The organism is Neglectibacter sp. X4 (assembly GCF_009917365.1).
GTDB lineage: Bacteria > Bacillota > Clostridia > Oscillospirales > Acutalibacteraceae > Acutalibacter.
This window is the reverse complement of the sequence record NZ_QWLE01000002.1, coordinates 57,672-171,917: the sequence shown is the minus strand read 5'-3', so window position 1 is coordinate 171,917 and position 114,246 is coordinate 57,672. Positions and strand designations below refer to the sequence as shown.

Annotated in this window: 101 protein-coding genes, 2 tRNA genes and 1 riboswitch (2 of these 104 running past the window's edge); of the genes, 63 read left to right on the top strand and 40 right to left on the bottom strand. The window is 58.0% G+C overall.

All coding sequences use genetic code 11. The features are described from left to right. A protein-coding gene (locus tag D1841_RS02835; RefSeq protein WP_160641888.1) for a QueT transporter family protein crosses the window boundary here: on the top strand, positions 1 to 49 show its 3' end. 488 nt of this gene lie to the left of the window's left edge; only the last 49 of its 537 coding nucleotides appear in the window; its start codon lies beyond the left edge, outside the window; it ends in the stop codon at positions 47 to 49. Between the two features lie 39 nt (positions 50 to 88). Next, positions 89 to 1,468: a TrkH family potassium uptake protein gene (locus D1841_RS02830; protein ID WP_160641887.1), complete on the top strand. Its 1,380-nt coding sequence runs from the start codon at positions 89 to 91 to the stop codon at positions 1,466 to 1,468. 87 nt (positions 1,469 to 1,555) lie between these two features. Here D1841_RS02830 and D1841_RS02825 read toward each other — a convergent pair whose 3' ends face one another. From D1841_RS02825 to D1841_RS02815, 3 genes are read right to left on the bottom strand one after another with little or no spacing between them, the layout of a single operon-like run. Further along, positions 1,556 to 2,227: an ABC transporter ATP-binding protein gene (locus D1841_RS02825; protein WP_160641886.1), complete on the bottom strand. Its 672-nt coding sequence runs from the start codon at positions 2,225 to 2,227 to the stop codon at positions 1,556 to 1,558. 19 nt (positions 2,228 to 2,246) lie between these two features. Beyond that, positions 2,247 to 3,461, bottom strand: a complete 1,215-nt coding sequence (locus D1841_RS02820; RefSeq protein ID WP_160641885.1) for an ABC transporter permease — start codon at positions 3,459 to 3,461, stop codon at positions 2,247 to 2,249. Positions 3,462 to 3,474: 13 nt separating this feature from the next. Further along, positions 3,475 to 5,310, bottom strand: coding sequence for an FtsX-like permease family protein (locus D1841_RS02815; RefSeq protein WP_160641884.1), 1,836 nt, complete (start codon positions 5,308 to 5,310; stop codon positions 3,475 to 3,477). Positions 5,311 to 5,621: 311 nt separating this feature from the next. Here D1841_RS02815 and D1841_RS02810 point away from each other — a divergent pair, with 311 nt between their 5' ends. From D1841_RS02810 to D1841_RS02760, 11 genes are all read left to right on the top strand, one after another. After that, positions 5,622 to 6,185, top strand: a complete 564-nt coding sequence (locus D1841_RS02810) for a GNAT family N-acetyltransferase (RefSeq protein ID WP_160641883.1) — start codon at positions 5,622 to 5,624, stop codon at positions 6,183 to 6,185. A 40-nt stretch (positions 6,186 to 6,225) separates the two neighbouring features. After that, positions 6,226 to 6,399 carry a hypothetical protein gene (locus D1841_RS02805; protein ID WP_166554221.1) on the top strand — a complete coding sequence of 58 codons (174 nt, stop codon included), beginning with the start codon at positions 6,226 to 6,228 and terminating at the stop codon, positions 6,397 to 6,399. Between the two features lie 294 nt (positions 6,400 to 6,693). Continuing rightward, the gene (locus D1841_RS18655; RefSeq protein ID WP_237076170.1) at positions 6,694 to 6,987 is read left to right on the top strand and encodes an OadG family transporter subunit; all 294 of its coding nucleotides are present in this window, start codon (positions 6,694 to 6,696) and stop codon (positions 6,985 to 6,987) included. Positions 6,988 to 7,043: 56 nt separating this feature from the next. Then, a complete protein-coding gene (locus tag D1841_RS02795; protein WP_160641882.1) occupies positions 7,044 to 7,403 on the top strand; it encodes a biotin/lipoyl-containing protein in 360 nt (119 codons plus the stop codon). 39 nt (positions 7,404 to 7,442) lie between these two features. Continuing rightward, the gene (locus D1841_RS02790) at positions 7,443 to 8,609 is read left to right on the top strand and encodes a sodium ion-translocating decarboxylase subunit beta (RefSeq protein ID WP_160641881.1); all 1,167 of its coding nucleotides are present in this window, start codon (positions 7,443 to 7,445) and stop codon (positions 8,607 to 8,609) included. Between the two features lie 208 nt (positions 8,610 to 8,817). Next, complete coding sequence (locus D1841_RS02785; protein WP_160641880.1) at positions 8,818 to 10,275, top strand: pyruvate carboxylase subunit B; 1,458 nt, start codon at positions 8,818 to 8,820, stop codon at positions 10,273 to 10,275. Between the two features lie 168 nt (positions 10,276 to 10,443). Further along, a complete protein-coding gene (locus D1841_RS02780; protein WP_160641879.1) occupies positions 10,444 to 10,971 on the top strand; it encodes an RNA polymerase sigma factor in 528 nt (175 codons plus the stop codon). Continuing rightward, entirely contained in the window at positions 10,968 to 12,842 is a 1,875-nt protein-coding gene (locus D1841_RS02775) for a DUF4179 domain-containing protein (protein WP_160641878.1), read from the top strand. The genes D1841_RS02780 and D1841_RS02775 overlap by 4 nt, the downstream gene beginning before the upstream one ends. A 122-nt stretch (positions 12,843 to 12,964) precedes the next feature. Continuing rightward, entirely contained in the window at positions 12,965 to 13,741 is a 777-nt protein-coding gene (locus D1841_RS02770) for a DeoR/GlpR family DNA-binding transcription regulator (RefSeq protein WP_201751197.1), read from the top strand. Further along, positions 13,738 to 14,415 (top strand): DNA/RNA nuclease SfsA, encoded by a 678-nt coding sequence (sfsA, locus tag D1841_RS02765; protein ID WP_160641877.1) that lies wholly within the window; start codon positions 13,738 to 13,740, stop codon positions 14,413 to 14,415. The genes D1841_RS02770 and sfsA overlap by 4 nt, the downstream gene beginning before the upstream one ends. A gap of 436 nt (positions 14,416 to 14,851) precedes the next feature. After that, positions 14,852 to 15,370 (top strand): CarD family transcriptional regulator, encoded by a 519-nt coding sequence (locus D1841_RS02760; RefSeq protein ID WP_160641876.1) that lies wholly within the window; start codon positions 14,852 to 14,854, stop codon positions 15,368 to 15,370. Positions 15,371 to 15,444: 74 nt separating this feature from the next. Here D1841_RS02760 and D1841_RS02755 read toward each other — a convergent pair whose 3' ends face one another. From D1841_RS02755 to alaS, 5 genes are all read right to left on the bottom strand, one after another. After that, complete coding sequence (locus tag D1841_RS02755; RefSeq protein WP_160641875.1) at positions 15,445 to 15,906, bottom strand: methylated-DNA--[protein]-cysteine S-methyltransferase; 462 nt, start codon at positions 15,904 to 15,906, stop codon at positions 15,445 to 15,447. Further along, positions 15,903 to 16,169, bottom strand: coding sequence for a GNAT family N-acetyltransferase (locus D1841_RS02750; protein WP_160641874.1), 267 nt, complete (start codon positions 16,167 to 16,169; stop codon positions 15,903 to 15,905). Before D1841_RS02750 ends, D1841_RS02755 begins: the two co-directional genes overlap by 4 nt. 182 nt (positions 16,170 to 16,351) lie before the next feature. Beyond that, the gene (gene mtaB / locus D1841_RS02745) at positions 16,352 to 17,656 is read right to left on the bottom strand and encodes a tRNA (N(6)-L-threonylcarbamoyladenosine(37)-C(2))-methylthiotransferase MtaB (RefSeq protein WP_160641873.1); all 1,305 of its coding nucleotides are present in this window, start codon (positions 17,654 to 17,656) and stop codon (positions 16,352 to 16,354) included. Between the two features lie 3 nt (positions 17,657 to 17,659). Further along, positions 17,660 to 18,013, bottom strand: coding sequence for a histidine triad nucleotide-binding protein (locus D1841_RS02740; RefSeq protein ID WP_160641872.1), 354 nt, complete (start codon positions 18,011 to 18,013; stop codon positions 17,660 to 17,662). A gap of 121 nt (positions 18,014 to 18,134) precedes the next feature. Then, positions 18,135 to 20,765 carry an alanine--tRNA ligase gene (gene alaS, locus D1841_RS02735; RefSeq protein ID WP_160641871.1) on the bottom strand — a complete coding sequence of 877 codons (2,631 nt, stop codon included), beginning with the start codon at positions 20,763 to 20,765 and terminating at the stop codon, positions 18,135 to 18,137. 93 nt (positions 20,766 to 20,858) lie between these two features. Between alaS and D1841_RS02730 the strand changes: the two genes are divergently transcribed. After that, on the top strand, positions 20,859 to 21,008 hold the full coding sequence (locus D1841_RS02730; protein ID WP_160641870.1) for a hypothetical protein: 150 nt from the start codon (positions 20,859 to 20,861) through the stop codon (positions 21,006 to 21,008). 27 nt (positions 21,009 to 21,035) lie between these two features. Here the strand turns inward: D1841_RS02730 and D1841_RS02725 are convergent, their stop codons facing one another. Beyond that, positions 21,036 to 21,272, bottom strand: coding sequence for a hypothetical protein (locus D1841_RS02725; protein ID WP_160641869.1), 237 nt, complete (start codon positions 21,270 to 21,272; stop codon positions 21,036 to 21,038). Positions 21,273 to 21,852: 580 nt separating this feature from the next. Between D1841_RS02725 and D1841_RS02720 the strand changes: the two genes are divergently transcribed. After that, complete coding sequence (locus D1841_RS02720; protein WP_160641868.1) at positions 21,853 to 22,728, top strand: polysaccharide deacetylase family protein; 876 nt, start codon at positions 21,853 to 21,855, stop codon at positions 22,726 to 22,728. A gap of 153 nt (positions 22,729 to 22,881) precedes the next feature. Next, positions 22,882 to 24,168 carry a sodium:alanine symporter family protein gene (locus D1841_RS02715; RefSeq protein WP_160641867.1) on the top strand — a complete coding sequence of 429 codons (1,287 nt, stop codon included), beginning with the start codon at positions 22,882 to 22,884 and terminating at the stop codon, positions 24,166 to 24,168. 81 nt (positions 24,169 to 24,249) lie between these two features. Here D1841_RS02715 and D1841_RS02710 read toward each other — a convergent pair whose 3' ends face one another. Further along, entirely contained in the window at positions 24,250 to 25,866 is a 1,617-nt protein-coding gene (locus tag D1841_RS02710; RefSeq protein WP_160641866.1) for a Na+/H+ antiporter NhaC family protein, read from the bottom strand. A 65-nt stretch (positions 25,867 to 25,931) separates the two neighbouring features. Then, positions 25,932 to 26,109, bottom strand: a riboswitch (Lysine riboswitch). 168 nt (positions 26,110 to 26,277) lie between these two features. Next, positions 26,278 to 27,081 (bottom strand): ThuA domain-containing protein, encoded by an 804-nt coding sequence (locus D1841_RS02705; RefSeq protein WP_201751196.1) that lies wholly within the window; start codon positions 27,079 to 27,081, stop codon positions 26,278 to 26,280. Between the two features lie 283 nt (positions 27,082 to 27,364). Here D1841_RS02705 and D1841_RS02700 point away from each other — a divergent pair, with 283 nt between their 5' ends. From D1841_RS02700 to D1841_RS02690, 3 genes are all read left to right on the top strand, one after another. Beyond that, the gene (locus D1841_RS02700) at positions 27,365 to 27,973 is read left to right on the top strand and encodes a helix-turn-helix domain-containing protein (protein ID WP_160641865.1); all 609 of its coding nucleotides are present in this window, start codon (positions 27,365 to 27,367) and stop codon (positions 27,971 to 27,973) included. A 412-nt stretch (positions 27,974 to 28,385) separates the two neighbouring features. Further along, positions 28,386 to 28,461, top strand: a tRNA-Thr gene (locus tag D1841_RS02695). A gap of 62 nt (positions 28,462 to 28,523) precedes the next feature. Continuing rightward, positions 28,524 to 28,608: transfer RNA gene (locus D1841_RS02690), tRNA-Tyr, on the top strand. Positions 28,609 to 28,945: 337 nt separating this feature from the next. Here D1841_RS02690 and D1841_RS02685 read toward each other — a convergent pair. After that, complete coding sequence (locus tag D1841_RS02685) at positions 28,946 to 29,425, bottom strand: hypothetical protein (protein ID WP_160641864.1); 480 nt, start codon at positions 29,423 to 29,425, stop codon at positions 28,946 to 28,948. 11 nt (positions 29,426 to 29,436) lie between these two features. Beyond that, positions 29,437 to 29,628: a hypothetical protein gene (locus D1841_RS02680; protein WP_160641863.1), complete on the bottom strand. Its 192-nt coding sequence runs from the start codon at positions 29,626 to 29,628 to the stop codon at positions 29,437 to 29,439. A gap of 83 nt (positions 29,629 to 29,711) precedes the next feature. Between D1841_RS02680 and D1841_RS02675 the strand changes: the two genes are divergently transcribed. Together D1841_RS02675 and D1841_RS02670 are read left to right on the top strand one after the other, a co-directional pair. After that, the gene (locus tag D1841_RS02675) at positions 29,712 to 30,098 is read left to right on the top strand and encodes a DUF4368 domain-containing protein (protein ID WP_160641862.1); all 387 of its coding nucleotides are present in this window, start codon (positions 29,712 to 29,714) and stop codon (positions 30,096 to 30,098) included. Then, positions 30,095 to 30,823: a recombinase family protein gene (locus D1841_RS02670; RefSeq protein ID WP_166554220.1), complete on the top strand. Its 729-nt coding sequence runs from the start codon at positions 30,095 to 30,097 to the stop codon at positions 30,821 to 30,823. Before D1841_RS02675 ends, D1841_RS02670 begins: the two co-directional genes overlap by 4 nt. Positions 30,824 to 31,163: 340 nt before the next feature. Here the strand turns inward: D1841_RS02670 and spoVAC are convergent, their stop codons facing one another. From spoVAC to D1841_RS02640, 6 genes are all read right to left on the bottom strand, one after another. Further along, positions 31,164 to 31,613 carry a stage V sporulation protein AC gene (gene spoVAC / locus D1841_RS02665; RefSeq protein WP_160641860.1) on the bottom strand — a complete coding sequence of 150 codons (450 nt, stop codon included), beginning with the start codon at positions 31,611 to 31,613 and terminating at the stop codon, positions 31,164 to 31,166. A 417-nt stretch (positions 31,614 to 32,030) separates the two neighbouring features. Further along, on the bottom strand, positions 32,031 to 32,693 hold the full coding sequence (locus D1841_RS02660) for a CatB-related O-acetyltransferase (protein ID WP_160641859.1): 663 nt from the start codon (positions 32,691 to 32,693) through the stop codon (positions 32,031 to 32,033). Between the two features lie 182 nt (positions 32,694 to 32,875). Next, a complete protein-coding gene (locus D1841_RS02655; protein WP_160641858.1) occupies positions 32,876 to 33,268 on the bottom strand; it encodes a VOC family protein in 393 nt (130 codons plus the stop codon). 82 nt (positions 33,269 to 33,350) lie between these two features. Further along, complete coding sequence (murF, locus tag D1841_RS02650) at positions 33,351 to 34,718, bottom strand: UDP-N-acetylmuramoyl-tripeptide--D-alanyl-D-alanine ligase (protein WP_160641857.1); 1,368 nt, start codon at positions 34,716 to 34,718, stop codon at positions 33,351 to 33,353. 73 nt (positions 34,719 to 34,791) lie between these two features. Then, on the bottom strand, positions 34,792 to 36,594 hold the full coding sequence (lepA, locus tag D1841_RS02645; protein WP_160641856.1) for a translation elongation factor 4: 1,803 nt from the start codon (positions 36,592 to 36,594) through the stop codon (positions 34,792 to 34,794). A 238-nt stretch (positions 36,595 to 36,832) separates the two neighbouring features. Continuing rightward, entirely contained in the window at positions 36,833 to 38,497 is a 1,665-nt protein-coding gene (locus D1841_RS02640; protein WP_160641855.1) for a D-alanyl-D-alanine carboxypeptidase family protein, read from the bottom strand. A gap of 249 nt (positions 38,498 to 38,746) precedes the next feature. Between D1841_RS02640 and D1841_RS02635 the strand changes: the two genes are divergently transcribed. From D1841_RS02635 to D1841_RS02625, 3 genes are all read left to right on the top strand, one after another. Then, on the top strand, positions 38,747 to 39,868 hold the full coding sequence (locus tag D1841_RS02635; RefSeq protein ID WP_160641854.1) for an exonuclease SbcCD subunit D: 1,122 nt from the start codon (positions 38,747 to 38,749) through the stop codon (positions 39,866 to 39,868). Further along, a complete protein-coding gene (locus D1841_RS02630) occupies positions 39,865 to 42,585 on the top strand; it encodes an AAA family ATPase (protein ID WP_160641853.1) in 2,721 nt (906 codons plus the stop codon). The genes D1841_RS02635 and D1841_RS02630 overlap by 4 nt, the downstream gene beginning before the upstream one ends. A 222-nt stretch (positions 42,586 to 42,807) precedes the next feature. Beyond that, entirely contained in the window at positions 42,808 to 43,437 is a 630-nt protein-coding gene (locus D1841_RS02625) for a rhomboid family intramembrane serine protease (RefSeq protein WP_160641852.1), read from the top strand. Between the two features lie 152 nt (positions 43,438 to 43,589). Here D1841_RS02625 and D1841_RS02620 read toward each other — a convergent pair whose 3' ends face one another. The 7 genes from D1841_RS02620 to spoIIP all read right to left on the bottom strand — a co-directional run bounded on the left by D1841_RS02620 (position 43,590) and on the right by spoIIP (position 49,552). Continuing rightward, positions 43,590 to 44,456: a C39 family peptidase gene (locus tag D1841_RS02620; protein WP_166554219.1), complete on the bottom strand. Its 867-nt coding sequence runs from the start codon at positions 44,454 to 44,456 to the stop codon at positions 43,590 to 43,592. A 249-nt stretch (positions 44,457 to 44,705) separates the two neighbouring features. Next, positions 44,706 to 45,437 carry a hypothetical protein gene (locus tag D1841_RS02615; protein ID WP_160641850.1) on the bottom strand — a complete coding sequence of 244 codons (732 nt, stop codon included), beginning with the start codon at positions 45,435 to 45,437 and terminating at the stop codon, positions 44,706 to 44,708. Between the two features lie 125 nt (positions 45,438 to 45,562). Continuing rightward, on the bottom strand, positions 45,563 to 46,150 hold the full coding sequence (locus D1841_RS02610) for a histidine phosphatase family protein (RefSeq protein ID WP_160641849.1): 588 nt from the start codon (positions 46,148 to 46,150) through the stop codon (positions 45,563 to 45,565). A gap of 81 nt (positions 46,151 to 46,231) precedes the next feature. Further along, positions 46,232 to 47,470: a murein hydrolase activator EnvC gene (locus tag D1841_RS02605; RefSeq protein ID WP_160641848.1), complete on the bottom strand. Its 1,239-nt coding sequence runs from the start codon at positions 47,468 to 47,470 to the stop codon at positions 46,232 to 46,234. A gap of 289 nt (positions 47,471 to 47,759) precedes the next feature. Next, complete coding sequence (locus tag D1841_RS02600) at positions 47,760 to 48,074, bottom strand: hypothetical protein (RefSeq protein ID WP_160641847.1); 315 nt, start codon at positions 48,072 to 48,074, stop codon at positions 47,760 to 47,762. Between the two features lie 34 nt (positions 48,075 to 48,108). Then, the gene (locus tag D1841_RS02595) at positions 48,109 to 48,399 is read right to left on the bottom strand and encodes a hypothetical protein (RefSeq protein WP_160641846.1); all 291 of its coding nucleotides are present in this window, start codon (positions 48,397 to 48,399) and stop codon (positions 48,109 to 48,111) included. Positions 48,400 to 48,475: 76 nt separating this feature from the next. After that, positions 48,476 to 49,552 (bottom strand): stage II sporulation protein P, encoded by a 1,077-nt coding sequence (gene spoIIP, locus D1841_RS02590; protein WP_160641845.1) that lies wholly within the window; start codon positions 49,550 to 49,552, stop codon positions 48,476 to 48,478. Positions 49,553 to 50,091: 539 nt separating this feature from the next. On the opposite strand from spoIIP, the gene D1841_RS02585 reads away from it, so the two are divergent. Next, on the top strand, positions 50,092 to 51,435 hold the full coding sequence (locus D1841_RS02585; protein ID WP_160641844.1) for a citrate/2-methylcitrate synthase: 1,344 nt from the start codon (positions 50,092 to 50,094) through the stop codon (positions 51,433 to 51,435). Between the two features lie 131 nt (positions 51,436 to 51,566). Here D1841_RS02585 and D1841_RS02580 read toward each other — a convergent pair whose 3' ends face one another. From D1841_RS02580 to D1841_RS02565, 4 genes are all read right to left on the bottom strand, one after another. Beyond that, positions 51,567 to 52,613 (bottom strand): hypothetical protein, encoded by a 1,047-nt coding sequence (locus tag D1841_RS02580; RefSeq protein ID WP_160641843.1) that lies wholly within the window; start codon positions 52,611 to 52,613, stop codon positions 51,567 to 51,569. A 137-nt stretch (positions 52,614 to 52,750) separates the two neighbouring features. Beyond that, a complete protein-coding gene (locus D1841_RS02575) occupies positions 52,751 to 53,278 on the bottom strand; it encodes an LURP-one-related family protein (RefSeq protein WP_160641842.1) in 528 nt (175 codons plus the stop codon). Between the two features lie 37 nt (positions 53,279 to 53,315). Continuing rightward, the gene (locus D1841_RS02570; RefSeq protein WP_160641841.1) at positions 53,316 to 53,726 is read right to left on the bottom strand and encodes a hypothetical protein; all 411 of its coding nucleotides are present in this window, start codon (positions 53,724 to 53,726) and stop codon (positions 53,316 to 53,318) included. A 258-nt stretch (positions 53,727 to 53,984) separates the two neighbouring features. Further along, the gene (locus D1841_RS02565) at positions 53,985 to 54,602 is read right to left on the bottom strand and encodes a TetR/AcrR family transcriptional regulator (protein WP_160641840.1); all 618 of its coding nucleotides are present in this window, start codon (positions 54,600 to 54,602) and stop codon (positions 53,985 to 53,987) included. A 245-nt stretch (positions 54,603 to 54,847) separates the two neighbouring features. Between D1841_RS02565 and D1841_RS02560 the strand changes: the two genes are divergently transcribed. From D1841_RS02560 to D1841_RS02540, 5 genes are all read left to right on the top strand, one after another. Then, positions 54,848 to 56,578 (top strand): ABC transporter ATP-binding protein, encoded by a 1,731-nt coding sequence (locus tag D1841_RS02560; RefSeq protein ID WP_160641922.1) that lies wholly within the window; start codon positions 54,848 to 54,850, stop codon positions 56,576 to 56,578. Between the two features lie 16 nt (positions 56,579 to 56,594). Beyond that, positions 56,595 to 57,980, top strand: coding sequence for a UDP-N-acetylmuramoyl-L-alanine--D-glutamate ligase (gene murD / locus D1841_RS02555; protein ID WP_160641839.1), 1,386 nt, complete (start codon positions 56,595 to 56,597; stop codon positions 57,978 to 57,980). Between the two features lie 294 nt (positions 57,981 to 58,274). Then, on the top strand, positions 58,275 to 60,479 hold the full coding sequence (rnr, locus tag D1841_RS02550; protein ID WP_160641838.1) for a ribonuclease R: 2,205 nt from the start codon (positions 58,275 to 58,277) through the stop codon (positions 60,477 to 60,479). A 76-nt stretch (positions 60,480 to 60,555) separates the two neighbouring features. Beyond that, a complete protein-coding gene (locus tag D1841_RS02545) occupies positions 60,556 to 60,732 on the top strand; it encodes a pro-sigmaK processing inhibitor BofA family protein (RefSeq protein WP_160641837.1) in 177 nt (58 codons plus the stop codon). A 549-nt stretch (positions 60,733 to 61,281) separates the two neighbouring features. Next, positions 61,282 to 63,051, top strand: a complete 1,770-nt coding sequence (locus D1841_RS02540; protein WP_160641921.1) for an ABC transporter substrate-binding protein — start codon at positions 61,282 to 61,284, stop codon at positions 63,049 to 63,051. A gap of 243 nt (positions 63,052 to 63,294) precedes the next feature. Here D1841_RS02540 and D1841_RS02535 read toward each other — a convergent pair whose 3' ends face one another. Next, complete coding sequence (locus D1841_RS02535) at positions 63,295 to 64,641, bottom strand: PepSY1/2 domain-containing protein (RefSeq protein WP_161879870.1); 1,347 nt, start codon at positions 64,639 to 64,641, stop codon at positions 63,295 to 63,297. Between the two features lie 241 nt (positions 64,642 to 64,882). On the opposite strand from D1841_RS02535, the gene ruvC reads away from it, so the two are divergent. The 21 genes from ruvC (at position 64,883) to D1841_RS02430 (ending at position 89,054) form a co-directional block, all read left to right on the top strand. Then, the gene (gene ruvC / locus D1841_RS02530; RefSeq protein ID WP_160641835.1) at positions 64,883 to 65,380 is read left to right on the top strand and encodes a crossover junction endodeoxyribonuclease RuvC; all 498 of its coding nucleotides are present in this window, start codon (positions 64,883 to 64,885) and stop codon (positions 65,378 to 65,380) included. 96 nt (positions 65,381 to 65,476) lie between these two features. Next, the gene (gene ruvA / locus D1841_RS02525; RefSeq protein WP_160641834.1) at positions 65,477 to 66,076 is read left to right on the top strand and encodes a Holliday junction branch migration protein RuvA; all 600 of its coding nucleotides are present in this window, start codon (positions 65,477 to 65,479) and stop codon (positions 66,074 to 66,076) included. A gap of 143 nt (positions 66,077 to 66,219) precedes the next feature. After that, entirely contained in the window at positions 66,220 to 66,486 is a 267-nt protein-coding gene (locus D1841_RS02520) for a hypothetical protein (protein WP_160641833.1), read from the top strand. Further along, positions 66,483 to 67,592 (top strand): Holliday junction branch migration DNA helicase RuvB, encoded by a 1,110-nt coding sequence (ruvB, locus tag D1841_RS02515; RefSeq protein WP_371721317.1) that lies wholly within the window; start codon positions 66,483 to 66,485, stop codon positions 67,590 to 67,592. The genes D1841_RS02520 and ruvB overlap by 4 nt, the downstream gene beginning before the upstream one ends. A 154-nt stretch (positions 67,593 to 67,746) precedes the next feature. Further along, complete coding sequence (gene glmM, locus D1841_RS02510; RefSeq protein ID WP_160641832.1) at positions 67,747 to 69,099, top strand: phosphoglucosamine mutase; 1,353 nt, start codon at positions 67,747 to 67,749, stop codon at positions 69,097 to 69,099. Further along, positions 69,099 to 69,959 (top strand): class I SAM-dependent methyltransferase, encoded by an 861-nt coding sequence (locus D1841_RS02505; protein ID WP_160641831.1) that lies wholly within the window; start codon positions 69,099 to 69,101, stop codon positions 69,957 to 69,959. The genes glmM and D1841_RS02505 overlap by 1 nt, the downstream gene beginning before the upstream one ends. A gap of 416 nt (positions 69,960 to 70,375) precedes the next feature. Then, complete coding sequence (locus D1841_RS02500) at positions 70,376 to 70,729, top strand: hypothetical protein (protein WP_160641830.1); 354 nt, start codon at positions 70,376 to 70,378, stop codon at positions 70,727 to 70,729. A 58-nt stretch (positions 70,730 to 70,787) separates the two neighbouring features. Continuing rightward, positions 70,788 to 71,627, top strand: a complete 840-nt coding sequence (locus D1841_RS02495; protein WP_160641829.1) for an energy-coupling factor transporter ATPase — start codon at positions 70,788 to 70,790, stop codon at positions 71,625 to 71,627. A gap of 25 nt (positions 71,628 to 71,652) precedes the next feature. Next, positions 71,653 to 72,102, top strand: coding sequence for a GNAT family N-acetyltransferase (locus tag D1841_RS02490; RefSeq protein WP_160641828.1), 450 nt, complete (start codon positions 71,653 to 71,655; stop codon positions 72,100 to 72,102). A gap of 25 nt (positions 72,103 to 72,127) precedes the next feature. Then, a complete protein-coding gene (locus D1841_RS02485) occupies positions 72,128 to 73,000 on the top strand; it encodes an energy-coupling factor transporter ATPase (protein ID WP_160641827.1) in 873 nt (290 codons plus the stop codon). A 3-nt stretch (positions 73,001 to 73,003) separates the two neighbouring features. Further along, a complete protein-coding gene (locus D1841_RS02480) occupies positions 73,004 to 73,822 on the top strand; it encodes an energy-coupling factor transporter transmembrane protein EcfT (protein WP_160641826.1) in 819 nt (272 codons plus the stop codon). Positions 73,823 to 73,963: 141 nt separating this feature from the next. Further along, positions 73,964 to 74,473 carry a helix-turn-helix domain-containing protein gene (locus D1841_RS02475; RefSeq protein ID WP_160641825.1) on the top strand — a complete coding sequence of 170 codons (510 nt, stop codon included), beginning with the start codon at positions 73,964 to 73,966 and terminating at the stop codon, positions 74,471 to 74,473. Between the two features lie 62 nt (positions 74,474 to 74,535). Beyond that, on the top strand, positions 74,536 to 74,682 hold the full coding sequence (locus D1841_RS02470; RefSeq protein ID WP_160641824.1) for a hypothetical protein: 147 nt from the start codon (positions 74,536 to 74,538) through the stop codon (positions 74,680 to 74,682). A 9-nt stretch (positions 74,683 to 74,691) separates the two neighbouring features. After that, positions 74,692 to 75,471 carry a tRNA pseudouridine(38-40) synthase TruA gene (gene truA, locus D1841_RS02465; protein WP_160641823.1) on the top strand — a complete coding sequence of 260 codons (780 nt, stop codon included), beginning with the start codon at positions 74,692 to 74,694 and terminating at the stop codon, positions 75,469 to 75,471. A gap of 99 nt (positions 75,472 to 75,570) precedes the next feature. After that, positions 75,571 to 76,845, top strand: a complete 1,275-nt coding sequence (locus tag D1841_RS02460; RefSeq protein WP_160641822.1) for a DUF5711 family protein — start codon at positions 75,571 to 75,573, stop codon at positions 76,843 to 76,845. Positions 76,846 to 77,018: 173 nt separating this feature from the next. After that, positions 77,019 to 77,720 carry a CvpA family protein gene (locus tag D1841_RS02455; protein WP_160641821.1) on the top strand — a complete coding sequence of 234 codons (702 nt, stop codon included), beginning with the start codon at positions 77,019 to 77,021 and terminating at the stop codon, positions 77,718 to 77,720. Positions 77,721 to 77,793: 73 nt separating this feature from the next. Continuing rightward, the gene (locus tag D1841_RS02450) at positions 77,794 to 78,441 is read left to right on the top strand and encodes a CDP-alcohol phosphatidyltransferase family protein (protein ID WP_160641820.1); all 648 of its coding nucleotides are present in this window, start codon (positions 77,794 to 77,796) and stop codon (positions 78,439 to 78,441) included. A gap of 317 nt (positions 78,442 to 78,758) precedes the next feature. After that, a complete protein-coding gene (locus D1841_RS02445; protein WP_161879871.1) occupies positions 78,759 to 82,091 on the top strand; it encodes a PD-(D/E)XK nuclease family protein in 3,333 nt (1,110 codons plus the stop codon). Beyond that, positions 82,084 to 85,599, top strand: a complete 3,516-nt coding sequence (addA, locus tag D1841_RS02440) for a helicase-exonuclease AddAB subunit AddA (RefSeq protein ID WP_160641818.1) — start codon at positions 82,084 to 82,086, stop codon at positions 85,597 to 85,599. The genes D1841_RS02445 and addA overlap by 8 nt, the downstream gene beginning before the upstream one ends. Before the next feature lie 16 nt (positions 85,600 to 85,615). Continuing rightward, positions 85,616 to 88,045, top strand: coding sequence for a glycoside hydrolase family 2 protein (locus D1841_RS02435; RefSeq protein WP_160641817.1), 2,430 nt, complete (start codon positions 85,616 to 85,618; stop codon positions 88,043 to 88,045). A 79-nt stretch (positions 88,046 to 88,124) separates the two neighbouring features. Next, entirely contained in the window at positions 88,125 to 89,054 is a 930-nt protein-coding gene (locus D1841_RS02430) for an NUDIX domain-containing protein (RefSeq protein ID WP_160641816.1), read from the top strand. A gap of 267 nt (positions 89,055 to 89,321) precedes the next feature. Here the strand turns inward: D1841_RS02430 and D1841_RS02425 are convergent, their stop codons facing one another. Continuing rightward, complete coding sequence (locus D1841_RS02425; RefSeq protein WP_160641810.1) at positions 89,322 to 90,206, bottom strand: sugar phosphate isomerase/epimerase; 885 nt, start codon at positions 90,204 to 90,206, stop codon at positions 89,322 to 89,324. Between the two features lie 253 nt (positions 90,207 to 90,459). On the opposite strand from D1841_RS02425, the gene yfbR reads away from it, so the two are divergent. The 4 genes from yfbR (at position 90,460) to D1841_RS02405 (ending at position 96,510) form a co-directional block, all read left to right on the top strand. Continuing rightward, positions 90,460 to 91,110, top strand: a complete 651-nt coding sequence (yfbR, locus tag D1841_RS02420) for a 5'-deoxynucleotidase (RefSeq protein WP_160641809.1) — start codon at positions 90,460 to 90,462, stop codon at positions 91,108 to 91,110. 14 nt (positions 91,111 to 91,124) lie between these two features. Next, on the top strand, positions 91,125 to 92,114 hold the full coding sequence (dusB, locus tag D1841_RS02415; protein WP_347563930.1) for a tRNA dihydrouridine synthase DusB: 990 nt from the start codon (positions 91,125 to 91,127) through the stop codon (positions 92,112 to 92,114). Beyond that, a complete protein-coding gene (polA, locus tag D1841_RS02410) occupies positions 92,111 to 94,687 on the top strand; it encodes a DNA polymerase I (protein WP_160641808.1) in 2,577 nt (858 codons plus the stop codon). The genes dusB and polA overlap by 4 nt, the downstream gene beginning before the upstream one ends. A gap of 323 nt (positions 94,688 to 95,010) precedes the next feature. Next, on the top strand, positions 95,011 to 96,510 hold the full coding sequence (locus D1841_RS02405; RefSeq protein ID WP_160641807.1) for an O-antigen ligase family protein: 1,500 nt from the start codon (positions 95,011 to 95,013) through the stop codon (positions 96,508 to 96,510). Between the two features lie 147 nt (positions 96,511 to 96,657). Here D1841_RS02405 and D1841_RS02400 read toward each other — a convergent pair whose 3' ends face one another. The 5 genes from D1841_RS02400 to D1841_RS02380 all read right to left on the bottom strand — a co-directional run bounded on the left by D1841_RS02400 (position 96,658) and on the right by D1841_RS02380 (position 103,140). Continuing rightward, a complete protein-coding gene (locus tag D1841_RS02400) occupies positions 96,658 to 97,158 on the bottom strand; it encodes a hypothetical protein (protein ID WP_160641806.1) in 501 nt (166 codons plus the stop codon). Between the two features lie 87 nt (positions 97,159 to 97,245). After that, entirely contained in the window at positions 97,246 to 97,818 is a 573-nt protein-coding gene (locus D1841_RS02395; protein WP_160641805.1) for a DUF4364 family protein, read from the bottom strand. Positions 97,819 to 97,961: 143 nt separating this feature from the next. Next, entirely contained in the window at positions 97,962 to 100,328 is a 2,367-nt protein-coding gene (secF, locus tag D1841_RS02390) for a protein translocase subunit SecF (protein ID WP_160641804.1), read from the bottom strand. Positions 100,329 to 100,464: 136 nt separating this feature from the next. Further along, the gene (locus tag D1841_RS02385) at positions 100,465 to 102,459 is read right to left on the bottom strand and encodes a bifunctional 4-hydroxy-3-methylbut-2-enyl diphosphate reductase/30S ribosomal protein S1 (protein WP_160641803.1); all 1,995 of its coding nucleotides are present in this window, start codon (positions 102,457 to 102,459) and stop codon (positions 100,465 to 100,467) included. Continuing rightward, positions 102,460 to 103,140: a lysophospholipid acyltransferase family protein gene (locus D1841_RS02380; protein WP_160641802.1), complete on the bottom strand. Its 681-nt coding sequence runs from the start codon at positions 103,138 to 103,140 to the stop codon at positions 102,460 to 102,462. It abuts the gene before it with no gap. A gap of 436 nt (positions 103,141 to 103,576) precedes the next feature. Between D1841_RS02380 and D1841_RS02375 the strand changes: the two genes are divergently transcribed. From D1841_RS02375 to D1841_RS02360, 5 genes are all read left to right on the top strand, one after another. Continuing rightward, positions 103,577 to 104,509, top strand: coding sequence for a LysR family transcriptional regulator (locus D1841_RS02375; protein ID WP_160641801.1), 933 nt, complete (start codon positions 103,577 to 103,579; stop codon positions 104,507 to 104,509). Between the two features lie 133 nt (positions 104,510 to 104,642). Beyond that, positions 104,643 to 105,554 carry a MetQ/NlpA family ABC transporter substrate-binding protein gene (locus D1841_RS18650; RefSeq protein ID WP_160641814.1) on the top strand — a complete coding sequence of 304 codons (912 nt, stop codon included), beginning with the start codon at positions 104,643 to 104,645 and terminating at the stop codon, positions 105,552 to 105,554. Positions 105,555 to 105,557: 3 nt separating this feature from the next. Next, positions 105,558 to 106,529 carry a methionine ABC transporter ATP-binding protein gene (locus tag D1841_RS18645; protein WP_160641800.1) on the top strand — a complete coding sequence of 324 codons (972 nt, stop codon included), beginning with the start codon at positions 105,558 to 105,560 and terminating at the stop codon, positions 106,527 to 106,529. Between the two features lie 23 nt (positions 106,530 to 106,552). Beyond that, complete coding sequence (locus D1841_RS02365) at positions 106,553 to 107,188, top strand: methionine ABC transporter permease (protein ID WP_160641813.1); 636 nt, start codon at positions 106,553 to 106,555, stop codon at positions 107,186 to 107,188. Positions 107,189 to 107,200: 12 nt separating this feature from the next. After that, on the top strand, positions 107,201 to 107,671 hold the full coding sequence (locus D1841_RS02360; RefSeq protein ID WP_160641799.1) for a GAF domain-containing protein: 471 nt from the start codon (positions 107,201 to 107,203) through the stop codon (positions 107,669 to 107,671). 214 nt (positions 107,672 to 107,885) lie between these two features. Here D1841_RS02360 and D1841_RS02355 read toward each other — a convergent pair whose 3' ends face one another. Beyond that, positions 107,886 to 111,032: a response regulator gene (locus D1841_RS02355; RefSeq protein WP_160641798.1), complete on the bottom strand. Its 3,147-nt coding sequence runs from the start codon at positions 111,030 to 111,032 to the stop codon at positions 107,886 to 107,888. A 220-nt stretch (positions 111,033 to 111,252) separates the two neighbouring features. On the opposite strand from D1841_RS02355, the gene D1841_RS02350 reads away from it, so the two are divergent. From D1841_RS02350 to D1841_RS02340, 3 genes are all read left to right on the top strand, one after another. Next, positions 111,253 to 111,687 carry a cell wall hydrolase gene (locus D1841_RS02350; protein ID WP_160641797.1) on the top strand — a complete coding sequence of 145 codons (435 nt, stop codon included), beginning with the start codon at positions 111,253 to 111,255 and terminating at the stop codon, positions 111,685 to 111,687. A 14-nt stretch (positions 111,688 to 111,701) separates the two neighbouring features. Then, positions 111,702 to 112,145, top strand: coding sequence for a hypothetical protein (locus tag D1841_RS02345; RefSeq protein WP_160641796.1), 444 nt, complete (start codon positions 111,702 to 111,704; stop codon positions 112,143 to 112,145). A 198-nt stretch (positions 112,146 to 112,343) separates the two neighbouring features. Then, positions 112,344 to 112,793 carry a hypothetical protein gene (locus tag D1841_RS02340; protein ID WP_160641795.1) on the top strand — a complete coding sequence of 150 codons (450 nt, stop codon included), beginning with the start codon at positions 112,344 to 112,346 and terminating at the stop codon, positions 112,791 to 112,793. A gap of 105 nt (positions 112,794 to 112,898) precedes the next feature. On the opposite strand, the gene truB is transcribed toward D1841_RS02340, so the two are convergent. Both truB and D1841_RS02330 read right to left on the bottom strand, forming a co-directional pair. Then, positions 112,899 to 113,819 (bottom strand): tRNA pseudouridine(55) synthase TruB, encoded by a 921-nt coding sequence (truB, locus tag D1841_RS02335; RefSeq protein WP_237076167.1) that lies wholly within the window; start codon positions 113,817 to 113,819, stop codon positions 112,899 to 112,901. Positions 113,820 to 114,022: 203 nt separating this feature from the next. After that, positions 114,023 to 114,246 carry the final stretch of a glycoside hydrolase family 2 TIM barrel-domain containing protein gene (locus D1841_RS02330; protein WP_160641811.1) on the bottom strand. The gene runs 2,791 nt beyond the window's last position, so only the last 224 of its 3,015 coding nucleotides appear in the window; its start codon lies off the right edge, out of view; its stop codon occupies positions 114,023 to 114,025.

The window sequence follows — 114,246 nt, the reverse complement described above, 5'->3', positions numbered from 1 at the left end:
GATGATTGCCCTGGTGAAAACCCGGATTGCGGAAAAGGCCCTGGGCTGATAGAGACACTACTTATTTTTGAGAACAGGGGGGCTTTTCATGCCAAAACCCGCCAAAACCAAGGGGCAGCGGAAGGTTACGCCGCCGGTGCGGCTGATTGTGGGCAGCTTTGTGCTGGTCATCCTTTTGGGCACAGCACTGCTTACTATGCCTTTTTCCGCCGCCTCCGGCACCTTTACCAACCCGCTGGACGCCCTGTTTACCGCCACCTCCGCCACCTGCGTGACGGGCCTTTCCGTGGTGGACACCACCGCCCACTGGAGCGTGTTCGGGCAGGGGGTGCTGCTGGTGCTCATCCAGATTGGAGGGCTGGGGCTTTCCACCTTTGCCATCGGCTTTTCCCTGCTGGTTCACAAGCGGCTGGGGATACGGGAGCTGGTGCTGGCCCGGGAGGCTTCCGGCGGGGACATGCAGGAGATTGTGCCCCTTTTAAAGCTGATGCTGGGCTTTACCTTCCTGTGCGAGGCTTTGGGGGCCGGGCTTTTAATGCTGCGGCTGGTGCCGGCCTATGGCACAAGGGGCATATGGCCCTCTGTGTTTGTGGCGGTTTCCGCCTACTGCAACGCGGGCTTTGACATTCTGGGCTTTGTTCCCGGCAACGCGAGCCTTTCCGCCTTTGCCGGGGATCCTTTGGTGAGCCTGACGGTCAGCGCCCTTATCGCCACCGGGGGCCTGGGGTTTGTGGTGGTGCAGGATATTTACCGCTGCAAGCTGGCCCCCGCTTTCCGCCGCAAGGACAGGGAGCGGCTGAACTTCCACACCCAGGTGTGCCTGCGGGGCACGCTGATCCTGCTGGGGGCGGGGACGCTGATGTTTTTCATCTGCGAGTATAACAATACCATGGGGCACCTGAATTTCTTTGAAAAGCTGGTGGCGTCGGTGTTCCAATCTACCAATACCCGCACCGCCGGCTTTGCCTCGGTGGACATCCAGGGGATGAAGGACTTTACAAAGGCTGCCTCTGTGGGGCTGATGTTTATCGGCGGGTGCCCTGGCTCTACAGCCGGGGGCGTGAAGGTTACCACCATGGTGGTGCTGTTTGCCACCCTGCTGTGTACCATCCGGGGCCGGGACGAGGCGGTGGTGCTGGGCAGGCGCTTTGCCACAGGAGTGGTGTTCAAGGCCATGACTGTGGTGGCCTGCGGCATGGCGGTCACTCTCATTGACGCGGGCATTATCGGCGCTTTAAACCCCCAAATCCCCTTTCTGGACGTGCTGTATGAGTGCGCTTCCGCCTTTGGGACAGCGGGGCTGAGCGCCAGCGTGACCCCCCGGCTGGACGTGATATCCCGGCTGCTGCTGTGCGTCACCATGTTTATCGGGCGGGTTGGCCCCTTGTCCTTTGGCTTGTCCATCCTGATGCGCGCTAAAAAGCCCAACGGTTCCATCCTGCCTGAGGGCCGGATGCTGATTGGATAAAAGCAATATACTACTATAGTTAATAATAAGGAAGGCAGGCCCGCTCCCGGGGCCTGCCTTCCTTATTATGCCATATTGCCGGAAGCCTCAGCCTGCAATGAGCTTGTGATCCTGCAGGCGGATGACCACGTCTGCCTGGGCGGAAAATTCCTGGGAGTGGGTGACGGCGATGACGCACTTGCCGTCTGTATGGGCCAGCTCCTTGAAGATTTCCACAATGCCCTTGGCGGTGTCCGCGTCCAGGTTGCCGGTTGGCTCATCTGCCAGGAGGATGTCCGCGTCTGTGGCCAAGGCCCGGGCAATGGCTACCCGCTGCTGCTCACCGCCGGAAAGTTTGTTGATATTCCGCCGCATTTGATCCGGGGTGAGGCCCATGCGGGACAAAAGGGCCTGTGCCCGCCCCTTTTTATCCGGGATGGGGTTTTTGGTGATTTCCATGGCTGCGGTGACGTTTTGCAGGGGGGTGAGGTAGGGCAGGAGGTTATAGGCCTGGAACACAATGGCAATGTTCCGGTTCCGGTATTTTGTATAGCCGATTTCCCGGATGTCCTGGCCCTTATAGTACACGTGCCCGCTTCGGGGGGACTCCAAGGCACCGGCCAGGGTGAGGGTGGTGGTTTTGCCGGATCCGGAAGGGCCGACGATGGTGTACAGGGCGCCTGGCTCGAAGGCGCAGTCTGCGCTGTCCAGGATGTCTATGCGGGCGCTGCCGCTTTCATAATAATAGGTGATGTCTTTAAATTCCAAAATGGCTCCCATTTTATCTCCTCCTTATGTGTTATTCCACTGCCATCAAAAGCTTTTTGGGCTGGAAGCGCAGCACCTTGAAAGCGGTGACACAGGAGGCCAGCAGCATAAGCCCCATGCCGCACAGGTACACAAGCCCAATGGCCCGGCCCTCTATGCCCACTTCTATCCCTTTTTCCGCGGCTCCCAGCAGCTTTGCCGCAAAGGCCGCGGTCTGCCCGCTTAAAAGCACCCCGGCGGTTGCCCCCAGCAGCACTGGCACCAGGGTTTCCAGGGCAAGCTGCAAAATTACCTTGCCCCGCACTTCCCCCATGGAGAGCAGCACGCCGATTTCAAACTCCCGGCTGCTGAGGGACAGCATCACCAGGGCTATCAGCAGAATGGCCCCCAGGGCCATGGCTGCCCAGAACACCAGGGAGGCTACCGCCACAATGCTGTCCATGGAAAGGGAGATTTTCCTGTATTCCCCGTCTAAGGGGACTATGCCGAAGCTGTCCCTGTCCGGCAGGGCCATGGCCTCGATATCCGAGAGGAAGCCGGGGATATCGGCCGGGTCGTATACTATAAGCTGCACCCCCTGCAGCCCTGTGTTCCCGCGGATGGCTGCTACAGTTTCCAGGTCTGTGAAAAGGGTGTTTTCTACATAGCTCTCTGGGGAGCCGTAATGGTAATACTCCCCCCGGGTGTAGACGCCTGTTACCGTCAGCTCCACCGCGTCCTTCCCGCCCTTTTCCGGGGCCACAGAAATTACGTCTCCCACCTCCACAAGGTTTTGGCTGGCAATGGCCTCGTGTACCACCACAAAGCCCTTGTCCCCAGCCTTGGGCCGGGCGCCGGACACCATGGTGCAGTCGTTTTGCAGGATAGGGTGGGCGCCGTTTGCGCCCATTAAAGTGATATCGTGATCCCCTGGAAGCACGTCCTCAAAGAAGGAGGGCACCCCGGAAAAGCCCTTCCAGGAGCTTGCCGCTATGGTGCTGGAAAAGAGGGCCTCCTGCACTGCCGGGTGCGCCGCCATTTTCTGGGCGCTTTCCAGGGAGAGGCCTCCCGCGCCCTGTTCCTTTGCGTCCACCAGCACAGAGCCGCCCACCTCGATGCCTGTGCGCCGGGCTGTTTCAATGGAGGCTTCCCGGATGCACAGGCCGGAAAGCACCAGGGCAAAGAGGATGGAAAAGATGATGAAAAGCAGCAGGGTGTTGCGTTTATAATACCGGATGGCGCGAAGCGCCCTTGTGAAAAAGCTCATATCCAACCCTCCCTTAATTCCTGCGGGTCATAATCTTTGCTGGGGACAGCCGCAGCAAAAACGCCATCTGGATGAGCACCGTTAAAAACAGCATGGCAAAGGCCAGGCCGAAGTATCCCCAGGCAAGGCCCGGATCCAGCTTGAACTGCATGGCGACAGGGGAGGCCACATTGGCGGCGCTGCGCATGGTCAGGCTGTTTTCCAGGGACATGGCGTTGCCGTTTAGCTGGGTTTCCAGATATTCCCGCTTGTCCTGCTCATAGGCCGCGTTCACCTGGGAGGATCTGTCCTCCAGCAGGCTGCTGCCCAAAGCCGTGGCCAAAGGCGCGCCGGCCCCAAAGCCGATGGCTGCCGCCAGAACCAGGGGCAGGGCCTGCTCGATAAACATCTGGGCAAACACCTTTGCCCGGGATTCCCCCATGGAGAGCAGCACGCCCACCTCCCGCTTGCGGCTGCGCACATTGAACACGCACACCAGCAGCAGCACCACAAAGGCCCCGATAAGCAGCCCCACCCCCATAAACAGGGAAAGGCTGTTGAGGCTCTCCATGGGCATGGCTACCATGTCATACCAGCCCCTGTCCACCAGCAGGGTAAACCAGGGATCGGAGCTGAAGGAGTCCATCATGTATTTTATGAACTTTGCTTCCACCACGTCCGGGTCCCCGCTGCCGAAAACATCCTCGTTCAGCACATCCTCAATGCTGGTGCCTGTCAGCTTCCCGGTGCTCATGTCCTTTTCCACCACCTTGAACCTGCGGTAGGTGTCGTCCAGGAAGTCTTCCACATTTTCCGGCTCGTCTATGTATACAGTGGCCCGGTTGATACGGGGGAACCACAGCAGGGTGTCGTCGTTATAGAGATACCGCAGGTAGTTCATCATGGCCTGGTAGGGCACAAACATATAATTGCGGGCGGCTGTCTGATAGCCGATATCCCCCAGGATGTCGTTCTGGGGCGGGTCGAACAGGCCCAGGATTTCCACCTGCCAGGTGTCGTTCTTATAAAAGGTGGCCCAGCTTTGGGTGGAGAGGGAAAAGCTCAGCTCAATGGTGTCCCCCACCTGCAGGCCGTTTTCCTCCGCCGTCTCCCGGGAGAGGATCACATAGTTTTTGTCTTCCTCCTCGCTTTTAAAGTGGCGGCCTTCCACCAGGTTATAGCCGCCGCTGGAAAAGCTGTCGAAAAACTCGGAGTCGGATACGGCGGTGATGGTCAGGCCCTGGGGCACATATTCCCCGTCCACCACCCGGCGCATGGCGTTCCAGGCGTCCAGAAAAGCAGCGTTTTCTTCCTCTGTATAGGTGGGATCGTAAATGTCGTATTCGTACATCCCGGTTTCCACGTTATAGGTTTCCTCATAGCGGTAGCCGGGGTTTTCGTCCCGGAACTTGGGGTTGCGGAAGTGAATCATCTGGAAGGACGCATTGTCCTCCCATTTCCCCGCCTCCAAAAGGAAATCCATGCCGTATTCCTTAAGCTTTGCCTGGTATTTCTCATACAGCTCCCGGTCGTGGCCCGCAAGGCCGGCGGGCATCATATCCGCCGCCTCCATCTCCACGTTGGTCATGACAATGTTGTAGCGCTCCACATGGGGGCTGCGGACAAACATGTCGGCGGCGCTCCAGTCGATGTCGATAACGGCGGACATGCCGATGCCGTTTATGGTTGGCCCGGTGAGGGTTAAGGCGTTTGCCACCGCCTTCTGGGTTACCTCTACCTGATGACTGGTGCCGGCATAAATCATAAACGAGGTCAGCGTTACCGCCAGGATGGCGGAAAACACCAGCAGCACCAGGATATTGCGGAACTTGTGCCGCCACAGGCTCCAGCCAGCCCTTTTTAAAAACATACCCATCCTTCCTTTCCAATTCTGTTTTCCGCTGCCTTCCCTGCCGCCCCCTTTTCTGCTTTGGCTAAATTTATAAAAATATTTCAATCTGTTAAATTTATTTTTATTATTTTCAGTATACCACGAAAAAAACCATTTGTAAAGGAAAAATCCTGCCGGAAAGCAGTCTCCCGCTTCCCAGGCCGCTTGCGATCCCGCCGCTTATATGGTATAATTTCATACAATCCAGAAACCAAAGGAAAGGGCGGTACCGGGGGCAAAGGGCTGTTTTCCCGGCTTTTTGCGCAGAACCGGATCGTGTGGCGATTATTATGGCAAAAGTAGCGGTGCGCCGCATTAACGAATGGGACGGGCCTTCCATGCTGAAAATTTATGCCCCCTATGTGGGGACGCCCCTGGCGCCGGAGGATGCCCTGCCAGAGCTGCAGGACTATATCCGGCGCATAGATACCTATACATATGGGCTGGGATGGCTGCTGTGCGAGATAGACTCCACCCCGGCTGGCTTCTGCCACCTGACGGAAAACCGGAATGATCCGGAAAATCTGTTCTCTGTGGAATTCCAGCTTTATGTTAAGGCAGAGTATCAGCGCATAGGCGTGGGCCGGGCCTTGTGGACGCTGATGCGGGACATGATGGAGCTGGGGAACCGACGGGAGGTTTTTGCCCGTATCGGCCTGCCCAACGAGACAGGCCGGGCCTTCTTTGCGGCTATGGGCTTTGTGCCCCAGGAGGAGGGCGGGCAGGTGCTGACAGCCCGGTATGCCCTGCGCCCCGCCGACCCGGAGGCCTTAAAGCCCACTAAGCCCTACTTGCTTTTAAACCATGAATATGAGGCTGCCCGGGAAAAGGCGGCGCTGCTGGTGCGGGCGTGATGCCGAAGCTGCCCCTCCGCAAAGCGGAGGGGCTTCCTAATTGGAACCGCGCTCTAAGGCTGCCCGGGAAAAGGCGGCGCTGCTGGTGGGGGCGCAGCCCCATGACGGATGGGTTTTTGCCCATCCGTTTCTTTTTTCCGGGAGCCGGGGGGAAGCGCCAGTCCCGGCAAAGCCGTTGGCAGCCTGGTGGCGGGGGGTATTTCCGGAAGATTGAAAATATTTTAACAAATTGTGTACAGAGCTACTTGTAAAAATCCCTGGGGTGTGCTATGATTTATTTGATTTTTGATAAAATGCGGAAGAAGGGCATTTTGTCAAAAAGAAGCCCCTCCTGCCTGCGGGTATAGCTTTTTGCAGGGAAAGGGAGGGCAGATTCGCCGGAGGGGGTTCCCCTTCGGGCCAGTTTAGCAGAAAACAGGGATGCCTTGAAAAGATTTCCCGTTTTTTGCTATAACACGCTTCATTATCATGTTTTTTTAATAATCTTGGGGGAAAGGAGGTCATTTTTATGAACGAACCCAGCTTTGTACAGGTTATCGCAATGGGACTCTGCACGGTTTTCGTGGTGCTGATCTGCCTCATTATCATCATCAAGATTATGGGCGCAATCATGACGAAGTTCACCGGCAACGCAGCCCCCGCCCCTGCCGCCGCACCGGCCGCGGCCCCCGCCCCTGTGGCGCAGGCTCCCGCCGCGGGAGGCAGCAAGCAGCAGGTTGTGGCTGCCATCGCGGCTGCCATTGCTGAAGACATGGGCGCGGACGTGAACCACATCAAGATCCATTCTATCCGCAAGCTGTGAGCCTGGCGTGCAGGCTGCAGCCAGAAGTTAAATTTGATTGAGAGGTAACTGGTATTATGAGAAACTATCATGTAAACGTAAACGGCACCGCTTATGAAGTTACAGTAGAAGAAGTAAAGGGCGGCGCCGCCCCTGTGGCCGCTCCCGCAGCCGCTCCTGCACCCGCGCCCGCCCCGGCCCCCGCAGCCGCTCCTGCCGGCGCCGGCGAGCAGGTTACCGCCCCCATGCCCGGCACCATCCTGGACGTGAAGGTTGCCGCAGGGCAGGCTGTGAAGTCTGGCCAGGTGCTGATGGTGCTGGAAGCCATGAAGATGGAAAACGAGATTATGGCCCCCAAGGACGGCACTGTTACAGCCGTTTCCGTCTCCAAGGGTTCCTCCGTGGAGAGCGGCACACTCCTGTGCACCATCGCCTGAGCGCGACCGGATGAAATCAAAAAATAAGGAGTGGAATCCATGGAAGCTATTATGAACTTCTTGCAGAGCACCGGCTTCGCCCTCATCGGGGAAAACCCCTTGAACCTGGTGATGATCGTCGTGGCCTGTGCGCTGCTGTACCTGGCTATCGTGAAAAAATTCGAGCCGCTGCTGCTTTTGCCCATTGCCTTTGGCATGCTGCTGACAAACCTGCCCGGCGCGGGCATGTATCATGCCGAGTATTTTGCAGACGGCGTTATCAACTGGGCAGAGCTTGGCACCGGGCACGGCGGCCTGATTGACTACCTGTATCTGGGCGTGAAGCTGGGCATTTATCCCTGCCTGATTTTCGTTGGCGTTGGCGCTATGACCGACTTCGGCCCGCTGATTGCAAACCCCAAGAGCCTGCTTCTGGGCGCTGCCGCCCAGCTTGGCATTTTCATCACCTACATCGGCGCCCACCTGATGGGCTTTACCGGCCCTGAGTCCGCCTCTATCGGCATTATCGGCGGCGCAGACGGCCCCACCGCCATTTACACCACTGCCACCCTGGCCCCCCATCTCTTAGGGCCTATCGCTGTGGCGGCATATTCCTACATGGCCCTGGTGCCGGTTATCCAGCCCCCCATCATGAAGGCCCTCACCTCCAAGGAGGAGCGCCGCATCAAGATGAGCCAGCTCCGCCCTGTTTCCAAGACGGAGAAGATCCTCTTCCCCATCATCGTCACCATTTTTGTCTCCTTCATGCTGCCCAGTGCAGCCCCCCTGGTGGGCTGCCTGATGCTTGGCAACCTGATGCGCGAGAGCGGCGTGGTTGACCGCCTGAGCAAGACGGTGCAGAACGAGCTGATGAACATTGTCACCATCTTCCTGGGCATTTCCGTAGGCGCTACCGCTACTGCCGCCAACTTCCTGAACCTGAAAACCCTGGGCATCCTGCTTATGGGCGTGGTGGCTTTTGGCATGGGCACTGCCGGCGGCGTGCTACTGGCAAAGCTGATGAACGTATTTGCCAAGGAGAAGGTAAACCCCCTGATTGGCTCTGCCGGCGTATCCGCTGTTCCCATGGCGGCCCGCGTGTCCCAGGTGGTAGGGCAGAAGGAGGATCCCTCCAACTTCCTGCTGATGCACGCCATGGGCCCCAACGTTTCCGGCGTTATCGGCTCTGCCGTAGCCGCAGGCGTGCTGCTGGCCCTGTTCGGCTAACCAGCGTGACGCTGGATCCGAGTCGCGCATCCGTGCGCTGCGCGCACTGCTGTTGTGGGTAAGGCAATGTTTTCCCCCGCGGGGGGCCTTGCAGATACACCACAGCCTTTGTAAAAACGGATGCCTTGCGGCGCGGAGGGAGCCTTTTAGGCGCCTTTCGGGCGGCGGGGTATTGAAATCATGAGAAAGGAAGGCGATGAATCGCATTATGGCTAAGAATCCTTTAAAGATCATGGACACCATCCTGCGTGACGCCCACCAGTCCCAGGCTGCCACCCGCATGAAGATTGAGGACATGGAGCCTATCCTGCCCGTACTGGACAGCATTGGGTTCTGGTCTTTGGAGTGCTGGGGCGGCGCTACCTTTGATGTGTGCATGCGCTTTTTAAATGAAGATCCCTGGGAGCGCCTGCGCACCCTGAAGAAGGGCCTGCCTAACACAAAGCTGCAGATGCTCCTGCGCGGGCAGAACCTTTTGGGCTACCGCCACTACGCTGACGATGTGGTGGAGGCTTTCGTGAAGAAGTCCATTGAAAACGGCATTGACGTGGTGCGTATTTTCGACGCGCTGAATGATCCCCGGAACGTCCAGGCCGCTGTGAAGTATGTAAAGGAATACGGCGGCATGGCGGAAGTGGCTATCAGCTACACCAAAAGCCCTGTTCACAATGAGGAATACTTTGTGAAGCTCTCTATGGAGCTGGAGAAGATGGGTGCTGACACCATCTGCATTAAGGACATGGCAAACCTGCTGCTGCCCTATGACGCTTATTCCCTGGTGAAGAAGCTGAAAGAGAACGTGGGCGTGCCTATCCATCTGCACACCCACAACACCACCGGCACTGGCGACATGACAAACCTCATGGCTGCCCAGGCCGGCGTGGACATTGTGGACTGCGCCCTGTCCCCCCTGGCAAACGGCACCAGCCAGCCCGCCACAGAGGCCATGGTGGCAACCCTGAAGGGCACCAGCCGCGACACAGGCCTTGACATGGAGAAGCTGTCTGAAGCCGCCGCCCATTTCCGGGGCGTGGCGGAGAAGCTGGACATCAACCCCAAGGTGCTGAAGGTTGACGTGAACACCCTGCTGTACCAGGTGCCCGGCGGCATGCTTTCTAACCTTATCTCCCAGCTTAAGCAGGCAAACGCCGAGGACAAATATTATGACGTGCTGGCTGAGGTGCCCCGCGTCCGCGAGGACTTCGGCTATCCCCCGCTGGTAACGCCTACCAGCCAGATTGTAGGCTCCCAGGCTGTTTTGAACGTGCTTTCCGGCGACCGCTACAAGATGGTGACCAAGGAGAGCAAGGGCCTGCTGCGGGGCGAATATGGCCAGCTTCCCGCGCCTGTCAATGAGGACGTGCGGAAGAAGGCCATTGGCGACGCGGAGGTTATCACCTGCCGCCCCGCCGATTTGCTGGAGCCTGAAATGGAGAAGCTGCGGGCCGAGTGCAAGGAAAAGGGCATTGGCCACTGCGAGGAGGACGTGCTGAGCTACGCCCTGTTCCAGCAGGTTGCCACAAAGTTCCTGGACTGGCGGGATCATCCCGAGAAGCGGGAAGCGCCCGCTCCTGCTACCGCTTCCAAGGCCCCGGCGGCAGCAAATGCTGTTGACAACTCCCCCCGCACCTTAGTGGTGGAGGACTTGACAAACGGCAATTTCTAAAACGCAATAGTCCTTTCGGCGGCACGGCTTCGGCTGTGCCGCTTTTTTATGAAAAAATTTTTTCAGGGGGCGAACCTTTCCCATGCCCGGGCCGTCTAATGGGTGTAAATGATAGTTAGGAAGCCCCGCGGCGAAAGCAATTCTGCGGGAGAAAAGAGGATGGGAAACATGGCGGAATCTATTGAAAAGCTGGTGAGAAGGGCAAAAAAGGGCGATCAGGAAGCCTTCATCGCGCTGATGGAGAGCCAGAAGCTTTCCATGAGCCGGATAGCCCTTTCTATCCTGCACAACGAGGAGGACGCGGCGGACGCCATCGGGGAGACGGTGCTGGCGGCTTTCTCCCAGCTATGCACCCTGCGGGAACCGAGGTTTTTTAAAACCTGGCTGACCCGGGTGCTGATACGCAACTGCTGCGACCTGCTGCGGGGCCACCGCCGCACCGCGCCCATGGAGGGCCTGGGAGAGGTGGCGGCAGAGTCCCCGGACTATGACAGGGCCATGGACGTGCGCCAGAGCCTTTCCCAGCTTGCGGAAAACGACAGGCTGGTGCTGACGCTTCACTACATGGACGGGCTGCGCATACGGGAAATCGCCTCCCTGTTGGGCGTGAAAGAGGGCACAGTGAAAACCCGGCTGATGCGCAGCCGGCAGCGGTTTAAGAAAATCTATCTGGGACAGGAGGGAGACTGCACATGAAGCATTTGCAGAGAGGAAACGAAGAAACCCGGCGGCTTCTCAAAGAACTGGAAATCCCGGCGGTTCCGGCGGCTGTGGAGAACAGGCTGCGCCGGATATATGCGGAACTGCCCGGGGAAATGCCTCAAACCTATGAGGGGCCTGTATACGGGACGGAAGATGACTTCGTGGAGGTGACGCCCTTTGAGGTGAAACCCATGCACCGGGCGGTGCGAGGGCTTCTGGGGGCCTGCGGGGCCATGGCGGCGGCAATGGTGCTGCTGATGGGGCTGAACACTGTGAATCCGGGCTTCACTGAAAGCCTGCCGGGCCTGGGGGGGCTGTTTGCCCAGATAAACGGCAAAAACCCCATGGGCACCAACTTAGACACTTATGACGATTTGGAGCAGGTGAGCCAGGTGGCCCTTGCAGAGCAGGACAGCGGCTATAAACTGACTGTGGACGAGGCCTTCTGCGACGGGAACTATGTATATTTCACCCTGGAGATGGAGTGCCCGGAAAGCGCGGCAGAATATGAAGCTATCTTCCCCTACAACAGGGCAGGCTCCCTCTCCCAGGAGGATGAACCCTATGCCCCTGCAAGATATACCATAAACGGCACTGTGACAGGCGCAGAAAGCAGTGGCCTAACCGGATCCCCGGCAGAGGGGAAAATCGGCCTTGCCTATGCCCTCCCCGTCCGCGGCGGGGAAATGCCGGAAAACGGGGAGAAGGTTACTGTGGAGATGTCCATCCCGGCGCTGGAGGCCCACTATGGAAAGGGCCATGAGAAGTATGCCACCCCAGATTATATCCCCGTAGGCTTTGAGGCGGAATTTGAGGTGACTGTGAACACCAGCCATAACCACATCAGCGTGGGAGAGGGCCAGGACAACGGCGTGAGCGTCAAAGAAGTGGAGAGTACGCCGGGGTATATCAAGATAAAGATCGAGTCCCCCATGTGGGGCTATGAGGGCGAGGAAATGTACCATTTCGGCATTGTGAAGGGCATTCCCAACGAGTGCTTCCTCTACACCGAGGACGGCCAGGAGCTGGCGCGCAACTCCAATTTTTGGGAGGAAGACCCCAAATTGGCGGGGGCGAAGCAGGGCGAACATGACTGGCCCAAGAAGGGCGAGATGCTGGAGCATACCCTTGGCTTCAACGGCGCCCCGGCAGACTGCAAAAAGGTGAAGCTGCGCATATTTGATAACAGCCTGTTTAACTGGCAATACGACTCCCAAGGCGCCCCCAAGCCCAAGCTGTTTACCGAGCTGACCATTGACCTGGAAACCGGGGAGGCCGTGCCCAGCGACACCTATCTGGCGGAGGGCTTTGTGAAGACCGACATGGAGGAATATATCAACACCCAGCACACCCCGGATATCACCGGAGGATATATGATGGGCTCTGGCGGCATAGAGCCTTACCGCTATGTAGACCGCCATTCCTATGGCGCTGACGCGGAAACCGACCTCAACGGCTGGACCCACCAGGCAGACTTATACTGCGGCGTGGACGACCCGGATCTGGAACTGCGATTCTACCGGGGCGGCGAGCTGCTGGGCACCATGAGCACCCCGGCCATGGACAAATGGGAAAAGACCGAATATGGCACGTACCACTACACCGATGAAAACGGCCGCGACCTCTATATGAGCGACTGTGCCGACCTGCGGGAAACCATGCAGTTTATGGAATATCCCGCCGGGCCGAAGTGGGCCATCAGTTTCCGGTTCTATGTGGATGAGCCGGTAGACCCCCAGTGGGAAGCGGAGAACAACCAGTTTACTGACCGGATAGAGGTTGTGAAGAAGAGCACCGGCGAGGTGCTGGCGGATAACCCGGTTGGCGGGCAAGTGTTTGGCAGCGTGAAAAGCCAGGCAAACTAAACCTAAATAAAGGGCAGGCCCCCAGTTGGGGGCCTGCTTTTTTTGAAAGGAATTCCCTTGCAACTGTAAGAAAAAAGCGCTATACTGATTAGAAAACGGGAAAGGGAAGGTATGGGGCGCAGATGGGGATTCGGGTGAAGGAACGGGAGACGAAAATTTTAGAGCTGCTTGCCAAAGAGAAAAAGCTGGAGGTGGCGGCCCTGGCCCAGGTGCTGGGGGTTTCCAGCGTGACGGTGCGCAAGGATTTGGACACGCTGGAAGAAAAGGGGGTGCTGCGGCGGGAGCATGGCTATGCCCTCTTAAAAAGCGAGGACGATCTCTCCAGCCGTCTGGCCTACCACTACGCCTGCAAGGGGCGGATTGCCAAACGGGCGGCGGCGCTGGTGGCGGACGGGGAGACGGTGATGATTGAAAGCGGAAGCTGCTGCGCCTTGCTGGCAGAGGAAATCTGCACGTCCCGGCGGGACGTGACCATTGTGACAAACAGCGCCTTTATCGCGGGCTTTGTGCGGCAGAAGCCCCATGCCTATGTGGTGCTGCTGGGGGGCGTATACCAGAACGACGCGCAAGTGATGGTTGGCCCTCTGGTGGCCCAGGGCGCCCAGGGCTTTTTTGTAAACAGGCTGTTTATCGGCACAGACGGCTATACCCCCCGGATGGGCTTTACCAACAGCGACCACCTCCGGGCGCAGGCTGTGCGGGACATGGCGGCACAGGCCGGGCATGTGGCGGTGCTGACGGAAAGCGAAAAGTTCACCCGCCATGGGGTGGTGCCCTTACAGCTTGGAGGGGCGGTGGATCTGCTGGTGACAGACGACGGCCTGCCTGAGGAATCCCGGCTGGCCCTGGGGCGGGAGGGAGTGGAAGTCCTCACCGTGGCCCGGGAGGGAAGGCTATGACATATGGGAAGGTGGTGAAGGGGACGTTTTTAGCCCGGCCCAACCGCTTTATCGCCCTGGTGGAGACAGGCGGGCAGGTGGAAACCTGCCACGTGAAAAACACAGGGCGCTGCCGGGAGCTGCTGGTGCAGGGGGCTGCGGTGTATCTGGAGGAGAGCGGGAACCCTAAGCGGAAAACACGGTTTGACCTGATTGCCGTGGAAAAGGGGGAAAGGCTTATCAACATGGACAGCCAGGCCCCCAACAAGGCAGCGGCGGAATATCTGCCCGCCCTTCTGCCCGGCTTAACCCTCCTGCGGCCGGAAACCGTTTTTGGCTCCTCCCGGTTCGATTTTTACGCCGAAGCGGCAGGGGAAAAATGGTTCGTGGAGGTGAAGGGGGTCACCCTGGAGGAGGACGGAGTGGTGCTGTTCCCAGACGCGCCTACGGAGCGGGGGGTGAAGCACCTGCACGAGCTGTGCGCCGCCTTGGAGGCGGGCTACCGGGCCATGGCGCTTTTCATCGTGCAGATGGCGGACGTGGCCTATTTTACGCCTAATTCCCGCACCCATCCGGCCTTTGCCCAGGCCCTCCGGGAGGCGCAGGCAAAGGGGGTAGCCCTCCACGCGGTGGACTGCCTGGTTACCCCCTCCTCCCTTACGGCCCGCCGCCCGGTGGAAATCCGCCTGCCATAAAAGCGCTCCCTATGCCGGACCGCATAGGGGGCGCTTTTGGGGGATAAAGGACAGGAAGATTGTGAGGTATGTGTTCCGCCACTCCATGCTGCCCCAGATTACAGGCCTGGATCGGGTCTTTAACCCCCAGCTACGGGATTAAGCCCTGCCTGCGCCCCGGAGTGCAGCCTCTATAATATATTTCAAAGCGAGACGGCCTAAAAAGCCGCCCCGCTGTTTTTCTGCCCTGCTTATGGGGGGTGGGGGCAGCTGCCAAAAAAACCACCAAAAAAAGCAGAATAAAATTGGATGGAGTGAAGCCGGATTTTTTACGGGAAGGCTACCATTTTACCCCAAAACGTGGTATACTATATGTATAAATAGCCTGGGTATTCACGAAATTATGAGAAAATGCAAGGAGTTATGAAAAGATTATGTGTATAGGAGGGTTGTGCAAATGTATGAAATCGGCGAATTGGTGCTGTATGGCAGCACTGGCGTGTGCAGGGTCAGTGAAATCAAAACCCAGGATTTTCCCAGCACAGGAGAGAGGCGGCTGTATTATGTGCTGAAGCCCCTGTACCAGTCCTGCGTTATCTCTGTGCCGGTAGATTCGGACAAGGTGTTTATCCGTCCTATTATCTCGAAAGACGAGGCGGAGCGGCTTATCAGCCTGATACCCGGGCGCAAGTGCGAGGCGTATCACAACCGTGCCACCCGGGAGCTGGCACAGCATTATGACACCATGCTGAAATCCCACAAATGCGAGGATCTTATCGACCTGACCATGTCCATCTACGCGAAAAAGGAGAATATGCACCGGCAGAAGCGGCGCTTTGGCACTGTGGACGAACGCTTCCTCAAACAGGCGGAGGATTTGCTCTTCGGAGAGCTGGCCGCCGCCCTGGAGATCCCCCGCAGCGAAGTGCGGGGCTATATTACGGCCCGGGTGACGGACGCGGAAAAGGCGGGGTGATCCCTGTCGGCATGTCCGGGAAAAGTGAAACCAGGCGGCGTTTTGCGCAGCCTGGTTTTTTATGCCCGTTCTTCCTAGTTCTTTTCCAGCTCCAACAGGAAGCGTTTGGCGGGAAGCCCGCCGCCGTATCCGGTGAGGGATCCGTTTTTGCCGATAACCCGGTGGCAGGGGATGAAGATGGAAATGGGGTTGTGATGGTTGGCAGAGCCTACGGCCCGGACAGCCTTGGGAGAGCCTGCCAGCAGGGCTATATCCTGGTAGGTGCGGGTTTCCCCATAGGGGATTGTCAGGAGGGCCTGCCACACCTTTTCCTGAAAAGGCGTGCCCCGGGGCTTCAGCGGAAGGGCAAACTCCCTTCTCCCACAGGCAAAATATTCCTCCAGTTGGCGGCGGGCTTCTTTTAGCAGGGGCGTTTCCTCTTCTATGGCGCCGGGGAAGGATACGCGCCCAAAAAGCAGGTGGGTAACGGCGCCGTCCTCCGCCGCCAGGGTCAGCTCCCCTATGGGAGACTGGCAGTACAGCACCTGGGCGCTCATGGCTTTTCCTCCCGCCGGGCGCGCTTCTCCAGCCAGGACACCGCATAGGAGCAGGAGGCCCCCACCTTCCAGCCCTGGGCTTCAATGGCGGCAACAGCCTCTTCCATCAGCTTCCTCGCCACCCCCTGGCCCCGGAGGCTTTCGTGGACAAAGGTGTGGTCTATAACAGCCACGCCTTCTTTTTCCGGAAAGGTGATTTCTGCCAGCAGGGCGCCGTCTGGCCCGGCGGCATAGATCCGGTTTCGTTCATGGTGAAATTCCATAGCTTTCCCTCCTTGGGGGTGTTTCGGGAGTGTCCAAGGCGCATGTGCCGCCTCCGGCGGTTTAGGGGCTTTGCCCCTAAAGACCCCACCACCTTTGAAAAGGTGGACGAAACTTTTGTGTTTCACAAATGTTTTTAAATATTCGCTTTGGATACTTCCAGGTGTCGTTTCTTTATTAAGGCTCATGTGCCTTGTTCTTCCGCTAAAACCCCGGTGCAGAATTCCTCTTCTGCTGCTGTGAGCAGAACCGGCAGCACCTTCCCTGACAGGGGCCGGGAGGACTGCACCCGGACGGGGGTGTACTGGGGGGTGTGGCCTTCATAGATCTGCCCCCCTGTTTCCTGTTCAAAGAGCACAGGATAGATTTTGCCCAACTGGCCCTGGTAATATGCCTGCTGGCCTACCCGGGCCGCCGCCGCCATGGTTTTGCTGCGGGACTCCTTCACTGGGGCGGGCACCTGGCCCAGGGCGTTATACGCTTTGGTGCCGGGCCTGCGGGAATAGGCAAACACATGAACCCGGGCAAAGCCTATATCCTCTACAAACCGGAGGGATTCCTGAAACTCCTCCTCCGTCTCCCCGGCAAAGCCCACCATCACGTCTGTGGTGATGGCGCAGCCGGGAAAGGCTTCCCGCAGATCCGCCACAATCTTCCTATATTCCGCCGGGGTATAGTGGCGGTTCATCCGGCGCAGCGTCTCCTCGCAGCCGCTTTGCAGGGACAGGTGGAACTGGGGGCACAGCTTTTCCTGGGCGGCAAACCGCTTTATTACCGGGGGCGTAAGCTGTTCCGGCTCTAAAGAACCCAGCCGCACCCGGCAGATGCCCTCCACCCCGCAGACGGCTTCCACCGCGTCGCACAGGTGCAGGCCTATATCCTGCCCATAGGCGGGGAGGTTGATGCCGGTGAGCACGATTTCCTGATAGCCCCGGCCTGCCAGCAGCCGGGCTTCCTCCCGGATGTCGGAAAGGGGCTTGGAGCGCACCCGGCCCCTGGCATAGGGGATAATGCAGTAAGAGCAGAAGCGGTTGCAGCCGTCCTCAATTTTCAGGAAAGCCCTGGTGCGCCCCTGCAGCCCGGAAACTGACAGCTTCTCAAAGCCCTCTCCCGGGCTGTGGGCCTGGATGTCCACCACCCGCTGCTTGGTGGAAAGGTATTCCAGCACCCGGGGCAGCAGCGCCCGGCGGTTGGCTGTGCCCAGCACCACGTCCGCTTCCAGGAAGGCCTCCGCCTCCCCGGGAAAAGCCTGGGGCCAGCAGCCTGTAAGCACTGCCACAGCCCCGGGGTTCTGCTTTTTCGCCCGCCGCAGGGCCTGCCGGGCCTTCTGGTCGCTTTGGGCTGTAACGGTGCAGGAGTTTACCACCACCACATCGGCCTGCTCCTCCCTTTCCGCCGGCTGGAAGCCCCCCTGCTCCATGGACTCCAGCATGGCCTCGGACTCGTATTGGTTTACCTTACAGCCCAGGGTTACGAATTTTACCTTCAAGAATTATTCCTCCGGCGGGAAGGGGGGCCAGCCCATTTTGCGCTGCCCAAGCAGGTGGAAATGGAGGTGCTGCACGCTCTGCATCCCGTCTTCCCCGCAGTTGTTGATGACCCGGAAGCCCTTTTCCAGGCCCAGCTCTCCTGAAAGCTTTGCTATCACCTCAAAGATATGGGCCACAACGCCGCTGTTTTCCGGGGTTATCTCCTGGGCCGAGGCGATGTGGGCCTTGGGGATGACCAGCACATGCACCGGGGCCTGGGGCTCCAGATCATGGAAAGCCAGCACCATTTCATCCTCATACACTTTCCTGGAGGGGATTTCCCCTGCCGCTATTTTACAGAAAATGCAATCTTTCATACATTACCGTCCTTTCTGGCTGGGGCGCCGCCCCAAACCCCGCTTAGGGAAAATTTTTACAAAAATTTTCCCTAAGAACCTTTCAAAAACTTTTCTCGCACAGGGGGCATATAGTTGTGGTTTACCCAAGCTGCTTCTTCACCAGCCCCGGCACAGCCGCCAGGGCTTCGTCCAGCTTGGTCTGGTCCTTGGCACCTGCCATGGCGAAATCGGGCCTGCCGCCGCCGTTGCCGCCGGTGAGCATGGCAACCTCCTTCACAAGCTGCCCGGCCTTCAGGCCCTTTTCCTGGGCCGCCTTGTTGCAGGCCGCCGCCAGGGAGGCCTTGCCTCCGGCAATCCCCGCGAACACGGCTGCCAAAGGCTCTTCGTATTCCTTGGCCTTGTCGCACAAGGCCCGCAGGGCGTCTGGGGCTGTGCCGGAAAGCAGGGCGAACACTACCTTTATACCCGCCACCTCCTGGGCATTCTGGAACACGCCCTGGAGGTTTGCTTTGGCAACCTGCTGGTTCAAGGCTTCGATCTGCTTATCCTTTTCCTTCATCTCCCCCATAAGCTGCTTGGCCCGGATGGGCAGCTCCGCCGGGTTGGGGGTTTTCAGGGCGTGGGCGGTTTCCAGCAGGGTGACGTTCTGGGCGGTGAGCATCCCCAGCACGCCGCTGCCGGTAACAGCCTCGATGCGCCGCACGCCGGACGCCACGGAGGACTCGGAGACAATTTTAAAAAGCCCCAGCTTGGCGGTGTTGTCCATGTGGGTGCCGCCGCAGAACTCCCGGGAGAAGCCGTCGGTGACAGAGGCCACCCGCACCACGTCCCCGTATTTCTCCCCGAACAGGGCCATAGCCCCGCTCTTCCTGGCTTCCTCAATAGGCATTTCTTTCACTTCCACAGGAACAGCCTTTAAAATCTCCTCGTTGACCAGGATTTCCACTGCCGCCAGCTCCTCGGGGGTCATGGCGGAGAAATGGGTGAAGTCGAAGCGAACCTCTTTTTCGTTGACAAGCTGCCCCGCCTGCTCTACATGGCCGCCCAGCACCTTGCGCAATGCGGCCTGCAACAGGTGGGCGGCGGTGTGGTTGCGCATAATGGCGGCCCGGCGCTTTTCGTCCACACGGGCTGTGACCTTATCCCCTGCCGCAAGAGCACCCTGGGTTACAACAGCCCGGTGCAGGAACACCCCCTGGTGCCGGGTGGTGTCCACCACGTCCATGGAAAGGCCCTGGGCCGCGATTTCGCCGCTGTCGCCCACCTGGCCGCCGCTTTCCCCATAGAAGGGGGTTTGGGAGAGCACTACGGACACTTCCGCCCCTTCCCCGGCGGACTCTACCCGCTGCCCGCCCTGGATGATGGCTATCACCTCTGCCTGGGTTTCCAGTTCGCTATACCCGGTGAACTCTGTGGCGGCAAGGCCTGCGGCGGCAGTGCCCTCGCCCTTCCAGGCGTCGGCCCCGGCATCCTTCCGGGCGCTGCGGGCACGCTCCTTCTGCTCCTTCATCAGCTCCCGGAAACGCTCCTCGTCTACGTCCATGCCCCGCTCTGCCAGGATTTCCCGGGTCAGATCCAGGGGGAAGCCATAGGTGTCGTTTAAGGTGAAGGCGTGTTCCCCGGAAAACACCTTGGAATCTGCCTTGTCGATAAAGGAATTGAGCAGGGCAAGGCCCTGGTCGATGGTTTTCAGGAAGCTTTCCTCCTCAAAGCCGATGATTTTCCGGATGGTTTCCCGCTTCTCCCGCAGCTCGGGATAGGCCTTTTCGTTTTCCTGTATAACAGTGTCAGCCAGCTCTGCCAAAAACAGGCCGTTTACCCCCAAAAGCTTCCCATGGCGGGCGGCCCGGCGGAGCAGGCGGCGCAGCACATAGCCCCGGCCCTCGTTGGAAGGCAGCACGCCGTCGCCTATCATAAACACAGTGGATCGGATGTGGTCGGTGATCACCCGCAGGGATATGTCGGACTTTGCCTCCTGGCCATAGGCCACGCCGGAGATTTCGCTCATGCGCTTCATAATGTTCTGCACAGTGTCCACCAGGAAGAGGTTGTCTACCCCCTGCATAACGCAGGCCAGGCGCTCCAGACCCATGCCGGTGTCGATGTTCTTCTGGGCAAGGTCTTCATAGCGGCCCTCGCCGTCGCTGTTAAACTGGGAGAACACCAGGTTCCAGATTTCCACGTACCGGTCGCATTCGCAGCCTACGCCGCAGCCAGGCTTGCCGCAGCCATGCTCTTCCCCACGGTCGAAATAAATTTCCGAGCAGGGGCCGCAGGGGCCGGAGCCATGCTCCCAGAAATTGTCCTCTTTGCCCATGCGCTTCATGTGGCTTTCCGGCACGCCGATTTCCTTTGTCCAGATGTCCCAGGCCTCATTGTCGGTTTCAAAGACGGTGACGTACAGCTTTTCCTCCGGCATCTCCAGCACCCGGGTGAAGAACTCCCAGGCCCAGGAGATGGCTTCCCGCTTGAAATAGTCGCCAAAGGAGAAGTTGCCCAGCATCTCGAAGAAGGTGCCATGGCGGTCTGTGATGCCCACGCTGTCGATGTCCGGGGTGCGGATGCACTTCTGGCAGGTGGTGACCCGGCGGCGGGGCGGCTCTGCCTCCCCGGTGAAATACTTCTTCATGGGCGCCATGCCCGCGCCGATAAGCAGGAGGCTGTTATCCCCCTGGGGGATCAGCGAGAAGCTGGGAAGGCGCAAATGATCCTTTGACTGGAAGAAGGCGAGATATTTTTCCCGCAATTCGTTTAATCCTGTCCACTGCATGTGTAATCAGCCTTTCTAAAAAGATTATTGGATTGACAGAAAACATAATACAAAGTAAAATAAAGATAAACTAAGAGAAAAGGAGGCCCTTGTATGCCTATAGAAAGAGAACTCATTATGTACCAAAAGGCCACTGTACTCGACCTGCTGGAAATCCTCAAACAGGATCCGGAAAAGACATATACTGTCGATGAGCTGGAAAAAATGATGTTTGCATATCTGAAGGGCCTGGAGCAGAAGTGAGCAAAGGGGCGGGGCAACCCGCCTTTTTTATTTTTCCTTCCGGAAATACTCTATGCCCATGATGGCAAGCCCCAGCAGGAGCAGCAGACCGCCCAGAACCACAGGCCACACCATATGGCACTCCAGCATGGAAGTGCCGAAGCGGCCCGGCGGGGTTGACCATTCAGTGACGTTTTGCACGTTGGCCGCGGCGGCAAAGAAGCCCGCCAGACACCAGAGGGAGCCGATGAGGGATAAAAAGCCGCCGATAAGCACCTTTTTCATCAGTCTTCCTCCCCTCTGTGCCGCAGGTACTCCATAAATCCCCAGGCAAGGGTAAAGCACAAAGCCATGTGCAGCAAGGCCCAGGCTGTGCCCAGCAGCCCTAAAAGAAATTTTTTCATATACTTCCCTCCCTAAATTGTTAATATAAAACTGTATCCCATTCCCCTGCCCTGCGGCGGGGGAATTCTTTCCTGCCCATTGTTTGTGCAGAGGCAAAAATAAAACAAGCCTGCCTGTCCACATGGGACGGGCAAGCCCGCGGTACCACCCAAATTGCAGCCTGATCGCCCTCTTAAAAGCTGTGCATTCTGCCTCTTTGTCCCCGTTAACGCCGGGAAACGCCGGTGCTCCTCACACCGGTGCGCCTGTGCCGCTGGCACAGAAAGGGCGGCCTGCCCTTCCCCTCCTACGGCTTTTCACCAGCCAGCCGTCTCTCTGCAATCGGGCAAAAGGCATCTTCCCTGCGCTTTTTCTGTATTTCTTTCCTATTATAGCCGCATCCCGCCCCGGTGTCAATGGTTTGGCACTCATTTTTGCCTGCCGCGGCCTATATATATGGATACAGGGGGTGGCTATCCATATGAAGAAGAAACCAAAGGGCTTTTTTGCCCTTGTGAAAATCAACCTGAAAATGGCGGGGCTGGGAATTTTGTGCCTGGCGCTGGGGGCAGGGGCCTTTATGGCTGCCGCCGCTTCGGAGGGGGTGGAAGTGCCGGTGGTGATGTACCACTCCATGCTAAAGGATCCGGCCCGGCACGGCCAGTATGTCATCTCCCCGGAGGAGTTTGAAAACGATTTGCGGTATCTGCAAAGCCATGGCTATACCACCATCCTCATTGAGGATCTTATCGCCTACACCAAAGGAGGCTCCCTGCCGGAAAAGCCTGTGCTGCTCACCTTTGACGACGGATACTACAGCAACTACCTATACGCCTTCCCTTTGGCCCAGAAATACAACAGCAAATTTGTCATTTCCCCCATAGGCCGCTATACGGATCTCTACACCGACACCCCGGACGAAAGCGCCTACTATTCCCACTGCACCTGGGAAGAGCTGAAGGAAATGGCAGACTCCGGGCTGGTGGAGGTGCAGAACCACAGCTATGACCTGCACCAGAGCAAAAAAGGGGCGCTGGGGGTGAAGAAGCTTCCCGGGGAATCGGAGGAGCAGTACCGCCAAAGGCTTATGGGGGATTTGAACGAGGCCCAGCGGGCCATAACGGAAAAGGGGGGAATTGCCCCTCCCACGGCCCTGGCCTACCCCTTTGGGGCCATGAGCAAGTCTACCCCTGGCATTGTAAAGGAAATGGGGTTTTTGTGTACCCTCTCCTGCGAGGAAAAGGTGTGCCGGGTGACAAGGGATCCCAATTCCCTGTTTGAGCTGGGGCGGTTCCTGCGATATTCCGGCATAAGCTCCCAGGAATTTTTTGAAAAGAGGATGGGCCTTAAGGGATAGATGTTTAATTTTAGGGTCAACCCCTTTTTTAAAAGGGGTTGCAGGGTTCTTAGGGGCGAGGGCTGCCAATGGCAACCGTCTCGAGCCGACCGAGCCGGCAGGCGAGACTCGGAGTCCCTAAGCCGCCGGAGGCATACACAGGAGGGGAGATACATGGGAGAACTGATTTGCGGGGTGCTGTGGGGTTGGCCTACCCTGGCCCTGATTTTGTCTGCCGGGGCCTATTTTTCCTATGAAACCTGCTTTTTCCAGGTGCGCAGGGCGGGACGCTGGCTGAAAGCAGCCCTGTGCTGCCGGAAAGAAGCCCGCGGCGGGGTCAGCCAGTTCCAGGCCCTCACTGCCGCCCTGGCAGGCTCCATTGGCACAGGGAACATTGTGGGGGTGGCCGCTGCCATTATGGCAGGAGGGCCGGGGGCGCTTTTCTGGATGTGGGCCTCCTCCCTGCTGGGGATGATGACGGTTTTCATGGAAAACTATCTCTGCGCCCGGTTTAAGCCTGTAAGGGGACGGGGCACGGGAGCTTTGCGCTACATAGAAAAGGCGGGGAAATACGGCGGGGCGCTGGCCCTGGTCTATGCCGCCGGGTGCTGCCTTTCCTCTTTGGGCATGGGCAACATGGTGCAGATGCACGCCTTCCGGGCCGCCTGGGAGGATCTGGGCGGTCCCGGCTGGGCGGCGGCCCTTCTGGCGGGAGCGGCGCTCTTTTTCGTGGCCCGGGGCGGGCTGGGGTTTGCTGTGAAGATAACGGAAAAGCTGGTGCCTGCCATGACCATGCTCTTTATGGGCGCGTCCCTTTTTGTGCTGTGGGTTTTCCGGGAAAACCTCCCTGCCGCTTTATCCTCTATATGGGAAAGCGCCTTTTCCCTGCGGGCCGGGGCCGGAGGGACGGCGGGGATGGTGCTTGCCATGCAGGCCGGGATTTCCCGGGGGGTGTTTACCAACGAAGCGGGCCTGGGCAGCTCTGCCTTTGCCTATGAGGAGGTGGAGGGCCGCGCCCCGGCAGAGCTGGGATATATGGGGATTTTCCAGGTGTTCCTGGACACCCTGGTGATGTGTACGGTGACAGGGCTGTGCATCCTGTGCTGCCCGGCCCCTGGCCTTTCCGGGGCGCAGCTTACCTTTTACCCCTTTGAGCAGGCTATGGGGATTTGGGGCCGCTGGGCCGTATCCCTGTGCACAGTGCTTTTCGCCTTTGCAACCTCGGTGGCCTGGTGCTGTTACGGGAGGAGCGGCCTGTTCTACCTTACCCGGGGCAGGGGGCGCACAACCTTTGCCCTGGCCTTTGCCGGGGCTGCTGTGGCAGGGTGTGTGCTGCCTTTGGAAACCCTGTTCCGCTTTGGGGACGCCTGCAACGGCCTGATGGCCCTGCCCAACATCTGCGCCCTGTTCCTCCTTTCCAAAAAGGGGCTTTCCTGGCTGGGCCAGGAGGAAAAGGGGTAGCGGAAAAAGAGGCGCATCCCCCAGCCTGACGGCCAAAAGGGTGCGCCCCGGTTTTTCTATCCTCTTTTCAGGAGCACTCCCTTATGCCCCCTGCTTTTTGCCGTGGATGGTTTTCATGGCAAACAGGGTGCCCACCATCAGCAGGATGGAGACGGGCAGGGCGATAAGGGCATTGGGCACAAAGCCCGCGAACAGGTAGGACACAAAGCTGACAGCCGCCGCTGTGATGGCATAGGGCAACTGGGTGGACACGTGATCCACGTGGTCGCACTGGGCGCCGGCGGAAGCCATGATGGTGGTGTCGGAAATGGGGGAGCAATGGTCGCCGCAGACAGCCCCCGCCATGCAGGCGGACACGCACACCACGCCCAGGGGATCGGTCAGGGGGAACACGCTGAGGGTGATGGGGATGAGGATGCCAAAGGTGCCCCAGCTTGTGCCAGTGGCAAAGGCCAGGAAGCATCCGATGAGGAACACCACAGCAGGCAGGAAAGCCTGGAAAGCCCCGGCAGAGCCTTTTACTACGCCTTCCACAAACACCTTGGCGCCCAGGGAATCTGTCATAGCCTTCAGCGACCAGGCAAAGGTGAGGATGAGGATGGCAGGCACCATGGCCCTGAAGCCCTCAGGGATGCAGTCCATGGTCTGGCGGAAGGTCATGGTTTTGCGCAGGCAGTAGTACAAAATGGTGAAGGCCAGGACAAAGACAGAACCAAGCATCAGGCCTACAGAGGCGTCGGAACCCGAGAAAGCCTCCACAAAGGACGCGCCCTCAAAGAAGCCGCCGGAATAAATCATGCCCACAACGCAGGAGATGATCAGCACAACAATGGGCAGCACCAGATCCAGCACGATGCCCTTCTCCTCTTCCTCCTCCCCGGCTGCGCCCGCATAGGGGTTTTTGCCGCCCCACAGGTCGCCATCATTTTGGGCGCTGCGCTCGAACCGAGCCATGGGGCCAAACTCCATCTTCATCACTGCCATGCCAATCATCATGACAATGGTGAGGATGGCGTAAAAGTTAAAGGGGATGGCCTTGATAAACAGGCTGAGGCCGTTGCCGTCCTCCACATAGCTGGCCACAGCCGCCGCCCAGGAGGAAACCGGGGCGATAATGCACACAGGCGCGGCGGTGGCGTCGATGAGATAAGCAAGCTTTGCCCGGGACACCTTGTGCTTGTCCGTTACAGGGCGCATAACAGAGCCTACGGTGAGGCAGTTGAAATAGTCATCGATAAAGATAAGTACGCCCAGGGCCACAGTGGCAAGCTGCGCGCCCACCCGGCTTTTGATGTGCTGCGCGGCCCAGCGCCCGAAGGCGGCGGATCCGCCGGCCTTGTTCATCAAAGCCACCATGGCACCCAAAATTACCAGGAACACCAGGATGCCGATGTTGTACCCATCGGACAGCACGCTGACAATGCCTCCCTGGAACACGTGGAGCACAGTGCCCTCAAAGGAATAGGCGGAATAGAGCAGGCCGCCTATGACAATGCCCACAAACAGGGAGGAGTACACCTCCTTGGTGATAAGGGCCAGGGCAATGGCGATGACCGGGGGCAGCAGCGCCCAGGCGGTGCCATAGAACCCGCCCCCCTCCGCGGCGCTCTCACCGTTTCCGGCAAGCAGGGGGCCTACAAACACTGCCACCAGGATAACCGCCAGCAGCACCCCCTTGATAAGGTTTGCTTTCTTCATGTTTTTCCCTCTCTCATGCAAAAAGTCATGACATACTCTGTCATGACTTCACAAAAAGGCATATGAATCACAACAGCGCTCCGCCCTCCCTGCAAGGAAGGCGACAGTCTGCGGGATCTTCTCCCGCAGCCCGGCAAAAGGAGCTGGGCGCTCCTTAGCCTCGGCGGCATCCCCTTTCCGCTTCCACCCCTGCCCGGGGCCTGCTGGAAACGTACTCTTGTCAGCCGCGCCTCTATCATGCTTATGCTTATCATACCCCCTCCCGCCCCGCTTGTCAAGCGGGATTTGGGGAAATTGGCAGGCAGGAAGGGCATGAGGCAATATCTCCGGGTTCGGGAACACCTGGAAAGCAAAAATCCCCCGGCCCAGGGGGCCAGGGGACATGCTTACTGCCGGCAGATGCAGGGAAGATTACCGTAAAAGCTCTTCCGGGGACTTTTCAATCCGGGGGCTTTCCAGCTTTTCAATCCACTGGGCAGGCGCAACCCACCGCACAGCGTTTTCAATAATCTTCACAATAATGGGATTGTGATAGGAGGGGAATGTCTCGTGGCCCGGCTGGAAATAGAAAATCTTGCCGTTGCCCCGGGTCCAGGTGGCGCCGCTGCGGAACAGCTCGCCGCCCCTGTACCAGTTGGTGAAGAGCAGATCGTCCGGCTTGGGGATATCGAAAGGCTCACAGTACACCTCTTCCCGCTCCAGCTCAAAGGTTTCAGGGACGCCCTGGGTGATGGGATGGATCGCGTTCATCTTGTAAACCCGGGTGAAGTCCACTTCCCGCCATTTCAGGTTGCCACTGGTGCCCAGGAGATACCGGAAGGGCTTGGAGAGGTGGGCAGAGTGCAGGCCGATGAAGCCCATGCCCCGCTGCACCCGGGCCACAACCTTATAGGCCAGCTCGTCAGGCACGGCATGGTGGGCGATGTGCCCCCACCAGATAAGCACGTCGGTCTTGTCCAGCAGTTCATCCGGCAGGCCGTATTCCGGATCAAAAAGGCTGGTGTAAGTAACGTTCATGTCCTCGTTCTGGTTCAGGGTGTTGGCCAGGGTCTTCAGGTGGCCGTCCGGGTACACCTCTTTAATTTCGGCTACGTTCTTCGCGATTAAGGCCTCCAGGTGGCCCTTGCGCTCTTCCGGGATGCCTGCGGGCATAAACTCGGGACGGAGTTCCCCCCGCTCCTCCACTGCCTCATACCATACGGTTACATTAATCATAGCTGTTCATTCCTTTCAAGGATAGTTAAGGGCTTGCGCTGAAAAACAGCGGGCGCTTTGAAATGTTTCCCGCTTTTATCAGGCAGCCCCAAATGCACTATATAGATTATACACCAAAGGGCAGGCAGGCTGCAACTGGTTTTTGTGAAAATTTTCTTGTACGAAGGCAAATCTCCCGCCTGGCCCGCGCCCTCTCTACGGAGCGTAGGTTGCAGGGGGCTGGCTGTTTTGTTATAGTACATACAGGTTGAAACCAAACTCTTGAAAAGGAGCGCGAAGCTTTATGAATCACTATGTAGCAGGGGCCGCTGTTAAGGCCCTGCGGGAAAAGAAGGGGCTGACACAGGCCCAGCTTGCGGAAATACTGGCGGTCAGCGACAAAGCCGTTTCCAAATGGGAAACAGGCCGGGGCCTGCCGGATATATCCCTGCTGGGGCCGCTGGCGCAGTCGCTGGGCGTCTCCATTCCGGAGCTGCTGTCCGGCGAAACCATTACTAACCGGAACAGAACCGCCAATATCCTGCGCTCAAAATTTTATGCCTGCCCGGTCTGTGGCAACACCATCCACGCCACAGGCGAGGCCATGGCAGCCTGCTGCGGCATCACCCTGCCGCCGCTGGATCCGGAGGAGCCAGATGAAGCCCACGCCTGCAGCGTGGACTATGTGGAGGACGAAATTTTTGTCACCATCAGTCATCCCATGGAGCGGGAACACCATATCTCCTTCATTGCCTATGTCACCATGAACCGCGTGGACATGGTAAAGCTGTATCCAGAGGGGAACGCTGAGGCCCGATTTTTCCTTCGGGGCAGTGGGCAGCTCTTCTGGTATTGCAACCGGCATGGCCTTTTCAGCCGTACTGTCCAGCGCAAGGGCAGGAAAAACGGATAGGGCAGATCCTGGAAAAAGCCAGTCTCCAGGCGGGTTTGCAGGGCTTTTCTTTGTGCCAGTTTGATAAAAACGCTTTTTCGGACAGAAGTGGATTGATGGAAAAGGTAGATTCTTTTCAAAAACATTGACAACCGGCCCTTTTACCTACTATAATATACTCGTACTCAGCCAAGCGTACAAGCTTGCGGCATAGGGCCGCACTTTTCAATACAACTCCTCCCCAAAAGAAGGAAAAGGATCGGATGTTCCGGTCTTTTTCCTTTTTGTGGCGGAAAAGCATGGATATTGGCGCGGCTGAGCAGCCGACATTTTTTGTTCGCAAAACTTCTTCCAGAAAAATTGCAAAAAACGCAGAAATACCCCTTGACTTTCTCCGCTGATTGGGATATAATAATTAAGCGCTGAAAAATTCGCTGGTGTAGCTCAGTTGGTAGAGCAGCTGATTTGTAATCAGCAGGTCAGGGGTTCGAGTCCGTTCACCAGCTCCAAACTGGGCGGTCCGGCCCGACAGGAAGGCCGGACAAGCCTTGTATAAAATTGCATAATTTATGGGGGAGTTCCCGAGCGGCCAAAGGGGGCAGACTGTAAATCTGTTGTCGACGACTTCAGTGGTTCGAATCCACTCTCCCCCACCATTGACAAAGCCTTGCATGGAATGTGCGGGGCTTTTGTTGTATGTAGCCAAATTATTTTGGAGCGATTTTCTACACTGGGTGGGGAACGGTCAAAGCTGGAACATCGCAAGTTGTTTTGCTCGGTTGCATATTAAAATGGATATTGCGGATAAGGTTTCAGCTTATTCTTTTTGCGAGTTTGGCGTGGCTCCGTCGGCTTTTTGTCCTGACCCACACCGTGACCCACATGCGGAAATGGTCAGAAATAACCGGAGAGTGCCAGGGGCGTTTTTGACCCACACCGTGGTCTCGCCTGTCGGCTCGGTCGGTTCGCAGCTTGTCTGCCACTGGCAGACGCTCACCCCACACGCGGAAATAAACGGAAACGGCTGGATGCCTCCGGATAGGAAGTTCCAGCCGTTTTTCTCGTTTGCCCCACACTCACATGACCTTCTCCATAAAATTTCCCATCTTTTCTGCGGCTTGCTCCTGCTTTTGGCGGGTGGCGTGGGTGTAGGTTCTCAGCGTGAAACCTGCGTGGGGAACGGTCAAAGCTGGAACATCGCAAGTTGTTTTCGCTGTTAAGCCAGCTCCGGATATTCGATAGGCTGTAGCGGTTATTCCCCTGCGCCTGGCGGTCAATATTTTCATTTTCCGGCTCTGAGCCGTCAAAGGCGTAAAGTGCCACCTGGTACTGGCTGCACAGGGTAACGCTGCCCGCAGGATACCCCTGATGCAGCAGGTCTGCCACCTGCCAGGCCACAGGCTCCCCCAGGCAGAGGCTTTCCGGGTTCCGGACTTTATCCCCCACATTGAGCATGAGAAGTGTTTTTGCCATGTTCCCGCCTCCTAGATATAAGCTTTCCCGGCTTCAAACCGGCCCTGCAGCACCTCCAGCGCCCCGGGTCCATCGAACTCCTGGGCCTCTACAAAGTCAAGCCCCTGGGCGTCCAGCAGATCCCGCAGGTGCATCTGGAACACCAGGTGGGCAAAATCGCTGGTGAGGGCCGCCAGCTCTGCCCGGTCTGCCTTTGGGGACATGGATTTGAAAGCGCTTTCCTTCCCCCCTGGCCCGGTACAGCCTGTTCCAGTAATAGGCGTTTGCCAAAGCCCGAGCCTTGTGCATGGGGCAGATAAAGGTGGCGGCGCTGGACAAGCGGCTGGCCGAGTTGGAGAAGTTGGTGGTGTCGGCTTATGAGGACAAGGTGAAGGGCGTCATGCCGGAGGCGCTGTGCGTCCAGTTGATGAACCGCTACGAAGACGAACGCCGGGGCAAGCTGGAACAGCGGACGCAGCTCACTGCCCATCTGGAGGCCACGCAGGAGGACGAGCAGGCCACCGACGAGTGGCTGGCTGTCATCCGCGACTATGCCCAGCTTGAGGAACTCGACCGCCCCACGCTCCTGCGGCTGGTGAAGCGCATCGAGGTGGGCGAGAAGTACAAAATCACCGGGGAAACCCACCGGGACATCAAAATCTACTACAACTTTGTCGGGTATGTGGAACTTTGAAATCTATCCTTCTTTATGCGAGGTTATCTAATGAAATGTTCGCCAAGGACACCAGCAAGAAGATCAAGGCGACCTGGCAATCCAAGGGACGCTCCGGCGAACACCTTTGCACACTTCCGCCCTATGGGTACATGAAAGACCCGGAGGACAAAAAACGCTGGATTGTGGACGAGGAAGCGGCGGCTATCGTGCAAAAGATTTTCTCCCTGTGCGTGGACGGCTTGGGGCCGACGCAGATCGCCAAGTGGCTGCAACAGAATGAAGTCCTAAATCCTATTGCGTACTTTCTGCTGAAAGGTTTACCGACTAATGGCAAGCCTCCCGCAAATCCCTACAAATGGACGGCCAAAACAAATTCGGGCATTTTGGAACGTGTCGAGTATTTAGGCCATACAGTCAATTTCAAGACCAGCAAACCATCGTTCAAGAGCAAAAAGACCGTTTGGAATAACCCGTCTGAATGGGTGATCTTCGAGAATACCCAAGAGCCTGTCATTGAGGAAAGCGTGTTCCTGATTGTTCAGAATATCCGGCAGGGACGCCGCCGCCCGACCAAGATGGGGGACATGGGTATGTTCTCCGGGCTGGTGTACTGCGCCGATTGCGGCGGCAAGATGTACCTTTGCCGGGCCAACCACTTCAAGCCGGAACAGGAGTATTACATCTGCTCCACCTATCGGAAAGACCGTACCCTGTGCAAGACACACTCCATCCGCCGTGTCTGACACCTACACGACCGATGAACAGCAGAAGCGGGTGAAAATCCGGGAAATTGAAATCGTCTATAACTTCATTGGTGCATTTGATTTTGAGGGAGCACGGGAGCAATCCCAAACTGCCCAAGACCAGAAAAATGCGAAAGTCGGCGCAGCTTGACGCTACGCCGACCCTCGCTTAAAATGTTTTCTTACGTTACCAGCCTATTTGCCTGCGCCTTTTTATAGTAAACGCACTTAAAAATCGGTACAACTCGATTTTCAAGCCAGGCGGCTGAGCCGTCTGGTTCAAAAGAGGTATTCTGCCTCTTTTGAACTGCGTTAACTATATGCCTTTCGCCATAACTTTTCACATCCACATCCCCAAAAGGAACAGGATAACGCCAAACACCACGCTGGCCGTAATGCCGAACACCAGCACCGGGCCGGCCACTGTGAACAGCTTCGCCCCCAGGCCGGTGATGAAGCCTTCTGCCTTAAACTCCATTGCCGGGGACACCATGGAGTTGGCAAAGCCCGTAATGGGCACCAGCATCCCGGCCCCGGCGTGTTTTGCCAGGTTGTCATACCAGCCAAAGGCCGTCAAGGCGGCGGAAATCAAAATCAGGCTGATGGACACCACAGCCCTGGCGTCCTTTACCTCCAGCCCCATGCCCTGGTAAGCGTTGCACAGCCACTGGCCTATGGTGCAGATAAACCCTCCGGTTACAAAGGCCAGCAGGCAGTCCTTGAAAACCGGGGACGGGGGCGAAACCTCCTTCACCATCTGATCATATTGTCTTTTGCTCACTGTTTTCATGGCAGTCCTCTTCCTTTCTCGCCCATATCGCGAACGCCTTATAGCCACCGCACTTAAAAAGCGGTAAAAATTTCAAGGGTGGTGGCTAGAGTCTGTTTTAAAACCGGAGAAATGCCAGTATTTTTGTTCAGGACGGACGGTTTCAAGGCGAAAACCGCAAGAGATACTTTCGTATTTCGAGGATTTTTAACACAGAAACCGTTTGTCTCTGGACAAAAAGACGGTTTTGCGGAGTTTTAAGACAGACTCTAGGGCTTGTTCTGTTTTCCAAAGGAAAACAGAGAGCAGGATTGCGTGTTTCTTGCAAGCCTGCCACCTGCAAAATGAAATTTTGCAGGTGCGTCAACTGTATATGCGCAGGAATAGTCTGTACTGCCAGTTCAAAAATATGCAGCGGGCCGCCCGCCCTGTGTTTTCTTATGCTTTTCTGCTTTCCAAAATCTCTCTTATCTGCCTCTCCACCTTTTCCAAATCTGGAGAGCACAGCACAGGCAGCAAATCCGCCAGAGTTTCCGGCGGCAGATCCCACCATTTCAACTGGAGCAGCGCTTCTATCAGGCTTTCATGAAACCTTTTTTTGATAAACCGCGCCGGGTTTCCGCCCACCACACTGTAAGGCTCCACGTCCCTTGTTACCAGGGAATACGCGCCAATAACCGCCCCGTCCCCTATCCGAACCCCAGGCATAACCACGCATTCCCTGCCAAACCACACGTCATTGCCCACAACCGTGTCCCCCTTAAAGGGAAGCTGGGCCAGGTGTTCCGGGCTGTTTTCCGCCCAAGCGCCGCCAAACACATGGAAGGGATATGTTGTCACGCTGCTGATACGGTGGTTTGCCGCGCCCATGATAAATTTTGTTCCAGCCGCCAGGGCGCAGAATTTCCCGATAATCAGCCTGTCCCCAAACTCGGGGTAATGAAAAAGCACGTTGTTTTTCTCAAAGCCTGTGGGAGCTGCCGGATCATCATAATAGGTATACTCCCCCACCTGGATATTGGGCGAGGTTATCACATTTTTAATAAAGCAGGATGTCCCATATTCGTTGGGAAAAACTGCATTTGGGTCTGGTATACGCATAATTATCTCCTCTTTTTTGTTTTTAGCATCCTCTCCTTTCCCCCCGCCGGTACAATCGCAACCGCCCGTATCTCCCTTAGCTTTCTCATATAATCCATCCTGGGGCACAGGCCTCAAAGGCAGCCCTTTGCCTCCTGTGCCGTTCCTTTCTCTTCTATTTTCCTTGTGCCGTTCAGTTGGCTTTACAGCATTTCATTAAACTCGATCCGTTCCCGGTTCGGCCCCAGGATAATGAAAAACCGCACGCCCTTTTCCCAAAAGGGCAGCTCCTCAATGCCGCGGCTGACAATTTCATATCCCTGCTCCCGGGCCTTATCATAGCACGCGTCTATATTCTTCACATCCAGGGCCAGATGGTCAATAGCCCCGGACTCCATGGCGGCCTGCTTGTTCTCATAGGCCTCCATGGTCAGGTTCCCCAGCCGCAGGAAAGCCACCCGCTCCTTTGCGGCCTCATTCACCGTCTCATACACGTTTTCAAATCCCAGCCCCTCATAAAAGGCGATGGTCTTATCCATGTCGTTTGTGGGCAGGCCCACATGCTGCAGGCCTGCGGCAAATTCACCCAGCTTCATAACAATCACCATGCGATGCAGAAAGTGCGCCAAAGAGACAGGCAGCCCCCCGCACCCCGCATCGCTCCTTTCTTTTCATTTTTTATTTGCCCTGCTGGCTTCCTCCACACAGGGCCTTCACAATCTCGTCCGTATGCATTCCCCGGGAGCCTTTCACCAGCACCGCGTCCCCCGCGCCTAAAGTGCCCTTCAGGAAGCCCAGTGCCTCCCCGTTTGAAGGGAACCATCTGGCGCCGTCCCCAAAGCCCTGGGCGATGTCCTTTGCCAGCGGCCCCACCGCTATCAGCTCATGGATGCCCTTCTCCCTGGCATATTGGCCCACCTCCAGGTGCGCCTGCCGGGAAACTTCCCCCAGTTCCAGCATATCCGCCAGCACAGCAAAGCGCCTGCCTTCGCAGGGCCGGGAGCACAGCACATCCAGGGCACTGCGCATGGAATCGGGGCTGGCGTTATAGCTGTCGTCAATCACCGTCACGCCCCCTGCCTGGAGGATCTGCTGGCGCATGGCCGGCGGGGTGTAGTCTGCAATGGCCTGGGCGGCCGCCTCCCCTGCCATGCCCAGATGGCAGGCCACCGCCATGCAGGCCAGGGCGTTGCGCACATTGTGTACCCCCGGGGCCGGCACAAAGACCTCCTGCTCCCAGCCCTGGGGGGACAGGCAGGTAAAACGGGTGCCGCCGTTTTCCTCCCGGAGATCCTGGGCCTGCCAATAGCAGTCCTCCCCCAGGCCATAAGGTATCACCCGGCAGGCGGCAGTGTCCTCCAGGACGGACAGCAGGTCATCGTCGCCGTTTACGAAAAGCGCCCCGGTATAGGGGAGGTAGTCTGCGATGTGCAGCTTTTCCTTTAGAATATTCTCCCGGGTTTTGCAAAACTCAATGTGGGACACCCCGATGTTGGTGATAACCGCGCAGGTGGGCCGCACCACCGGGGCAATGCGCCCCATCTCCCCGGGCATGCTCATGCCCATCTCCACCACTGCGGCGGTGTGCCGCGGCTCCAGCCCGCAGATGGTGATGGGCACGCCCACCTGGCTGTTCTGGCTGCCGGCGGTTTTCATCACGTCAAACCCTGCGCTGAGGGTCTGGGCCAGCATCTCCTTGGTGGTGGTTTTGCCCACGCTGCCGGTTATCCCCACAATGGGCAGGTCAAACTGGCTGCGGTAGCAGGCGGCATACCGCTGCAAAGCCCCCCGGCAGTCCTCCACCAGCACCACCGGGCCTCCGGGGAAAGGGATTTCATGATCCGTAAAGGCTGCCGCAGCGCCCTTTTCAAACACAGAGGCAATATATGTATGCCCATCTGTGCGTTCCCCTCGGATGGGCACAAACATGGCCCCCGGCCCTGCCTCCCGGCTGTCTGTGATAAAATGGGTGACTTCCCTCTCCCCATCGCCCCACAGGATCTTCCCTTCCACAGCCGCCGCAATTTCCTCCAGCTTCGTCCGCATATCAACCACCAGCCCGGCGCCAGGCAGCCCTGGCGCTCTTTCCTTTCTTCATAAAGTATTTCAAAAGCAGTTCTTACTCATCCAGCTTCAGCACAGACATGAATGCCTCCTGGGGCACCTCCACTGTGCCAAGCTGCCGCATCCGCTTCTTGCCTTCTTTCTGTTTTTCCAAAAGCTTCTTCTTCCGGGTGATGTCGCCGCCATAGCACTTTGCCAGCACATCCTTGCGCATGGCCTTCACCGTCTCCCGGGCAATAATCTTCCCGCCAATGCAGGCCTGGATAGGCACTTCGAAAAGCTGCCGGGGGATTTTCTCCTTCAGCTTTTCCGACATCTTCCTGGCCCGGGGATATGCCTTTTCCGCGTGGATGATAAAGGAAAGGGCATCCACCACCTCGCCGTTAAGCATAATGTCCAGCTTTACAAGCTCGGATTTCTGATAGCCCAAAAGCTCATAGTCAAAGGAGGCATAGCCCCGGGTGCGGGACTTCAGCGCGTCAAAAAAGTCGTAGATAATTTCATTTAAGGGCAGCTCATAGTGGATATCCACCCGGTCGGTGTCAATGTAGCGCATGTCCTTGAACACGCCCCGGCGCTCCTGGCACAGTTCCATAATATTGCCCACATAATCGGAGGGGGCATAGATATGGGCGTTTGTAATAGGCTCCTGGGCCTCCTTGATAACGGCGGGGTCGGGGTAGTTGGTGGGGTTATCCACCCGGATGGTTTCCCCGTTTGTCTTGGTAATTTCATACACCACGCTGGGGGCGGTGGTGATGAGATCCAGGTTGTATTCCCGCTCCAGCCGCTCCTGGATAATCTCCATGTGCAAAAGCCCCAAAAACCCGCACCGGAACCCAAAGCCCAGGGCAATGGAGGTTTCCGGTTCAAAGGTGAGGGATGCGTCGTTTAACTGCAGCTTTTCCAGGGCGTCCCGCAAATCTGTATAGTGGGCGCCGTCCGCCGGATAGATGCCGCAGAACACCATGGGCTGCACAGCCCGGTAGCCCGCCAAAGGCTCTGCCGCCGGGCGCTGCGCCAAAGTCACTGTGTCGCCCACCCGGGCGTGGCGCACATCCTTGATGGAGGCGGCAATATACCCCACTTCCCCGGCCTGCAGGCACTGGGCCGGTTCCAGGGAAGTGGCCCGCAAAAAGCCGCATTCCACCACAGTGAACTCCCCGCCTGTTGCCATCATGCGGATGGAGTCCCCAGGCCGCAGCTCCCCGTCCATCACCCGGATATACACGATAACGCCCCGGTAAGAGTCATAATAGGAGTCGAAAATCAAAGCCCTGAGGGGGGCCGTCTCGTCCCCTTCCGGCGCGGGGATATCCGTGACAATCCGCTCCAAAACCTCTTCAACGTTTGCCCCGGTTTTGGCGGAAATCCGGGGCGCGTCCAAAGCCGGAATGCCAATAATATCCTCAATCTCGTGGCAGACCCGCTCAGGCTCTGCGCCGGGCAAATCGATCTTATTGACAACCGGCAGGATTTCCAGCCCCGCGTCCACTGCCAGATAGGTGTTTGCCAGGGTCTGGGCCTCAATCCCCTGGGAGGCATCTACCACCAGCACCGCCCCCTCGCAGGCCGCCAAGGACCGGGACACCTCATAGTTAAAGTCCACGTGCCCCGGGGTGTCGATAAGGTTGAAGGTGTATTCCTCCCCGTCCTGAGCCTGATACCGGAGGGTCACCGCGTGGGCTTTGATGGTGATGCCCCGCTCCCGCTCCAAGTCCATATTGTCCAAAAGCTGGTTCTCCATTTCCCGCAGGGCCACCGCACTGGTTTTTTCCAGAATCCGGTCTGCCAGGGTGCTTTTCCCATGGTCAATGTGGGCTACAATGCAAAAATTTCTGATTTTACTCCTGTCCATCTGTTTCTTCTCCGTCCTTCCCTTTAAGGCCGTGGAACTCCGTTCCACACCTTGGCCTAAGAAACTTTTTGAAAAAAGTTTCTTAGGAATCTTCAAAAACTTTCCTGTTTGTTTCGCTTCCAGTGTAAGCCGCCGGAAGCCACGCTGGGCACGCGACGGCTCACGTAAGCGCGGAATCCTGTTCCGCGGCGAAAAATTTCCTCTCATGCTCCCCGCGTCTCGGATGAAACGTCACGTTTCACATGTCGCGGAATTTGCGCACCTGGCGGAGCATCCGCTGCTTGCGGCGGTACATGACCATCAAAATAAAATATACAATGATAAGGGCCACAATAACCGCGATAATCACCACAAACCAGGGGGAGGAAAGCAGGGACTTCCCCTGCTCCCAGCTTGCCAGCAGGTCGCTGCGGGAAACAGACTCTGCCGCCACCAAAGGCACAGTAGCAATCACCTCATCGGCATAGCTTAAGGTGGCAGTGCCCACCTGCTCCCCCTTGCGCACCGGGGCCTGCACGCTTTCCGGCTTGTTCACCGTCACCACAATACTGCTGGCGTCCACGCTGTTGGGCAGCATGACGCTGGCGCTTTCCCCTGCCGCCAGCAGGAGCTGATCCTGCTGAAAGGCATACTCCAGGTTCACAGAACTGAGCACCTCTCCCGGGACAGCCACCGTCTTTTTCCCCAGGTTCTCCAAGGCCCAGCGGAACAGGGAGCGGGCGTCCAGCATTTCCCCATGAATCCCTTCCTCATAGCCTTCCATGTCCCCCAGGCATATCACCACATAGGTATACCCCAAAGCGGTGGCGGAAGCCGCCAGGCAGTATCCCGCCTGGTTGTGAGAGCCTGTTTTGATGCCTGTAGCAGACTTATAATAATACTCTATGCCGCTTTGCTCGTCCATATAATTCTGCAAAAGCTTATTGGTGCTGTGAAAGGTTTCCTCGCTCTCGTTCACGTTTGTGGCAGGCTTTACATAGGCAAAGGTGCCTGTAATGTCTGTAAAATTGGGCAATGTCATGGCATATTCCGCAATCCGCGCCAAATCCCGGGCTGTGGAATAGTGATCCGGGTTATACAGGCCATGGGGGTTTGTAAAATGGGTGTTCCGGCAGCCCAGCTCCTCCGCCTTCTTGTTCATAAGCTGCACAAAATAGCTGTCCGGCGTATAGCCTGCCGGATCCCCGGTGAATTCCTCTTCCCCGCCGTCCTCTGTGCCGCCGTCCTCCGGGGAGTCCCCGCCTTCCGCCAGCAGGGCCATTTCCGGTTCCCCCGCCGCTTCCCCCTGGGGCGCTGCCTGGGGATCGTCTGCCTGCGCCTGCCCGCTGCCAGGGGCGCTTTCCCCGCCCCCCTGGGCCGCCTGGGGATCCTCCGGCTTTCCCTCCTCTTTGGGCGCGATAAGCCCCTGGGCATGAAGGGAATCCACATATTCCGCCAGGGTTAAAGCCGCGTCATTGCCCGAAGGCACCATCATCAGGTATAAAAGCTGCAGGCCTGTCAGCTCTTCCCCCACCGCAATGCCCGCTAAGGAGCTGCCTGTGCCCTCCAGATCGTCCGCTACGCTTTGGGGCACAGTGATTACCGTGTTCTCAATGTCCGGAATCGTCTCATAGGCCACAATGTAGCTCATAATTTTCGTCAGGGAAGCCATGGAAAGCCTCTCGTCCGGATTCAGGGCATACACCACTGTGTCTGTGTCCAGGTTCAGCATGATAATGGATTTGCAGTGGGGGCCTTCCGGGTTCTGTTCGTCCTGATCCCACCCGAAGTCAAAGCCCTCCGCCTGGGCGGGAAGGGACAGGCAAACCGTCAGGCACGCTGCCAGAAACAGGGCTGAAAGAGAGCGGCAGGCCTTTTTTATGGGTATTCTGTATCGCATGGCGGTTTTCATAAAAAGCTTCATCCTTTCTTCCTTGTACCTAAAGGGCAGATATGTTACAATATATAGTATTGGCACAGTTTCCGCGGGCAGTTCCCTTTTGCGGCCAATGCGGTTCAAAAGGGGCGGAAGCCTCCTTTGAACCGGCGGCAGGGCCGCCTGCCTGAAAATCGGGGCACCCGGCTTTCAAGGGCGCTTACTTATAGTATACTATTTTGTGGGCAAAAAGAAAAGGCGGAATTTTTGAATAATTTTTGAAAAGGGGCGTCAACCTTGCGTATTTTTCACACTTCAGACTGGCACCTGGGCCGTATGCTCTATGGCAGAAGCCTGCTTTCCGACCAGCGCCACTTCCTGGAAAGCCTCCTGCTCCCCGCCATAGAGCGGGAAAAACCCGCGGCCCTGCTCATTGCCGGGGATATCTATGACAGGCAGGTGGCCCCCCCGGAGGCCATCGCCCTGTTTGACAGCACCCTTTCCCGGCTGGTGGAATGGGGAGTGAAAGCGCTCATCATCTCCGGGAACCACGACGGCGCCCAGCGCATGGCCCTTTTAAAGGGCGCTCTGCGGCACAGCGGCGTTTTCTTCGCCACGTCTTTAGAGGACATGCTCTCCCCGGTGCTGCTGGAAGAAGGAGGCCAGCGGGTACAGGTGTTCCTCCTGCCCTATTTTGACTGCCCCGCAGCCCGGGAGTTTTTAGGGGACGCCTCCCTGCGGGGGGAGGCCGCCTGCATGGAAAAGCTTTTAGAGCGGCTGTATCCCCTGTTCCTGCCGGAGGCGGCCCACGTGCTCATGGCCCACTGCTTCTGCGCCGGAGGCATGACAAGCGATTCGGAAAGCGGAACCTTTGTGGGCGGCAGCGGGCAGATCCCCCCTTCCCTTTTCTCCCGCTTCGATTACGTAGCCCTGGGCCACCTCCATGGCCCTCAAAAGGCGGGAGAAACGGCCCGGTATTCCGGCACGCCCTTAAAATATTCCATAGACGAGGCGGGCCAGAAAAAGGGATACCTGTCCCTTGCCTGGGACGGGAACTCCTTTTCAGCGGAGCACCGGGAGGCAAAGCCTTTGCGGGACGTGCGGAAAATCACCGGGCTTTTCAAGGATCTCATGGCTTCCGGGGAGGCACACCCCTGCGAGGATTATGTGGAGCTGTGCCTTACAGACAAATCCCCTGTGCTCCTGGCGGCAGAGCGCCTGCGCCCCTTTTACCCGAACCTTCTTTCCGTCCGGAACCAGTGGGCCTTGGAAGGGGCGGCGGGCAGGCGGGCCAAGGCCCTTTCGGGGGCGGATGAGGGGACGGTTTTCTCCGCCTTTTTCCAAGAGGTCTGCGGGGAGGAGCCGGAGCAGGAGGACATGGCCCTGTTCCGGGAGGTTTTACAGGAGGTGCGTTTATGAAGCCCATCCGTCTTTCCGCCCAGGCCTTCGGGCCGTATCTGGAGCAGGTGGAGATAGATTTTACAAAATTTGAGGAAACAGGGCTGTTCCTCATCGCCGGGCCTACCGGCGGGGGGAAAACCTCCCTGCTGGACGCGGTGTGCTTTGCCCTGTACTGCAAGGCAACCGGCGGCAAGCGGGATTTTTCCAGTATGCGCTGCATGAGCGCCCCCATGGATCTGCCCACCCAGGTGGAGTTCGACTTCTCTCTCGGGGGAAAAGCCTACCGCTTCAAACGCAGCCGCTTTTACAAAATCAACCGCCGCACCAAGGAGCCGCAAATCCAGGAAAGCCATGAATGCTTCACCCTGGAAAACGGGGAGGCCCATCTGCTGGAAAGCGGCACGGAAACCGCTGTCCGCCGCCGGGCGGAAAGCCTTCTGCACCTTTCCTGCGAGCAGTTTTCCCAGGTGGCCGTCCTGCCCCAGGGGGAGTTCCTGCGGCTTTTGCGGGCAGGCTCCCAGGAGAAAGGGGAAATCCTGCGCACCCTGTTTTCCGCCGAAATCTGGAAATCCCTCCGGGACGCCTTTGCCCAGCGCAGCAAGGCCCTGGAGGAGGAAAGCCGCCGCCTGTCCGACCTGCAGGCAGGCCTTTTAAGCCAGGCCCACGCGGACACCCCCGCCGCCCTGGAAAAAGCCATAAAAGAGCGGGAGCAGGGAATCCAAACCTTAAGCCGGGAAGGGGAAAAAACCGCGAAGGAGCTGGAGGAAACCCAGGCCCTTTTGCAGGCCCGGGAGAACCACGCCCGTCTGGAGCAGGCCCTTGCCCAGGCGGAAAAGGAGTGGAAGTCTGCCTGCCTGCGCCGGGAGGCTTTGGAAAAGTCCGCCCCTCAAACAGCGGAAAAACGGGCACAGGCACAGGCCGCCCAGAAGCAGGCCCTTGTTGCCGCCCAGGAGGAAGCCCGGCTGGAGGGGCAGCTTCTGGAGGCAAAACGGGCAGAGGGAATCCGGAAAAAGGCAGAAGAAACCAGGCTCGCCCAGCAAGCGCGGCAAAAGGAAGCAGAGGCTTTTGCTGGGAAGCTTCAGGAAGCCCAGGCCCGCATGGAAAAGGGCCTTGCCTGCGAAGCACAATACCGGGCCGGGGCAGAGCGCCTGCCCGCCCTAGTGGAGGAGCGGGCCAGGCTTGAAAAGGCCCTCTCCTCCCTGGAGGAACTGGAAAAGCGGCAGAAAGCCCTGAAAAAGGCAGAGCAGGCCCGCCTGAACGGGGAAAAAGCAGCCGGGGAAGCAGAAGCCGCCCTTTCGGCCCTTGCCGCCCGCCTGGAGGAGCAGGAGGCCCTGCGCAGGCAGAACGCCGCTTTAGAGCTTGCCCAAGGCCTGGAGGAGGGGGCTCCCTGCCCGGTGTGCGGGGCGGTGAACCACCCTGCCCCGGCAAAAGGCAGCGGGCAGGTTTTAGACGAAAGGGAGCTGGAAAGCCTGCGCGCCGCCGAAAAGAAAGTCCGCGCCGCGGCCCAGGAGGCCCTGGGGAGCCTGCGGGCGGCGGAAAAGGCTCTGGAGGAAGCGGAAAGCGCCTGGAAAGAGCAATCCGCCCTGTGCAAGGGCCTGCCCTCCCAGGCAGAAGCCGCCCGACAGGCAGAGGAGACAGCCGTCCGGGAGCAGGAGGCCCGCCGGGGCGCAAAGCTTCTGGCTCCGGCCCGGGCAAGGCTGGAGGAACTGCGGAAAGAACGGGAACAGCTTTCAAGCGGCGGCGCCCAAGCCCGGGAGGCTGTCTCGGCCCTGGAGGCACAGGCGGCGGAACTGGAGCGCCAGGCAGCGGAAAGCGCCGGAAAGCCCAGCGCGGCAGATTTGTCAAAGCAGGCGGCAGAAAAGCGGCAGGCCCGGAAAAGCCTGGAGGAAACAGCCGCCTCCCTTTTAAAGCAGGCAGAGGAGGAAGCAGCCGCCTTTGCCCGGGCCGGGGAAGCCGCTGCCCTTACGAAAGCCGCTTTGGAGAAGGCAAAGGAAAGCCTTGCCGCCTTCCCCGCCCCCTGGGAGGAGCCGCCGGTTCTGGAAAGCCTCCGTCAGCAGGCGGAAGCCCTCCGGGCAAAAAACCTGGAATCTGCCAAAGCCCTGGCCAGAGAAGGGGCGGAGCTGAAAGCGGAGCGGGAGCGGCTTTCCCAGCTTGCGGAGCTGCAGGAAAAGCTTGGGGATTTGGAAGCGGTTTACAGCCGGGTGGCAAAGCTTTCCCGGCTCCTTTCCGGGAACAACCCCAGGAAGCTGCCTGTTTTGCAGTATGTCCTCAGCGTCACCCTGGATCAGGTGCTGGTCAGCGCCAACCATTTCTTCGCCGTCCTCAGCCGGGGCCGCTATGCCCTGCGGCTGATGGAAGGGCCTAAAGGGGGCAACGCCTATGCCGGGCTGGATTTAGAGGTGCTGGACGGCGCCTCCATGCTGCCCCGATCCATTGAAACCCTTTCCGGCGGCGAGCAGTTTCTGGCCTCCCTGTCCCTGGCCTTTGGCCTTTCCGACGTAATCCAGAGCCACGCCGGGGCAGTGGAGCTGGAATCCATCTTCATCGACGAGGGCTTCGGCTCCCTGGACGCGGAAACCCTGGACACTGCCATGAAGGCCCTTTCCATGCTCCGCTCCAGCGGCAGGCTTATCGGGGTTATCTCCCACGTTTCCGAGCTGCAAACCCGCATCCCCAGCCGCATTCAAATAACCCGGGACAGCGGGGGCTTCTCCCATGCCCAGGTGCGGCTGTGAAATTTTTGGCCATCCCTGCAAATCCGTAAGAATTTGTCGGAAAAATGAAATTGACAGGGCGGGAAAAACTTGCTATCCTTAACATACAGAGGAAAAACCGCAGGGCCTTGGCCCCGCGAAAAATACAAAGAAAGGAGCGGTACAGGCGCGAAAGGCTGTTTTCCCGCTTTTCGGCGCATGTTTTGTATCGCAGGGCGATTTTATATGCATTGGATGGACAAATTGGAAAGGAAGCTGGGCAGGTACGCTGTCCCCCACATGATGTATGTCGTCACCGGCATTATGCTGGCGGTTTTCGCCGCCAATCTGGTGCTGGGGGGCATTGTGTCCCCCATGCTCTTCTTCCACCGGGGGCTTATCCTCCAGGGGCAGGTCTGGCGGATTATCACCTTCATTTTCCTGCCTCCCAGCACTTCGGTTCTGTGGATTGCCTTCAGCCTGTATTTCTACTGCCTTATGGGCAATGCCCTGGAAAGCGCCTGGGGAACCTTCCGCTTTAACCTGTTCTATCTCTGCGGCGTTGCCGGCTCCATTTTGGCAGGCTTTATCACAGGCACCGGGGTCAACCATTTCCTGAATATGTCCCTGTTTTTCGCTTATGCCGCTGTCTATCCGGAAAACCAGATTATGCTCTTTTTCTTCCTGCCCATCAAAGTGAAATGGCTGGCCGCCGCAAACGCCCTCTATTTCCTCTATATGTTTGTTGTGGGCGGCTGGACTGCCCGCGCCGCCATCCTGTTCTCCCTTTTAAATATCTGGCTCTTTTTCGGGGGCGACCTGTTCCGCCACATCCGCCAGCAGGCGGGATACTGGAAAACCCGCCGGCAGTTCCGCAAAAACAACAGGTTCTAAAGCGTGCGTTCCCCTGCCCCATGGGCGGGGGAACATTTTGTTTCACGCCATAGGCTATAGCAAACGCACTTGAAAATCGGTACAGCCCGATTTTCAAGCATACGCGGCTATGCCGCTGGTTCAAAAGAGAAAGCAGTTTCTTTTGAACTGCGTTAACTATAAATGGCCAGGGCCTGCCTGCCCAAAGCCTCATACGCCTGTTCCGTCTCCCGCTTGCCGTAGGCCACGGCCTTGCCTGCCATAGGATCGTTAAAATAATAGCTGGACTCATCCTCCCCCACTAGCAGCAGGCAGTGCAGGGGGTATATCCACTGGAACTCCTCCCCGGTACCCTCTATGGTAAAAACAATGCCCGGCACAGGCGTTTCCATATCAATGGTGGCCCACACCAGCACAGGCACGCCTTGGCGCAGGCATCTTTGGCACAGTTCCGGCAAAGGCGTGTCCGTCAGGTTTATGATTGAGAGGGACGTTTCGTCCCTCTCGCGGAGGATATCCTCCGCGGCTTTTTCCACCACTGGCGCATAGCAGCCCCATCCCTCTTCGCTGTAAGGATTACCCGGGAAAGCTTCCCTGGGATCGCACCCTATATAGCCCCCAGCCCCGTCCGGATGGGGCGCCGCGCCTCTGGGAATGGCTTCCAGCACTTCTTCCGGGGTCACGTCTACCCCGGCATACTGCAGGGCCATGGTGGCTGTCACTCCCTCGCAGCCAGTGGGGAACCTGCCCCGCTGGTCAATAAAAGGCACGTCCAGCAGGACAGATTCCTCCTGCACTGGGGCTGTATACTGCTCCATGGCCCGCCCGGTTTTTCCTAGCTCCCGCCACAGCGAAAAGCCCAGCACGCCCCACAGGCCGCACAGGGTCAGGCACAGGAACACCGTCCGCCCCAGCTTCTGCTTTTTCCGCCTGGATCCTTTCCGTTTCCTGACCATCCCTACGCCCCGGGCCTGCGCAAAGCGGGCGGAAAAACCGCCTTCCCCCACTCTATGCCTGTTTCTTGCCGCCGCGTTTTTCATACCAGTCTCCATATGATGCAGGATTTGCAGAAAAAAAGCCAAATATCAGCCTTTTGTGCCCTGCATCGTTCCTTTCTCTGTTTTTTCATACTAACAGCCGCCTCTGTCTATACAGATTAGACGGAGGCGGCTTCCTTTTGGTAACAGGGATAGTATAAAAATCACAAAAATGGACAGAGATGGCAATTCGTTTACAAAGCAGCGTTTTTTACCTCCTCAACACCCTTCATTTTTTATTCATATTCCAACCTACACGGGGAACAAATCAATAAGCTTCCATCCCAAAGCCAGGCTCACAAGGTTTGCCAGGAGGCTGTACAGGGCGGTAACCCACCGCTTTTTCTCCTTGATAAACACGCAGAGCAAAAGCAGCTCTCCCAGGAAAACCACTGGCTCCACAAAGAGCAGCAGTACGGCAAGCCCATTATAAGGGCCTGCACCCTGGCCCATGAGTATGGCATTTAAAAAAGCCTGGGACAGCAGGTTTGTTACAAAAAAGGTTATCCAGCTATCCTTTTCCCGGTAGCCAAACCAGCAGAACACCAGCCCTTCCAGCAGCAGGGTCGCCCCCACCCGCAGGGCGATTTTCAGGAGGATCCACCAAAAGGGCCGTTCCCCCGGCAGCAGGGCGCCCTTTTCCAGATCCAGCGTTTGCAGCCGGGCGTAAGGGGCATAGTGATCGGTTGGCGGGTTCGCAAGGGGTACTTCCAGACTCACCCCTTCCCCCCGGGCCAGAAGGGAAACCTCCACCTCCGGCCCCATGTGGTACCAGTTTTCCAGCACCCAGGGGGTGAGGGTGTCGTACCACTGGTAGTACCTGGCCCCGGGCCGCTTCACCAGTTCCAATTCTTCCTCCCGCAGGGTTTTTCCATCTGTAACCCGCACAGCCATTTTCAAATCTGCCGGCCCGCCCCGCACCAGGATGGTTAAACTGGGCGGCTCCGCGGAATTGGCTAAGGCCCCTACAGGCAGAACCAACATGAACAGCCCTGCCAAAAGGCCCGCCCACAGCTTTTTGAACTGCCTTGAAACACAACAGAACCCCTGCAAAAAGCGGCAAAAAAGCCGCCTATTATACCTGGTTCCACTTTTTTCTTCCGAATTTTTCACACTGGCTTCCTCCCCATTTCCTCCGGCAGTTCATTATAAGAGAGAATTTGCCAACCTTCCCCTTCCCGCCGCAATACACTGACACAGGTGTTTTTCAGCACGGTTTTCCCTGTGCCGATGGCATGCCCTGAAAGCAGTGCCAGCAAAGCGTTTATCCATGCGCCATGGGACACCAGCAAGGCCCGTCCCTCCTCCCCAGCGGCATCCGCGCAGCGGTTCAGCGCCGACAGCGCCCGTTGGGCCAGGGATTCCCAAGGCTCCATCCCGTCCGGCCGGCCTGTGGCGGCCAAGGCCTCCCGCTGCGGCAGGGTAAGTCCGGAAAGGGCGCCGTAATCCCGTTCCAGCAGCCCAGTATCCTGTGACACGGGGCACGCCTGGAATTGGGCAATTTTCTCCGCCGTTTCCCGCGCCCGGGACAGCGGGCTTGTAAATATCTCCTGGAACCGCGTTTTTTCCAGCTCCCTGCCGCAGGCCAGGGCTTGGGCGCGTCCCTTTTCATTTAAAGGGATATCCTCCTGCCCCTGCAAGCGGCCCTGCTTGTTCCAGTCTGTCTCGCCGTGGCGCACCACATACACCTCTGTCATCCCTAACCCCACTCCTTCAAAGTTTATATATCCATACACAAAAAGACGCCCCCGGGGAGCGCCTTTCGCTTTCTAAAATTTTTACAGGAATGCCATGGGATCCACCCGGGTGCCGTTCTGGTACACCTCAAAGTGCAGGTGCGGCCCGGTTACGTTGCCCGTGGCCCCCTCATAGCCCACAATCTGCCCGGCAGAGACTGTCTGCCCCTTGCTCACCGCCACGCTGCTCAGATGGGCATAGCGGGTGGTGTAGGTGCCGTTGTGGTAAATGAGCACGTAATAGCCCCAGGACATGCCCCAGGAATCGCCGCTGTTGGCCTCAATGACGGTGCCGGACTCTGCTGCCACCACAGCTGTGCCGTAAGGCCCGGCAATGTCCAGGCCCTTGTGGCCGGGATAGCCGTTATAGCCTGCGGATATGTAGGACACGCCGGGCAGGGGCCAGATGGGGTTGAATCCTTCCACCCCGCCGCCTCCGGTGGGATAGCTGACGCTGCCGCCACCGCCACTTCCGCCGTTATTATTGTTGCCAGCCGCAGCGGCTTCCTCCTGCAGGCGTTTCTGCTCTTCCTCATATTTGCGCTGGGCCTCTATCAGCGCGGCAATTTCCGCCTCGTTGGCGTCCAGTTCTTCCTGGTTGCGCTGGAGGGTGTTCTGGGTGGCTGCCTGCGCCCCCTGCAGATCCGCAATGGCCTGGGCGTTTTCCTCATACAGCCCGTCCAGCTCTTCTTGCTTCTGCTCCAGCTCTTTTTTCAGCTCCGCCACCTTGGCCTTTTTTTCCTCGCACTCCGTGCGCTCGCCCTCTGTGGCTTCCATATATGCGGTGATTTTATCCACCAGTTCTTTGTCCCGGCGGCTCATGGCGCTTATCAGTTCAGACCGGGCCGTGAAATCGCTGAGGCTGGTGGAATCCAGCAAAATCTGCAGGGTGCTTACAGAGCCTGCCTGATACAGGGCCACCACCCTGTCCCGGAAGGCCTGGATGGTATCCCCCATCTCCTCCTCAGACTTGTCCAGCTTCATGGTAAGCTCTTTGATGCTCAGGTTTAGATCGTCAATATCCTGTATGGCGGCATCAATCTGCCCCTCCACCACGTCAATCTGCTTTTGCAGGGTCTGCTGGTATTCCTGCTTCTGGGCCTCGTCGTCCCGAAGCTGCTCCAGTTGGGCCTGCAGGCTGTCCCGCTCTGCTTGCAGCTCTGTCTGGGCCGCCTCAATCTCCGCAATGGTACGGGCCGCAGCGTTCAGGGGCACTACGGCAGCCATGCACAGGGCCAGCAGTCCGGCGCACAGGCGCTTTTGAAACTTGCGTCTCATCATGTATCGACTTCCTTTCTGCGGGCAGGAACGAAAATGCCTTCAAAAACGCGTTTTTGCAGGCTTTCTGCCCTATTGCAGGTTTGAAACCAGCAATAGTTACATGTTTGTAACCATAGTATACCTCTTTTTCCAGAAGATATTTTTCTAAAAAGGAATTATCCTGTAAATAAACTTTGAAATTGGGATATCCCTAGGGGTTTCCTACCAGATATGGTTGTTTTTGGTAAAACCTCCGGCATTTTTCTGGGGTTTTCTCCGCCATCCTGTCAGATTTACCGGAAAAAGGAAGTCAGCGCCTGACCACGCTGCGGCGGTAGCGGCGGTGTGGCGGGGGGGTGTAGGGGGATTTTGGCAGTTTCTGGGGCCTTTTGGGGGCGCAGGCAATGGGCACCAGCCTGCGGGGCTTCTTGGGCCGGGAAGCAAGCCTGACAGCCAGGACTACCCCTAAAAAGCCCAGCCCCACCAGCCCCCAGCCCCATATGCCCACCAGCCTGGGCCAGAGGGCGTCCCCATGGAGGGGGGCGGCGTTCATGCCCAATGCCCATAAAAGCCCGAAAGCAATAGCCACCATGGCTGCCCACAGCCGGGGAAACAGGCTTTTCATGGGGCCGCCTCCTTTCCGGCAGGCCTGCTTGGCCCTATTTGTGGGGCAGGCAGCCGAAATCGCACAGGAAATCCATGGCCTCCTTGATTTTTGTTGCGTCCCAGCTCTCTTCCACCCCAAAGGCCTTTAGCCGGAGCTGGGGCGGGTTTGACTGCCTGTCCAGGGAAACAGGGGGCGTGCTGTCCCCAAAGCTCAGCTTGCGCCCCTGATAGTCCACCACCACCAACCCTGCCAATGTCACAAACACAAAAAGCCCTATCCCCATCCCAAACCAGAAGGCGCGCCGTTCCTCCCGCCTGTTCCTGACTGTTTTTCTTTTTCCCACACGCCAGCCCGCCTTTCGTTTTTCTTTATCGTTCCCTGGGCCGCGCCTTCTATTCCCGGCATTTTTTGCCAGCTTTTCATTGTCCCGGCAGCAGGGTTTCCCCCAGGATTTCCCCCAGAAGGCTGCCGGTGTACCGGGCCTCGCTGACAGTGCTCACCTCTGTGCCCACCTCAATGAGCAGGGAGCCTTTCGTGGCGTTCATGTTATACTTGCTGTTGGAAAAATTTAAGGGCCGGGCCAGTTCCGGGTAGAGCCGGGCGGCGGTCTGCTGCACCCGCAGGGCCAAGCGGAGGTTATCCCGCCAGTCGGGGAAGTCCCCCCAGCCGCCGTCGGCGTCGCAGCCGGCCAGCACCATGAACTGGGCGGCTTTCCTGCCGTTTATCTCTGCGGTAGGCTTGTATTTAACGCCCTCCTGGGTGGTCATGGAATCCCGGTGCAGGTCGATGGTCACCTGGATGGTGGGGTATTGGGAAAGGTTTTTCTGCAGGACTTCCCAGGAACGGGCATAGGAACCGTTGAAAAGGGTATCGTTCACCGAGGTATCATGCACCACCCCGATGCCCCTGGCCTCCAGGGCCTTTTTCAGCTCCTCTCCCACTGCCACCACGCTCATGTCCTGGTTCTGGGTGCGGTTTTCCATATCTGTATAGTAAAAGCCCTGGTGGCTTTTCACATAGGCTTCCGAGGTGTGGGTGTGGTACAGCAACACCTCCACGCTGCCGTCCCCCTTTAAGTGTACCGCCGGATCCTCCAGAAGCTCTGCAGCCAGATCTGTGCCCGACTCTGTGGTGTCCTTTACAAAGAAATTATCCACCTGCTGCCCGCCCTCTATGTGGATCTCCTCCACCTTCCCGGTGTTCCGCCCCGGCTCCGGGGTGGCGCTTGCGCCGGGGAGCAGGTCGCTGTGGAAGGGCACCACGCCGTCATCCGGCAGGAAAGGCTCCGGCTCGTCTGTCAGCGTGGCGTCCTGCTGCCGGGGGGCTTCCGACGGCGGGGAAGAGGCAGGAGCCGCCTGCATCCCTGCCGCAAAGAGCAGGGCATCCCCTCCCTGCTCTTTGGCCCACTGCTGCACATATCCCGCCGCGCACCACAGGCACACAGCGGCAGAAGCCACCACCATCAGGTTTTTTAAAAATTTCCCCAGCCTATGCATACGCTCACCCTGCGCTTGCTGCGCAGCCCTTTCTAAAAAATCTAGTATTCCCGTAAAGAAAACCAGCCTTCGGCGGTTTAGGGGCTTTGAGTCTCGCCTCCCGGTTCGGTCGGTTGCTAGATGCGCCCCACCGGGGCGCAGCAGCCCCTAAAAACCCTGAAGCAACGCTAACGTGCAGCGTTTGCGTTTGCCCACACTTTGAAGAAGGCGGTGCATTCCTTACATGAATGCAACAAACTTTTGTGTTTCTCCATTTCTTAACACTCTCTTTCGGCATCCCCGAAGAATATACCCTCCGTAAAACCGCCGCATGGTACGGGATAGGCCCCCAAAAGAAGAAAGCATCCGCCTTTTACGCCTGGTACCGTTTATTCCTCCATATTCTTCCGCACGCCCCGCCACAAAAAGTTTACAAAAAAACCCTTGTGAAGCTGGCGGCGCTTTAGTATAATAAATCTTGAAATACTTTATGTGAAAAGGCATAAATTAAGGAAAACACCAGTACACCACTCGGACAAAACCATGAAAGGAGAGATCGAATGTCTATTTATTCGGAAATCAAACAGGAAGTGCGGGAACTTTCCAAGCTGTGCGTGGAAAACAGCCGGATAGACCCGGAACTGTATCAGAAGTATGACGTGAAACGCGGCCTGCGCGACTTAAACGGCAAAGGCGTGCTTACAGGCCTTACAAACATTTCGGAAATTGTGGCAAGCAAAACTGTGGACGGCAAAAGCATCCCCTGCGAGGGGAAGCTGTATTACCGGGGGTACGACGTGGAGGAGCTAATCCGCAGCCAGCCCAAGGGGGAGCATTTCGGCTATGAACGCATTGCTTACCTGCTGCTTTTCGGGAACCTGCCCCAGGAGGAGGACTTCAAAAAGTTCTGCGGCCTTTTGTCCTTTTACCGCACCCTGCCCACCAGCTTTGTACGGGACATCATTATGAAAGCCCCCAGCAGCGACATGATGAACACGTTGGCCCGCAGCGTGCTCACCCTATATTCTTATGACGAAACAGCGGAAGATATTTCTGTGGAGAACGTTTTGCGCCAGTGCATGCAGCTTATCGCCCTGTTCCCCCTGCTGTCTGTATATGGCTATCAGGCCTACCGCCATTATCACGACGGCCAGAGCCTGTTCATCCACCAGCCCGACCCCGCGCTTTCCACAGCGGAAAACATCCTGCGCATCCTGCGGCCCGACTGCCAGTATACCGCCCTGGAAGCCAAGGTGCTGGACATTGCCCTTATCCTCCACGCGGATCATGGCGGCGGCAACAACTCCACCTTTACCACCCACGTGGTCACCTCCTCCGGCACAGACACCTACTCTGCCATTGCCGCTGCCTTAGGCTCCCTGAAAGGCCCCCGCCATGGCGGCGCCAACATCAAGGTGGTGCAGATGTTTGAGGATATCAAATCCCATGTGCGGGACTGGGGGGACGATGAGGAGATTACAGCCTACCTCCAGAAGCTGCTGCACAAGGAAGCTTTTGACCGCTCCGGCCTTATTTACGGCATGGGCCACGCGGTATATTCCATGTCCGACCCCCGGGCCAAGACCATGGCCGCCTTTGTGGAGGGGCTTTCGGCGGAAAAGGGCCGCACAGAGGAATATAAGCTTTACACCAGCGTGGAGCGCTTGGCAGTGGAGCTGATTGCCAAAGAGCGCAAGATCTACAAAGGCGTGTCGGCAAACGTGGACTTTTACAGTGGCTTTATTTACAGCATGCTGGATCTGCCCATGGAGCTTTACACCCCCATTTTCGCCATCTCCCGCATTGCCGGCTGGAGCGCCCACCGCATTGAGGAGCTGATTGGCGGCGGCAAGATTATCCGCCCGGCCTACATGGCGGTGCAGCCCCGCCGCCCGCTGCCGTAAAAAAGAGCGCCCGGGCACTCCATATAAGGCTTGGAAGGGCCTGCCCTTCCGCCTGCCTGCTTCTAAAAAAGCCCAGGGCCGGGAAATCCCGGCCCTGGGCTTTTTACTATATAGCCAAAGCGTATTTTCTTTTAACGGATAGTCAGGGCCATGGGATATCCATCCGGCGTTTCGTCCCGGTATGACACCTCCACGTATACGCCCAGGCCAGAAGCCAGAACCTCTGTGCCGTCTGTTTTGATGATTTGCACTTCCCTGCCGTCATCTGTGGAGAGGAGAAGAGAAGATTTCGTTTCATCCAAAATAGTTCCATAGATTTTTTTCAGGCCAAAGTCCTCTTCCTCATTGTCCTGCGCTTTTGCAACCAGCAGGATTTTTGTGGCGGTCATGCCGTCGGAAAGGTTCCCCTTGTGGAACACCCGGATGGTGTCCCCCACTGCAATATCGCCTACCACCACAGTGGAATCGTCTTTCAGGATGGAATAGGTGAAGCCCTCATAGTCCAGCAGGATGGAATTCATGGTGTCATCCACACAAGGCCCGTCCACATAGCGGATGGCTTCCTGTCCTGCGGCGGGGACAGGCTCTGTCCCCGCTGAAGGGGCGGGATCGGGTTCCGGGGTGGCGGCGGGGCCTGGCGCAGCCGCGGCCTGGGACTCACCCTCGCTGCTTATCATGATACTCTGGGCTACCGCGTTCTCCTCTGACAGGGATCCGGTATAGAGCACCTCCACATGATCCCCAATGGTGATGCCATGGCCGGAGTGGACAACGGTTTCATCATTTTTCAGGATGGTATAGGTTTTGCCGTCTCCAGCGGTGATGGACAGGGAGGAATTGGAAGCGTCCGCCACCTCCCCGTAAATCACTTCCACAGCTACGGGGGGATGCTCCGCAGCCTTCAGCAGCTTCACCTCCTCCGCGTGTACGCCTTCCTCATACTCCCCCTTGGAAATGACCTCCAAGGTATCCCCCAGGGCCTCCGCCTTGCTGTCCAGCTTTGTTTCGCCATCAATGGAATAGCGGTAAACTGTGCCGTCGGAAGCTGTGATGGACAGGGAGAATTTCTCCAGCTTTGTTAAAACGCCGCTTTTTGCCAGCGTCTTTTCCTTGCAGGCCCCCAGGGACAGGGCCAGTGCCAGGGCGCACAGCGCCAAAATCATACCTGTTTTCTTCATTGTAATCACCTTTGGGATGCCGGGCGGGAAAAGCCCTCTCCGCGCCCGGCGCCTCTCCTTTCTTTCACTATTAAAATCAGACAAGCTGCAAGCCGCGTTTTTGCCTTGTCCCAGATACCTATGCCACGCTGGTTTCCTCACTGTCCGCTTCCCGGGGCCGATATGTTTCCGGATGGCTCTGCCAGAACCCGCTGGCGATCCTCCACAATCCGCTCCAGGGCCACCAGCACCGCCATGATACTGTCCAACTGGCTTTCGTCCTCCACTTCCAGCTCGTAGGTATTGTGCAGGGACATCCACTTCCTGTGGGCCTGGGCCAATATGCGGCCCTCACTGTCCATCAGCTTGTAATTGTGCTGGACTAAATCCCCCGACAGATACCACCCCAGGGCGTCTATATCCAGCACGTCCTTTGTCAGGTGCAGCAGCTCGGCGCGTATGTCCACAATAGAGCCGTCTGCCATTTCAATCCGGTGGGTGTCGCGCAGGGACATGGGGTTTGCGGTGATGACAGCAACCTCATCGCCATTTTCCCGGGTAAGGAAGGTGGTGCCATGGAGAGACACAACCTTGCTGTGGACACGGTACAGAACCTGGCCTTCGCTGCCGGTTATTTCCATTTTCCTGTGTGCGCTTGCAATTTTCGACTTAATCCGCAGTTTCACGCGGCCTTCCCCCTTTGCTCAAACGGTGTATGCATAGTTACCGCCTGCGCTTTACGCTCATGGCGGAAACCAGGAACAGCACAGGCACAATGGCGCTGGCTGTGGCGGTGCCTATCCGGTCTGCCGTCGCGCTGCCAAACAGCAGCAGTACCCCGGACACCACAGCGGACAAAAGGCCTACCCAGCCCAGGATAACCGCCAGGGCCAGCAGGCCCCGGTTCCCGCCTGCGCCCTGGAAACCGCAGAAGCCGCAGCCCAGGTTGAACAGTCCGGAGATAAGGCCCAGTATGGCAGACGCCTTTACGGTGACGACGGCCTGCATCTGGAGGCCGTTCTCTGCGCCGCCTTCCATAAGCCCGCCCATGGCCAGGCCCCCAACAGCCACAATGACAGCCAGGATTCCAATGATGATCTCCAGGACGGACAGCCCTTTCAGCATCTTTTTCACGTGCGAAAACTCCTTTCTTCCAGTGGATTCTATGATAATCCCGTTTTCCCGGGAAATATCACCATGTCCTCCCCCAAAACGGGGAACACTGCTTCTTGTTACAGGTTCTTCTGCCTGCCTCTCACTGTTAGTAAACATTTATTTACTAACAAGCCTAAAGAAAACGCCTTCAACGGCGCAAACGAGACAGACAAAGCAGGATATAAATAAACATTCATTTTCATAAAGGCAGAAACGAACCCCCTATCCGATTCGTTTCTACTTTTTCAGCTTTCCTCTCTTCTGCTTCCTGGGCATTAAGTATCCGCTTAAGCCTACTGACAAAAACTGGAACACCGTGTCCTCTGTTTCTTCGTCATTGGGAAGCTGCCCTTCCACCACGTATTTGGCATACATCACAGTGGTGGTAAGCACATGGAGCCACAGCAGGTTCTGGTTAATTTCCGTAAGCGAAGGGAACAGCCTGCGGAAAAGCCGCACCATATCGCCAAAGGCGTCAAAATAGCTGGTTTCCTGGGTGCTGTAAAATTCCGGGAAAGCGGCGCTGTCCCGGAAGCGGTGGTAGAAAACCGTTTCATCAGGACGGGCCACCCAGAACCGGAAATAGGGCAGCCACAGGCTTTTTACCGCGCCCAGGGGGTCGGCAAGCATGTTAAGGGGGTTCAGCTTAAGCTTGTCAAAAATGGCGGCGGCCTGCTTGTCCACATAGGTGAAGCACTCTGCCATCAACTGCTCTTTGCTGTCAAAGTACCGGTACAGCGCCCCGGGGGAAAGCTCTGCCAGTTCGCTGATATTCTGTATCCGCACCCCTTCCAGGCCATACTGCCGTACTGCTTTCATTGCCGCTGAAAGGATGCGGGTTCTGGTGTCGTCCAATCGTCACCCCTTCTTTCAAATAAACAACCGTTCACTGATAATTTCCCGCCTATTATACACTACCCTTCCCCTTTTTGCAACCGTTTTTTACAGGCGGGCTGTTCCAAAGCCCTCCCACGCTGCGGGAAAGGGCTTGATTATTCCCGGCGTTTATGGCATAATTTTGTTATAGTAAAATAACTGATTAAGAAGGACGTGGGTGCATTTTGGAAAAGAGTGAAAAAAAGGCGGGCAGGCAGGGGCTTATGCGCCGCTTCATCCCCTATTTCGGCAGGTATAAAGGGGTACTGGTGTTCGACCTGTTCTGCGCGGCCCTTACCACTGTGTGCGAGCTTGTGCTGCCCATGCTGGTGCGGTATATTACAGACATGGGCATTAACAACCTGGCGGCGCTGACTGTGGCTACGGTGCTGAAAATCGGCGGGCTGTACCTGTTTTTGCGGCTGGTGGACGCGGGGGCCAACTTCTTTATGGCTTCCATCGGGCATATTATGGGCACCCGGATTGAGACGGACATGCGCTCTGACATGTTCGCCCACCTGCAAAAGCTATCCTTTAACTATTTCGACAACACCAAGGTGGGGCAGATTATGACCCGCATCACCACGGATCTCTTTGACGTGACAGAGTTTGCCCACCACTGCCCGGAGGAGTTTTTCATTGCGGCCATCAAGATTTTCGGCTCCTTCATCATTCTGTGCGGGGTGAATGTGTGGCTGACCCTCATTGTCTTTGCGGTGGTGCCCCCCATGGTGGCTGTTGCCATCTATTTCAACCACCAGATGAAGGAACAGTTCCGCTCCCAGCGCAAGCAGTTGGGAGAGATAAACGCCCAGGTGGAGGACAGCCTCTTAGGCGTGCGGGTGGTGAAATCCTTTGCAAACGAGGGGCTGGAGACGGAAAAATTTGAGGAAGGCAACCGCACTTTTTATAACGTGAAGCGCAAACGGTATTTTTACATGGGCGGCTTTGAGGCTTCCAACCGCCTCTTTGACGGCCTGATGAATTTGCTGGTGCTCATAGCCGGGGCCTTGTTCATGATAAACGGGCAGGTGCAGCCTGCCGACCTGGTGGCCTACATGCTGTATGTGGGCACCCTTATCGCGTCCATCCGGCGGCTGGTGCAGTTTGCCGAGCAGTTCCAGCAGGGCATGACCGGCGTGGAGCGGTTTTTCCAGGTGATGGACGCGGACGTGGAAATTTTCGACGAGCCTGGCTCCACCCCGGTGGAAATTAAAAAAGGGGACGTAACCTTTGAAAATGTCAGTTTCCACTATGCCGATGACGGCAAGCAGGTGCTTTCCCATATCAACCTCCAAGTGAAGGCAGGGGAAAACGTGGCCCTGGTGGGGCCTTCCGGAGGCGGCAAGACCACCCTGTGCAACCTGATTCCCCGGTTTTATGATGTGACCACAGGCCGCATCCTCATAGACGGCAGGGACGTGCGCACCGTCACCCTGGAGTCCCTGCGGGGCCAGATCGGCTTTGTGCAACAGGATGTATACCTGTTCTCCGGCACAGTGTTTGAAAACATCCAGTACGGCAGGCCCGGGGCTTCCCGGGAAGAGGTGATGGAGGCGGCAAAGCAGGCCGGCGCCCACGACTTCATCCTGGGGCTTTCAAACGGGTATGATACATATGTAGGAGAGCGCGGCGTGAAGCTTTCCGGCGGGCAGAAGCAGCGCATCAGCATTGCCCGGGCTTTCCTGAAGAACCCGCCCATTATGATTCTGGACGAGGCCACCTCCGCCCTGGACAATGAAAGCGAAAAGCTGGTGCAGGCCTCCCTGGAGAAGCTGTCAAAGGGCCGCACCACCTTCACTATTGCCCACAGGCTTACCACCATCCGGAACGCCACGGTAATTCTGGTGCTGACGGACAAGGGCATTGAAGAAAAGGGCACCCATCAGGAGCTGATGGAGAAAAAAGGCGTATACTATAACCTGTACAACAGCTATGCTGTAGACGATGCATAAAAGGAGGGCGAAACCCATGGACAGCGGCAATTTTAAGTGCGAGGCATTTTTCGGTTCCCTGAAAGGCAAATCCGTTACCTTCTGCGGCATAGGCCGCAGCCACATGCCCCTGATGGCGCTTTTTAAAAGCAAGGGCGCCGTCGTTTCCGCCAGGGACAGGCGCAGCCTTGCGGAACTGGGGGAAAACGGGGAAAAGCTGCAGGCGCTGGGGATATCCCTCCATCTGGGGGAAGCGTATCTCCAGGGCATGGACGAGGACATCATCTTCCGCACCCCGGGCATGAAATATCATCTGCCAGAGCTGGAGGAAGCCCGGAAAAGGGGGCAGGTGGTGACAAGCGAGCTGGAGGTTTTCTTTGACCTGTGCCCCTGCAAAACCTACGCCGTCACCGGCAGCGACGGCAAAACCACCACCACCACCCTCATTGCGGAGTTTTTACAGGCAGAGGGGAAAACCGTCCATGTGGGCGGGAACATTGGCAAGCCCCTGCTGCCGGAGATTGAGGATATTGCCCCCACAGACTGCGCGGTGGCGGAGCTTTCCAGCTTCCAGCTTATCTCCATGAAGGAGTCTCCCCAGGTGGCGGTGGTGACGAATCTCTCCCCGAACCACCTGGATATGCACAAGGACATGCAGGAATATATTGACGCAAAGCGCAATATATTCCTGCACCAGAACGCCTTCTCCCGGACAGTTTGCAATGCGGATAATGAAATCACCGCCTCTTTCGCCCCGGAGGTTCGGGGAGACTTATGGCTTTTCAGCCGGAAGGAAAAGCCTTCCCGGGGCGTGTGGTGCGACGGGGAAACCATTTTTGTAAACGGGGAAGAAGCGCTTAAAGCGGGGGACATTAAAATCCCCGGCTGGCACAACGTGGAAAATTATATGGCGGCTATTGGCGCGGTGTGGGGGGACGTATCCCCGGAAAACATCCGCAGGGTGGCAAAAGAATTCGGCGGGGTGGAGCACCGGGCAGAGCTTGTCCGGGAGCTTGACGGCGTGAAATATTATAACGACTCCATTGCCAGCTCTCCCACCCGCACCATTTCAGGCACGCTGTCCCTTTACAAGGAAAAAATCATCCTCATCTGCGGCGGCTATGACAAGCACATCCCCTACGCCCCCTTAGGCCCCGTCATTTGCGAAAAGGTGAAAACCCTCATTCTTTTGGGGGCAACCGGCCCGAAAATTGAGGAAGCAGTAAAAAACGCGGCAAACTATCAGGAGGGCGCGCCCCGTATTCTCCGCGCCGCGTCTATGGAGGAGGCTGTGGCCCTGACCCAAAGGGAGGCTGTCCCCGGAGACGTGGTATCCCTCTCCCCCGCCTCCGCCGCCTTCGATCTGTATCCCAACTTTGAGGTGCGGGGCAGGCATTTTAAGGAACTGGTAAACGGGCTGTAAGACCTCGGGGGCTTGTCTCGCCTGCCGGCTCGGTCGGTTCGCATGCTTGCAAACGCTCGCGCGAAGCGCGAACGTTTGGCCACATGGCAGACGCTCACCCCCTAACCCCCCACAGACCTTTTTGAAAAAGAAGGTTAAACATTCCCCTTTAGGAATGTCGATCCAAAAACCAATTTATGCGGAGTTTTTCTCCGGGAAAGCATCGTGTGAAGAATACGAAAGGAAGGAGCGGTACCGGGCATAAAAGGCCGTTTTTCATGGCTTTTTGTGCGTATTCTGTGCCGCATGGCGATTATGAAAACTAAAAAATTTGGAAACCAGAAATTTAGAAGCGGCGGCAGGACGCCCCGCACCATTTCCTCCGCCCAAACCTACGAGCTGCCCAGCGCGGCGAAAACCATTGAGGAAAAGCTGGTGGTGGCGGCCCTGAAGCGCTGCGGCGGGGAAGGCGTACCCGCCAAGTCCCTTTTGCGGGAGGCGGGGATAAGCGACAAAACCGCCTTTTACGACGCCCTGCACAGCCTGGAGGCTGTGGGGGAAATCAAGGTGGACAAGGATCACTGGGTGCGGCTTGTACCCCGCACCGGGGATATAGAAGCCACCCTTGTTTCCCTTTCGGAAAAATTTGGCTTTGCCAAGCCCAAAGCTGGCACGGAGGACATTTTTATCCCTGGCAGCGCCTTAAACGGGGCTTTTGTAGGAGATGAAATTATCATCGGGGACTTGCAGAAGCGGGAACGCGGCCCCAGCGGACGGGTGAAGCGCATCGTGAAGCGCAGCGAAAGCGCCGTTACCGGCACCCTCCATATAGGGGAGCAGGGCGCCGCAGTCACCCCGGACGGGGCGGTGCGCTTTGACATGCGGGTGGCCCCCGGGAAACTGAACGGGGCGAAGGACGGGGACAAAGTGCTGATTGCCCCGAAAATGGACGGGCGCGGGGACTGGTCCCTGTGCGAGGTGCGCACTGTATTCGGCACAGGCAGCCGGGCCAGAGTATGCGCCGACGCCATTATCGAGCGCTGCGGCATCCCCACCGCGTTTCCCCCGGAAGTGCTGGAGCAGGCGGAGGAGATTTCCAAAATGACCGTCACCCAGGCGGACATCGACAGCCGCCTGGATCTGCGGGACTGGCCTGTTTTCACCATCGACAGCGCCGACGCCAAAGACCTGGACGACGCGGTGTCTGCCCAAAAGACAGAATACGGCTACAAGCTGGGGGTACACATTGCGGACGTTTCCCACTACGTGAAGGCCAAAACCCCTATAGATGAAGAGGCCTACAAGCGGGGCACCTCCGTCTATTTTGCAGACCGGGTGATCCCCATGCTGCCCGAAGCACTGTCAAACGGGGTGTGCTCTTTAAACGCGGGCACAGAAAAGCTGACCTTCTCCGCCCTGATAGAGTTTGACTTAGAGGGGGAAATTACCGGCTATTCCTTCCACAAGTCTGTGATAAACTCCAAGGTGCGGGGGGTGTATAAAGAGGTAAACAAGATTTTTGACGGCACTGCCTCCCCGGAAATTTTAGAGAAATATGCCCCTGTGAAGGACAGCCTTGCCTGCACCCGGGAGCTGGCCCATGTGCTCCAGGCCCGGGCAAAGAGGCGCGGGGAAATGGATTTGTCCAGCGATGAGACAAAGTTTGTGCTGGACGGGGAAGGCGTATGCATAGACATCCTGCCCCGCACCCAGGGAGAAGCCGAGCAGCTTATTGAGCAGCTTATGATAGCCGCCAACATCTGCGCCGCCCGGGCCTCCCTGGACGCGGACGTCCCCTTCCTGTACCGGGTGCATGAGCGGCCCCAGCCCGACCGGGTGGTGGAGCTTTACGAGCTTTTGGACAGGCTTTCCATCCCCTGCAAGGAGCTGAAAAAAGGCCAGCCCGGCACTGTGGATTTTGCCGCGGTGCTGGACAGGGTAAAGGGCACGCCCCGGGAATCCCTGGTGAACCAGCGGATTCTGCGCACCATGGAAAAGGCCAAGTATAACCACAAGGAGCTGGGGCACTTTGGTTTGGCTTTGGCGGAATACAGCCACTTCACCTCCCCCATCCGGCGGTATCCCGACACCTCCATCCACCGCATCCTGACGGATTTAGTGGGCGGCGTGGACAAGGGGACTATCCGCAAGCGGTACGGGGTTTTCGCGGAGGAATCCGCCTTCGAGTCCTCCAAAAATGAAATCCGGGCCGTCACCGGGGAGCGGGACGCGGAGGACTGCTATATGGCGGAATATATGCGCGCCCACCTGGGAGAGCACCACCTGGGGGTTATCAGCGGGGTAACGCCCAAGGGGGTGTTCGTAAAGCTGCAAAACAACGCCGAGGGCTTTGTAAGCCTGCAGGACTTTGAAGGCTGCGACTTTGAGTTTGACGGGGAAATCTGCCACCGGGATCTGCGATCCGGCCGGGTGCTGATGATGGGGGACGAGCTGCCCATCATTGTGGCGGCGGCAGACGTGGCCACAGGCCGCATTGACTTCATGCCTGAGGAGGCATAAAGAGGCGGGGCTTTTCATATGCTGGGGTGTGGACATGTGTGACGCAGGCTCCACATTTCGGAAAGGACGTGGGCGCGTGAAAAGCTTTCTCCTGTCGGCGGCACTGGGGCTGGGGGCCTTGGCGCTGGTAAATTTCTGCGGGCAGTTTACAGGGGTGTACCTTCCTGTAAACCGCCTGTCCCTGCTGGGCGCGGGGCTGCTGGGCATTCCCGGCGTCACCCTGCTGGTGGTCTGCAACAGCCTGCTGCTTTAGAAGCCGTGCCAATAGGCCATAGGACAAATTTTTCCGGCAAATTCTGCAGGCTTCTGTGTTGGAAATCCTCGAAGATACGAAAACGTTCGTATTTCTAAACGCATATATGCGTTTGCGGTTCATCCGCCTTGAAGCCCACGAAATCTTTTCGGAAATCTTTGCGCCACTCCTATCGGTACAACTTCTTAGAGTCTGTTTGAAAAACACAAAATCCCCCCCGGCGGGCCGCCTTTTCTGCGGCCCGCCGGTTTTTCTGCCAGTGCACAAGAAGGGCGGCTTGTCATACTATAAGAAGCGGGTCTGCTTCAAACTGACGCATAAGGGATCACATGCCTTGGACACTTTTGCACCAGGGGGCAGCAATCTTGACTTTTCCCCATGTTCACTGTAAAATATTTGTATATTTGCGCCTGCCGCGTTTGAAACATTTTCCTGGTTCCCAAAGGCGGCGGTTTTTAAGAAGCTGTGCCAACCGCCGCACAAATCTTTTCACCGCGGCTTCTAAAAGCCCGCAGCAGGCCAGTATTGAGAAGGGAGCGTTTGAACGTGATGAAAAAAGGAAGCATGCGCCTGCTGGCGCTGGCCCTGGCCGCGGCCCTGCTGCTGTCGGGCTGCGCCTCCTCTGGCGGGGAAGCCGGAAGCAAAGGGCTTACCTGGGTGACATGGCGGGGCTATGAGAAATTCATTGAGCTGCTGGAGGAAACTTATCCAGATATAGGCCTGGAGCAGATTTCTTATACAGGAAACAGCGCGACATCTTATAACTGGGCGCAAATGCGCGCCGGGGATATTTCCGATATTTTTACCACCAGCCAGATTCTGGACAGGGATTTGGCGGCGGAGCAGCTTCTGGATTTGTCGGGCTATGACTTCATCAATGATTTCCCCACCTCCACCCTGGATCAGGTGGCTATAGACGGGAAGGTTTACCTGCTTCCTATTAATTACGCCATGTACGGCATTTTCTACAACAAGACCCTCTTAGAAGAGAACCATTGGGAGGTGCCGGAAAACTTCCAGGAGCTGGAGGCCCTGTGCGGGAAAATCCGGGAGGCGGGGATGGTTCCCGGGGTGCTGGGCACCCACCTTACAGGCAACACCTTTTCCGCCATGTTCAACCTTGCCAAAACAAGCTGGCTTACCACCCCTGAGGGGGCCAAGTGGGAGCAGGGCTTCCTTGCGGGGGACGCCACAGCCGCCGGCATGTGGGAGGACACAGTGGACTATGCCGGACAGTACATGGATATCGGCATGTTCGCCACAGACCCGGAGGACAGGAACAACCCCGACGTCCTGCTGGACTACCTGGGGAACAGGAAGTCTGTGTTCTGTACAGCGGTGTTCACCGTAAATATTACAGAGCTGCCGGAAACAGGGGATAAGCTGGGGATGATGCCCTATATCAGCAAGGACGGCAGCAAAAACGTCTATATGTACAACCCCACCAGCTACATCGGCATCAGCAAGCGCCTGGCAGAGCCTGGCAATGAGAAAAAGCTGGAGGATGCCGTCAAGCTTCTTTCCCTGCTCTTTTCCCCGGAAGGCCAGGCCTCCTTTATCACAGAAGAAACCCCCTGTGTGCTGGGGGCTTTAAGCAGCGCGCAGGTGCCGGAGGATTCCATGATTTACGATGCCCAGCAGGCCATGCAGGAGGGCCGGGCCTTCCCCATGACCTATGCCGGCTGGGAAAATGTCCTGGCCGACATCGGCCTGGCCTACAAGGAGTGGTTCCGGGGGGAAAACAATACAGACGGGGAAGGCTGCATTGCCCGGATGGATGAATTGCAGCGGGACTATCTGGACAGCGCGGGGCAGGTTTATTTCAGCGAAAGCACCGCGGATTTCACCCTGGAGGAAACCGCCGCCCTTATCGGCAAGGCCCTGGGAAGCAGGACAGGGGCGGACGCCTCTATGGTGCTTATGGGGGAATACCACCGGGATGTGCCGGTGATGCGGGCCGGGGTCACCGGGAAGCTTTACGCGGGCCGGATTAACACAGATGTGGCGGCGTCCATTTCCCCAGACTTTGACGGCGAATATGCCCTGCTTTCCATGACCGGGAAGGAGGCAAAGGCCTTTAAAGAGGCCGGCTTCACCCCCGAGGGGGAAAGCCAGCCATATCCTTATGTGCTGGTAACAAAGGGCGGCGCAGAGCTGCGGGATGAGGAGACATACCAGATTGCCTTCCTCAAGGGCAGCTATACAGAGGAGGCAGCCGGGGCTTACGGCGCACAGGTGCTGGAAGGCTCTGCCGGCGGGATGCTGCGGGAATATCTGGAAGAGCAGAAAACCGTTTCCCCTGACAGCCCCTGGGAATAAACAAAATATTAAAAGCAGGCAGGCATTCCTTTTGTGAACGCCTGCCTGCTTTTTGCCGCATATATAGCAAACACACTTTAAAATTGAGATTTACTGATTTTAAAGCCAGGCGGCTTTACCGCCTGGTTCAAAAGAGGTGCACCTCTTTTGAACTGTGTTAACTATAAAAGCCCACTTTCATTTTTCGGTTGCGCGGCCTGTGTCCAGCGCGCAAAGGAGCCAAAGGCGGCGCGTGAACACCTCCTAAGACGCCAGCACCCCGCTGTCATCTATCTGCAGCAGGTATAGCTGCTCCTCCAGGCCTGTTTCTGTGTTCACATAGCTGAGCACCTGCCGCCCGTCCTCCCCTTTGCAGGAAAACTCCCAGCACAGCACCTCGTCCAGGCCAGGGGTGGGGATAACCGCCAGCCGGGTGCTTTCCACCTGGAGCAGCGGGCTTAAGCCTTCGGCGGCTTCTTCTGCCGAAAGGGCCGGGGTGGATAGGGAGCGCTCGCGGCAGTTCATCAAAAACCCTGTCCCGTCATATTCCACCATGCCACCCTTCTCAAGCTCTACCGTAACTTTAATAAGATCGGGATAGCACAGGGCTTCCTCCTCCCCCACTGCGGCTTTTGTGTGGAAATTCACCGTACACAAGCCATCGCTGCTTACATAATAGCTTTCCTGCAGCGGGGGAAGCCCCAGGCCCTCCAGGGCCTTTTTTGCCGCCTTTAAGGCTTCTTCATAGGAAAGGCTGCCAGCGCCGCTGTTTTCCTTTTTATAATAGGCGATTTCCCCGCCCTGCCGGGTGACACGGATTTGCTCGCCCTCCCGGGCAAAGGAAAACACAGGAAGCTGCCCGCCTCCTTCCCCGGTAAATTCCAAATCCCCTGCTGCGCAGCCTAAAAAGGCGGCGGCCTTTTCCCCGGCCTGTTCCCGGCTGATTTCCCCTTCCCCTTTCAGGTACAAAGGCTCCCTTTGGGGGATATGGTCGGAGAAAGGCCCGTCGTACAGCAGGGCGGGGAAATCGGCAAACTCCTTTGCCACGCTGTCAAAATCATCGTCCAGAAGGGCCAGCTCCTCAATTTCATCCACGTTGTTCAAAAGGCTTTCCAGCCTGTTTATCTGCGCCCCCTCTGCCGTCAGCCGGGCCTGTATGCCTGTGAGGGCCTCTTCCAGCTTGCCCGCATATGCCTGCAGGGTGGAAAAGCCCTCTAAGTCCTGCCGCTGAAGCTCCTCGCCAGAAAAGGATTTCCGTGTCAGGGCCAGGGCATAGTCCCCCACCTGGGACAGGAAACGGCTGATGCGCTCCGTTTTCTCCATAGAAAAGGGCAGGCTTCCCAAGGCTGCCTTGGCCCCGCCGCTCTGCTCCAGAAGCTGGGCGGACAGCACGCTCTGCATGGCGGGGGTTCCGGCATACCGGGCTTTTTCCAGCGTCCGGCCCATGCCGCTGACTTCATCGGTCAAGTCCCCCAGCGCCCGCTGGTATACATATTCCAGGCGGGTGCCGCTCTGGTTCAGGGAAAGCCGCAGGTCTATAAGAAAGCCGCCCCCTATAAACACCAAGGCCAGCCCGAAAGCCCACAGCCTGATTTTTCCTCGTCTGCTCATATTCAATCGCCCTGCGAACCGGAATCCGCACAAAGAGCTGTAAAGGAACAGCCTTTTGCGCCCGGTATCGCTCCTTTCATAAAATTTTTCAAACAAACCCTATAACGCCTTTCCCCTAGTTTCCGCGAAGGAGCCGGGGAAAATTCATAGGCTGTTCGCATTTTTTATCTGTTCAATTCTTCCGGATTGTGGTATACTGATTGTGATTATGCGGCGGCACTGCCGCCAAGGAGGACGCTTTTTGCGCATTTTAGGCATTGATCCCGGCTATGCCATTGTGGGCTACGGGGTAATTGAGGCAAAAAACGGGGCCTACCGGCCCTTGGAATACGGCGCGGTCACCACCCCTGCCGGGGCGGACTTTGGGGAGCGCCTGCGGGAGATATACGACGGCATGTGCCAGTTGCTTGACACCCTGCAGCCCCAGGCGGCGTCTGTAGAAAAGCTGTACTTTACAAACAACAAGACCACCGGCATCGGCGTGGCGGAGGCCCGGGGGGTTCTCCTCCTGGCCCTTGCCCAGCGGGGCGTCCCTCTGTATGAGTATACCCCGCCCCAGGTGAAGCAAGCGGTAACAGGTTATGGCAAGGCCCTGAAGCCACAGGTGCAGGAAATGACCCGCCGCCTGCTGGCCCTGCCCTCCATCCCCAAGCCCGACGATGCCGCCGACGCCCTGGCCCTTGCCATCTGCCATGGCCAAGCCGCAGGCTCTCCCCTGCGCCGGGCACTGCTGCGCTAGACTTCGGGGCCTTCCGCATCATAAGCTTGAAAAAATTACAAGTGCCTGCCTGGACAGGGAAGGCGCAGACCCCTCCAAAAGCAAGGAGATTTACTTATGTTTTATAGTTTGACTGGAAAAATCGTGCATACAGAGCCGGGCTTTGCCGTGGTGGACGTGGGAGGCGTGGCCTTTAAGTGCGCCACCTCTATGGGCACCCTGCGCACCCTGCGCCTGAACGGGTCCGCCACCCTGTACACCCATTTAAATGTGCGGGAGGACGCGCTGGATCTTTTCGGCTTTGCCACCCAAACAGAGCTGAACTGCTTTAAGCTGCTCACCGCTATCAGCGGCGTGGGGCCAAAGGCAGGCCTTGCCATCCTTTCGGAGCTGTCTCCGGAGGAGGTGGCTCTGGCGGCGGCTGGCGGGGATGTAAAGCGCTTCTGCCGGGCAAACGGCGTGGGGCCGAAGCTTGCCCAGCGCATTGTGCTGGAATTAAAGGACAAGGTGGTGGATTTTTCCACCGGGGAATTGGGGGCAGACTTCCTACAGCCCGGCGGGCCATCGGCCTCCGGCAATGCCGCCCAGGCTGTGGAGGCCCTTGCCACTTTAGGGTATTCCCCCACAGACGCGGCCGCCGCTGTAGGCCGCCTGGACAGCAGCCTGCCTGTGGAGGAACTGATACGGCTGGCCTTAAAAGGCTTTGCAGGGGCGTGAACGGAAAAGTCCTTTTTCGATCAAACCTTTTTGGGGAAAAGGGGGAAGGCCCCCGGTGGGGTTCGCTCTGACCCGACCGAGCCGGAAGGCGAGAAGCAGAGGTGTGGAGCAGCGCTCCACGGTCTTTATCAGGAGGCGTTGCTATGCTGGAAAAAGCAAAGCGGTTTTTGCAGATATCCATAGGCTCCACCATCGGGGTGTATCTGGGCCACAGCTTCTGGCAGTGGCGGGACTATCAGGCCCACCCGGACTTATACGCCATGGGGGGCGCGCCCTGGTATACGTCTCTGCTGACAGGGGCGGCCTTTACGGCGCTGCTGGCGGCGGCAGAAGCGGCGGCGCTGTATATCGTGAACCGTAAGCTTGCCAAAAGGCGGGCAAACGAAACCAAAGGAGATAAACATCCATGATAGAAAAAAGCGGCGGGATGGAGTATGGCATCGACTGGGACGCCCAGGATGAGATGGACTTAGAAAACCGCCTTACCCATACGGGCTACACCCCAGAGGACAGGGAGACGGAGAACCCCCTGCGGCCCCGGGCCTTCTCCGAGTATATCGGGCAGGAAAAGGTGAAGGAAAACCTGAAAATCTATATTGGGGCGGCCTTGAGCCGGAAGGAATCTTTAGACCATGTGCTGCTGTACGGCCCGCCGGGCCTGGGCAAAACCACCCTGGCAGGCATTGTGGCAAACGAAATGGGGGTAAACCTGCGGGTGACAAGCGGCCCTGCCATCGAAAAGCCCGGGGATTTAGCCGCCCTGCTGACAAACCTCTCCCCCGGGGACGTGCTGTTCATCGACGAGGTGCACAGGCTTTCCCGGCAGGTGGAGGAAATCCTGTATCCGGCCATGGAGGACTTTGCCCTAGACATCATCACCGGGAAAGGCCAGATGGCGGCAAGCTACCATCTGCCCCTGCCCCATTTCACCCTGGTGGGGGCCACCACCAGGGCGGGCCAGCTTTCCGCCCCTTTGCGGGATCGCTTCGGGGTGGTGCTGCGGCTGGAGCTGTATAACCCCCAGGAACTGGGGAAAATCGTCACCCGCAGCGCGAAAATCCTGGGGGCGGACATTGAGGCGGACGCGGCGCTGGAAATTGCCAGCCGCTCCCGGGGCACCCCCCGCATTGCCAACCGCCTTTTAAAGCGGGTGCGGGATTTTGCCGAGGTGATGAGCGGCGGGGTTATCACCCTGAACACCGCGAAAATCGCCCTGGACAGGATGGAGATTGATGAGCTGGGCTTAGACCAGAGCGACCGGCGGATGCTCTCCGCCATCATCCAGTTTTACGGCGGAGGCCCTGTGGGCCTGGAAACCCTGGCAGCGGCTATCGGGGAGGAGGCTGTGACCATTGAGGACGTAAACGAGCCGTACCTCATGCAGATAGGCTTTCTCTCCCGCACGCCCCGGGGCCGCTGTGCCACAGCGGCGGCTTACCTGCACCTGGGCCTGCCTGTGCCCGCTGCTCTGCAGCCCGCCGCTGCCCCGCCGGAGCAGACCAGGCTGCCGGAGTAGGGCAAGACCGTGGGGCGTTGCAAGGTCGTGGGGCGCTGCCCCACACCCTGCGGCCTTCTTTCGGAGAAAGCCGGTAAAGAACTTTACCTTTCTGGCAGAAGGGCAGGAAAGCTGCATATCTTATAAACAAGAAAAATATAAACGAGGTGTTATTATGGGACGACTTTTTGGAACTGACGGAATCAGGGGCATTGCCAACAAAGACCTGACCTGCGAGCTTGCCACCCAGTTAGGCCGGGCGGCGGCCCGGGTGCTGACCAACAAATCCAACCGCCACCCAAGGGTGCTTATCGGCAAGGACACCCGCCTCTCCTCCGACATGCTGGAAAACGCCATGGCAGCGGGGCTTTGCAGCATCGGGGCCAGCGTTATCACTTTGGGCGTGGTGCCCACCCCGGCTGTGGCCTATCTGGTGGAAAAGTATAAGGCAGACGCGGGGATTATGATTTCCGCCTCCCACAACTCCTTTGAGTATAACGGCATTAAAATCTTCTCCGGGGACGGCTACAAGCTGCCCGACGACCTGGAGGAGCGCATTGAGGACATCATTTTAGGCAAGTCCGACATCTCCCACGAGTTCCCCCAGGAGGACGGCATCGGCACAGTTGCCCATGCGGACAGCGCTGTGCGGGATTATATCGACCATGTGAAAAACACCGTGCATTTCTCTTTAGACGGGCTGAAAATCGCCATCGACAGCGCAAACGGCTCGGCCAGCGCCACAGCCCAGGCCCTGTTTACCGAGCTGGGGGCGGAGGTCACCATGATGAACGATACTCCCGACGGCATCAACGTGAACGACCAGTGCGGCTCCACCCACATGGAGGGGCTCATTGAATATGTAAAGACCCACGAGGTGGACGCGGGGGTGGCCTTTGACGGGGACGCCGACCGCTGCCTGATGGTGGACGAACAGGGCAATTTCATTGACGGCGACTTTATCATGGCTATCTGCGCCCTGGACATGAAGAGCAGGGGGAAGCTCTCCGGCAGCGCTGTGGTGGGCACCATTATGACAAACCTGGGCTTCCAGCGGTTCTGCGAGGAAAACGGCATGCGCTTTGAGGCCACAAAGGTGGGCGACCGCTATGTGCTGGAGCAGATGCGCTTAGACGGCTATAATTTCGGCGGCGAACAGAGCGGGCATGTGATTTTCCGGGATTTCGCCACCACCGGCGACGGGCAGCTTACCGCCTGCCAGCTTTTAAGCCTTCTGCGCCGCCGGGAAGCGAAGCTTTCAAGCCTTGCCACGCTGATGCAGCGCTATCCCCAGACCATGATTAATATCAAAGTCACCCCAGAAGGGAAGCTTGCCTTCTACACAGACCATACCGTAAAAGCCGCCATCGACAAGGCCGCCGCTGCTTTAGGCAAGGAAGGCCGGGTTATCGTGCGGCCTTCCGGCACAGAGCCTTTGCTGCGGGTGATGGTAGAGGGCCGCGACGAGGAGCAGATCCAGCAGATTGCAAAGGAAGTGGCGGACGTGATTGAGAGGGAGCTTTCCTAATGCGTACCGCACAGTGGCACGACTATGAACTTTTAGACACAGCAGGCGGGGAGCGGCTGGAGCGCTGGGGGGATATCCTCCTTATCCGGCCCGATCCCCAGATTATCTGGGAGGGGGGCAAGGACGGCCCCCTGTGGAAAAAGGCCCATGCCCGGTATGTGCGCTCCCATAAGGGCGGGGGGCACTGGGAAACCTACAGGAAGCTGCCTGAGGTGTGGCAAATCGGCTGGGAGGGGCTGACCTTCCGGCTAAAGCCCATGGGTTTTAAGCACACCGGGCTTTTTCCGGAGCAGGCGGTAAACTGGCAGTTTGCCAAAGAGAAAATCCAAAGCGCCGGGAGGCCTGTAAAGGTTTTAAACCTGTTCGGCTACACAGGGGCCGCCACCCTGGCCTGCCTGCAGGCGGGAGCCGCCGTCACCCATGTGGACGCCTCCAAGGGCATGGTGCAGTGGGCCAAGGAGAATGCCCAGGCAAGCGGCCTTGCGGATAAGCCGGTGCGCTGGCTCGTTGATGACTGCGTGAAGTTTGTCCAGCGGGAACAGCGCCGGGGCAACACCTACGACGGCATTATTATGGATCCCCCCTCCTACGGACGGGGGCCTGGAGGCGAGGTGTGGAAGCTGGAGGAACAGCTTTACGGGCTTATCTCCATGTGCCTGCCTATTTTGTCGGAAAAGCCCCTGTTTTTCATTTTAAATTCCTACACCACCGGCCTTTCCCCGGCTGTAATGGAATATTTGCTGGGGGTGCTGCTCTGCCCGAAAGCCGGCGGGGCTGTCTCCGCAGACGAAATCGGCCTGCGGGTAACCAGCACCGGCCTTGTCCTGCCCTGCGGCAGCACCGCCATCTGGCAAGCGTGACGCTTGACCCGGGACGCGGGGCGCAGACGTTCCGTCTGCTGGCGGGAAGAGACTTTTCGCTGCGGAATGAGATTCCGCGCTTACAAAGGCGGCCGCGTGCCCGGGGCACTCCCGATAGCATGACAGCAAGCGTGACGCTTGACCCGGGACGCGGGGCACAGGCGTTCCGCCTGCTGGCGGGAGAAAATTTTCCGCTGCGGAATGAGATTCCGCGCTTACAAAGGCGGCCGCGTGTCCGGGGCACTCCCGCTTGTGTGGAAAAATTTGGTTTGAGGGTCAAACCCTTTTTTAAAAGGGTTTGTAGGATTCCAAAGGGCAAGGCCCTTTGGCCGCGGTCCGCAGACTGCGGAGTCTTTGCAGGGCAAAAATTTGGGAAGCCCCAAAAACTCAGGCAGCAGCAAAAAAGGAGCAGATTTATGGCAAGATGGATATATGCGGCGCTGGCCCTGGGCTGGGTGCTGAGCATGATTTACGAGTGCGTACAGACAGGGACAGGCGCCGCCCTGTATTTTTCCCTGGGCGTCATAGGGCTGACAGCCTTCGTCATCCTCTTTGTGCGGGATCTGACCCGGGGCGGAGAGCAGAAGCCTGTGCCCCGGATGGTGTACTTTTTGGGGGCGGCGATGTCGGCGGCGCTTTTCTATAGGGCGCTGAGTAAGGCTGCCTACGCAGGAACCTATGTGCAGTTTATGCCCTTTTACCTGGTGATGTTTGCCTATTTCCTGGGCACAGGGCTGTACCTGTGGTGGAAAAAGCTGCGGGAAAAATGACCGCAGGCGCAATGGTTCATCCGGCGGCTGATGGAAAGCAGAAGAAAGGGGACAGCAGATGGCTTTTATTGAGATAAAAGACGTGCGTTTTTCCTATGCCATGGAGGCCGGGGCGGAAAAAGAAGTGCTCCATGGCATTAACCTGGACATTGGGCAGGGGGCGTTTGTGGCGCTTTTAGGGCACAATGGCTGCGGCAAATCCACTATGGCAAAGCTTTTAAACGGGATGCTCTCCCCTTCCTCGGGGCAGGTGCTCATAGACGGGCTGGACGCGGGGCTGGAGGAAAACCAGCTTCCGGTGCGGCGGCAGGTGGGGCTGGTGCTGCAAAACCCTGACAACCAGCTCGTGGCTGGCATTGTAGAGGAGGATGTGGCCTTCGGCCCGGAAAACCTGGGGGTGCCCCCGGAGGAAATCCGTCGGCGGGTGGACGAGGCCCTAAAGGCTGTGGACATGTACCACTACCGGGAGCACGCCCCCCACAAGCTTTCCGGCGGGCAGAAGCAGCGGGTGGCTATTGCCGGGGTCATTGCCATGGAGACAAAATGCATTGTGCTGGACGAGCCTACCGCCATGCTGGATCCCCGGGGCCGCCAGGAGGTGATGGAGACTATCACCCGGCTGAACCGGGAAAAGGGCATCACCATCGTGCTCATTACCCACTATATGGACGAGGCGGTGCAGGCGGGCCGGGTGGTGGTAATGGACAAGGGGCAGGTGCTGATGGACGGCACGCCCCAGCATGTTTTCAAGCAGGTGGAGCGCCTGAAGCGCCATGACCTGGACGTGCCCCAGGCCACAGAATTATGCTACAGGCTGCGGGCGGCGGGGGTGGCGCTGCCGGACATCCCCCTTTCTGTGGAGGAGTGCGTGGGGATGTTTAGGAACCTATTGCGCTAGTGTTGAAAACAGGAGTGGAAAAGCTTTGGAATACACATTGAGAAAAGCGGTGCCTTCTGACAAGGCCAGGATAGGGGCGCTGTTCATTGAAATGCTCCAGGCCATTTACAACAAAACAGAGGCTGAAGGGTATAAGGAGAATGAACTAGACCGCTTCTTCGCGGGCACCGAGAACTGGATATGCGTGGCAGAATCTAACGGCAGGGTGGAAGCTTTCCTCTCCATTGAAGAGCACCACGAGCCGGCGGATTATATCTATCTGGACGATTTCAGCGTCAGCACGCCCTGCCGGGGCCGGGGGATTGGCACGGCCCTTTTGAAAGCAGCAGAGCAATACGCCAGGGACAGGGGCATCCCCCAGGTGGTGCTCCACGTGGAAAAATCGAACCTGCGCGCCCACAGGCTTTACAAGCGGTCAGGCTTTACGGATGACAAAGACGAGGGCGGGCGCATCCGCATGAGAAAGCTGGTATAAACCGGAAAGGAACGTGTTCACAAACATGACAATACTGGAAACCAGGAACCTAACCTACAAATACGGCATTGGCACGCCCTTTGAGAAAACAGCGGTGGAGGATGTATCCATTGAGATTGAAAGGGGCGAGTTCTTAGGGGTGATAGGCCACACAGGCAGCGGCAAGTCCACCCTCATTCAGATGCTCAACGGCCTGATACGCCCTACCTCGGGCCAGGTGCTGCTGGAGGGAAAGGACATCTGGGCCGAGCCAAAGAAAATCCGGGACGTGCGCTTTAAAGTAGGCATGGTGTTCCAGTATCCGGAATACCAGCTTTTTGAAGAGACGGTTTTAAAAGACATCATGTTCGGGCCGAAAAACATGGGGCTTTCTGATGCCCAGGCTCAGGCCCGGGCAGAGGAAGCCGCTGCCTTTACAGGCCTTAAGGCGGAGCTTTTAGAGAAATCCCCCTTTGAGCTTTCCGGGGGCGAAAAGCGCCGGGCAGCCATTGCGGGGGTTATTGCCATGGATCCGGAGGTGCTGGTGTTGGACGAGCCTACGGCGGGCCTGGATCCCCGGGGCCGGGACGTGCTGCTGACACAGATTACCCAGTATCACAAGAAGCGGGGAAACACTGTGCTTTTAGTCTCCCACAGCATGGAGGACATTGGCCGCACAGCAGACCGCCTGCTGGTGATGAACAGCAGCCGGTGCGCGTACCTCTCCCCCACCCAAGAGGTGTTTGCCCAAAGCGGGAAGCTGGAGGGAATGGGCCTGCGGGTGCCTCAGATTACGAAAATCGTCCAGGCGCTGGAAAGGCTGGGATGCCCGGTTGACCCCAGCACCCTGACGGTTGACCACGCCTTAAAACAGCTTATCCCCTATTTCAAGCAGTTGAATCCCGGAAAGGAGGCCTAGCCCATGCTGTCAGACATTACCCTGGGCCAGTTTTTCCCCGCGAAAAGCCTGATGCATAAGGCAGACCCGCGGCTTAAAATCTGCCTCACCATTTTTTCCATTGTGCTGATTTTTGCCGCCGGAAACTTTTTTTCCCTGGGATGGGCAGTGCTGTACATTGCCCTGGCCATGGCCCTGTCGAAAATCCCCCTGAAAATGTATCTCAGAGCCTTAAAGCCCATTTTGTTCCTGGTGGCGTTCACCGCTGTGCTCAATATTTTTTACGGCACAGGCGATCCCCTTTTCCAGTGGGGCATCCTGAAAATCACCAAAAACGGCCTTTTGAACTGCCTGTTTGTCTCCATCCGCATTATCGTGCTGATTCTGGCAAGCTCTGTGCTCACCTTCACCACCTCCCCCACCCAGCTTACAGACGCTATCGAGCGGCTGCTGCGGCCCCTTTCCAAGCTGCACGTGCCTGTCCACGATTTTGCCATGATGATGACCATTGCCCTGCGCTTTGTGCCCCTTCTCATGGAGGAAACCGACAAGATTATGAGCGCCCAAAAGGCAAGGGGCGCGGACATGGAGAGCGGGGGCTTGGTGCAGCGGGTGAAGGCTCTGATTCCGGTGCTCATCCCCCTGTTTGTCTCCGCCTTCCGCCGGGCCTATGATTTAGCCACCGCTATGGAAAGCCGCTGCTACCATGGCGGCGAGGGCCGCACCAAAATGAAGGTGCTGCGCTTTTCTTCCCACGACTATTGCATTATCGGCTCGGCCCTTTTGGCCCTGGCGGCGTTTATCACGCTAAATATGGTGTTCCCGCCTGCCATTGTGCGGTGAAGGCTGCCTCCGGCGGCTTAAGGATTTTTTTACAGGCCCGCTGCCTGCCGGGAATTTCGCATGTTAATTTGCGTTGCTTGTAGCAACGGGCTGTCCTGTATACAATAGTGGTAACAAACTTACAGAAAGGATGTTATCCCTATGTTAAACGAAAACCTGAAAGCACTGAGAAAATCAAAGGGCCTTTCCCAGGAAGAGCTTGCCATCAAGCTGCATGTGGTGCGCCAGACCATCTCCAAGTGGGAACAGGGGCTGTCCGTGCCGGACGCAGATATGCTGGTCGCCCTGTCGGAGGCCTTTGAAACGCCTGTGAGCACCCTGCTGGGGGAATCGGTTACAGAGCCGGAGGCAGACAGCATAAAGGCCATTGCCGAAAAGCTGGAGGTCATAAACCTGCAGCTTGCCCGAAGGGAAGCGTTGAAAAGGAAAATGCTCCACTGGCTGTCTATCTCCCTGTGCGCGGCCATCGCAGTTATTTTTGCGGCCTTAACCGTCTTACACAGCCCCTATTTAGGCTGGGACTATGCCGATCCGGAACTCGCCATTGCCGGGACAGCCTTCCACGCCTTTGAGTGGGTGTTTGTGCGGGCAGCGCCCGTTATTCTTGCGGGGGGCATTGTTGGAGCCTTTTTGACGCGGAAGAAAGTATAAATCCTCCCGCCTTTGGGGCGCCGTTCTGACAACAATACGCTTTGCCTTGAAAGGAGGCCCTTATGGATTTCCCCAAACACATTGTGTCCGCCGCTGGGCTGGTGCTCAATGATAAAAACGAAGTACTGCTGGTGAAGGATTTCCGCCGGGAACCTTTCGCCATTTTGGAAGATATCCTGCTGCCCCCCGGGGCGCTGGCATTTGATTAAGGAGTGTCCATGCGTAACCTGCTTATCACTTTAAGCTACGACGGCGCCCATTACCATGGCTGGCAGATACAGGAAAACGCCCTGACTGTGCAGGAGGTTTTTCAGTCTGCCCTCGCAAGGGTGACCGGAGGCGGGGAGGACATCAAGGCCTGCTCCCGCACAGACACAGGGGTGCATGCCCGGGAATTTGCCGTAAGCCTTCAAACAGAGAGCCGCATCCCGCCGGAGCGCCTGCCTGCCGCTTTAAACCGCTATCTCCCCCCGGACATTGCGGTGAAATCCTGCCGGGAGGTGCCGGAGGGCTTTCACGCCCGGTATTCCTGTTTGGGCAAGGAATACTGTTATGAAATCTGGAACCATCCGGTGCGGGATCCCTTCCTCCATAACCGGGCGCTGCACTACTGGTATCCTATAGACGAAAGCCTTTTGAACGAGGCCGCCGCCCATTACACTGGCCCCCACGATTTTTCCTCCTTCTGCACTTTGGACAGCCGGGAGATAGGGGATTTCACCCGTACCGTCACAGCGGCCCGGGTAGAGCGCCGAGGGGACATGGTGGTGTTTACCGTATCCGCCGACGGCTTCCTCTATAACATGGTGCGCATCATGACAGGCACCCTTCTCCGGGTGCAACAGGGGAAGCTTTCCCCCCAGGACATTCCCGCCGTTATCGGGGCCAAAGACCGCCGGGCCGCCGGGCCAACAGCCCCTGCCTGTGGGCTGTACCTTAACCGGGTTTTCTACGATTTGCCCGGCAGCAGGCTTTCTGCACAGCGGGAAGGTTTTTAGAGGATGCGGGGAACTTTTTCCTGAAAAAAGTTCCCCGCATATTGGCAGTAGTTTCATTTGAAGAAAGGAGCGGCCCCGGCTGGGCCACAGAGCAGGCGTATGGGAAAACACAGTAAAAAGGAAGAGCCGCAGATTATCCAGCTCCGGGATTACCAGAACCCGCCCCAGGAGACCGGGCCTGAAGAGGAACCGGAGGGCGGCGCGTCTATTACATACGACGAAGGGAAAAGAAAACAGCCCGCCGCCGTACCCAAAGCGGTTTACCGGGCGGCAATCATCCTGCTGGTGCTGGTAATTGGACTGGCATTGTGGATGAACCGCACAAGCCTGAATCCGGAGAGCATTGGTTCCTGGCTGAAGCTGCAGATTACCGGGGCGGAAATCGGCGACGGCTTTCCAGTGCAGATTACCGGTTCCGAGGTGCTGGAAGCCAATTTCCTGGCCCAGGGAGGCAACGCGGTGGTGCTCAGCGATACTGTGTTCAGCATCCTCAATCCTACCGGGCGGGAGGAAATTTCCCTGCGCCACAGCCTGAACCATCCTGTGCTCCAGGGCGCTGGGGATCGGTATCTCCTTTATAACAGCGGCAGCACCGGCTATACAGCCCTTTCCGGCACAGACGTGGTGGTAAACAGCGTGGAGGAACGGGACATCCTTACAGGAGCCATCGCCCAGAACGGGCGGTTTGCCCTGGGGGTGCAGGGAACCAATGGGGCCTCGGAACTGAAAGTGTACCAGAAGGACGGCACCCTCCAGTACCAGTATTCCCTGGCCTGGGACTACATCACCGCCATTGCCCTGAACTTCGACGGGGCTTATGGGGTGGTATGCACTGTGCGCAGCGACAAGGGCATCCTGATTTCCAAGGTGCTGGTGTTCGACTTTACAAACGAAGCCCCCATTGCCGAATATGAAACCCGGGAAAACCTGCTGCTGGCTGCCTATTGGGGGGAAAACGGATCTATCTATGCTGTGGGGGACACCGCCCTCCTGCGGGCCAGCTCTTCCGACTACAGCTTCTCAGAGGACAACTACCAGGGCCGGCAGCTTACCGCTTTCCGGCTGGGCGCGGGGCGGGCCTTCCTGTCCATTTCCGCTTACGAACACGCTGGCGCAAGCACCCTGCTGGCCTATGGTTCCAGCGGGGAGGAACCTGTGCGCATGGAGGTGCAAAAGCGCATAGAGTCTGTCTCCGTATACGGGGGGACGGTCGGGGTGCTTGCAGGCGGCGAAGCGGTGTTCTTCGACTATTCCACAGGCAAAGAGCTGGGCCGGGCCGACGCCGGCGGGGACGCCAAGGCCCTGGCCCTTTCCAGCGAAAGCGCCGCCTATGTGCTGGGTGTCAGCGAGGTGCGCGCCCTGCGGGTGGAATAAGCCCGGCTTTTCCCTGTCATGTTTTCCTTCCCCTGGCTGTATATCTGCTATAGGGGCGGGGCTTTCGTATTTGTAAGCCCCCCGTAAGATATCTGTAAGGCGGGTGGGGGTTGTGAAAAAAGGAGAATTGTGCTATATTTAAGATGGCTGTTTGAAAAGGGAGGTTGCTGCCAGTGAATTACGTGCTGGACTTGGTGCTTTTTGGCGTTTTTGTTTTGTTTGTGGCGATGGGGGTATTCCGTGGGTTTATCCGATCCGCCATCCATTTCCTGGGATCCATTATTGCCGCCTGCCTGTCCGCTGTTTTAGGGGGCATGGCGGCCCAGTGGCTTTTTGATTCCATGTTCCGGGGCGCTTTGGTAGAGCGTGTGCAGGAGTCCTTAAACATGCTGGGCACCAGCGACGCCCTTTCCTCTGTAGATAACCTGCTGGCCTCCCTGCCGGACTTTATCGTCCGCGCCCTGCAGGATGCCGGGGTTACCGCCTCTTCCATCAGCGGCAGCATTGTAAGCGGAAGCGGCGCGGCGGCAGAGCGCATTGCCGATCTGCTGGCCCCCACCTTTGTGGGCTTTTTAAAGGTGCTGGCGGTTATCGTCATCTTTGCCCTTTTAATGGTCGTGGTGCGGATACTGGCGGAAGTGCTTTCCCATGTCCTGCGCCTGCCTGTCTTAGGGCAGCTTGACAGCATTTTAGGCGGCGTGTGCGGCTTTCTGCTGGCCCTGGTGCTGGTGTGGGTCATGCTGGCCGCGGCCCAGGTTTTTGTGCCCATGCTGGACGCCTCCACCCAGTCCCAGATACACCAGGCGCTGGAAGACTCCATTGTGGCGGGCATTTTTGTGAACATAAACCCCCTGGGCCATATGTTTACGGCATAGGGGCTGTTTAGGACGCCCCCGCCTGCGCCAAACTATTGGAAAAAGGAATTATAAAAGAAGGGAAAAGAAGGGAATGTCCCGAGAAAAGAAGCCAAGAAACCAAAATCTGACCATCCCCAACGCGCTGTCCTGCATGCGCATTTTGCTTGTGCCCTTTTTCGCCTGGTGCTTTTTGCGGGGAAGCTTAGCCTGGGCGGCGGCGCTGCTGGTGCTTTCGGGCCTTACCGACATGTTTGACGGGCTGATTGCCCGCAAATGCAACCAGATAACGGAGCTGGGAAAAATTCTGGATCCCTTTGCCGACAAGCTGACCCAGGGGGTTGTGGCCCTGTGCCTTGCCATCAGGTTCCCCATGATAGGCCCTCTGTTAGGGCTGTTTATCGCCAAAGAGCTGCTGATGCTCTGCTGTGCCTTGGTACTTTTGAAAAAGCGCCGCCGCCCCGGCGGGGCCAAGTGGTATGGCAAGGTGGCCACGGTGATGTTTTATGTGTCTGTGTCCGTCATTGTGGTGATGGACGGCCTGCACCTGGCCGCCACGCCCCAGGCCTTTTACACAGTGTCCTTTGTGCTCCTGACGCTTACAGCCCTGATGATGCTGTACGCCGCTTTCCGGTATTCCCAGGTGTTCTTCACCCTGCTCCATTCCACCGACGAGGAAAACCATCTGGATCTCCCGGATGAGATCCACGCCAAAAAAGGCGGCCCGCCCCCAGCGGCTTAGGGCTTGTTTGGAAATAGAGAAAGTGCTGAATTTTTGAGACAAAACGGAGCGGTTTCAAGGCGGATGAACCGCAAACGCACATATGCGTTTTAGACAGGCTGAACATTCCGTTTACGGAATGTTTTCGCCTTGTCGAGGATTTTCAACTCAGAGAAACGCAAACGCATACATGCGTTCCGCTTTGGACAAAAAGACGGTGTTTTCGATTTTTCAAACAAGCCCTAGGGCCTGCCTTAAACCCAACGGAAAGGAGCGGCGCCGGTCTGCGCAAGGGGATTTTTCCCTTTTGTGCAGATTTTTGGTTCCCATAGCGTTTTATGCTGCAATTTGTGCTGGGCCGCGCGGGAAGCGGAAAAACAGAATATATGCGCAGGATGCTGGCGGACAAGGCCCTGTCAGGAGACAGCAGGTGCATCATGCTGGTGCCCGAGCAGTATTCCTTTGAAACGGAAAAGGCCATGCTGCGCCTGGCAGGGGCCAGGCAGGCCAATGCCATCGGCATCTACAGCTTCACGAGGCTTGCGGAAACCGTTTTCCGCCGGGAAGGCGGGGCGGCAGGGCGCAGGCTCAGCGACGGGGGCAGGCGCATCCTGATGTCCTGCGCCATCGCGGCCTGCCAGGACAGCCTGGAGGTATACCGCAGCGCCGCCCAAAGCGGGCGGACAACAGACATGATGCTCACCGCGGTAAACGAGATGAAAATGTGCGGGATAGAGCCTTTACAGCTTTTGGAAACAGCAGGGCGGCTGAAGGGCCAGGGCCTGGGACAGAAGGCGCGGGAGCTGGGGCTGATTTTTGAAACCTATGAAGCTTTGGTGGCGGCTTCCTACCTGGATGCCCGGGACGACCTGACAAGGCTGGCCCAGGCCCTGGAGGAAAGCCGCTTTTTTGCAGGCTGCACTGTGGCGGTAGATTCCTTTGAAGGCTTCACCGTCCAGGAAATGAAGGTGCTGGGGCAAATCCTCCGGCGGGCTGAAACCGTTACCGTCTCCTTGTGTACCGATGGCCTTGGGGATGACGCCGGGCTTTTCGCCCTGGTAGACCGCACCCATGCCCGCCTGCGCCGCCTAGCAGAGGAGCAGGGGGTGGGAATGCTGCCTCCTGTGGTGCTGACAGGCGCGCCGCGCTTTCATAATGAAAGCCTGAAGCTGCTGGAGGCTGGGCTTTTCTCCGGCGGGGAGGGGCTTTCCGCGGAGGACAGCCAGGGAGTTGCCCTGTTTCAGGCCAAGGACGTGTACCAGGAGTCGGAATTTGTGGCGGCCACTATCCGGCGGCTGGTGGAGGAGCGGCACTGGCGGTACCGGGACATCTCCATCATCTGCCGGGATCCTTCCCGGTATTACGGCAGCCTGGACGTGGCCCTGAAAAAGCGAGACATTCCCTGTTTCATGTCCCAGCCCATGCGGGTGGACGCGGAGCCTGTAACGCGCTTTGCCCTGGGGGCCTTCCGGTGCGTGCAGTCGGGGCTTGCCACAGACAGCCTTTTGGAGCTTCTGAAAACCGGGGTGTCCGGCTTTACCGCGGAGGAAATTTCCGATTTGGAAAATTACGCCTTCCTGTGGAAGGTAACCGGTTCCGGCTGGCGGCAGGAATTTGTCCGGCACCCCCAGGGCTTTGGGCGGGAATTTACAGAAGCGGACAGGGAATTTTTAGCCTATGTAAACGGCTTGCGGCAGCGGCTTATCACCCCGCTGCAGCAGTTTGCCGCCGCCACCCGGGACGCCACAGGGGAGGAAATCTCCCAGGCGGTTTACACCCTGCTGACAGCATACGGCCTGGAAGAAACCCTGCCAGCCTACTGCCGGGAGCTGGAAAGGGCGGGCGAGGAGGGCCTTGCGGCGCGGCAGGTGCGGGTGTGGGAGCTTTTGATGGAGCTTCTGGATCAGATGCACAGCATTTTAGGGGACAGGAAGATCTCCCGGGAACGGTATTTCCAGCTTTTGCGGGAGGTGCTGGCGGCAGAGGACGTGTCGGAAATCCCTCAGACGGTGGACCAGGTGCTGTTCGGCACAGCAGAGCAGGTGCGCCAGTCCTCTCCCAAGGCGGCCTTCCTCATCGGCGTGGCGCAGGGGGAATTTCCCCTGGCCCCCCATTCCTCCGGGGTGTTTTCCGATGCGGAGCGCCGGGCGCTTTTAGAGCTTAACCTGCCTTTGGGGGATCCCCTGGAGCAGAAAGCCATAGAGGAGCGGTATCTGGCCTATTCCGTTGCCTGCGCCCCTTCCGAGGCGCTGTATATAAGCTGGCCTGCCTCCATAGGCGGGGAGGACAGGGAGCCAAGCGAGCTGGTGGCGGAGGTGCGGGCGCTGTTCCCAGCCCTTGCCCCCTTGGAAAACCTGCCGGAGGAATATTTTGCCAATTCCCTGGAGGCGGCTTTCTCCTACATGGCCCCCCGTCTCCAGGACAAAAGCCCCCAGGCCCAGGCCCTGCGCCTGCTTTTTGCAGGAGACGCCTATTATGAGGGCCGCATTGCCGCCCTGGAGCGGGCGGCGGGCCAGGGGGCTGTGGGCATGGAAAGCCCGGAACTGGCCCAAAAAATATATGGGGAAAAGCCCTTTGTCTCCCCCACCCAGATTGAAACCTTCCATAGCTGTGCCTTTAAATATTTCTGCCGCTACGGCATAAACGCCCGGGAGCGCCGCCCCGCCGAGGTGGACGTGATGCAGTACGGCACCCTGATGCATTATCTGTTCGAGCAGGTGTTCCAGTGCCCCAAGGAACAGCGGGAAGCCTGGACGCAGCAGGAGCTGGAGCAGATTGTGCAGGGGCACATCGGGGACTATGCCCGGGACAGCCTGGGAGGCATGGAGCTTTTAAGCGGCAGGCAGAAATACCGGCTGGGGCGCATGGCCCAGTCTGCCTGCAAGCTGATACGCCATGTGGAAAAGGAACTTTCCCAAAGCCGCTTTGCCCCGGAGCATTTCGAGCTGGGCCTGGGAAGCGGCGGCTATCCCCCTCTGCAGGTAGAGCTGGGAAACGGCCGCATTGTCACCGTAGGGGGCACTATCGACCGGGTGGACGTGTACCACAGCCCCAGCGGGCAGGATTACGTGCGGGTGATTGACTATAAGACAGGGCGGAAAATCTTCAAGCTGGCAGACGTGCTTTACGGGCTGAACATGCAGATGCTGGTGTATCTTGCCGCTTTGGTAGAGCAGGGCGGGCAGGCCCCGGCAGGCATTCTCTACATGCCGGCGGCAGAGCCTTCCGTTTCCGCCGGGCGTGGGGAGGAGGACGCCGCCGTTCAGGAGCGGGCAGACAAGCTGCTGCGCATGAACGGGGTGGTGCTGGCGGATACGGAGATTATCGAGGCCATGGAGGCAGGGGCCAAGGGGAAATTTATCCCCGCCGCTTTGAACAAGGACGGCAGCCTGCGCAAAAGCCCCTCCCCGCCCCTGACAAAAGAGCAGATGGCCCTGGTGCTTGCCTATTCCAAGAAGCTGATTGCCGCCATGGGCCGGGAGCTGCTGCGGGGCGCGGCGGAAGCCCGCCCCAATTTAAACCGGCACAACGCCTGCCGGCTGTGCCCCTATGGGGCGGTGTGCGGCAGCGAGTTTTCAGAAAACGACGTGCAGGAGGACGACGCCTCCCAGGAGGAGGCTTTGGCCCGCATGAGGGAAGCTTTACAGGAAGGAGGGGAGCGGGATGGCTGAAACAGCCTGGACCCGTGCCCAGCAGGACGCTATCTCCGCCCGGCGGGGCACAGTGCTGGTGGCGGCGGCGGCGGGCAGCGGCAAGACGGCCGTGCTGGTACAGCGGGCCATTGAGCGGCTGACAGACAGGGAAAACCCTGTCCCCGCCGACCGGCTGCTGATTGTCACCTTTACAAAGGCCGCGGCCCAGGAAATGCGGGCCAGGCTGGAGCAGCGCCTGTGGGGGCTTATCCGGGAGAACCCGGAAAACCCGGTGCTGCGCCGCCAAAGCCTGCTTCTGCCCCAGGCCCACATCGGCACGGTGGACAGCTTCTGCGCGGAGATGGTGCGGGAATTTTTCCATGTGCTGGACATCTCCCCGGAGTTTACCATCCTTTCCGACAAGCGGGAGGAGGAGCTTTGCGGGGAGGCCCTGGAAGAAGCCCTCCAGGCGGCCTTTGAGTCCGGGGAGGTGGCGGAACTGGCAGACGCCTTTACCGGGGAGCGGGACGACAGGCGGCTTGCCGCCATGGTGCGCACCCTGTACCGCTTTATGCAGTCCCACCCCTTCCCGGAAAGGTGGTTAGAGGAAAAGGTGGCCCTTTACGAGCAGGGGGACGGGGCGCTGTGGGAAGGGGCGGTTTTGTCCTATGCCAAAGAGATTGCCGCCTATTGCTGCGGCCTGCTGGAAGCCGGGCAGGAAGCCGCAGCCCAGGACGTGAAGCTGGAGGAAAACTTCGGCCCGGTGTTCACAGAGGACAGGCGGCAGCTTTCAGCCCTTATGGAGGCCTGCGCCGCCGGAGACTGGGACAAGGCCCTAGCTCTGCGGCAGGCCTTTGCCCCCAGCCGCCGGAAGCCCCTGCGGGGCTATAAAGAAGATCCTCTTTTCTGCCGGCTGGATGCCTGCCGCAAGGAGGTGGCAAAGGCCCTGGAACCTTTAGAAAAGTGCCTGTGCGGCACGAGAGGGGAAAACTGCCGGGAGCTGCAGGAGACCGCCCCCCTTTTAAAGAGCCTGCAAGCCCTCACCCTGGACTTTTCCCGGCGGTACAGGGAAAAAAAGCGGGAGCGGGATTTTCTCGATTACAGCGACCTGGAGCATTTGGCGATAGAGCTTTTCTGCAGGCCCGACGGTTCCCCCACCCCGGTGGCAAAAGAGGTGTCGGCGCGCTTCGGGGAAATCATGATAGACGAATACCAGGACATTAACGAGGTGCAGGATTCCCTGTTCCGGGCTGTGTCCCAGGATGAAAAGAACCTCTTTATGGTGGGGGATGTAAAGCAGAGCATTTACGGCTTCCGCCGGGCCATGCCGGAAATCTTCCTCCGGCGCAGAAAGAGCTTTCCCCTGTACGACAGGGAACAGGACAGCTATCCCGCCTCCATTGTGCTGGACAGGAACTTCCGCTCCCGCAGGGAGGTGACGGAGTCGGTAAACTTCGTGTTCTCCCAGCTTATGAGCCGGGAGGCGGGAGACATCGACTACACCGGGGAGGAGCGGCTGGTGTGCGCCGCCCCCTATGAGGACAAGGCAGGGTGTGAAACAGAGGTTTTGCTGATAGACCGCCAGGGCGTGCCGACGGAAACAGCGGAAGCCGCCGCCATTGGGAAGCGAATCCGGGAGATGGTGGAGGCGGGCTTTCCCATCACCGCCAAGGAAGGGGAGCGCCCCGCCTGCTGGGGGGACTTCTGCATCCTGCTGCGCAGCGCCAATAAATACGCCCACCGCTATGCCCGGGAGCTTGCGGCCCTGGGGGTGCCGGCCCGGGCGGCGTCCTCCGGCGGTTTTTTTGCCGCCAAGGAGGTGCAGGCTGTGCTGTCCCTTTTGCGGGTTATCGACAACCCTAACCAGGACATCCCCCTGCTGGCTGTGCTGATGAGTCCTTTATACGGCTTCACCCCCGACGATTTAGCCCGCCTGCGGGAGGGGGACAGGAAATCCTCCCTGTACATTTCCCTTTTGCGGGGGGCAAAGGAAAACGCCCTGTGCCGCCGGGTTCTGGAAGAGGTGGGGGAACTGCGGAGCCTTTGCGCCACCATGCCTGCCGACGCCTTCCTCACTTTGCTCTACAGCCGCACAGGATATCCCGACATGGTGCTGGCCATGGAGGAGGGCCGCTCCCGCCTGGAAAACCTGCGGCTTTTGCAGCAGTACGCCAAGGAATATGAAGGCTCCGGGTACCACGGGCTTTCCGGCTTTGTCCGTTTTTTAGACAGGCTGCGGGAGGGCGGCGCGGATTTGCAGGCCGCCCAGCCCCAGCAGGAGGACGGCCCCGCAGTGCAGATTATGAGCGTACACCGGGCAAAGGGCCTGGAATTCCCAGTGTGCATTGTGGCGGGCTGCGGGCGCAGCTTTGTAACAGACCAGCGGGACGATGTGCTTCTCCACCCTGTTTTGGGCCTGGGGGTGAAGCTGAAGGACGCGGCCCGCTCCGCCCGGTATACCACCACCGCCCGGGAGGCCATTGCCCTGGAATCTGCCCGCTCCTCCGCGGCGGAGGAACTGCGGGTGCTGTATGTAGCCATGACCCGGGCCAAGGAAAAGCTTATCCTCGCAGGCTCCGGGGAAAAAATGGAAGAAATGGTGGGAAAGCTTGCCATGCGGGCCGCTGGCGCGGGGGTAAGCCCTTATCTGGTGCGCAAGGCAAAAAACGCACTGGAGTGGCTTGTCCTCTGCGCCCTGCGCCATCCGGACGGCGGGGAACTGCGGAAAACAGCCGGGGCGGAAGACCTGCCCCTGTGCCGGGAATCCTTCACCCCCTGGCGCATCCAGGCCATCCCATATGCCCCCCCTCCCCTGCCGGAAGCTGGGGAAGTGGAAGATATCCCGCCTCCAGACCTTATGCTGGCGGCACGTCTGCGGGAGCGGGCCTCCTTCCAATATCCCTATGCCGGGCGGCTGGAGATCCCCGCCAAGGTGTCTGCCTCCAAGCTGGCGGCAGAGCAGGGCGGGGCCGGGGAAATCAGCCTGTCCCGCCCTGCCTGGCTGGGGGAAAAGGGCATGACCCCTGCGGAAAGGGGCATTGCCCTTCACGAGTTCATGCAGTTTGCAGACTTTCACGCTGCCGCCGAAAACTCGGAAAAGGAGCTTATGCGGCTGGTGGAAAAGGCATGGCTTACCCCGGAACAGGGGGAAGCGGTGGACGTTCACCGGGTGCGGGCCTTTTTCCAGGGAAGCCTGGGCAGGCGCGTGCTGGCCTCAGCCGAGGTTTTAAAAGAAAGGCGCTTCACTGTCACCCTCCCCGCCCATATGGTTCGGGAGGGCCTGGAGGACGGGGGCCTGGAGGAGCAGGTGGTGCTCCAGGGCGCTGTGGACTGCACCTTTCTGGAAGGCGGACGCATACATATTATTGACTTTAAAACAGACCGGGTGGAAACGGTTGAGGAGCTTTGGCAGCGGTATCAGGTGCAGATACGCCTGTATGCCTATGCCATGGAGCAGGCCACAGGGCAGCAGGTGGGAGACTTAATTTTATATTCCACCTATCTCAGCCAGGCCTGCGTGAAGCCCTACAGCCGGGACGCATCATAAAAAAGGGGGAGCGGATATGATAAGCCAGAGCTTGCACGAGGGATGGACGCTGGAAATCCTGGGGAAAAACAGGAAATACCCGGCAAAGGTGCCGGGCACGGTATATGGCGCGCTGCTGGAAGCCGGGTCCATGGAAGATCCCTTCTGGCGGGACAACGAGCTGAAGGCCCTGCAGGTGATGGAGGACGATTTCCTCTTTGAAACCGCCTTTGTCCCGGCGGAGGGAATGCTCCAGTGCCAGAACGTCTACCTGCGGTTTGAGGGCATCGACACCCTGGGAGAGGTAAGCCTTAACGGCGTGCCCTTAGGGCAGACAGACAACATGCACCGGGTTTGGGAATTTGAAGCCGGCCACCTGCTGCGGGAAGGGGAAAACGTTCTGCGGGTAAAGCTTTCCTCCCCCACCCGGTTCATCCGGGAACACTATAACCCCCAGAAGGCGGAGGGCACAAGCGACGCCATGAAGGGCTTTCCCGCCCTGCGCAAGGCCCACTGCATGTTCGGCTGGGACTGGGGCCCCCGCCTGCCCGACGCGGGCATTTTCCGGCCTGTTACCCTGCTGGGGGACGAGGGCGCGTATATCCGGGAGGTTCGGGTGCGGCAGAAGCACGCGGACGGCAAGGTGGAGCTTTCCCTGGGGTTAAGCGCCTCCTCCACCGCAGAGGATGTACGCTTTACAGCAGAGCTGGTAGATCCGGACGGGAACGCCAAAGCCTTTTCCACTGTCCCCATGGCCTTAACTGTAGAAAATCCCCAGCTATGGTGGCCAAGGGGCTACGGCGGGCAGCCCCTTTACACCGTCAAAGTGAAGGCCCTGTCCCAGGAAGGCCGGGTGCTGGACATGTGGGAGCGGAAAATCGGCCTGCGCACAGCCACAATGCACATCGAAAAGGATGCATTCGGGGAAAGCTTTGCCCACGAGATAAACGGGGTGCAGGTTTTCGCCATGGGCGCGGACTATATCCCAGAGGACAACCTCCTGGGCCGGGTTACCCCGGAGCGCACCCGCCGGCTGCTGGAGGACTGCTGCGCCGCCAATTTCAACACCATCCGGGTGTGGGGCGGAGGCTATTACCCTGACGACTGGTTTTATGACGTCTGCGACGAGCTGGGCCTCTTAGTGTGGCAGGACTGCATGTTCGCCTGCGCCACCTATGAGCTGACCCCGGCGTTTTCCCGGAACATCCAGGCGGAAATCGCGTACAATGTTAAGCGCCTGCGCCACCATCCCTCCCTGGCCCTGTGGTGCGGCAACAACGAGATGGAAATGTTTGTGGACGAGGGGGAATGGGGGGCTTCCTTCCGGCAGAAGGCAGACTACATCCGCATGTACGAATACATCATCCCCAAAGTGATACAGGAGCAGGATCCTGACGCCTTCTACTGGCCCGCCAGCCCCTCCAGCGGCGGGGGCTTTGACGATCCCAACGGGCGCAGCCGGGGGGATATACACGACTGGAGCATCTGGCATGGCATGCGGCCCTTTGCGGACTACCGCAAGGGCGCCTGCCGGTATCTCTCCGAGTTTGGTTTCGAGTCCTTCCCCTGCCTGAAAACAGTGGAAACCTTCACCCTGCCGGAGGACAGGAACCTCTTTTCCTATGTGATGGAAAAGCACCAGCGCTGCGCCCATGGCAGCGCCCTGACCATGGCCTACCTCCAGCAGATGTATTTATATCCCGCCAGCTTTGAAACAGCCCTCTATGCTTCCCAGCTTCTCCAGGCCGAGGCCGTACGCTATGGGGTGGAACACATGCGCCGCCAGCGGGGCCTGTGCATGGGCACTCTTTACTGGCAGCTTAACGACTGCTGGCCTGGGGCCTCCTGGTCGTCCATCGACTGCACCGGGCGCTGGAAGGCCCTGCATTACTTTGCCAAACGGTTCTTTGCCCCTGTGCTCCTCTCCTGCCAGGAGGAGGGCATGCTCACCCAGAACCCCAACATCAACGCGGAACCCTATGACATGGAAAAGAGCATCCGCCTTGCCGTAACAAACGATACCTTAAAGCCCCGGCAGTTTGTGGCGAAATGGGCCTTGCGGGACAGGCTGGGCCGGGTGAAGCGGGAGGAAACCATCTGCCTGTCCGTGAACCCCCTGCAAAGCGTAACCCTGCCCAAAACCCACCTGCCGGAGGCGGACATTTTCCAGGACTATGTCAGCTACCATCTCTACGAGCTGGGCCGGGAGCTTTCCAGCGGCACCGTCATTTTCTCCCTGCCTAAATTTTTCCAGTTTGCAGACCCCCGCCTGGGGCTGCGGCTGGAGGGGGACGAAATTGTGGTGACGGCAGGGGCCTATGCCAGGGGCGTGGAGATCCAAAATGGGGCGGAGGACTTGCTCCTTTCCGACAACTACTTTGACATGAACCCCGGGGAGCGCAGGGTGAAAATCCTCCGTGGCGAGCCTTCCGGCCTGCGGGCCCGCAGCGTCTATGATATCCGGTAAAAAACTTGACAAGCCTTTCAGGAAAGCGTATAATGAACGTCCCAAACAACACGCTTGTTCAGAGAAAGGGGAGGCCGACATGAAAACCGACAAAACATTTGGCGCGCCAGAGCCGGGCAAAGCTTACCGCAGCCGGGAGGGCGCATACCTGCTGGCTGTGCAGGACGGCCTGCTTGCTGTGGCGGACACGCCCTCCGGCTGGTTCCTGCCCGGCGGCGGGACAGATCCCGGCGAAAGCCATGAAGCGTGCATCTGCCGGGAGTGCCTGGAAGAGCTGGGCTGCCCAGCCCGCGCCGGCCAGTACATAGGCTGTGCAGAGGGATATCTGGGCCAGACAGATTTTGGCCCCATTCATGCCATCCAGTTTTACTATGCAGGCGCTCTGGGCACAAAATCCCAAGAGCCTATAGAGCCTGACCACACATTTATCTGGGTGCCTGTAGAGGAAGCCGCCCAGAAGATGAAGCTGGAAATGCAACGCTGGGCAGTGCAGAAGCTGCTGGAGAAAACAGGGCAGGCCGGGGAACAATGGGATTTATACACCCAAGACCGGGTGCTTACCGGGGAAACCCACCTGCGGGGAGCCCCCCTGCCGGAGGGCCGCTACCATCTGGTGGTACATATCTGGATCCGCAATCCAAAGGGGCAGTTCCTCATCTCCCAGCGCGGGGCGGACAGGCCCGCATTCCCCCTTCTGTGGGAATGCACAGGCGGCTCGGTGGTGAAAGGCGAGGACAGCCTTACCGGCGCTTTGCGGGAAGTGAAGGAGGAAGTGGGGCTGGATTTGCCCCCGGAAGGCGGGAAGCTGATTCACAGCGAAGTCCGGGGAGAGGGCTTCCAGGATATCCTGGACGTGTGGCTCTTTGACTATAACGGCCCCCTGGCCCTGGAAAAGGCCACTACAAAGGAAGTGGCACAGTGCCGCTGGATGGACAAAAGCGAGATACAGGCCCTGTATGACAGCGGGGAACTGGTGCCCACTTTAGGCTATGTTTTCCCCCTCCTTTAGGAGGGCCTGCTAAAAAATCTCTGCTGTGATATATAGCAAACGCACCTGGGTATGGAATCCACGCCCAGGTGCGTTTTTAGAAGCTGTACCGATAGGATTGGTGCGAAGATTTTCGAGGAAATTTTGTGGGGTTCAAGGCGGAAACCGCAAGAAGACCTGTCGGTTTTCGAGGATTTCTAACACAGAAGCCCGCTAAATTTCCCGGAAAAATTTGTGCAGGAGCCTATTGGTACAGCTTCTTAGCTTTGGAAGGCCACAGGGCCTTTGTTATTTCACGTTTGCCTTAAGCCATGCGCAGTCGTCGGCAATGCACTTGTCATGCTCGTCATAGAAGCCCTCGCGCTCGATAACCCAGAAGGCCTCGAAGCTCTGCTCGTCCAGGGCGTCCTTAATGGCCTGCCAGTTCATATTGGACTCCTCCGCGCCCATCTTGCACTGCACAGCAAAGCGGCGGTTAAAGGCCGGGTCAGCGTTGCGGGCATTAAACTGATCCAGCATCTTCTGGCGCTCCTCCAGAGGCATTTCGGCAGCCTTGGCAAAGGGGCTTTCGCCGGGGCCTTCCTTGGCAGACCTGGGCCGGGGGCCAGGCCCTAAAATCTTGCAGTTTTCCTTCACATGGATAGCCACAATCCTGTCCTTGAACCGCCGGATGACGCTGGGAGGATAGAAGCCGCCTACCGTAGCCCAGCCGCAGTCCAACTGGAAGAAGAACTTGCTGGAGTTATTGGCCATGTGCTCAATAAGGGTCAGGCCCTCGTCCATGAAGAACTCCTTCTCATGGTTGTGATAGCCCACCTTAATGCCGTAAGGCTCTGCCATTTCCGCCATGGCGTCCAGCTCCTTGGCAACGGCAATGGCCTCTTCCTTGTTGCAGAAGTCGGTGCTGGCCCAGATAACAGCCTTGCCGCCCAAAGCCGCCATCTTTTTGACAATCTCCTCTGTGGGCTTGGCGTGGACGGAAACGATTTCCAGCCCTGTCTCCGCAGCCCATTTCTTAATGTCCTCCACGTCGTTGTCCAGGTCAACAGGCAGCAGCTCCACGCCGTCAAAGCCCAAAGACTTGATAGTTTGGAACTTCTCCAGCAGGGTAGGGCCAAGGCCCAGATAGCTGGCGATGCCGCCAAAGGAATATGTACCGATATTGACTTTCATAAGCAGGATCCTCCTGTGTCCATATTTTTCTGAATATCATCATACCACCCTTTTTGCAACCTGTCAATACGCCCATAAAATTTTACACAGCATATCTGTTTATTGGGAAAAACCACAGTACTTTTCGCGGGCACCTCCTTCCTCCCCTGCCCGGCAGCCGCTCCCTCTCCTTTTTCAAAAATTTTTCCCCACAAGGGCCTCTGCCTGTGTTATACTAAGGGTGTATTGAGAAACGAAAAAGGAGCGACGCGCCATGTACCATTTCTTTGCCATGCTTTCCCGCATGAAATATATCAACCGCTGGGGCCTGATGCATAACACCCGCTATGAAAACCTTTGCGAGCACTCCATGGAGGTGGCCCTTCTGGCCCATGCCCTGGCAACCCTGGGAAACCGCCGCTTCGGCAAGACCTACAACGCGGAGCGGGCCGCCGCCCTGGCGGTGCTGCACGACGCTTCGGAAATCATCACGGGGGACTTGCCCACGCCGGTGAAGTATCATTCAGAGGAAATCCGCAAGGCATACGGGGAGGTGGAGGAAATGGCGGTGGAGCACCTTGTTTCCATGCTGCCCGAGGATCTGCGCCCCTGCTACCGGGAACTGATGACCATGGGTGCGCCGGGGGATCAGGAGCTTCGCGCCCTGGTGAAGGCGGCCGACCGCATTTCCGCGGCCATCAAATGCATTGAGGAGCGCCGGGGCGGCAACCAGGATTTCCGCAAGGCAGAGCAGGGCATTTTGCAGTCCATCCGGGACATGCGCCTGCCGGAGGCCGACTGCTTTTTAGCAGAGTTTTTGCCCTCCTATGGGCTTACCATTGAGGAGCAGGACTACACCCGGGAAGCGGGGCTTCACTTCTCCCCCTCCTCCCAGATGGTCTTTTCCCAGGTGGTACATAAATAAAAGGAGGGTTCCCCGTGAAGATAGGCAATATGGAGATACAGGGCCGGGCGGCCTTAGCCCCTATGGCAGGGGTGACAGACGCCGCCTTCCGCCAGGTGTGCCAGGGCTTTGGCGCGGCCTATACCGTAACAGAGATGGTCAGTGCCCGGGCGGTCACCTATGGCGACAAAAAAACAGCGGAAATAGCGGCGGTAAGCCAGGACGCCTCCCCGGTGTTCATCCAGCTTTTCGGGGAGGATCCCCAAACTATCGCCCAAGCCGGTGAAATGCTCATGGCCCTGCACCCAGACGGCTTTGACTTAAACATGGGCTGCCCGGTGCCCAAGGTGGCGGGAAACGGCGCGGGCAGCGCCCTGATGCAAGATCCCCAGAAATGCGGGGAGATCGTGTCCGCCCTGCGGCGGTCGGTGCCTGTGCCTGTTACGGTAAAAATGCGGGCCGGGTGGGACGAATCCAGCAAAAACGCTGTGGAGGTGGCAAAAATTTGCCAGCAGGCCGGGGCAGCCGCTTTGTGCGTACATGGGCGCACCCGCGCCCAGATGTACCAGGGAAAGGCGGACTGGGACATCATCCGCCAGGTGAAGGAGGCGGTCAGCATCCCGGTTATCGGCAACGGGGACGTGGCAGGCGCCCAATCTGCCCGGAACCTTTTGATGGAAACGGGCTGCGACATGGTGATGGTGGGCCGGGGGGCCTTGGGGAACCCCTGGGTGTTTCGGCAGATAAACGCCTACCTCACCGATTCCTGCACCATCCTGCCGCCTCCCGGCATTGCCGAAAGGCTTTTCACCATGCGCAGGCACATTGGCCTGCTGGTGGAGCTGAAGGGCGAGGGCCGGGCCATGCGGGAGGCCAGGAAGCACGCAGGCTGGTATCTCCACGGCCTGCGGGGAGCGGCAGAGTTCCGGCGCAGGGCCGGGCAGCTTTGCACCCTGGAAGATTTGGACAGGCTGGTGGGGGACGTATACCAGAGAAATCAACAAGAGCAGGAGGAAGACCTATGAAGCTATTGGTGTTAGACGGGAACAGCATCCTGAACCGGGCCTTTTACGGGATAAAGCTTTTGTCCACAAAATCCGGGGAATTTACAAACGGCATATACGGCTTTCTCACCATGCTGAAAAAGCTTTTGGAGGAGACAGAGCCGGAAGGGGTGGCGGCGGCCTTTGACATGCGGGCGCCCACCTTCCGGCACAAGCAGTATGCGGGATATAAGGCAAACCGCAAGGGCATGCCCGAGGAGCTTGCCCAGCAGCTTCCTGTTTTGCAGCAGCTTCTGCGGGATTTGGGCTGCCATGTCGTCACCTGCGAGGGGTGGGAGGCCGACGATATCCTGGGCACCCTTTCCGCCGCCTGCGAGAAGGAGGGCCACCAGTGCCTCATTGCCACAGGAGACAGGGACAGCCTGCAGCTTGTGTCCGGCAGCACCAGCGTGCGCCTTGCCACCACGAAATTCGGCCAGCCCCAGGTGACGCTGTACGACGAAGGGAAAATCATGGAGGAATACGGCGTAACCCCCCGGCAGATGATCGATCTCAAGGCCATCCAGGGGGATGCCTCCGACTGCATCCCCGGCGTGGCGGGCATCGGCCCCAAAGGCGCGGGGGAGCTTATCCAGAAATACGGCAGCGTCCAATACCTGTATGATCACCTGGAAGAGCTGGATATCAAGCCTGCCATGCGCAAAAAGCTGGAGGCCTCCCGGGACAACGCCTTTTTAAGCTATGATTTGGGCACCATCCGCCGGGATGCCCCCATTGACACCACCCTTGCCCACTATCAAAAGGGGGCCGGGGATCCCCAGAAAGCCGCGGCCGCTATGGTAAAGTTGGAGCTTTTCTCCCTTTTGGAAAAATTCGGGCTGGACGGCATCCCCGCCCCCCAGCAGGAGGCGGAAAAGGCAGCCGGGGAAGCCCTGCCTGTAAACCGCCTTCCAGACGGCGCGGCCATGCTGCCCCGGCTGGAGGATGAGGGCGCAGCCTATTTCCTGTGCCAGTGGGACAAGGAAGGCGCCCTTTTGGAGATGGATTTCTGCCACAAGGGGGAGCTTTGGGCTGTGCAACCGGACGAAGCCTTTTTGCGGGCCTTCTTCCAGAACGGGCGCATCGGGAAATTCACCCACGATGTAAAGCCCCTGCACCGGCTGGCCCTGCGCCTTAATACCCAGGTGGAAAACGTGCGCATGGACACAGCCCTGGCAGGGTATCTTTTAAACCCCTCTGCCAGCGGCTATGACGTGCCGAGGCTCTGCGCCGAATACCGGGTCGTCCTGCCGGAGCTGGAGGAAGAAGCCCTCTGCTGTGCCGCCGGGATGCCCGGGCTGTGCCAGTCCCTCTCTAAGGCCATTGACGAAAACGGACAGCGGGAGCTGCTGGAAAACATTGAAATCCCCTTAAGCTTTGTGCTGGCCCAGATGGAGCACATCGGGTTTTACGTGGACAGGGATTCCATCGAGGCCTACGGCAGAGAGATGGAGCGGCAGGTGCAGGAACTGCACGACTCCATCATAGAGCAGGTGGGATACGATTTCAACATCAACTCCCCCAAGCAGCTAGGGGAAGCCCTCTTTGAAAAGCTGGGGCTGCCCCATGGGAAAAAGACGAAAACAGGCTGGTCCACCAATGTGGACGTTTTAAACGATCTGCGCTGGCAGGCCCCGGTGGTGGAGGAAATCCTCCGCTACCGCACAGTATCGAAGCTGAAATCCACCTACTGCGACGGGCTTTTAAAGGTGATTGGCCCGGACGGGCGCATCCACTCCAGCTTCAACCAGACAGAAACCCGCACAGGGCGCATTTCCAGCACAGAGCCGAACCTGCAGAACATCCCGGTGCGCACCCCCATCGGACGGGAGCTGCGGAAGTTTTTCGCGGCGGAAAAAGGCGTGCTGGTGGACGCGGACTACAGCCAGATCGAGCTGCGGGTGCTGGCCCATGTGGCAAACGATTCCGCCATGCAGGAGGACTTCAGGGAGGGCCGGGATATCCACACCGCCACAGCGGCAAGGGTGTTCGGCATGCCTCCGGAACTGGTGACAGGCGAAATGCGCAGCAGGGCAAAGGCTGTAAACTTTGGCATTGTCTATGGCATCGGGGCCTTCTCCCTTTCCAAGGATATCGGGGTTAGCCGCAAGGAGGCAGAGGACTATATCAACGAGTACCTGCGGGGATTCGCCGGGGTGGACGCCTACATGAAGCGGGTGGCAGAGGAGGCCCGGGAGCAGGGCTATGTGGAAACCATGTTCGGCCGCAGGCGCTATCTGCCGGAGCTGAAAAGCTCCAACTTCAACATGCGGGCCTTTGGGGAACGGGTGGCCCGGAACATGCCCATCCAGGGGGCGGCGGCGGACATCATTAAAATCGCCATGATCCGGGTTTCCAAACGGCTTATGCAGGAAGGCCTTCAGGCCAGGATGATTTTGCAGGTACACGACGAGCTGATTGTAGAGTGTCCGGAAAGCGAGCAGGAACAGGTGAAAAAGCTGCTGCGGGAGGAGATGGAGCAGGCGGTAAACCTTGCCGTTCCCCTGGTGGCAGACGCCTGCGCCGGGAAAACCTGGTACGACGCCAAAGGCTGACAGCACGCAGGACAGAGGGAACGCGGCCGGATGCTTCCGCGCTTACGGCGGCCATCGTGTGTCCTCCTGCCCCCGTGGAGTCCACAGTTGAAATCCGCTGGGAAAACTGCTATAATGAATAATAGGCAATACCGCACCATTCTAAGCGGGATATTACGGCGCCCATACATGGTATAATAACCGCAAAGCGCTCACCCCCTGCTTCGCAGGGGTATCGGGAACTCCGGATAAGGTTATGGTACAATAAACCGCCCGGGACAGGGAGACAAAAAGGCCGTCCTTAACCGGGCGGTTCTTAAACTCCATGTTGGAAAAGAGGAAGCATGAAGCGTATTCTACAGAGAGACTTTCTTACACATACCCCCGCCATTGTGACTGTGCTTTTAGTAAGCCAGCCTGTGCTGGATGTACTGTCCTATTTCATGGGGGAAGCGGAGCTTACAAGCGTTACCACCGCCCTGCGCTGCCTGCTGCTGGTAGCTGTGAGCGCCTACGGCTTCTATCTGTCAGACCGCAAATGGGTTTATGGAGCTATGTATGGCGCCATAGGCGCGCTCTGGCTTTTACACGGGCTGAACTGCGCCCGTATGGGCTATATGGATCCTATCGGGGACGTGGCGGAGTATTTGAAGCTTATCCAGCTCCCCTTGTGGACGCTGACTTTTATTACATGCCTGAAAAAACGCGGGGAACTGTTTTTGCGCCTCCCTTTCTTTTTCGCGGTAAATTTCACCACAGTGCTGCTGATAATCCTGCTTTCCTACGCCGTTGGCGCCCCAGCTTATACTTATGACTTTTCCGAGCGTGGCATCCAACTGGGCGTGCTGGGCTGGTTTGGCGTGCCAAACGCCCAAAGCGCCATCCTCTGCCTGCTGGTGACAGGGCTGCTGTTATGGGCCGCCCGTACGGAAAGGCTTTCTGTGTTTTCCCTTGCGTGCGCTTTGGGGATGGGGCTTTTGTACCTTACAGGCACCCGGCTTACGTACTTTTCTGCTGTGCTGCTGTGCGGGGCTTTCGGGATCCTGTTCCTGCTAACCCGCGGGCATATCCGCTTCTGTATCCCCCTTCTCCTGGCGGCGGCAGTGCTGCTGTCCTTGCAGGGCGTTTCCCCCATGGTGCAGCGGCAGAAGCTTACAGCCAACTCTTATGCCATCTATGAGGAAAAGGCCGCTGCTGTTTTAGGAGAGGACTGGGATTTCACCTATGCACAAGGGGAGGAAATCCCCCCGGAAAAGCTGGAAAAAATACAGCGGGTGTATACGGAGGTGTACAGCAAGCCCGGCGTGTTCGGCGGGCCTCTGCTGGGGGATTTGCTGGAGCGCTTTGGCTTGGAAAAGGTGATGGAGCAGTATCATTACGCCACCCAGCCCCAGGTTCTGTATAACAGCCGTACAAAGCGCCTGGCGGCCCTGGATTTAATCCGGGACGAGAAGGATTTCCCCACCAGGCTTTTAGGGTTTGAGTATGCGGAGGCCACCATAAATGGGTACAATTATGACGCGGAGAACGACCTTTCCGCCCTTCCCTTCTATTACGGCTATTTAGGCGCCGCCCTGTATCTGGGCTTCATTCTGTACTTCGTGTGGTGCGTCCTGAAAGGCCTGGTGCAAAACCGCCGGAGGTTTTTTGACTTCCTTTCCCTGGAGCTGGGGGCCTATTCCCTTATATGCATACTGGCGCTGGGCGCGGCCCAGTTTTCCGGGCAGGTGCTGCGCAAGCCTAACGTTACCGTATACTTTTCCCTTGCCTTGGCAGGCATTTACTATCTGGTGAAAATCCGGGAATGCCCCGGGAGTTCCCGGAAGCAGGGAAGGAAGGCATAGCATTTTCCAATCCTTCCAATTTTATGAACAAAATGTTAATAATGGTAAAAACCCGCAGGTTTTTGGTAAAACCTGCGGGTTTTGTAAACTTTCTGTAATCTCTTGCAGCTATTTGTCATCCATCTCTGGCTGTCCCGTTCCGTCTCTTCACTCGCCGCCGGCTTCGCTGACAGCGTCTGCTCCAGAAGCCATGGTCCTACCGCTCTCCATCTCCCGGATGTCCTCTTCTGAAAGCTCGCTTTTCTTGTCTTGTGGATCCCTCTTCGGCTTCCGGGTCACCATTGCCAGCCGATAGGCGTTCATGTCGTGCTCCTTCAAATAGCGCAGATCCTCCGGGGGCACCCTGTCCCCTGCGGAGATGCTGGCGGAAATCTTGGCGCACTTGTCCATGATATCCATCTGCTTTTTGTAACTGTCAAGCAGGGAACCGCCGCCGGACTCTTCCTTTTCCTTCTGCCCCAGCCGGCCCAACTCCTCGGCCATCTGTTTTGCCTGCTCTGTGAGGAAATCCGCCGCCCGTTTGGACAGCTCCAGCCTGTCCTGCCGGGCCTTGCCCATGGGGCTTTGTCCCCCTAATTGCGGCTTTTTCTCTGGAACCGCCTGCTTCACTGTCCCCCCAAAACGCTTTCCGGTTACCCGCATTTCCATAAAACACGCTCCTTTCCGCAGCGGAAATCCCCTGCCATTTACCTACTATATCGGCTTTGCGCGCCTTTTAAATAAGCGCCACGACTCCTATTTCTCAAACAACTCCTTTGCATACCCCATGTCCCCTGTGAGAAAGGATAAAAGCAGCCTGTAAGCCCCTTCGGGGTTTTTGTAGAAGTTTCCCCGCACCAGTTCTGCCTGCGCCCTGTCCGGCACATACAGGGAGACGGACATCAGCTCCATGTCCCCTCCGGAGATGTGGCAGGAAACCTGGAAGCCCTTAGCGCCCTCCTGGATTTCCACCCGGTTCTCCCGCTGCACCTGGGCCTGGGCCAGCAGAGCCAGCGCCGTCTCTGTGGCCTTGTCCCGCACAGAAAGGGGCAGGGTGTCCCCCAGGGCGGCGGCTATCTCCCGCCCGGTTTTTTCCACCTGGCAAAGCCCCGCCCCATCCTGGGAAATGTGGCCCAGCCGCTCTAAAGCGGCAAATGCGTCCTCTACCTCAAAGTAATTCGCCAGACCCTTTCGCTGCAAAATTTGAGAGATGTCCTCCCGGGGCAAGGGCGCGTCTACGCTATGCAGCACATAGCATATCAATATACGGATATCATTTGGGTTCCATAATCCTCCTGGCCCTACGCCGCCGGTAAACCCCCGCTCCATGACCATCCCTCCAGACAAAACATTTTTTATATAAGCTTATTATACCATACCCCTGCGAAAGGCGCAATGGGAGCAGGCGCGTAAAAGGGCAAGAGGGGCCGCCCGGCTTGTGCCGGACGGCCCCTTTATCGTATCTGCTGTTTTTAGGAGTTGGACTTTTCCTTTGCCTGCACATGGTTCTGCCATGCGGCAAACAGGGTGGGGGCGATGAACTGGGAGGAGAAGCACCCAGCCACCACGCCTACCATCATGGGCAAGGAGAAGGAAATTACGCTGGAGATGGAGTATATGCCTGCCACAGCCAGCACTGCCACCAGAGCCAGGAAGGTGGTCAGGGAGGTGAGCAGGGTGCGGCCCAGGGTCTGGCTCAGGCTCTGGTTCATAATGGTGTTGAGAGCCGTTTTGGAGCCAAACTTGCGCTTGTTCTCCCGGACGCGGTCGTAAATAACGATGGTGCTGTTTAAGGAATAGCCCAGGATGGTGAGCACCACAGCGATAAAGATATCGTTGATGGGCATTCCGAACACCACAAACACGCAGAAGGAAATGAGCACGTCATGGAGCAGGGCCACAATAGCGGTGAGGCCGGCGGACAGGCCGCCAATCTTCTTAAACCGCAGGGCAATATATGCCAGCAGCAGCACGGCTGTCAGGGCAAAGCACACCAGGCACTTCTGGAAGAACTTGGCGCCCATGGTGGCGTCCACGGAGTTGGACTCCAGCAGGGTGAAGGTGGCATCATGGAAAGCATCGGACAGGGTGTCTGCCACTTCCTTCTGCTCGTCGGGCGTCATGCCCTGGTTGCCGGAGAAGGAGATAGTGGCCTGCTGTCCGCCTGTACCCATATCTGTATTCAGGGACACGGAAGCTGTTTTCCCAAGCTTGTCCTGGATGGTCTGGGCCACAGCGTCGGAGGTGACGCCAGTGCCGTCTACTGTGTAGCGGATCATTGCGCCGCCTGCAAACTGGATGTCCAGCTTCGGCCCGATAACCGCGCTTGCCACAATGCCCACCACCAGCACAGCGGCGGAGATGATATAGAAGGTTTTGCGGTTGCTGAAGAAGTCCCACACCTTTTCCGTTTTGGAGCCGGCCTGCCCGTCCTCCTTAGAGCCGCCAAAGAGCCATTTCCTGTGCAGGCACTTGAAACCTGCCAGGGAGAGGGTCATCATGCGGGTGGCAAACACGCCCATGATGAAGTTGGCGATAATGCCTACCAGCAGGGTGAAGCCGAAGGAGAAGATGGATCCTGTAGTGGATTCGCCGAAAATCAGGGACAGGATGTTGCTGGGGCCGAACACGCCCATGAGCATGACAGCCACAATGGCAGTGGTGATGTTGCCGTCAAAGATGGCCCAGAAGCTGCTCTGGAAGCCCCGCTGCAAGGCCCCGTCCAGGGTTTTGCCGGCACGCAGCTCTTCCCGGACGCGGCTGGCGGTGATAACGTTTGCGTCCACGCCAATGCCGATGGAGAGGATGAGGCCCGCAATGCCGGGGAGGGTCATGGTGAAGGAATTCATGTTGGGGAAGAAGCCTGTGATGGCCGCAAAGCAGATGCCCATCTGGCCTGCCAGGGAAATAACCGCTACCACGCCGGGCAGGCGGAACACCACTATCATCAGCACGGCAATGAGGGCAAAGGCGATAATGCCTGCCAGCATCATGGCGTTCAGGGCGTTGGCGCCCAGGGTGGGGGCCAGGGCGTTGAAGTTAGAAGTTTCCAGCGCAAAGGGCAAAGCGCCCGCCTGGATCTGCGCCGCCAGGGTGGTGGCGTATTCGCTGGTGAAGCCGCCGGAAATAATGCACTTGCCGTCTGTGATGGCTTCATTTACCGTGGGTGCGGACAGGCGCACATCGTCCATCCAGATGGAGATAACGCTGCCCACCAGCCGCCCGGTGGCCTCCGAGAACTTTTCCTTGCCGCTGTCGCTCAGTTCCAGGGAAACCACGTACTCTGTGGCCCCGGTGCTTTCGCTCTGCTGCACCCCAGGCTCGGCCTTCACCACGTCGGAGCCTTCCAGGATGATGGTATCCGCCGTGGTGCCGGAAGGCGTTTTATAGACAGGCTGGCCGTCTGTGCCGTATTCCATGGTTTCATAATCGCCGCCCTCCCGGAAGGTGAGCATGGCGGTGGCAGACAGCTCGTTGATGGCTGTCTCCGGGTCGAAATCTGTTTCGTCGCTCTTCCAGGGGAAGCGCACGATAATGCGGTTGTTGCCGCTGTCGGTGTACAGTTCATAGTCCGTGATGTTCTGGGCCACCATGCGGGTTTCGATAATCTGCTTGGCAGACTCCAGCTCGCTGTCCGTAGCCTGCACATCCCCCGCGGGGCTGAAGGTGGCTTCCACGCCGCCCCGGATGTCGATGCCCCAGCGGATGTCCCCCGCGCCTTTCAGGATGGTGGTTTTAAAGTCGCCGTTCTGGCCGTACAGGCCGAACAGCGAGGTGAACACCAGGGCGCAGATCAGCACCAGCACCACAAAAAATACCGGTTTTTTTACACGCTTCATAGTTCTTTCCTCCAATACAGCGTGACAAAACCCTTTGCAGAGCAAACCCCTGGCTGTTTTATCACGTTGTTGTTTTTACGTAGAAAACAGGGCAGCAGTAGATACTACCCTGTTTTAATACACGAAAATACTAGGTTTATTCCTCCGGCTCGTCAGCGGGAAGCTCTGTAGAATACACAATCTCGTTTGCCGGGGCTTCGGCAGCGGCCTCGTCGGCTGCGGCCTGCTCCTCCTCCAGCAGCGCCCGGATGGAAAGGGACACCCGGTGCTTGTCAAAGTCGATTTCTGTAATCTTTACGCGCACTTCGTCGCCCACCTTCAGCACATCCTGGGGCTTCTCGATGCGGTGGTCGGCAATCTGGGAAATATGGATAAGGCCGTCAATGCCGGGGATCACGTTGGCAAAAGCGCCGAAAGCCGTCATGCCCACAACCTTGGCGTTGCACACAGTGCCCACAGGATACTCCCGCTCCATCTTCACCCAGGGGTTGTCCTCAGGCCGCTTGTAGCCCAGGGAAATCTTGCCGTTCTCCCTGTCCAGGCCCTTGACATACACATCTACCGTGTCGCCCACGCTCACCACTTCGCTGGGGTGCTTGACCCGGTTCCAGGAAAGCTCGGAGATGTGGATCATGCCGTCCACGCCGCCCAAGTCCACAAAAGCGCCGAAGTTTGTCAGGGACTTGACAGTGCCGGTGAAGGCCTGCCCTTCCTCGATAGTCTCCCAGAACTTCTCCTGGGCGGCCTTGCGCTCTTCCCGGAGCACGCTGCGGATGGAGCCTACGGCCCGGCGGCGCTGGCGGTTTACTTCGATAATGCGGAACCGCACCTGGGTGCCCATCAGGGCATTCAGATCCTCGCCCCGGCTGGCGGTTGCCTGGGAGGCGGGCACGAACACCCGCATGGCGCCCTTCAAGACGATAACGCCGCCCTTGACCACCTCAATAACCTTGCCCGTGAGGATTTCCCCGCTCTCCTGGGCTTCCTGGATTTCATCCCAGCCCTTCATGGCGTCCACGCGCCTTTTCGAGAGCATGATGGTGCCTTCCTGGTCGTTTGTCTTCATGATGAGCAGATCCATTTCATCGCCCAGCTTTACAATGTCCTCGGGCTTTACGCCGGGGTCGTTGGAAAGCTCGTTTGCGGGAATGAAGCCTGCCTGCTTGCGGCCTACGTCTACATAGACCTCCGTGGGGGAGATGCCCACAACAACGCCATGTACCTTTTCATCTGTATTTAAGCTTTTGAGGGACTCCTCCAGCATTTCCTCAAAATTCAGCTCGTTGTTGTTTACTTCTGCCATGGTAACCAGTACCTCCTTTATAATGCTTGCCGGGGTCGATGCCCCCGCTGTGATGCCAATGCGCAGTCCGGCCGGAAAAGCGGGCAGCTCGTCCGCCCTTTCTATGAGGTACGTCTCACAATATTCAGCGCAAATATCGCGGAGTTTCGCCGTATTCGAGCTGTCCCGGCCCCCGATGACCACCATCCGGTGGCATTTTTGGGCCAGGGCCTTTGCCTCTTTTTGCCGCTTCGCAGTTGCATTACATATTGTAGCAAAAAACACGGCGTTTGTACATACTTTTTTCAGGATTCCCAAACAATTTTGCCACTCTCCAGCATGGAAGGTGGTCTGGGCCGCCACTGCTATGGGCAATTTCGACAAATCCGGGCGGGTTTTCAGCAGGGTTTGCAGTTCCCCCGCCCCCCGGCACACCAGAAATTCCCCTGTGCAGTGGCCTGTGATCCCCCGTACCTCTGGGTGATCCCCATCCCCGAACAGTAAAAACACCCTTCCCTGCTCCCCGGCTTCCCGGGCGAGCCGGTGTATTTTTTTCACAGAAGGGCAGGTAGCGTCCACGCAGGGAACAGACAGGCGCCCTATTTCCTCCTCCACCTCCCGGGCCACCCCGTGGGAGCGGATGACCAGCACATACCCGGGAGGCGCGCCGGCAGGGGAATCCACCGCCAGCACGCCCTTTTCCTGCAAGTCCCCTGTCACCTGGGGGTTGTGGGCGATAGGGCCTAAGGTGCAGGCCTTCTTCCCTTCCTCCAGCAGCTTGTAGACCGCGTTTACCGCCCTATCCACCCCGAAGCAGAAGCCAGCGGTTTCTGCCACTTCTACCTGCAATCAGTTTTCCCCCTCTCCCGCGCCCTCGGGCTGTATCCCAAACTCCTCCAGGGACTCTGCCCGCAGGGCGGCTATTTCCGACATAATCTTCCGGCTTGCCTTGCGAAGCTGCATGCTGGAATCGTCCGGCATTTCCAGGGCCTCGAAGGGGATGGGCCTGCCGAATTTCACAGTGGTGCGCTTAAAGACCCGGGGGGGCTTGCCGTCCTCGGCGGTGATGCATACGGGCACCACAGGCGCCTTTGTGCGGTAGGCCAGAAGGGCCGCGCCTGTTTTAGGCCTGCCCAGCTCCCCGGTTTTCGACCGGGTGCCCTCAATGAACACCCCTACCACAGCGTTGTCGTCCAGCAGATCGTAGGCTTCCTGCAGGGCGTCTGCCCCGCCGCTGCCCCTGAGCACAGGGAAAGCTCCCAGCTTTCTGAGCAGCCCTCCCAGGAACCTGCCGCGGAACAGCTCCTCCTTGGCCATGTAGAACACCTGCCGCCTCATGGAAACCCCCAGCATAACCGGATCCCGCTTGGCGGCGTGGTTGCAGCACACCAGCAAAGGCCCGGTGCGGGGGATGTTCTCCCGCCCCCGCACCCGCATGCGGAACACCGGGTAGTAGAACAGCACAAGCAGGAACTGCCCCAGGGCATAAAGCCACATTTTCCTCTTGCACTCCCTTTTCTTTTTTGCCACATCCTCGCTCCTCTCCTTTGAAACGGTACGGGGTGCGGGCAGGGAAGCCAGCCCCTGCCCCAGCCGGGCAGGATACGGCGTTCCCCTTCTGCCCGGTACCCGGTATGAAAACCCGCAAAGTATATACCGCCCCATTTTGTTAAATTGTATTATATCACAGCCTGCCGCGGTTTACAAGCCCTTTTCCGCTGCCAGGGCCTGCCAAAAGCGGGATAATCCGGCGGGAAATGCTATAAGCCCATGGCTTCCGCTTGTGCGGCTTTTCCGCCTGTGCTATAATGTCCACAGGACATTTCAGTAGAGCCGAAACCGCGAAGCAGTCCCAGAAATCGCGCCAGCGGTTTCCCAAGACGCAAAGCGGATGGGAGCTATGCTATAATACTTATAGTATAAAGGAAAGCGCCGCCTGCCGGCGCAGCCCCGGGAGGGAAAGGACATGACCTTTCAGCAACTGCACTATGCCATCACCATTTCTGAAACAGGCTCCATTAACAAAGCTTCGGAGCTGCTGTATGTTTCCCAGCCGTCCCTGACCAGCTCCATGCAGGAGCTGGAAAAGGAGTTTGGCATCACCATCTTCCACCGCAGCGGCAGGGGCGTTACCCTGACGCCGGAGGGGGCCGACTTCATCCTGTATGCCAGGCAGGTGTACAGCCAGTATGAAGATCTGGTAGACCGGTTTGGCGGGGCCAGGAACCGGAAGAAAAAATTCGGCGTGTCCACCCAGCACTATTCCTTTGCTGTGAAAGCCTTTGTGGAGCTGGTGAAGGAATTTGACACTTCCCAGTATGAATTCGCCATCCGGGAAACCCAGACAAAGGCGGTTATCGCGGACGTATCCACTATGCGCAGCGAAATCGGCCTGCTGTATTTCAGCGATTTCAACCGCTCTGTCATGGGGAAGCTGCTGCGCACTGCCGGGCTGGCGTTTTACCCCCTTATCACCTGCATGCCTTATGTCTACCTGTGGTCGGGGCACCCCTTAGCCAAAAAGCCCTCCATCAGCTTTGCGGATTTGCAGGACTATCCCTGCCTCTCCTTTGAGCAGGGAGACGCGGAATCCTTCTACTACGCGGAGGAGATCCTCAGCACCAGCGAATACAGGCGCACCATCAAGGCCAACGACCGGGCCACCATGCTGAACCTGATGGTGGGGCTGGGAGGGTACACCCTGTGCTCGGGGATTATCTGCGAGGAGCTGAACGGCAGCGACTATGTGGCAGTCCCCTTTGAGACATGCGGGCCGGACGGGCCGGACAGGATGGAGATTGGGTATGTGATGAAAAAGAACACTGTCCCCAGCGCCATCGGGAACCTGTATATCCAAAAGATCCGGGAATACCTGGCGCAAATAGACAGTGGGTTATAGGCTGAACCTATAACCCACTATTTATTCCATGTATTGGACAAATGACCTTCCTGTGCGTATAATAGGGGCTGTACCAAAGAACATTACATTTTCCAGAAGGAGGGTGGGCGCTTCCCGCGCCCGAAACCAGATTATGAAAAGAAAAAAGGTTCTCAAATTTTTAAGCCTCGTACTTACCCTGGCGCTGCTGCTTTCCCTGACAGCCTGCGGCGGCGCTCCGGCAGATCCCTCCCAGGGGGGAAATGCTTCCTCCGCTGCCGGGAGCAATCCTGACAGCGCTGACAAAAAGATTTCCGTAGGCGTAAACCCTGTCCCCCATGCCGACATCCTGGAAAACGCGGTGAAGGCTGTGCTGGCTGAGGAGGGCTGGGAACTGGAAGTAGTGGTGTTCCAGGACTATGTGCTGCCCAACACCTCCCTGGAGGAAGGGGAGCTGGACGCCAACTACTTCCAGACACTGGGCTACATGAACGGTCAGAACGAGGACAACGGCCTGCACCTGGCGGCTGTGGCCGGGGTGCATATCGAGCCTATGGGCATCTACTCTGAGAAGTACACGTCCCTTTCCGAACTGCCTGACGGCGCGGAAATCGCCGTGCCCAACGACCCGGACAACGAGAAGCGGGGCCTGGAGCTGCTGGTGCAGAAGGGCCTGCTCAATTCCCTGGGCAGCTATGGCACGGATGACAACGCCACCGCCGAGTCCCTGACGGACGATAAAGAGGCAAACCCCCACGGCTATAAAATCACCACCCTGGAGGCCGCGAGCCTGCCCCTGTCCCTGCCGGATTTGGACGCTGCCGCCATCAACGGCAACTATGCCATCGGCGCTGACCTGCCCACAGAATATCCGGCTTTGGAAATTGAAGAGTTTGACGATGAAACCAGCATCCGCCGGACAAACTTCCTGGTTGTCAAGCAGGGCAGCGAGGAAACCGAAAAAACAAAAGCCCTGGTAAAGGCGATCCAGTCCGACGCCGTGAAAGAGTATATTGAGGAGAAATATAAAGGCTCGGTTATCCCGTCCTTTATCGACCCGGCATAAAACATGATTGAAATAAGCAGCGTGCGGAAATCCTTTCGGGACGTGGATGTCCTGAAGGGAATTTCCCTTACTATTGAGGATCATGAAATTTACGGCATCGTAGGGCAGAGCGGCGCGGGGAAGTCTACCCTGCTGCGCTGCATAAACGGACTGGAGCCTTACGATTCCGGGGAAATCACCGTAGACGGCGCTTTGGTAAACAGCCGGGACAAAAGCGCCCTGCGCGGCCTGCAAAAGCGCATGGGCATGATTTTCCAGAGCTTCAACCTGCTGGAGCGCCTGGACGTGTACGGCAACATTGCCCTGCCCATGAAGTTCTGGGGCATCAACACCCGCTCCCAGGAGAGCCGGGACAAAATTGAAGAGCTTATCCGCCTGGTGGGCCTGGAGGACAAGGCCCACATGAAGCCCCGGCAGCTTTCCGGCGGGCAGAAGCAGCGGGTGGCCATTGCCAGGGCTTTGGTGCTGGATCCCCAGTTCCTGCTTTGCGACGAGGCCACCAGCGCACTGGATCCGGAAATCACCAAGGGCATCCTGGCCCTGCTCCAGAAAATCAACCGGGAGATGGGGATAACAGTGGTTGTGGTGACCCACCAGATGGAAGTGGTGAAGCAAATCTGCGGCCGGGTGGCCTTTCTGTATAACGGCAGCGTGCTGTCCCAGGGCAAGCCGGAGGAGATGTTCATCAAGCCCGCGGAAAAGGAGATACAGTCTTTCCTGCGGGACAAGAGCGAGCTGCTGCCCAGAACCGGGGTGAACATCCAGGTGTTCTTTGTGGGGGAAGGCTCCAACGAGCCGGTTATCACCCAGATGGCCCGGGAGCTGGGCAAGGATTTCAGCATATGCTGGGCAAAGCTGGAGGACTTCCGGGAGAACGTTTACGGCAGCCTGGTGCTGAACATTGACAAGGCGGACAGGGAACAGGTGTGCAATTTCCTGTCCTCAAAAAAAGTGGCCTGGGAGGTGCTTACATAATGGGCATTGCATCCACAACCAGCATGACGGGGATAATTCTGACGGCCCTGTGGCAGACGCTGTATATGGTGTTCTGGTCCACGCTGCTGTCCGTGATAATCGGCTTTATCCCCGCCATTATCCTGACGCTTACCGCGCCGGACGGCCTGCGCCCTATCCGGCCTGTCTATGAAATACTCAGCTTCCTTGTCAACGTGTTCCGCAGCTTTCCCTTTGTCATCCTGCTGGTGCTGGTGATTCCCTTTACCCGGCTGGTGGTGGGAAAGGCTATTGGAACCACTGCCTCCATTGTGCCCCTGACCCTTTCCGCCATCCCCTTCATCGCCCGGATTATCGAAACCGCCCTGCGGGAGACGGACGCCGGCGTCATTGAGGCCGCCAAATCCTTTGGGGCCTCCAACTGGCAGATTTTGTGGCGGGTGTACATCAAGGAATCCATCCCCCGGATTTTAAACGGGATTGTCCTGCTGATTATCTCCCTGGTGGGATACTCCGCCATGGCGGGCACGGTAGGCGGAGGCGGCATTGGGGACATTGCCATCCGGTTCGGCTACCAGCAGTACCGGACGGACTATTTGGTGGTGTGCTCCATTATCCTGATTATATTCGTACAGCTTATCCAGATGATTGGCAACCATCTGTACAAGCGCTTGTCGTAAAGGGGGAGGAACATGCCGGACTATAAGCTGATTGCCAGCCAGGTTGCTTCTCTGGCGGAAATTGACCGGGACTTTGTGCCTGTGCTGTCAAACGCCGCGGCACTGCTATACGAGGGCCTGGAGCGCATCAACTGGGCGGGCTTTTACCTGCTGGACAGGGGAAGCCTTCTGGTAGGGCCGTTCCAGGGCCGGGTGGCCTGCGTCCGCATCGCCATTGGCAAAGGCGTGTGCGGCACCGCGGTGCAAGAAGGGAAGCCCCTGCGGGTGGAGGACGTACATGCCTTCCCCGGGCACATTGCCTGCGACAGCGCTTCCCGGTCGGAAATCGTGCTGCCCATCCGCAGCGGCGGGCAGATTGTAGGCGTGCTGGACATCGACAGCCCGGAAAAGGGCCGGTTTACCGAAGAAGATCAGCAGGGCCTTGCCCAGGTGGTGAAAGCCCTGGAGGAGTCCACGGATTTTTCCCGGCTGCGGATGGGGTGAAATGAAAAGCAGGAAAAGCCGCAGGCATCTGCGGCTTTTCTTGCTTTTTATTTATTGCCTTAAGGCAATAAGCACGGAAAACCGGCATAGCGTATACGCTATGCCGGTCCTGAAAGCATTCCTAAAAATCATCTTATGAGTGCCTCTCCCGTAGCAAATCCCTCACAAAGAAAGCACATGTAAAATCAAACAAGCTTTACAAATTCCCAGCCGGTTACTCTTCTTCCTCCAGCAGGGAGTCCATAGCCTCCATCAGCGTATCCACATTGATGGGCTTGGGTATATGCCCGTTCATGCCGCTGCGGATGGCCTCCTGCTTATCCTCCTCAAAGGCGTTGGCTGTCATGGCCAGGATGGGGATGCGGGAAAGCTTCTTGTTTTTCAGCCTGCGGATTTCCCGCGTAGCCTCATAGCCGTTCATCACAGGCATCTGCACATCCATCAAAACCAGCCGGTAATACCCGGGCTGGGAGCTTTCCAGCTTTTCCACAGCCGCCTGCCCGTTTTCCGCCACATCAATGGTGAACCCGGCCTCCTCCAGGATAGCCACGGCAATTTCCTGGTTCAGCTCATTGTCCTCCGCCAGCAGGATATGCCCTGTGCGGCGGGCAGGCTTTTCCTCCGCCTTCCCGCCGTCCTCCCGTTCTGTGATAATAGACTGCAGGCAGTCCCGCAGTTCTGAGAGGAACAGGGGCTTGCTGCAAAAAGCGGTAACCCCCGCGCTCCTGGCTTCGTCCTCAATATCCGACCAGTCATAGGCTGTCAGCACAATGATAGGCACTTCCTCGCCTATTTCCTTGCGAACCCGCCTTGCCACCTCAATGCCGTTCATGTCCGGCAGCAGCCAGTCAATGATATAAACGCTGTACTCGTCCTCCCGCATGACAGCCTGCCGGGTACGCAGCACAGCCTCCTTGCCGGAAAGAGTCCACTCAGCCCGCAGGCCGATTTCTTGCAGCATGCAGGTAACGCTGTCGCAGGTGTTGAAGTCATCGTCTACCACCAGCGCCCTGCAGTTCTGCAGTTGGGGGATGGTCTGGGACTCCGGCACGTCCCCATCCAGCTTAAAGGTGAAGCATACCGTAAATTCTGTGCCCACGTTCTGTTTGCTCTTTATGTCAATAGTGCCGTTCATCATGTCCACAATGTTTTTGGTGATAGCCATGCCCAGCCCAGTGCCCTGTATGCCGCTGGTGGTGGAATTGTGCTCCCGCTCAAAAGGCTCTGCAATGCGGGCCACAAACTCCTCGCTCATGCCGATGCCTGTATCCCGTATGCAGAACTCATAGCGGGCAAAGCCCTCCGGCGCGCCAGGCTTCTCGGAAATGCGCATGCTCACCATGCCCCCGGGGCCTGTATACTTGATGGAGTTGCCCAAAAGGTTCAGAAGCACCTGGTTTAGGCGCAGGTTGTCGCAGACAATGTTCTCATGCACCACGTCCACTGTGTCCATATACAGCTCAAGCTGTTTGGCGTGTACGTCCGCCAGCACAATGTTCCGAAGCCCATGGAGAATCTCCGGCAGGCTGCAGGGCTTTTCTTCCAACTGCAGCTTCCCGCTTTCAATGCGGCTCATGTCCAGCACATCGTTTATCAGGCTTAACAGGTGGTTGCCGGAGGTCATAATTTTTTTCAGATATCCCTCCACCAGCTCCCGGCTCTCAATATGGGAAACCGCCAGGGCCGTAAAGCCGATAATGGCGTTCATGGGCGTGCGGATGTCGTGGGACATATTGCTGAGGAAAACAGTTTTAGCCCGGCTGGCCCGGTTGGCCTGCATCAGGGCGTCCTTTAAAAGGTTGGTCTTTTCCAGCTCCAGCTTTGTCTCCTCGTCAATGCTCCTAAGGCCCAGCACCACCCGGCCGCTTTCGCCTTCCGCGTCCAGGCGCACTACCTTCATCTGGAAATACCGGGCATCTTCAGCACCCTTGCAGTTGGTACGGTAATTGACGTAAAAAATCTGCCGCTGGGAAAGCTCCTGTATAAGGTTGTCCTGGGAGACTGTTTCCCGCATCATGTCCTGGTCGTCCGGGAATACGCAGTTGTCTATATACCGGCTCATGCACTTGGAAAGCTCCAGCGGGCCGCTGAAGGCCTCGTCCAAGTCCCCGTAAGGGCAGCCTGTAATGCGCAGGGCGTGGCCCTCCCCGGTTTCCAAATCAAAGAAGCACACCAGGTTATAGTCAATGCTCAAAGCGTGTATCAGGGCCTCCTGCCGGCGGCGCTCGCTTTGCTCCTTCTGCTTCTGCTCTGTCACGTCCAGCAGGAAGCGCTGGCACACCAGCTCTCCGTTTTCCCGTATCAGCTTGATGTTGCCCATTACATGTATGACTTTTCCATCAGGATGCCGCACCCGGTATTCGGCGCTGGCGCTGTCCCCCTCGTTTTTCAGGGAGGTGATAACCTGCCGCAGAGCCTCCTTGTCCTCGTCCAGCACAGAGTCTGCCATCATGTGGAAGCCCCCGGCCATCATGTCCTCCCGGCAGCCATACCCCAGTATTTCCAAAGCAGCCGGGTTGATGCTCAGCACCTGGGAGCCGTCCAGGGTATGTACCATCACGCCGCATTCCAGGGAGGTAAACAGCGTCTCCAGGGTGCGGCTCTTCATCTCCAGCTCCTCGGCGTAGGCGCGTTCCTGGGTGATGTCGATAGCCACGCCCACTGTGCCCATAACAGAACCGTCATAGTCGTACAGGGGAGACTTGTAGGTGGTCAGAAGCCGCTCGCCTCCGCCTGTGCGTATCCGCTCCTCTGACACGCAGGTCTGCCGCGTGCGCATAACCTCCGCCTCAGATTCGATGCAGGCCGGATCGTCCTCCTCCACGTCCCAGATATAGGCGTGGCCCTGGCCCTGCACCTGCTCCCGGGTTTTCCCCACTGTGTGGCAGAAGCTGGCGTTCACCTTTTCGTGTATGCCGTCCCATGTTTTATACCACACCAGGTTCGGCACGCTGTCAATGGTGGCGTCCAGGAACTGCTGGGTTTCCCAGAGATCCATCCTCTGTTTATGCCCTTGCTGCCACCGGGCAAAGCGGAACCGGGCCTCTTCCTGGCCCATAGGCAGAAACCACACGTCTGAAAGGCCGCCAAGGGGCAATCCTGGGGCCTGTTCCTGTTCTGCCAGCACAATTAAATCCCCGTCTGGCTTTTTAGACTCCAGCAGGGGCTTCAGAAATTCTTCAGGGTTTTTTCCCCGCACATCGGCAAAAATCACGTCTGCCCTGGCGGCAAGCCTGCACACAGGCTCCTCGCTCTGGGAAAATTCATGGGTCATGCCCTCCAGGGGCGCCTCCTCCTGGAAGGCTTCCAGCTCTGCCCCGGCAGGGCCAGCCCAATACAAATGCACATGGCACCGATACATAAACTGTTTTCACTCCTGTATGCAATAATGTACGCACTTGGCCGCCGTACTCTTCCAACTTATATTTTACAAAATCCCGGCCCCGGTGTCAATATTCCGGCGCTTTTTTTACAGGAAAACCCTCCGATAATACAGCCAGCCTCCCCCGCATACGGCGGCCTTCCCTTTCATAGATATGACAAGGCGGTAAAATAAAAGAAGGAAGGATTGGGAAAAACCGATGGCATTTTCCGACAGGGAGCTTTTAGCCCGCATTGTGGAATGTGAAGCCGGCGGTGAAGGCGAGACGGGTATGCAGGCAGTGGCCTGCGTGGTGATGAACCGGGTAATTGTGACATATGGGGAATACGGCAGGCTGGATACGGTCCGGCAGGTGGTATACCAGCCCCGGCAGTTCACCTGCGCCATGGAAACCGTAGGCGGGAAGTACAACATGCAGAACCTTTACAATATGCGCCCTACGGACGTACATTTCCAAATCGCGGACTGGGCCATGGCAGGGGGACGCCTTACAAACCTGGGCTTTGCCCTCTGGTTTTATAATCCCTTCAAGCCCACCTGCCGGGATAACTTCCCCTCTTCCGTAGGGGAATTCGTTATCCGCATCGGGGATCACTGCTTTTATAACCCCACAGACCAGTACGCGGAAACCTGAAGGAGGTACAGCTTATGGATAACAGCACAAAAGACCGGGGCACAAACTCTCCCGCCATGCAGCGGCTTCGCAGGCGGGCAGACTACACCTGCACGCCGGAAGGCGCGGGGGAAATGGACAATTTCCGCCACCCCGTGCAGCCCACCTTTGACTCTGAGGAGATGCAAGGCTCCATGCAGGCCATTCTGGCGGACAATATTGGAAACTACGTGGTTATCGAGTTCCTCATCGGCTCCAACGAGCTTATCCGCAAGCAGGGTATGCTCTATTTTGTAGGCCGCAGCTTCATCACCCTCTATGACGAGCACGCCAACAACTTCATTGTCTGCGATATTTTCTCTGTCCGTTTCGTCTATTTTTATATGCCCGGGGACCGCCCCCGGTATAACTACAACCTCCTGCCCCCTGTCAGCGGTGAGCCTGGCATGGGCATGGCGCCCCAGGGCCGCAGGCGGTAAACTCTTTGCGCCGCGCCGCCTGAATCGCCCTTTTTTGTCAAAATCCGCCCCTGCTGCATAGAATGTCCTGTATGGGAAAATCCAGGCATACCCAGGCCGGGAGACAGTGTCTGCCTGTCCCTTCCCCCAGCAGGCGGGAAAACAGGCAAAAGCGCCCCCGCCTGGCCTATCAGAATCCTGGAGGAAGGGGGAGAGGACATGCGGGGAACAGGCGGGCTATGGGCTTCTGTGCCGGATATGGCATCCCGGGAAAAGCAGGAGGCGTTGCGCCTGCTGGAGGAATCCCAGGGGCTTCTGGGCGCCATCCTAATGGGGGTGGCCCTGCAATACCGCTCCCTGGACATGGAGCGGGCAAAGCTTCTTGCAGGCGGGGAGGAAGCCTGCGGCCCAGGGCCGGAAGACGTGCGGATGGCGGCGTCCCTTATCACGCTGTGCGCCCTGTTCGGATTCCAGCGGCAGGCGGAAGGGCTGGCGGCCCGGGAAGCCCAAAGCGGGGAAGCGCCGGACATGATGGACGTGAAGCTGGGGGCTGTGAGCATCCTCATATCCCTGCTGCGCCTAGTGCGCCTGCAAGAGGCTTTCCGGGAAGCCGGGCCTGCCGGAAAGCAGGCGCAACTGGAAGCTTTGGACGAAATGCCCGATCTGTAAAGAGACGGCCTGCCAAAAAAGAGCGCCTTTCTTTTACCTGGGAAAGGCGCTCTTTTCTTCCATTCATTCGTTTCTATAAAGCCAAACGAAAGCTTTTCCTGTTTCTCACAGTTCCCCCAGCAGCTTTACAAAGTCCAGCCGTCCCAGTTGCCCCTGCCAGCGGCCCAGGCCTAAAAAGCGCCTTTCCGGCCCGTAAATCCGGCAGAGGGATCTTTCCTCCGGCGGAGGCGGGGCCAAGCGCAGACGGGCTGTGTCCAGCCAGCCCCCGTTCAAAAAGCGGGCGCTTTGGGCAGCGCTCACTAAAACCGCCGGGCAGGCGGCAAACAGGGAGTCTGCAGGCCGCAGCACAGAAGGCAATTCCCCCTGGCCCGCCAGCTCTTTCAGGCGCTCCAGGGGCAAAGCGTCCTCCAGGGAGAACCCGCAGGCCCTGGTGCGGCGCAGGGCCGTCATGGTGCCCGCCGTGCCTGCCGCCCGGGCAATGTCCTCAATGAGCACCCGGATATAGGTGCCTTTAGAGCAGGAAACCGCCAGTTCCCCTTCCCGGGCTTCCCCATCGTAAGCGCCCAGCTCCAGGGAAAAAATGGTGACAGGCCTTGCCCTGCGCTCCACCTCCAGCCCTTTGCGGGCCAGCTCATACAGGCGCCTGCCGCCGACAGACACAGCGGAATACATGGGCGGCACCTGGAGGATATCCCCCCGGAAGCCCTTCAGGGCCTCCTCCAGCCTTTCCCGGCTTACAGGGGTTTCGTCTGTCTCCACCACCTGCCCGGTACAGTCCCCGGTGTCCCGCCGCTCTCCCAGCCGGAAGGAGGCCCGGTATTCCTTCCCCGTGTCCGCCAGCAGGCCGCAGGCCTTGGCGGCCCGGCCCAGCAGCAGGGGCAGCACCCCGGTTGCCATGGGATCCAGCGTGCCTGTGTGGCCGATTTTTTTCTCCCTGGAAAGCCCCCGCACCACAGCCACCGCGTCAAAGGACGTGAAGCCCTGGGGCTTGTCCAGCACGATTACGCCGTTCAAAGAAACTGCCATGGGATACAGGGCATGCACAAAAAGCCATGAAATAACAGCGCTTTGTGCCCAGTATCTTTCCTTTCCATCGTATTTTTCATACTGTCTCTCCTCTCCAAAATTAAAGGTTTCAGGGCTTAGGGCTTTGCCCCTAAGAACCCCGCCACCCCTTTTGAAAAAGGGGTGGAACCTAAAACTAATTTAAGGTTTGCCCATGGGTTCCCCTATTCCGCCAGCAGGGTGAAGGCAAAGGTGAAGTTCTGGGCGTCCAGCCGGTATTTTTCCAAAAGCTCCGGCCCACAGCTATTGCTGCCCACGCCGCTCATGGCATAATCCAGGCACAGCACCGTATCCCCGCAGGGAGCAAGCTCATGGTTGTGCCGGGCTTTTTTTAGCTGCTCCTGGGTATAGCGGGAGATGTTCATGGAGAAAGGCCGCTCTGCCGCGC

What these genes read in the sequence shown, in the direction of transcription:
- D1841_RS02830 (WP_160641887.1), top strand. Translation starts at nt 89, where the DNA reads ATGCCAAAACCCGCCAAAACCAAGGGGCAGCGGAAGGTTACGCCGCCG.
- D1841_RS02825 (WP_160641886.1), bottom strand. Translation starts at nt 2,227, where the DNA reads ATGGGAGCCATTTTGGAATTTAAAGACATCACCTATTATTATGAAAGC.
- D1841_RS02820 (WP_160641885.1), bottom strand. Translation starts at nt 3,461, where the DNA reads ATGAGCTTTTTCACAAGGGCGCTTCGCGCCATCCGGTATTATAAACGC.
- D1841_RS02815 (WP_160641884.1), bottom strand. Translation starts at nt 5,310, where the DNA reads ATGTTTTTAAAAAGGGCTGGCTGGAGCCTGTGGCGGCACAAGTTCCGC.
- D1841_RS02810 (WP_160641883.1), top strand. Translation starts at nt 5,622, where the DNA reads ATGGCAAAAGTAGCGGTGCGCCGCATTAACGAATGGGACGGGCCTTCC.
- D1841_RS18655 (WP_237076170.1), top strand. Translation starts at nt 6,694, where the DNA reads ATGAACGAACCCAGCTTTGTACAGGTTATCGCAATGGGACTCTGCACG.
- D1841_RS02795 (WP_160641882.1), top strand. Translation starts at nt 7,044, where the DNA reads ATGAGAAACTATCATGTAAACGTAAACGGCACCGCTTATGAAGTTACA.
- D1841_RS02790 (WP_160641881.1), top strand. Translation starts at nt 7,443, where the DNA reads ATGGAAGCTATTATGAACTTCTTGCAGAGCACCGGCTTCGCCCTCATC.
- D1841_RS02785 (WP_160641880.1), top strand. Translation starts at nt 8,818, where the DNA reads ATGGCTAAGAATCCTTTAAAGATCATGGACACCATCCTGCGTGACGCC.
- D1841_RS02780 (WP_160641879.1), top strand. Translation starts at nt 10,444, where the DNA reads ATGGCGGAATCTATTGAAAAGCTGGTGAGAAGGGCAAAAAAGGGCGAT.
- D1841_RS02775 (WP_160641878.1), top strand. Translation starts at nt 10,968, where the DNA reads ATGAAGCATTTGCAGAGAGGAAACGAAGAAACCCGGCGGCTTCTCAAA.
- D1841_RS02770 (WP_201751197.1), top strand. Translation starts at nt 12,965, where the DNA reads ATGGGGATTCGGGTGAAGGAACGGGAGACGAAAATTTTAGAGCTGCTT.
- sfsA (WP_160641877.1), top strand. Translation starts at nt 13,738, where the DNA reads ATGACATATGGGAAGGTGGTGAAGGGGACGTTTTTAGCCCGGCCCAAC.
- D1841_RS02760 (WP_160641876.1), top strand. Translation starts at nt 14,852, where the DNA reads ATGTATGAAATCGGCGAATTGGTGCTGTATGGCAGCACTGGCGTGTGC.
- D1841_RS02755 (WP_160641875.1), bottom strand. Translation starts at nt 15,906, where the DNA reads ATGAGCGCCCAGGTGCTGTACTGCCAGTCTCCCATAGGGGAGCTGACC.
- D1841_RS02750 (WP_160641874.1), bottom strand. Translation starts at nt 16,169, where the DNA reads ATGGAATTTCACCATGAACGAAACCGGATCTATGCCGCCGGGCCAGAC.
- D1841_RS02740 (WP_160641872.1), bottom strand. Translation starts at nt 18,013, where the DNA reads ATGAAAGATTGCATTTTCTGTAAAATAGCGGCAGGGGAAATCCCCTCC.
- alaS (WP_160641871.1), bottom strand. Translation starts at nt 20,765, where the DNA reads ATGCAGTGGACAGGATTAAACGAATTGCGGGAAAAATATCTCGCCTTC.
- D1841_RS02730 (WP_160641870.1), top strand. Translation starts at nt 20,859, where the DNA reads ATGCCTATAGAAAGAGAACTCATTATGTACCAAAAGGCCACTGTACTC.
- D1841_RS02725 (WP_160641869.1), bottom strand. Translation starts at nt 21,272, where the DNA reads ATGAAAAAGGTGCTTATCGGCGGCTTTTTATCCCTCATCGGCTCCCTC.
- D1841_RS02720 (WP_160641868.1), top strand. Translation starts at nt 21,853, where the DNA reads ATGAAGAAGAAACCAAAGGGCTTTTTTGCCCTTGTGAAAATCAACCTG.
- D1841_RS02715 (WP_160641867.1), top strand. Translation starts at nt 22,882, where the DNA reads ATGGGAGAACTGATTTGCGGGGTGCTGTGGGGTTGGCCTACCCTGGCC.
- D1841_RS02710 (WP_160641866.1), bottom strand. Translation starts at nt 25,866, where the DNA reads ATGAAGAAAGCAAACCTTATCAAGGGGGTGCTGCTGGCGGTTATCCTG.
- D1841_RS02705 (WP_201751196.1), bottom strand. Translation starts at nt 27,081, where the DNA reads ATGATTAATGTAACCGTATGGTATGAGGCAGTGGAGGAGCGGGGGGAA.
- D1841_RS02700 (WP_160641865.1), top strand. Translation starts at nt 27,365, where the DNA reads ATGAATCACTATGTAGCAGGGGCCGCTGTTAAGGCCCTGCGGGAAAAG.
- D1841_RS02685 (WP_160641864.1), bottom strand. Translation starts at nt 29,425, where the DNA reads ATGGCAAAAACACTTCTCATGCTCAATGTGGGGGATAAAGTCCGGAAC.
- D1841_RS02680 (WP_160641863.1), bottom strand. Translation starts at nt 29,628, where the DNA reads ATGTCCCCAAAGGCAGACCGGGCAGAGCTGGCGGCCCTCACCAGCGAT.
- D1841_RS02675 (WP_160641862.1), top strand. Translation starts at nt 29,712, where the DNA reads ATGGGGCAGATAAAGGTGGCGGCGCTGGACAAGCGGCTGGCCGAGTTG.
- spoVAC (WP_160641860.1), bottom strand. Translation starts at nt 31,613, where the DNA reads ATGAAAACAGTGAGCAAAAGACAATATGATCAGATGGTGAAGGAGGTT.
- D1841_RS02660 (WP_160641859.1), bottom strand. Translation starts at nt 32,693, where the DNA reads ATGCGTATACCAGACCCAAATGCAGTTTTTCCCAACGAATATGGGACA.
- D1841_RS02655 (WP_160641858.1), bottom strand. Translation starts at nt 33,268, where the DNA reads ATGAAGCTGGGTGAATTTGCCGCAGGCCTGCAGCATGTGGGCCTGCCC.
- murF (WP_160641857.1), bottom strand. Translation starts at nt 34,718, where the DNA reads ATGCGGACGAAGCTGGAGGAAATTGCGGCGGCTGTGGAAGGGAAGATC.
- lepA (WP_160641856.1), bottom strand. Translation starts at nt 36,594, where the DNA reads ATGGACAGGAGTAAAATCAGAAATTTTTGCATTGTAGCCCACATTGAC.
- D1841_RS02640 (WP_160641855.1), bottom strand. Translation starts at nt 38,497, where the DNA reads ATGAAGCTTTTTATGAAAACCGCCATGCGATACAGAATACCCATAAAA.
- D1841_RS02630 (WP_160641853.1), top strand. Translation starts at nt 39,865, where the DNA reads ATGAAGCCCATCCGTCTTTCCGCCCAGGCCTTCGGGCCGTATCTGGAG.
- D1841_RS02620 (WP_166554219.1), bottom strand. Translation starts at nt 44,456, where the DNA reads ATGAAAAACGCGGCGGCAAGAAACAGGCATAGAGTGGGGGAAGGCGGT.
- D1841_RS02615 (WP_160641850.1), bottom strand. Translation starts at nt 45,437, where the DNA reads ATGTTGGTTCTGCCTGTAGGGGCCTTAGCCAATTCCGCGGAGCCGCCC.
- D1841_RS02610 (WP_160641849.1), bottom strand. Translation starts at nt 46,150, where the DNA reads ATGACAGAGGTGTATGTGGTGCGCCACGGCGAGACAGACTGGAACAAG.
- D1841_RS02605 (WP_160641848.1), bottom strand. Translation starts at nt 47,470, where the DNA reads ATGATGAGACGCAAGTTTCAAAAGCGCCTGTGCGCCGGACTGCTGGCC.
- D1841_RS02600 (WP_160641847.1), bottom strand. Translation starts at nt 48,074, where the DNA reads ATGAAAAGCCTGTTTCCCCGGCTGTGGGCAGCCATGGTGGCTATTGCT.
- spoIIP (WP_160641845.1), bottom strand. Translation starts at nt 49,552, where the DNA reads ATGCATAGGCTGGGGAAATTTTTAAAAAACCTGATGGTGGTGGCTTCT.
- D1841_RS02585 (WP_160641844.1), top strand. Translation starts at nt 50,092, where the DNA reads ATGTCTATTTATTCGGAAATCAAACAGGAAGTGCGGGAACTTTCCAAG.
- D1841_RS02580 (WP_160641843.1), bottom strand. Translation starts at nt 52,613, where the DNA reads ATGAAGAAAACAGGTATGATTTTGGCGCTGTGCGCCCTGGCACTGGCC.
- D1841_RS02560 (WP_160641922.1), top strand. Translation starts at nt 54,848, where the DNA reads ATGCGCCGCTTCATCCCCTATTTCGGCAGGTATAAAGGGGTACTGGTG.
- murD (WP_160641839.1), top strand. Translation starts at nt 56,595, where the DNA reads ATGGACAGCGGCAATTTTAAGTGCGAGGCATTTTTCGGTTCCCTGAAA.
- rnr (WP_160641838.1), top strand. Translation starts at nt 58,275, where the DNA reads ATGAAAACTAAAAAATTTGGAAACCAGAAATTTAGAAGCGGCGGCAGG.
- D1841_RS02540 (WP_160641921.1), top strand. Translation starts at nt 61,282, where the DNA reads ATGAAAAAAGGAAGCATGCGCCTGCTGGCGCTGGCCCTGGCCGCGGCC.
- D1841_RS02535 (WP_161879870.1), bottom strand. Translation starts at nt 64,641, where the DNA reads ATGAGCAGACGAGGAAAAATCAGGCTGTGGGCTTTCGGGCTGGCCTTG.
- ruvA (WP_160641834.1), top strand. Translation starts at nt 65,477, where the DNA reads ATGTTTTATAGTTTGACTGGAAAAATCGTGCATACAGAGCCGGGCTTT.
- D1841_RS02520 (WP_160641833.1), top strand. Translation starts at nt 66,220, where the DNA reads ATGCTGGAAAAAGCAAAGCGGTTTTTGCAGATATCCATAGGCTCCACC.
- ruvB (WP_371721317.1), top strand. Translation starts at nt 66,483, where the DNA reads ATGATAGAAAAAAGCGGCGGGATGGAGTATGGCATCGACTGGGACGCC.
- glmM (WP_160641832.1), top strand. Translation starts at nt 67,747, where the DNA reads ATGGGACGACTTTTTGGAACTGACGGAATCAGGGGCATTGCCAACAAA.
- D1841_RS02505 (WP_160641831.1), top strand. Translation starts at nt 69,099, where the DNA reads ATGCGTACCGCACAGTGGCACGACTATGAACTTTTAGACACAGCAGGC.
- D1841_RS02500 (WP_160641830.1), top strand. Translation starts at nt 70,376, where the DNA reads ATGGCAAGATGGATATATGCGGCGCTGGCCCTGGGCTGGGTGCTGAGC.
- D1841_RS02495 (WP_160641829.1), top strand. Translation starts at nt 70,788, where the DNA reads ATGGCTTTTATTGAGATAAAAGACGTGCGTTTTTCCTATGCCATGGAG.
- D1841_RS02485 (WP_160641827.1), top strand. Translation starts at nt 72,128, where the DNA reads ATGACAATACTGGAAACCAGGAACCTAACCTACAAATACGGCATTGGC.
- D1841_RS02480 (WP_160641826.1), top strand. Translation starts at nt 73,004, where the DNA reads ATGCTGTCAGACATTACCCTGGGCCAGTTTTTCCCCGCGAAAAGCCTG.
- D1841_RS02475 (WP_160641825.1), top strand. Translation starts at nt 73,964, where the DNA reads ATGTTAAACGAAAACCTGAAAGCACTGAGAAAATCAAAGGGCCTTTCC.
- D1841_RS02470 (WP_160641824.1), top strand. Translation starts at nt 74,536, where the DNA reads ATGGATTTCCCCAAACACATTGTGTCCGCCGCTGGGCTGGTGCTCAAT.
- truA (WP_160641823.1), top strand. Translation starts at nt 74,692, where the DNA reads ATGCGTAACCTGCTTATCACTTTAAGCTACGACGGCGCCCATTACCAT.
- D1841_RS02460 (WP_160641822.1), top strand. Translation starts at nt 75,571, where the DNA reads ATGGGAAAACACAGTAAAAAGGAAGAGCCGCAGATTATCCAGCTCCGG.
- D1841_RS02450 (WP_160641820.1), top strand. Translation starts at nt 77,794, where the DNA reads ATGTCCCGAGAAAAGAAGCCAAGAAACCAAAATCTGACCATCCCCAAC.
- D1841_RS02445 (WP_161879871.1), top strand. Translation starts at nt 78,759, where the DNA reads ATGCTGCAATTTGTGCTGGGCCGCGCGGGAAGCGGAAAAACAGAATAT.
- addA (WP_160641818.1), top strand. Translation starts at nt 82,084, where the DNA reads ATGGCTGAAACAGCCTGGACCCGTGCCCAGCAGGACGCTATCTCCGCC.
- D1841_RS02435 (WP_160641817.1), top strand. Translation starts at nt 85,616, where the DNA reads ATGATAAGCCAGAGCTTGCACGAGGGATGGACGCTGGAAATCCTGGGG.
- D1841_RS02430 (WP_160641816.1), top strand. Translation starts at nt 88,125, where the DNA reads ATGAAAACCGACAAAACATTTGGCGCGCCAGAGCCGGGCAAAGCTTAC.
- D1841_RS02425 (WP_160641810.1), bottom strand. Translation starts at nt 90,206, where the DNA reads ATGAAAGTCAATATCGGTACATATTCCTTTGGCGGCATCGCCAGCTAT.
- yfbR (WP_160641809.1), top strand. Translation starts at nt 90,460, where the DNA reads ATGTACCATTTCTTTGCCATGCTTTCCCGCATGAAATATATCAACCGC.
- polA (WP_160641808.1), top strand. Translation starts at nt 92,111, where the DNA reads ATGAAGCTATTGGTGTTAGACGGGAACAGCATCCTGAACCGGGCCTTT.
- D1841_RS02405 (WP_160641807.1), top strand. Translation starts at nt 95,011, where the DNA reads ATGAAGCGTATTCTACAGAGAGACTTTCTTACACATACCCCCGCCATT.
- D1841_RS02400 (WP_160641806.1), bottom strand. Translation starts at nt 97,158, where the DNA reads ATGGAAATGCGGGTAACCGGAAAGCGTTTTGGGGGGACAGTGAAGCAG.
- D1841_RS02395 (WP_160641805.1), bottom strand. Translation starts at nt 97,818, where the DNA reads ATGGAGCGGGGGTTTACCGGCGGCGTAGGGCCAGGAGGATTATGGAAC.
- secF (WP_160641804.1), bottom strand. Translation starts at nt 100,328, where the DNA reads ATGAAGCGTGTAAAAAAACCGGTATTTTTTGTGGTGCTGGTGCTGATC.
- D1841_RS02375 (WP_160641801.1), top strand. Translation starts at nt 103,577, where the DNA reads ATGACCTTTCAGCAACTGCACTATGCCATCACCATTTCTGAAACAGGC.
- D1841_RS18650 (WP_160641814.1), top strand. Translation starts at nt 104,643, where the DNA reads ATGAAAAGAAAAAAGGTTCTCAAATTTTTAAGCCTCGTACTTACCCTG.
- D1841_RS18645 (WP_160641800.1), top strand. Translation starts at nt 105,558, where the DNA reads ATGATTGAAATAAGCAGCGTGCGGAAATCCTTTCGGGACGTGGATGTC.
- D1841_RS02365 (WP_160641813.1), top strand. Translation starts at nt 106,553, where the DNA reads ATGACGGGGATAATTCTGACGGCCCTGTGGCAGACGCTGTATATGGTG.
- D1841_RS02360 (WP_160641799.1), top strand. Translation starts at nt 107,201, where the DNA reads ATGCCGGACTATAAGCTGATTGCCAGCCAGGTTGCTTCTCTGGCGGAA.
- D1841_RS02355 (WP_160641798.1), bottom strand. Translation starts at nt 111,032, where the DNA reads ATGTATCGGTGCCATGTGCATTTGTATTGGGCTGGCCCTGCCGGGGCA.
- D1841_RS02350 (WP_160641797.1), top strand. Translation starts at nt 111,253, where the DNA reads ATGGCATTTTCCGACAGGGAGCTTTTAGCCCGCATTGTGGAATGTGAA.
- D1841_RS02345 (WP_160641796.1), top strand. Translation starts at nt 111,702, where the DNA reads ATGGATAACAGCACAAAAGACCGGGGCACAAACTCTCCCGCCATGCAG.
- D1841_RS02340 (WP_160641795.1), top strand. Translation starts at nt 112,344, where the DNA reads ATGCGGGGAACAGGCGGGCTATGGGCTTCTGTGCCGGATATGGCATCC.
- truB (WP_237076167.1), bottom strand. Translation starts at nt 113,819, where the DNA reads ATGGCAGTTTCTTTGAACGGCGTAATCGTGCTGGACAAGCCCCAGGGC.